Here is a 113257-nt window from a genome sequence, read left to right on the forward strand (position 1 = left end):
TTGCGGGATCCCGGGTGGCAAATCACGGCATGCCATCAGCGGGCTGAAGCCTTCTGGCCATACCCAGGATCCCTGGCGCGTTCCGAAGCTTACGAACGCTTCGGATCCACGTTTTTTACCGTAGGGAAGCCTTCGGCGGCTCGTCCGCTTCGCTCCCTCGTAGCTACCTGCGGACTCCGTTCAAGTGGCGCACCACCGGCTCCTCCGAGACTTCCGGCACGCGGTCGCTTCGCTCTCTCACATCGCGCCGAAACTCTCTCCACCTCCGCCCTGCGGGTTGCACTGCGCCCTCCGGTTGCTCAGGCGGAGAACCGCCTTCTCGGCAAAGAAACGAGGGGGAGGGGCAGGGCAGGACCAACCGCCCGGGACCCGCAAGCACCAACGACGAGAGGACTCACCATGACTGACACCGCTACCACCAGACCGCAGGCACCGACCCTCCCGGAGGCGGTCGCCGAGTTCGTGTCCGTGTTCTCCCACGGGGACTGCGCCGATGGTCTGGCCGTTCGGATGAGCTGCGGTGAGGTCGACGCGCTGGCCGGACTCCTGCGAGCATTCGGACGAGACGATGCCGCGGACCTGTGGATCGCAGAGCACGCGACCGACGACGACGAGGGCGACGCCCACACCCCGGAAGGATCGAAGCGATGACCGAGCAGCAGCAGACCGAAGCCGTCGCCACCTACGGGGCCGCCGTCACCGCCTACCTCACGCCCCTCACGCGCATCGACATCGCCAAGGCGGTCGCGCCCACCCTCGACTGCGAAGAGGTGACCGGGATCGCGCGTCTGCTCAAGAAGACAGGTCACCACGAGGCGGCCGACTGGTGGCTCTTCATGCACTCCACCCAGGGGAACATCGACGAGTTCGATGAGCACGCCGACTACTGGAAGGAGGCGGACCCGTGGCTCTGACCGTCTACTCGAAGCCGTCGTGCGTGCAGTGCACCATGACCTACCGGGTGCTCGAGAAGAAGGGCATCGAGTACACCACCGTCGACATCACGACGAACCCCGCCGCCCTCGCGTACATCACCGAGGAGCTGGGCTACTCCGCTGCCCCGGTGGTTGTCGCGAGCGACGAGGACCACTGGTCGGGCTTCCGCCCCGACCTCATCGAGAAGCACGCAGCGTGAGCGGCTCGGACGCCTCGAGTGACGAGTACCGGGCCGGGTATCTCGCCGGGCGCGCGGACCGGCAGGGCGAGGTCGACTGGTTGGAGAACGAGGCCGATCGGTATTACCGCCTCGCCTACGGCGACGAGCGGCGCCTCCCGAGCGTCGCCGTGACGCGCGCCGAGCTCGAACAGCGCAGGGCGCTGTCCGAGCCGCCCGTCGAGGTCACCCGGCGGGACGCTCTCGCGTCCTGGGGCATCGAGACGCCCCCCTCCGACACCGCCGCGGCCGACGCCGCGAACGAGATCCCGCCGACGTCGACGGGACGACCCACGAACCGCACGAGCAGGAGACGACAGATGAGCACCAGGACGATCACCGGAAATCTCGCCACCGACCCCGAGGCCGTGCAGGCGGGCCGCGTGCAGATCGTGAAGCTGCGCGTGATCGAGAACACCGGAGAGTTCCGCGGAGGGGAGTGGACCGCGCACGAGGCCCCCACGACGCACTTCGTGGAAGCGAAGTTCGAGCTAGGCGAGCACGTGCTCGCCTCCCTCCACAAGGGCGACGCCGTCATCGTCGTCGGCTACGAGCACACCGTCGCCTGGGGTGAGGGAGAAAACCGGCGCACGGGACGCGTGATCGAGGCCGACGCGATCGGCCCCAACCTCACCCGCGCGACCGCCGTCGTCACGACGGCCGCGCCGCGAGCTCGTCTCAACGAGCGCTAAGCCCGTCTGGGAACTGCTCTACCAGTCGCGGCGCGAACTGAAGCGAGGCGGCGCTGGGTTCTCAGCCGGAGTCATGAAACGGAAGTCCCGGTAGCTCGCCTGCGGGACAAGCCGCCGCCCGGCCTTGGCCTTCTCGAGCCAATCCACCAGCTCGGCCACGTCCTCCTCGCGCACGCCCTCACGCAGGCAGCGAGTACGGAATGCCGCAGTGTTCACCGGCGTCCACCGATGGCGCACGTGCATGAGATCGGCCTTGAACTTCGCCTGCTCGTTCCACTTCAGATGGTTGTCGTAGCCCCTGGCCATCATCGCCAGGTACTCGATGATGCCGACGACGCTCGGGGGGAGTTCTTCGGAGTCCATACCGAAGAGATACCAGCAACCGCCGACACCCAAGGCTCACTCTGTCTTGCGTCCTCGCAAGCTCATTAGCGGGCGCGAGCTGCACTCGCGCAGTGGCGACGGAGCGCCGCCGATCGGAGGCCGCGATGCGGCCCGTTCCGCCGGTTTTCTTCACCTCTCCGCGGTCTCAACCTATTTCGCTCCATCGGCTGCGTGCCTCCGATCCCGGACGCGCCCTGCGGGCTTATTTCGCCCGTGATAGGCGTCACTGCACCGCCTCCACTCAAACGGTCTTCCCCGCCGGAGAGGCAAAGAAAAACGATCAGCCAGAGGGAGCACCCAGACCATGCAGACCACAACCGTTCCGCGGACCACGGCGAAGACCTACCTCACCCTCGCGAACACTCGCGCGGTCAGCGTCCGCGTCGAGGGCACCGACCCGAAGACCACGCCGTCCGTGCTCGTCACCCGCCGCCCGTCGGGGACGTGGGAGGCGTGGCACTCCGACGAGCTGCACGGCTTCACCAGCGGCTCGTTCCGCCTGTGCGTCATGTACGCCCGCCGAGCCGCGATCCGTCGCCACGCCCAGACCGTCACCCGCTGAAAGGGAACAGACCATGAGCCGCACCGACGCCGGCCGCGCCACCGCCGCCCAGCTCGACCTCATCCTCACCACCCGCCGCAACGAGTCCGACGAGGACGCCGCCGCCACGGACGCCGAGATCCTCGCGCACGTTCGCAATACCCTCACCCTGCCCGGGCAGGGCACCCCGGGCGGGTTCCCCGTCGCAGATGACGGCACCAACTACGCGGCCGCGCTGATCGCATTCCTCAGTCCCGCCGCGAACGCGGACGCGATGCTCGCCACGATCGAGAGCCTGCACCAGCAGATGTGGGCCGCGGCCCCGGTCCTCACGGTCGAGACCGTGACCGATGACGGCGAGACCTACCAGGCACTCCGGTGCCCCGTCTGCGCCCGACTCGTCAGCGACGGGGGAGAGCTTCGCGCCATGGACGTCTCGACCCGGTGGAGCAGTGCGGAGCCGGACGTCGAGAACCGCCAAATGGGCGTGACCGCGGGGGACCACGACTACAGCAGCACGCTCTACTACGTCCACTGGACCGGCGAGGCGCACGCCGTCGTCCCGCCCGAGGGCTGGTCGGAGAGCTGGCTCTGACCCAGCGGGGCGGGACCGGCCTTCGGGCCGGCCGCGAGGGGCGACCCCCTCGCACTCCCCGGTGTTCCCCTCCGGGGGCACGAGCTCGCGCTCGCGCAGCGGCGACGGAACGCCGCAACGGGGAGCCGCTACGCGGCGCGTTTCCAGGTTTTCTTCACCTCTCCGCGGTTTCAACCTATCTCGCTCCGCCGGCTGCATGCCGTCTCTCTCGGACGCGGTCGCGAGCTCCCTTATTTCGCCCGAGAGAGCCGTCACTCCGCCGGCTCCACTCAATTGGTTTTCACTCGCCGGAGAGGCAAAGAAAAACGATCAGGAAGACGACAAAAGCCCCGTAGTTGGCTTAGAACCACGGGACTTGTCGCCTCAATGATCGCACACCGATTGAGGAGAAACCATCGTGACTACCACCACCGGAACCGGGACCGTTCAGCACATCGACCCGACCACCCTCGTGATCGAGGCGAACGTGCGCAGTAGCGCACCGATCACCAAGGACTTCATCGCGTCGATCCGCGAGAACGGCGTCATCACCCCCCTGCTCGCCCGCCGCGACGAGCACGGCAACATCATCGTCCGCGCCGGACAGCGCCGCACCCTCGCCGCCCGCGAGGCCGGAGTCGCCACCATCCCCGTCTACGTCGTGGAGGGCGACGAGACGACCGCCGACCGGATCGTTCAGCAGATCATCGAGAACGACCAGCGCGCCGAGCTGAGCGTCGCGGACCGCACCGCCGCGTGGGCGCAGCTCGCGTTCGAGGGCGTCTCCGCCGCAGCGATCGCCAAGCGCACCGGCACCAAGACCGACGCCGTGAAGAAGGGCCTCGCGGTCGCGGAGTCCGCGACCGTCACGTCCGTTCTGCACGAGCACGAGCTGACCCTGGACCAGGCGGCCGTGCTGTTGGAGTTCGAGGACGACGCCGACGCCCGCGCACAGCTTGTCGAGGTCGCCACCCACGACCCGGCGCAGTTCGAGCACACCGCCCAGGGCCTCCGCGAGGAGGCCGAGGAGCGGGCGATGCTCGCGAAGGCCGAGCAGGAGCACACCGCGAACGGCTTCCAGGTGCTCACTCGCTCCGACGCCTACGGCGAGGGGACTCCCTGGGTGAGCCTCTACAAGCTGCGCACCGAGGACGGCGGACAGGTCACCGCCGAGCATGCCGCCGCCGTCCCGACGCGCGGAGTGCTCATCGACACCGACTGGCGTGGGGAGGTCAGCGCGACCTATCTCGTGCAGGACCCCACCGCCGCCGGACTCGTCTACGCCCACGGGGGAGCGCCCGCCGATCCGCTGACCGAGGAGCAGATCGAGGAGGAGCGCGTCGAGAAGTCCGCGGAGCGCAAGATTCTGATCGCCAACAACAAGGCGTGGAACGCGGCCGAGACGGTGCGCCGCGAGTGGATCGCGACGTTCCTCTCTCGCAAGACCCTCCCGAAGGACGCGGAGCGGGTCATCGCTCTCGGGCTCACCGCGCACCGGTTCTCGGTGTCGGGCGCAATGAGCGGCGGCAGTGACCTCGCCCACACGCTGCTGAGCATCGAGCGGCCCTCCGGCTACCGCACCGACGCCCTCGCCGCACTGGTCGAGGCCAACCCCGCGAAGGCCCGACTCGTCGCGCTGGCCGTGGTTCTCGGCGGCGCGGAGTCGAACACCAGCAAGGAGACGTGGCGACGCGGCGACGAGCGCGCCGCCGCCTACCTCCGCCAGCTCGCCGCCTGGGGCTACACCCTCTCGCCGGTCGAGCAGGTCGTCACCGGCGACACCACCGCCGCCGAGGCGGCGGGTCTGAGCTAGCCCGCTCCGCGGGGACCGGCAGCCGCCGGTCCCCGCCCTCCTCCCTCGACTCTGCAGAAAGGCCCACCATGACCACCACCACGACTCCCGCCGCCGTCGACGTCGACGTGTGGGGACACACCCCCGCGCTGCGCGCCGCGCAAGACGCCGTGAACACCGCCGCCGAGTCCGGCGACGCCCGCGCGCTGCGCGCCGCCGTCCGCGTCCTCTTCACCGCTGCCGCCCGGCACGCCTGGCCCACCGCCACGGCCCTCGTCTTCAAGCGCGAGAGCGTGGGCACGTTCTCCGGATTCTGGGCGCTCTACCGTGTCACCGACGCCGGACACCGCGTGCTCCGCGAGTGGGAGAACGAGCCCGACGAGATGAGCGACGAATCCGACGAGGAGCGCGTCGCGCTCGACCTCATCGGCAACAGCCACGAGACACAGGACTACGCCGACACCTTCGGCCCGCTCCGCGAGGGCGTGGCTGTCGGATACCACCTCTACATGCTCTGAGAGCGCGCGTGCGGGCCGACCCGAAACGGGCCGGCCCGCACGAGGGGGAGAGCCCCCTCGACCCCCCCCGCCACCGCCAGTGTCGTAGCCGGATGCGACGATGGACGCGCCCGCGCCTCTCGCGACCGCCGGCCGCCGCGCCTGATCAGACAGGACAACCACGATGACGCTCTACCCCGACGTGATCGGCACCCTCCGCGCCGAGGGGATCGACCCTGACGAGTGGGCGCGCGAGCACGGCTCACCCTCCGCCGCCCAGTGGCGCGGCGACGAGTGCGGCTGCTCCGACGACCGCTGCATCGGCCACCACCACGACAAGAACGAGGCATGCGGCTGCTTCCCCGTGATGCTCGAGGAGCACTTCGCGCAGGAGAAGGCCCGCGGCTACAAGACGCTGGAATGGCGAACGACACCGGTCCGCGTCGTCGCCTCAGCCGAATCCGACCTGGAAGACTTCGGCCTCCTCGACCTCGCGGACCAAGACCAGATCGACCTCTCCGCCAGCACCGACGTCGACACCGCGGCGATGTTCCAAGAGCACACAACCGCCGAGGAGCTGGCCCAGACCGCCGCGATCGCCACTGAGATGTCCGACCCCGAGCAGCTGCGCGCCGAGCACTACGCCCAGCTCGGGGAGATTCACCAGGCCGTCCTCACCCGCGCCCAGGAGGCCGGCGACCCCCGGTACGACACCTACCGCTCGACGGAACAGCTCTCCCACGCCATCAACGACGTCTGGGACCGCGACGTCGCCGCGTACCAAGACGCCTACCTCGCCGTCATCCGCGACACCCTCACCGCCCGTGGACTCACCACCGGCATCGAGGTCGTCGCCTACGCTGACCGCGACAGCGGGGTCTACGACGAAGCCCTCGCGGAGGAGCTTCGCGACCTCGCCCTGCTCACCACGCCCCTGCCCGTCATCGGAGCACCCCGGGACGAACACAGGATCCCGGTCGACGCGCTGCGCGCCGCCGGCCTCAGCTACATCGAGCGCGCCCGCGCCGAACTCTCCACCGAGCCCGCGGCCGAGTAGCGATCAGCGCCGCGCGCGCCGCTTGTGCGTCTTCCCGGAACGGATGTTCCGGTTCTCGAGCACGCCCATGACCGCCAGGCCCACAGCCACGGCGACGATCAACGCCCAACCGACGACGTTGAACCACTCCCCGGTGAACGCCGCGTAGGTCTGCTCACCGGCGATCGAGAAGAGCATCAACGACAGGCCGAACCACACCATGCCGTTGGAAATCAGCGCTGCACGCGCGAGCTTGGTGCGGGGCTTGGCCATGAGGCCACCCTGTCACCGGCACCTGAACGTGTCCACGAGTCGGCAGCCGCTCCTACGCTCTGAGCATGAACGCTCAAACGCGATCCGCCGCTCACATCCTCCTCGACCTGTACTCGTCCTCCCAGACGGGCGACGGCGCCGGCAAGGAACGCGCCTTCGGCGTCTCGATGCAACGCCTCAACGAAACCGATGCGCTCACCGCCAGCCAGAACGACGACGGTGAGCTGGCGCTGGACATCACCCCGATCCTCACCGCCGCCGGCATCAGCTACCAGTGGCTCTTCGACCAGCTCGCGGCCGCGACCGGTCGCAGCATCGAGGAGCTGACGTTCGAGCTGCGCACCGTCATCGACAGCCTGACCGAGTAGCACCGCCGGTAGTTGACAGCGTCCCCAACGTCCTACCGGCCGTCGCGACGCGCCTCCCGGCGCACCAAGATCACAAATCCCACGATCACGAACAGGACGACAAATCCGACCGCGACGAAGGGCAGGTAATTCAGGAACAGAATCAGCAGCAGCGCCCACGGTTCGAAAGTCATCCCCGCTACTCGTCCCCGCGCCGGCTTGCTCGCACCGCGGCCACCACAGCCAGCACGACGAAGAGCACTACGGCTCCGACAGCGATGTACGGACCGAACAACACCAGCAGGACCAGGGGACTCCACCCGCCCACTTCAAACACCGTGCGCCGCTGACTCGTCAGCGGGCCGGGGGAGGGGATCGAGCAGGTGCGGTCCGTTGTTGCGGACGCTGTTCACGTCGCGGGACACCTCGTAGTGCTCGAGGTCGTGCGCGACTGCGTACGACTCCCGGTCGAGCAGCTGCATCAGAGCGTCGACGTCGAGGTGCCCGCCGAGCCAGTCGTCGTACCCGTCCGGCGTGATGCACGCCGGCATCCGGTCGTGGACCTCACCCGGCGCCACATGCGAGTCGCGGGTGATGATCGCCGTCGACAGCCGCCACTTCTCCGGATCGTCCTCCGCCTTCGACGGATCCGGCCACGCCGACACGATGCCCGCCATCGCGAGGGCCGCGTCGGGCTCGTAGATGAAGTGCGGCTGCTTCCCCGTCTCGGTGACCGTCCACTCGTAGTAGCCGGCCGCCGGAATCGTAAGGCGTGGTGATCCCGATGTGCCCGGGGACGATGCTCTCGTAGGTGTTCGTCAACCCGAGCGGCCCGAGGATGAGCGCCAGGCCGAAAGCCAGCACGATCGTCGGCACCAGGAGCGGCGACAGGAATGACGAGAGCACGGCGCGTCCCGGCACCTCAAAGCGCTCAAGTGCGCGTGCTGCCGGCACTCCAAGCAGCAGCACGATGACGGTGCTGATCGAGGCCGTGATGAGGCTGGTCTGCAGACAAAGCCCTGCGCGAGGTGGTCGCTGACCGCAGATATCGCGGCATCAGCAGTACCATCGAAGTCCGCGACACCGAGGATGAGCATGGAGAACACAGACCCGCGTTACGTCAGATCGCGGCTCAAGCTCCGAGCTGCCATGCTCGAGATCGCAGATGAGGATCTCGAGCAGCTGACTGTGTCCGCGGTCTGCGAGAAGGTCGGTATCGACAGGGCCACGTTCTACCGGCACTTCGCCACCATCGACGGGCTGGTCGACGACACCCTGAGGTCGCTCGCCGATGAGAGTACCGATCGATGGTCTGCCACGGCTCGAGGCACCGGCGATCAGCTCGATGAGTCCGCCGCGATTCTGAGGGCCTACCTGGAACAGATCGTCAAGCATTGGGCGCTGTACCGATGGGCGCTTGGACCCACGGGAAGCGCGCGTGTCATTCATACCGTCTTGGAGGAGGCCATCCGGGGGGTAGCCGCCGAGTTGATCCTGCTTCAAGGTGACGACGAGCACACCCAGGCTCGGGCCTGGTTCCTTGGCGGCGGGCTCGTGGGCGGCATCCTGCATTGGTTGCAGACGGAGTCGCCGGAACGCGAACCCGCGGAACTTGCACAATGGCTGCTCGGTGTGTCGTCGCCGCTTCCTGCCATACCCACGACCGTCTGACCGCTCGCCCCACGCGCCAGACGGTCGTGGCGTTTCAGAACTGGTGAAGGCCGGGTCCGAGAATCCGTTCCGATCCGTTCCACCGAAGCTGGGCGGTGGATCCTGCCGGGACCGTTACTTCGATGCTGCTGCCCGCGTCCGTCTTCTCCCACCGCACCTCGATTCGTCCCTGCGGTCCGTCGAAGTGGCCTTCCGCCCACGTGAGGTGTGCAGGGATGACGGGATCGACGATGAAGGACTCCCAGGCGATCGAGGTGGCGTGCTGACGAAGACCCAGGGTGTGCGTCTGGAGGTATCGGATGACGGCGCCCTTGCTGTAATGGTTCAGCGATGCGGAGGCGACTCCGTTACGGTCGACGCCTTCCCATTCCTCCCAGATCGTGGTCGCGCCCCGGTCGAGCATCCCGAGCCATGAGGGTGTCGTTCGCTGGAGCAGCAGCGCGTGCGCGATTTCCGGGTGGCCAGTGTCGGCGAGGACGGGGAGGAGGTCCGCGGTGGACAGGAAACCGGTCGTGAGGTGGTCGTCGGCCTCCCGCACCAGGGAGACGAGGTGGTCCGCGGCCTGCGCGCGGAGCTCTTCGGGGAGCAGATCGAACGCCAAAGCGCGGACGTAGCCGGCTTGAGTGCCGGCCGAGACTCGACCGTTCTCATCCAGGAACTCCTGCTGCCAGGCGGTTCGTACTCGCTCGGCCGTGTTCGCGAAAGAGTCCGCTTCCTCGGTTTTGCCGAGAACGCGGGCGACCTGCGCCAGGACCGATAGTGACCGGTACAGGTACGCGGTGCCCACTTCGCCCTTGTCCGCCATGGCCCATGCCATCGGGTCAGGCATGGCCGGTCCCGGGGTGCCGTCCGCGTTCAGGGGGGTGGGTTCGAGCCATTCACCAAAGTGGAAGGTTCCGTCCCAGATGTACTGTTCGTGCGGAAGCGGCGTTGCCGACCTTTCGACCCGGGAAGGGTGGCGCCTCTCGGCAGCGGAGGTCAGAGCGAACTGCACCCACTTCACCATGGCCGCCCAGTTCTGGGTGAGCGCGGCCCGGTCACCGTAGGTGCGGTAGAGCTCCCAGGGCACGAGGACGACGGCATCGCCCCAGCCGGCCGATCCGGTGGCCATGTCCGTCATGGGGTCGGGCACGGCGCCGAGTCGGGCGTTGTCGGGAGACATGTTGACGATGCGGCCGTCGGCGAGTTGATCGTCCCGGACCGACTGCAGCCACTTGCGGCTGAAGCCTGCAACATCGAAGAGGCGCACGGCCGTGGGCAGGAAGATCTGGTAGTCGCCGGTCCACCCGGCCCGCTCCCGGGTGGGGCAGTCGGTGGGGAGGTCGACCGCGTTCCCGCGGAAGCTCCACTCGGCCACGCTGTAGAGAGCTGTCAGATCCGGATCGCTGCAGTTGAAGGCGCCGACGGGGGTGAAGTCGGTGTGCAGCACCTGCAGGGTTACGTCGGTCTCGTCGAGGTCGAGGTTGCTGCCGTCCCGCTGGAGGCGGGCGTAGCGGAAACCGTGAATGGTGTGGCGGGGCTCGAACACCCTGCCCGGCTGGCCGTCGGAGATCACCTCGTCCCGCTGCACGAAGGGGACGACGGTCCCATCCGGTGCCGGAGTGTCGAGGTGGGTGAGTGTCAGGTCGCCGTTGACGTCGAGGTGTTCACCGTAATCGATGACCGTTCGAGTCCCTGCCGGGCCGAGGTCGCGCAGGACCATCCGGCCCGACACGTTCTGGCCGAAGTCGACGATGGAGCAGTCCGCCGAGCGCCGGTCGATCATCACGGGGGAGCGTTCTTCAATCACTCGTACCGGCGGCGCGGGCGACCAGGACACCGGCGGCGCAACGGGACCCGTCACCGCTTGTCCGAGAGTGGCTGAGTGGTGTGACCAGTCAGTGGTCTGACCGTCCATCAGGTCAGCTGCGACGATCTCCGTTTCCGCGACGTTCCAGTGGGTCGATGTGGCGGCCGCGACGACCGGTCCCGCGCCTGAGTCGATGTGCAGCTCGGCTCGCACCGCCGTCTGCTCGCCCCAAGCAGCCTGATGACGGAAGGCACCGGCTCGCCCCCGATACCAGCCGTCGCTCAGCCTGAGCTCGAGGCTGTTCGCGCCTTGCTGGAGCAGCGGTGTCACGTCGTACGCCTGCGCGTAGAGCGTCTTGTCGTAGGACTGGCTGCCCGGCGCGAGCTCCACGGACCCTACGCGCCGGCCATTGAGGACGGCTTCGTAGAGTCCGAGGGCCGTGGCATACAGGCGAGCCTTCACCGGCAGCTCGCTGATGTCGAAGGTGGTGGAGAACGCGGTCGCGGGGCGAGCGCCGAGCGGATGATCGTTGCTGGGGCTGGAAATCCAGGCGCTCGTCCAGTCGACGTCGAACAGTCCCGCTTCGAAGGCCAACCATTTCGACCAGGCGGAGGTGGCGCCGGCGTGCTCGACGCGCACCCGCCATTGGACGCTCTCGCCGCTGGTGAGCGGCCGCCACGGCCACGTGATGAAGCGACGCTCGGGGCTTCGTTGCGCCCAGGTCAGCAGCTCATCGCCGACGCGGGCTTGGAGCTCGAAGGCGTCCTGACGGCGCCATCCGGGTGGGAGTTGCCAGGACAGTTCCGGTTCCGGCGACGAGATGGGAAGGGCATCGCCGCCCGTTTCTACCTGGAGTGCGTGCGGTGCGTCGGGGTGAGGCATCAGGGTCTGGCGATCTTCCTGTGATGTGGCGTGGGAGAGGGCGGAGCGGCGGTCACATGCTGCCGCGCACCTTCCGTACGAACAGACCGCCTACGACGGCGATGACGGCGCCAACGAGATAGACGAGGGAGTAGCCGCCAATGGCCGTCAGGGCGCCAATCGCGGCGATACCCGAGCCGAGGATCGGGCCGAAGGACCGGGGGAGCTGGTCGGCGACGACGATCAGGGACATGTACTTGCCGGACTCGCGGCCCTCTCCGGGGAGGACATCGATCACGAGGGCGCCATCGACCGGGCTGTACGCGCCCGAGCCCAGACCCAGCAGGACGAGACCGACCATGTAGACGGGAACGCTCGGGGAGAACGCGACAATGATCGCGCCAGCGGCGATGAACAGGGTCGTGTAGATGACCAGGGACTTGCGGATCTTGAGCCGGTCGCTGATCTGGCTTCCGAGGACAGCGCCGAGGATCGCGGTCACGAGGCCCACGAGTCCGGTGATGGTGATCAGTCCCGGCAGTTCGTCGGGTCCGACGCCGAGCTGATCGGTCAGCACGTACACCCCGTAGGTCGAGGTGAGCACGGTGCCCAAAACGACCACGACCTTGCCGATCCAGACCCACGAGTAGTCGGGCACGCTGCGCGGGTTGATCTTGAACTCGGAGAGGATGTTGCGCTTGGGCTGCGCGTCGCGCTCGGCCTGGCTGAGGCGACGGTCGCGGAGGATGAACAGCACCATGACCAGAGCGACGATCATGACGTATCCGGGGGCGGTGAACAGCAGGAAACGGTTCCCGAGGAACATGGGGAGGAAGATCGAGGCCAGCACGCCGCTAGAGACGATGCAGACCATAATGATGCCCTGCACACGTCCGCGGTGCTGCTCTGGGACCTGGTCGGGAACGAGTGCGCCCGCGCCTCCGGTGATGACGGCGTTGCCGATTCCCAGCAGGACCGCGCCGAGCAGGAGCTGTGCCACGGACGCGCTCAGGCCCATGACCACCAGGCCGGCGAGAGCGAACAGCACGCCCGCGGCGATGAACGGCTTGCGCATGCCCAGGCGCGACGTCGATCGGTCACTCAGCGCGCCGGCGAGCGGCGTGATGACGATGTTGACCAGAGCGTAGAGACCGGTGAGCAGGCTCAGCCACAGCACCTTGTCATCGGGCTCGAGTTCCGCGACGGTCACCGGCCACGCCACGATCGCCATACCGACGCTCGCGCTGTAGGTGCCGATGTAGAGAATGACCAGCGCGAGCACGAAACGCTTGCTGAGACGCTGCGGGGGAGATGCCGGCGGCTGGTGCTGCGCCTCGAGCCCGATCTCGTGAGCTGCATCGGTGAAATCTGACATGAATGTTCCTCCTTGAACGGGTGTCCGCTTCCGCAACGGACGGTGCCTCACCGTGGCTTCGCCAGGAGACTGGAGTCACTGTACAACGGTTGCTGCACAGATGGGAACAGTGATTTCGTTCAGCTGACTCGGGTTATCCCCTCGCGGCTTCGTCAGCCTGCAGAGGCAGTGCTGGCTGCGCGATGGATGGCGTCGAGAGTGGTGAAGGTTGCCAGGGTCGCTGAGGCGTCGTGAGCGGGGTGTTCGCGAAGGCCGGCTCGGATGGCGTCGGTGACCGCGACGAGCATGGGGCCGTAGCCGTTGCCGTCTGCGGGGAACTCCACGAGTTCAGGGTGAGTGAACATGGTTGCTGGGTCGCCGGCGTGGATGCGGTAGGACGGGACAGTCCAGAACGGTGCGGGGATGTGCACCCAGCCGGTCGTACCGCTGATCGTCGCGGAAGGGTCGACGAAGTCGCTGATCGAGGACGCGCAGTGCGCGAACCTGCCCCCGGAGAACTCGAGCGTTGCGTGCTGTGCCAGGTCGAGCCCGTCGTCGCGGACGTCGCCTCGGGCTGCAAGGGAGGTGGGTGCACCCAGGACGTCGAGTGCCAATGTCACCGGGTAGATGCCCTGGTCGAGAAGCGCTCCGCCGCTGCGAGTCAGGTCGAACTTGCTTCCGCCGTCGTTGGGGAACGGGAACCCGAAACCGGCCCGCACACTCCGCGGTTCTCCGATGATCCCCTCCGCGAGCGCATGCAGAAGAGCGACGTACGTCGGGTTGAATCTCATCCACATGGCTTCCATGAGGAATGTTCCCTGCCGATCGGCGCGCCGGAACAAGTCGGCGACCTGCTCGGGACGCATCGCCATCGGTTTCTCCACGAGCACGTGCTTGCCCGCATCGATAGCGGCACAGGCCATGTCGTGATGGAGCGCGAAGGGCGTCGCGAGATAGATCACGTCAACCTCATCGGACCCCAGCAGTCGATTGAAGTCGTCGGTCGCGTGCTCGATGTTGAAGACCTGCGCGAACCGGGACGCGTTCGCGAGGCTGCGGCTGTAGACCGTGGTGATCGATGCGCCCATCGACGCAAGATCGGCCACCACGGTCCACGAGATCGTGCCGGTCCCCGCTACACCCCAGCGCAGATCAGAGTGCGACCGCATCCGTGGGAGAGTTCAGCTCGGCGCCCTGACTTCTCGCGATGCCACCGAGCCAGGCCAGGCTCGGCTTCGGCGTGCGCTCGAAGGTGTTCGGGTCGACGGCGATCAGACCGAACGTCATGGCGAAGCCGCTGTGCCATTCCCAGTTGTCCAGAAGAGTCCAGTGCTGATAGCCCACGACCTCGACCCCCTCGGCGATCGCGTCCCGCACTCCTTCTAGGGCGGTCTGCGTGAAGCGGATGCGCAGATCGTCGTCGTCGGTGGCAATACCGTTCTCGGAGATCAGGACCGGCTTCCCCGTGAAGGCAGCGGCGGCGCGGACGGTGTGACCGAGTGCTTCCGGGTAGTACTCCCAGCCCGTGAGCGTCGTCTCCTCCCGCGGCTCCGGAGGCACCACTCCGTCGGGTCCGAAGGTGGTGCGGCTGTAGGTCTGCACGCCGATGAAGTCGTCGTCGGCGGATTGCGCCCAGAACGGGTGGATCGCCTGCTCGAGCACGGCGTCGCGTCGCGTCTCTCCGCCCTCGACCGCCTGGTAGTCGCCGACGTTGGGCGACCAGCCGACCTTCGCGTGGGGAGCGAGTTCGCGGATCGCGGTCCTCGCTTGCCGGTGCGCGTCGAAAACGTTCTGAATGGCCCCCGGGGCCAGGATCGGCAGCGCCATCACGGCCACGCCGGGCTCCCCGCCGATGCGCTTCGCGAAGCGTGCGCTGAGCTCCTGCTGCTCGACGGGAATCTCATCGGCGGCAGCGCCCAGAGGAAGATCTCCGGTCGCGAGCAGCATCGCTCCCGCGTTGGGCTCGTTGAAGGTAATCCACCACTGCACAAGGTCGCCCAGGCCGTCCACGACGAAGCGGGTGTACCGCTCGAAGAGATCGGCTGCACCCGGCTGGTTCCAGGCGCCCTCTCGCGCGAACCAGATCGGCGTCGCGAAGTGGTTCAGCGTCACGACGGGCACGACCGCGCGACTCCGGCAGGCGAGCACCATGTTCCGGTAGTGCTCAAGCTCCGCACGGGAGAACACTCCCCGTTCGGGCTCGATTCGGGACCACTCGATGCTGAAGCGGTAACTGTTCAGGCCCGCTTCGGCGAGCAGGGCGATGTCCTCGTCGTAGCGGTGGTAGCTGTCGCAGGCGTCACCGGAGGGCTCGTGGAACGGCGATCCTTCGACGTGTTCCATCGCCCAGATGTCGTTGAGGACGTTGTTGCCTTCGATCTGGTGGCCAGCGGTGGCAGCCCCCCAGAGGAAGTCGCTTGGAAAGTTGGCCATGATGCTCCACTCCGTACAGTTCAAACGCCACCTCGCTGGGGCGCTGTTGCACCCTAACACTATGCAGCAACTGGTGCATAGCGCGGAGAGGTGCTCGGCTCGCCCACTCAGTGGACACCGGGAAAGGACGAGCGCCACATCGGAGGGCTGGCTGCTGGGTTCAGTGCCCCTTGAGCCGCTGGAGGAGAGGCGGCCGGCGGCGGCCGAACAGGGCCCGCACGCTTCCGGACATGATTCGCCACTCGGCCTGGCGGTGCACGATCCGCCAGTCAGGGCCCGATCGAGTCCATCTGTCGACGTAGGTTCCGCTGATGTCGAAGACGTGTCGTCGCCTGAGGCCGCGACCGCGGTGGCGAGCTTGCACGTAGGAGCGAGAGGTGGCGGTGTGCTCGTCGAGCACGTCGATGGTGGTCGAGCCCAGGAGGTGCTGCGTCGGTCCGCACCGGTCGAGGTATCCGGCGACCATCTTTTTCAGGCTCTCGACGCCGTGGGAGGTGGTCAGTCCGTAGTGGTGGTCGACGTCGTCGGAGAAGATCTCGCGCAGTCGGTCGTAATCCTTGGCGTCCACGATGTACGCGTACTCGATGAGACGACGGGAGATGTCGCGTTCAGCTGCCAGTTGTTCCGTGAGATGCATGTCGAGCTCCTCCTGTGAAGGTGACGTCGTGGACTCTTGGTCGCGGTTCAATGTTCGCCGGCACTAGGGACGTGTCAGGAGGGCGTCGAGCACCTTCGAGGAGGCAAGTGTGGCCGCCCCCAGAGCCGACGCTTGATCTTGCGCCGCGTCTCGGACGAGTTTCACCGTGTTCCCGCGTCGAACAAGAACTTCGGTGACGAGGGCGTGAACGAGGGCGCGGTCCCCACTCGATCCCGTGAGAACGACGCGGTCCGGGTCAAGGACAGCAGTGAGGGAGTCGATGAGATCGGCAACGCCCTCTGCGTGTGCTCGAACAGCTGCTTCAGCGGGGGCTGAGCCTCGTGCCGCGTCGACGAAAAGCTCGTCCAGCTGCAAGGCGACGTCCCCCCTGGGGGCGCGGCCGGCTCGCTCGAGCAATCCGACCGCTCCCAGCGCGTCCTCGACGCTGGTTCCATCCCGCGGATTCCCGAAGGGCAGCCGCCGCACTTCACCAGCCCGGCCGCGCGCTCCTCGAATGAGTGAGCCGTTAGCGAGCACAGCGGCCCCCAGGCCGGCGCCTACCTTTAAGTACAGAACTGGTCCGAAGATCCCCTCGCCGCCAGCGGCATCGAAGGCCAGAGCTGCGCAGTTGACGTCGTTCTCCACCCAGATCGCGGCCGGCGCGATCGGCGCCAGTGGCGCCAGGATCTCCACATCCGAGTAGCCGGACGAGATCACGTCCTGAACGACATCGATCGGCCGCGGTACCGCCAAGCCGAGGCCCAGCAGCCCCCCTTCCGACTCGGGAACGCGGGAGACCAGCTCTGCCAGCGCCACGGCGGCGAAGTCGAGAGCATCTGCCCATTCCCTGGATGGATTTGGACGAGGATTCAAGATCGTGCGGGACGCGATGACGGTCGAGTCCAGGCGCCCAGCAACGACTCGAATGCGGGTCGGCCCCAAGTCCACGCCAGCGACCCACCCCGCACCGCTGTGCAATGCGTAGCTCATCGCCGTCCGACCTATGGCGCCAGGAGGCGTCGGAACCTCCTCAACCAGGGTGCGTTGCTGCAGCTCAGCGATGGCGAGCGAGATGGTCTGTTTCGACAACCCGAGAGCACCGCTCAACTGGGGTCGGGTCACGACCCCTCGGCGCAGCATCTCACCTAGCGCGAGGCCGGCCGAGGAGGACAGAGCATGGGGGACCACCTGACCCTCCTCCACTCGACATTGTTTGTTCGTTCGGTTACCATACTATCTAAGAGCCGATGGCGTCTCCAGCTTCCCTCCATCTAGAAAGGCACGCCATGACACTGCTCGACCGCCTCGCCGCCCTGAACCTCGCCAGCATCTATGGGGTCGTCACCCCCTCCTACCGACCCGCCACCATCGAGACCTTTGCCAAGACCGCAACGAGGCAGAACTCCACGATCACGACCGGATCCGTCCGCACGCTGACGGGATCGATCCGAATCGCCTAGGCGCTCGACGCGGGGACTTTGATCCTCACCACCTCGTACCCCTCGAGACCTCCGGCCGGCGCGGAATGGCATTCTCATCCCACGCCGCCGGAGGTCTTCGGTTTCCCGAGGGCGGTCTGGAACGGCACCGAACATGGGGCTACCGGCGCGGAAGGGCAGTCCTGCGGCTCACCGGTGGCGCGTTCGACAGCCGCTCCGCGCCCGTTGGGCGCGTGCCGCTAGAGCCCTGGCGTGACTCGCGCGGATCAGCTTGCCGGGATACCGGTCCTTCGATCCGCGAACCTCCTTCAACGTCACGTCGCCGCTCTCGTCGCAGCGGCAGGCCTGCCCTCCATATGACTCGCGAGGGAGGAGCTCGAAGGCAACTACGCTCCAGTGCGCGGTCTAGAGAGCTGCCGAGATCGGTGAGGATTCGGGAGATCCGGCGACGGACGATTCTCGGTCGACCGCCGGGTCGAGCTGCCCGAGGAAGCGGTTGCTGCGCGCTTGCGTGGGGTATCCACCCACATCCTTCACGCAGAGCGGGCACCAGTGTCCTGCGGTCAGGATCAGCCGCGGACTGCCGGAGAACTCGTGCCCTAGCGCGCAACGCCATGTCAGCGGGGTCGCGATGTCGCCGCGCTCCACGTCGGCGGTGACGAGCTCGCCACCGCGGAACGAGGCGGCTTCCAGGTAGTCCAGCGCAGCCCAGTCGGATGAAGGCTTGCTCTCGTCGTAGCCGTGATCGAGGTAGGACGGCTCGCGATCCGGGCGAGGCGGCCAGAAGGTGGACCAGTCGCCGATGCGCTCCCATTCCTCGCGAGATCCGAAATAGGCGGCGATCTTCTCGTCGTCGCCGTCCCGGATGAAGCTCATCGTGCCGCGCGGCTTCAGAGTGAGCGGCTTGAGCACCACGTTCTTGACGAACCACGCAGGCAGGCGGCCTGCGATACGCAGCCTCGGATTCGCGTCGATCGCGCGTGTCAGAGCGGCATCGAAGGAGTCGCGGCGGAAGGGCACGAGCTCCTCGAGCCGGTCGGAATCGGTGTACCAAGAGCCGTGGAAATTCCGTGTCGCGAACCAGTTGCGGTCGTACCACTTCTTCACATCGGCGACGCCGAGGGCACCGGTCATCGCGAGCTGCAGCTCCCAGTTCGTCAGGCGCCAGCCGTCGCCGCCGCCGATGTTGTAGATCCCTCCCCAGAACTCCTCTGGCGTGTCCTGCTCGCAGAAGTTCACCATCAGCCGGGCGGCGTCCTCGACTGACACCCACTCCATCACGCCCGCGAAGGGGGAGTGGGTCATGATCGGGTCACGGATCTCGAGAACGCCCGGGTGGAAGATCCCCGTCTGGCGCACCCAGGCCCACTTCGGGAGACCCGAATCGATGAGCTCCTTCTCGGCCACGATCTTGCTCTGGCCGTACTCGTCGTAACGGGCCACACGAAGCGGATCTCCGATGCGGCTCCAGTGGTGAGGCGGGTTCCGATCACCGGTCTGCGCGACCGAGCCGACCCCGACGACACCGATCGCCCCAGGATCGGGCTGAGCACGGACGGCGCGGATGATGTTCCGCATGCTCCCGACATTCACCCGGTGAGCGAGCTCGGGGTGGTCATCGGCGAAGGGCGACACGACTGCGCCGATATGCAGCACGAAGTCGGCTTCGCGCACGCACGCCTCGACCGTGGAGTACTCGGTCAGATCGCCGAATACGACCTCGAGGTTGGGCATGTCTTCGTACTCGCGAATCACGGCGAGATCCTTCTCCGAGGGCAGCACGAGCGCCACGACCACGAACCGGTCCTGCCGCTCCCGGAACTCGTCGAGCACCCTTCGACCCCAGTTCCCCGTTGCGCCGGTGAGGAACACCCTCACCCTGCCAGCACCGTGCTGCTTCATCGCTCTCCCTAAATAGACAACCGTCTCATTGAGACTATTGTCTCATTGGGAGCCGGATGCTGAGAGAATGGCCGAATGAGCCTCCATCCTCGAATCCGCCGATCGAGGGAGGCCTTCGAAGCCGCTGCCCTTGCCGCAGCGCGCACCGATCCCGAGGCCGTCACGGTCACGTCGTTGTGCGAGGACTGGGCGCTGAATCGAGGGACCTTCTACCTCCACTACCGAGACCTCGACGACCTCCTCGCCTCGACGGTCGAGAGCCTCGCTCGCAGAGCCCCCGAAGCTCGGCAGGAGGAGGCACCGCTCGGATCCCTGGGATTGAACTCGCAGTCTCGTGCAGCATTCGGCTCATATCTCGCGCACATCCAGGAAAACCGCGACTTCTACCGATGGGCGCTCGTCACCCGCGGCTCCCAGCGAGCGGTGAACGCGGCGACGTCGGTGTACATCGAGGGCATCAGCGCGGGACTCGCGAAGAGCAGCGAGAACGGCAAGAGCACGCGGGAGCTGCAACGACGCGCCGCCTACCTCGCGGGAGCCATGACCGGCGTCATCCGCCAGTGGCTCAGCGACGATCCCGCCGAGAGTGCGGCGGAACTGAGCGTCTGGCTCTGGCGGGAACTTACGGTCGCGAAAGAGTAGTCGCCCGGCACCGAGGTGATGCCCCGTCGATCGTGGCCCCACGACGGGAGCAGAGCTGACGGTCGTCGGCATCAACGGCCGACCGTACAGGGAATGAGGCGATTCCGCAGCCAGAGGCTTTCCAGGGAAGGCCACAGAGTCGCCCTAACGACCCGGGCCGGCCCCCAGCGACCACGGCGGATTCTCGTCGTCCACTTCGATGGGTCCTCGCGACCCTCGGGGGAGGTTTAGCTGTGCGTGGGTCTACTCGTGGCACTTAGGACGGTGCATCAGCGCGCGCGTGACGCACCCGAGCTTCGAGCCCCCATCACATGTCGCCGTCACGCCTTTCAGCGTCAGCTACTCCGAGTCGGACCCGATCGGTCGGAGTCAACGTCGATGCGAGCCGGCGGCACCGCGGCCGCGTGCAGAGCATCGCCATGCGTCGACGCATCCTGCTTGTTCGCCAGCAGGGCTCGCAGGGAGGTGAATGCTACGTCACGAGCGCCCTGAGTGGCGTCTGCGAATGAACCGAAGGGGCACTGAAATGCGACCATGCACCGACCCACTCTGCAACGGATGCTGCACAGTACAGGTACTACTACTTCTCGGTCTCCGACCCTCTCCTACGGAACGATCCTGCCCGATCGGGCGGCACTTCCTCAGCCACCAACCGAAAGGGCTCACATGGCGACCGCGACTCGGACGCAGTCAACCAGACGCATGCGACCGAGTCGCCTCCATCACTTCAGCCGTCCCCGCGGCAACGCGGCGACGCACGCACGCGAAGCTTCGTCGCGCGGAGGTCGGTCACCACTCGTCTGGGGCTTTCTCGTAGCTCTCGGGGTCGGTGGAGGCGCTTTCGTACTCGGCGCACTGTCGACCCTCAGCGAGCTACTCGTCTACATCGGAATTGCTCTGTTCCTCTCCCTCGCAATCGAACCCGTCATGCGATGGATTATTTCCAAGGGCGTACGTCGAGGTCTCGCACTTCTTGCCACAGTTCTCGCGACGCTGCTGATCACAGCTGGACTAATCACTTTGGTGCTACCCGAGATCGTGCAGCAGTTCGACTCATTCCTGCACGAACTGCCCACCATCACAGCCGCCATCACAAGTTCCCCGCTTGTCGCTGACCTCAACGTCGACCTCGCGCCGCTGATCGATCAGGTCGTCTCATTCCTCGCCGACCCGGACCAGCTGCTTTCAATCGGTGGTGGGCTGCTGTCCGTGGGACGCGGGCTGTTCACCGGCGTCAGCGGAGTGCTGACGGTGACCGTCCTCACGCTCTACTTCAGTGCAACACTTCCCACCATCGTCACCTCGGTCTCACGAGCCATCCCCGCCTCACGCCGAGCACGAACCGTCAAGCTCGTCGATGACATCTTCCTCTCCGTCGGCCGCTACGTCGCAGGCCAGCTCGGCCTCGCCGCCCTCAACGCCCTCGTCGTCTTCGCCGTTCTCACTCCTGCGGGCGCGTCCGCTCCTCTCCTCCTCGCGCTCGTCGCCTTCATCGGCGCTCTCATCCCAGTCGTGGGCACGATCGTGGCGTACGCGGCGATCGTCGTGTCGATGCTCTTCATCTCACCGGCGGCCGCTCTGATCGTCGGAATCGTGCTTCTCGTTTACGCGCAACTCGAAGCTCACGTCATCACCCCGCGCGTGATGTCTCGCACGATGAGCATTCCGGGATCCCTGGTGATCATCTCCGTCTTCGCCGGCGCCGCACTCGGCGGTGTTCTCGGCGCCCTCGTCGCAGTGCCCATCGCAGCGTCCGGGGTCCTCGTCTTTGAGCGGGTCGTCGCCCCCACACAAGCTCGGCGGTAACGCGTGCTCTCCGCGCTCCCCGTCATTGGAGTACTCCTCATCGTCACCGTCAATCGCGCCTACGACCTTGGAGGCATGAGCGCCGTAGCCATCGAGGTAGCCCTCCTTCTCACAGGAGCCGTCATCGTTGCCATCCCCGCCCGGAAAAGCTCCTCTTGACCGACAAGTGGCAAATCAAGACGGCGTCATCGGTGTGCGCGTGACGCAACCGAACTTCGAACGCTAAACACACGCCGCTACCGCGCCGTGCAGCGACGCCCGCTCCGAATCGCCCAATCAGCCGGAGTCAACGTCGCCGCGAGCCTGCGGCACCGCGGCCGCGTGCAGCGCATCGACGTGCGTCGACGCATCCTGCTTGTTCGCCAGCAGGCTCGCGCACTCACCCGGGTCTCGGGCACGTCAGCACCGCGGCAGCCACACCATTACCGGAATCCAGTACGGACAAGCCACCGAGCCCTGCTTGCGGCCGCAATGATGACCGTCGCTCTTGGTGCCGCGACAGCGACGACGGCGACGGCAACTGAGACCAGCGAGCGAGAGGATGACCGCGGGCCGGATCGTGCAGGGCCTCCTCGGCGCAACGGCGGGCATCGTCCTGGGGCTCCTCGGCATCCTGATCGTGAACCTGATCGCACCGACGCTTTCCGGCTCGTCCTAAACCGGTTCACCAGCTGCAGGGGTCAGCGGTCCGGGCGGATTCGGTGGCATACCGGGGGCCGAGGCGGTCACTGCGGCGACAGAGGTTGCTCTGAACCTCCCGGTCACCGTTCCAGTCATCCTGATCGCGTTCGGCCTCGCCGTGCTCGGCGGACTGCTCGCAGGTGCAATCGGTGGCTGGCGCGCCGCCCGGCTGCGTCCCGCGGCCGCCCTGCGCTCAGTCGGCTAGCACTGCACGAGTCGGCACTCACCCGGATAGAGCCCTCGCCCCTACCCTTTGGAAAGGCTTCACGTGTACATCCTGAAGAACGTCACCAGGAGCTACACCGGCGCGAAGAAGACCGTCACTGCGCTGAACAACGTCTCACTCAGTATTCCGGACGGCCAGATGGTCGCCATCCAGGGGCCGACGGGCGGCGGCAAGTCGACCCTGCTGCAGATGCTCGGAGCGCTCGACCGCCCCACCTCGGGCACCGTCACCCTGGGCAACTCCGAGATCTCGAAGGCCGCCGACACAAAGCTCGCCGACATCCGCGCGCTCGACGTCGGCATCGTCTTTCAGAGCTTCAATCTGATCCCGACACTGACGGCGTGGGAGAACGTGGAGACCGCGCTCGCACCGCAGAAGAAAATTGGCTCGCTGGAGCGGAAGCAACGAGCGAAGGAGGCGCTGAGCTCCGTCGGCCTGGGAGAACGGCTCACCCACCTTCCCGACGAGCTCTCGGGCGGGCAACAGCAACGCGTCGCAATCGCTCGCGCCCTGGTGAAGAACCCGAAGGTGCTGTTGGCCGACGAACCGACGGGCGCCCTTGATGAAGAAACCAGGGACGAGATCATGGCACTCCTCGAGGCGCTGTGGAAGGACCGCGGCCTCACCCTGGTCATCGTCACGCACGACTCCTGCGTAGCTAAGCGCGCCCAGCGCCGACTGCACATCAAGAGCGGTCATGTGAAGGACGTATCCTGAACATCGACGGGTTGTGAAGCCGGCGGAGCCAGTCGGGGTGACTCTTGGCGGCCACACGTCAAAGTCGTCACAGCGGTGTTGCAGCCCTTACACCCCAAGCGCCGCGCCAGCTTCCCCTCACCTCAGGAGGGCTCGGGCGGCGGCCTTTGAGAGGAACACGATGCTTAAACAGCAGACGGACTCTTGTCGCGCACGGCGAAGCACAGGGGCGATTCAAGTGCTCGTTGCGGTGTACGGCATCCTCGCTCTCGCCGCAACGGGTCGATCAGCGGTTCAAATTCTCGATCGGTTCGATGAGGCCCCGGTGGCCTACACCCTTTCTGCCCTCTCTGCGGTGGTCTACGTCCTCGCGACCGTCTCGCTCGTGTCACCGGGACCCCGCTGGAGGAAAACCGCCTGGATCGCGATCGGCTTCGAACTCGCCGGCGTCGTCATCGTGGGTGCGATCAGCGTGCTGTCGCCGTCACTTCTCGGCCTGTCCTCGGTAAATCCATTCGGCCGGCAGTCGACGGTGTGGTCTGTCTTCGGAGCGGGCTACCTCTGCGTTCCGCTCTTACTGCCGGTCCTCGGTCTCTGGTGGCTTCACACCGACGCCGTTCGGGAGGAAGCGGCGTCGGCGTGAGTGCGCGCCGATCTACGACGGTCACGCCCGCGCCGCGGCTGCGACGGCGTCTGCGATGACTCGGGCGTCCGGGAGCGGGCTGGGGCGCCCCGCTGCGGTGAAGTAGAGCCGGCATGTCAGCACGGCGGGCTCGTCTGGGTCGGGGGGAACGATGTCCACTCCGTCGATTCGCATTGTAGGTGAGCCGATGAAGTGCTCGCGGTCAGCGTCCTCCTGCGTGACCATCTGGATCGTCTCCAAGTTATCGGGCACAAGGCCCGCCGCCGTCATGGCGTCCTCGAGCATCGCCTTGGCCTTTGGGTGCGAGGGGCAACCGGGCCACCAAAGCAGCTCGATGTGAGGCACGCGCATCAGAGCGTCCACTTGATCGTGCAGCCAACCGGTTCGGTCTCGGCGATCTTCGCGGGCTTACCTGCGAGGGCGGCATCAATTCCGGCGCGCAGCCAGTCCGCATCGAGTTCCTCACGATCAACGGAGGCGTCGGGGGCGCCGTGGTAAACGACGATGCCAGCGTTGTCGAGAATGAAGACGTCGGGAGTGTGGCGAGCACCCCAGGCGCGGGCGACGCGCTGGTTCTCGTCAACGAGGTACGGGCCGTCGAAGTCGCCTCGGGCAACCCTTTCGCGAGACGCCTCGAGGGAGTCCTTCGGGCTGACGGCGGGGTCGTTCGAATTGATGTGCAGCAGTCTGACGTCGCGATCAGAGTAGTCCCGTCCCGCCTGCTGGATGCGGTGGTGCCATCCGAGCGCCCACGGGCACGGATTGCATGTGAACACCACGACCGTCGCCGAGTAGGATGCGGCTTCGAGTGCCACAGGGAAACCCTCGGCGTCAGGCAGCACGAAGTCGGGAACCTGAGAACCGACCGCAAGCGCGGGAGCGAGGTCCTGCGGCTCGGTGTGATGGGGGCGCGGCTCGATCCGGGTAATGCGTGCGTGCTGGTCCAGGGTGAATTCGAAGTCCATCGCACTCACGGGACCACCCGGGCTCGGCAGGGGAGTGCCGCCAGGGCCGGTGGCTCGGACGGTCACTATCCGGGGATCTGAGGCGGGAACGAGATTCAGTTCCACTACCCCCAACCCGGAGGGCATCGAGGAAAGCTGTGAGTGCACCTGCTCTGCGCCGACGCTCTCGCGCCCCGCGAAGACGAGCACTCCGTCGGTAGCGAGGAGGTGCCTCACCCGTTCGAGGTCGAGCGTTCCGGTGGTCTGCATGCTGAGCCATTCCTGCACACCTGCAGGAGCTCCGTCGATCGTCGCCATGATCCTTCACTTTCGTCATTACCGGGAGGCCCCGATGATCCCGACGATACGACATGTGACATTCTTCGAGTAATCCCTCTCAGGAAGGTCACATGTTAGAGGTTTGGGCGGGCGGGCAACCCGGCTCCTAGACGATCGAAGGCGACGGCGGCTCGCCCCCCCCAGTCGACCCGGCGACGCGCGACCAACATCTCGGCTGCGGTCCGCGGCCACGATGTCGGGAGCACGTCCGTGGGGAGGCCCGGATCGCCTCGCATGCACTGTCGCCACTGCCGCTGCAACTCCATCCAAGCAACGAAGCACTCGTCATCCGTGACGGGTGTGCGGGTTCCGAAGTCCTCGAGCAGGCGCTCGTACGCGCCCCGCGCCGCGGCGAGATCCCAGGCGGCAGCGACGACATCACTGACCTCAGGCGAGGAGATCTCGGATCGCAGCACAATCACTGACAGGCCGGGCTCCTCCTCCAGCGCCTGTCGAGCCATCGCGGATCCCGTGTTGCTTGGAGCGATGTAAACATCGCGCGCCAGCGTGCCTAATGACCCGAGCAACATCTGCACGCGGGGGTGAAACGTCCGGGCCGATGAGGGCGCGTCGGGCGCCGCGCGAAGAATGAAGACATCCCAGAGGCCCGTTGAGAGCATGGCCGAGCCGGAGGTCATCACGCCCGCCTCCTTGAGCATCTGCGCGGCACCGTCGGCCAGCTGCAGCCAGGAACGCCGCCCCGATCGGTGCGCCACAAGTGCACCATCCCGGACCGCGCGCGCCGTGGCCTGCCGCGCAGCCGCGGTGCTGTGACCGAACAGCTCGATCGCGGACACCAACGTCTCCTGCCACGCGCCGCCGAATGTCGGGGCGACGTACTCACCCAACACCGACAAGAGCGCTTCCGGCGCCGTCGCTCGGCGGCCGTACCCCATCCCGTGATCGGTTTCGCTCATCGAACCCTCCATTTATATGACATTGCTGAGAACCATTGCAGTGAGTCTGTCACATGTCATACGGTCCTTCTCATGACCAGCACAGACTTCGTCCTCGAGGCGAACAACCTCACCAGAACCTACGGTCGTGGTGACAACAGGTTCGACGCGCTCAAGGGCGTGTCCCTGGATGTCCGCCGCGGCGAGAGCGTCGCCATCATCGGTAAATCGGGATCGGGCAAATCCACCCTGATGCACATCCTCGCCCTGCTCGACAAACCCACCAGCGGCCGGCTCGTCCTGAACGGTCAGAACTCCACCGACCTCTCTGCCAAGGAGGTCAACAAGGTCCGCAACAGCACGTTCGGGTTCGTCTTCCAACAGTTCTTCCTCACCCCGAAAACCTCCGTCCTCGAGAACGTCGTTCTGCCGCTGAAGATCGCCGGCGTCAGCAGCAGCGAACGCCGACGCCGCGGGATGGAAGCGCTCGACGCCCTCGGTATCGCGGAGAAGGCCAAGAACGACGCGAACTCGCTGTCCGGAGGTCAAAAGCAGCGCGTCGTCATCGCCCGCGCACTCGTGAACGATCCCGCGCTGATCTTCGCCGACGAGCCCACCGGAAACCTCGACACGACCACGGGAGAGTCCGTCGAGCAGATGCTTTTCGGCCTCCAGCGCGAGCGCGGCATCACCCTCGTCGTCGTCACCCACGACCCCGACCTCGCCGGCCGCTGCGACCGCAGCGTCTACGTTCGCGACGGCCTCATCGTCGCCCAGGACCTGGAGGTCGCCGCATCATGAACATTCTCGACATCATCGCCACGGCGATCAGGAACACTTTCCGCTCCAAACTCCGCACCAGCCTCACCGTCGTCGCCATTTTCATCGGTGCCTTCACGATCACCCTCACCACCGCGATCGGCACCGGGGTCGGCAACTACATCGACACCCAGATCTCTTCCCTCGGCTCCTCCGACACGCTGACCGTCACCAAGGCGGCCACCACCACCTCGGACGGCGGACCGCAGGAGTACGACCCCAACTCCTCCAGCCAGTCCTCCGGCATGGGCCCGCAGACGACCACCAACCTCAGCGCCGCCGACATCACCGCCATCGAGGACACCGACGGAGTGGACTCCGTCGAGACCTCCGTGTCCGTCAACGCGATCTGGCTCGAGCACGATGATGACGGCAAGTACGTGGTCAGCGTCAGCGCCGCCACCGGCCAGTCCGGCGGAAACCTCGACCTCGCCTCCGGAGAGCAGCTCGACAACGACTCGGACACCACCCAGATCGTCTTGCCCAGTAACGACCTCGAGACCCTCGGACTGGGATCGGCCAAAGATGCGATCGGCGAGACCGTCACCATCGCCGTCGACGACTACGTCGGCACGGAACACACCGTGACCGCGACCGTCGTCGGCGTCCAGAACGAATCCCTCCTCGGCAGCGGCGCCACCGCGAACACCGCCCTGTCCACCGCGCTGCAGACGGCGCAGGACACCAGCAAGCCGTCCACCGTGGAGACCAGCTACGCCTCCGCCACCGCGACCGTGACTTCCACGGACGACATCGACTCGGTCAAGACCGAGCTCAGCGATGCCGGCTACTCCGCCCAGACCACCGCCGATCAGCTTGGTCAATTCCAGACCATCATCAACGGCGTGGTCGGGATCCTCGACGCTTTTGCGGTCATCGCACTCATCGCCGCCGGCTTCGGCATCATCAACACGCTCCTCATGAGCGTCCAGGAACGCACTCGCGAGATCGGACTGATGAAAGCCATGGGCATGGGCGGCGGCCGCGTCTACACCCTGTTCAGCGTCGAAGCCGTCTTCATCGGCTTCCTGGGATCCGCCATCGGCGCCGGAGCAGCGATCGGACTTGGCACCGTGCTCTCCAACATCCTCTCGACCACCCTGCTCGCCGACCTGCCGGGGCTGAACATCCTCGAGTTCGCGCCGTCCTCGGTGATCACGATCATCCTCGTCGTGATGGGCATCGCGTTCCTCGCTGGCACCCTTCCCGCACGACGAGCAGCCAAGCAGAACCCCATCGAAGCTCTCCGATACGAGTGACCCCACGCTCGCCGAAGAGACCGGGGGATGTGCGCACGCGCATAGCCCCCGGTCTCCTCGGCACGTGCCGTCATCCGGGGGAGTAGTGATCTTCGCCACCCGCCGAGCCGAGGACGTCCATTCGCCGAGATCACCCCGCCCTCGCGCATGCAGCCTTGGAAAACCTTCATACCAAGCACACAGATTGCGGCGAACAACTCCATAGCAGACGGCAGTTCACTTCCCTTCGACGGCTCTACCGCCTCCCTAGAAACAAAGGACAGCATGTTTGCGACATACCTCCTCCGCGAGCTCGTCAATCGAAAGCGGCAGACGGCGATTATCGCCGTCGGCATGGCGCTCGCGATCGCCCTCGTGATCCTCGTCAACTCGTTCAGTTCCAGCGTGACCAACGCGCAAGAGTCGGTTCTCCAGTCGGTCTACGGCGTCGGAACCGACATCACCGTCAGCAAGGAAGCCGAAGCCCCGACCGGAGAAGGGGGCAGGCCCGGGCAGATGTTCGACTTTGGGGCGGACGACGGCACCACAAGCGAAGACGGCACCACCAACGTCAACCAGTCCCGCCTCACCACTGGTGTCGGTGCGACGACGTTCTCCTCGGACGAACTCACCACGGTGTCCGGTGTCGCCAACGTTTCGACCGCGATCGGCATCCTCTCCCTGAGCAACATCACCTTCGACGGCGCGCTCCCCGGCGCATCCGCTCAGACCGGGGATGCCGCTCCGTCTGCACCCGAAGGAGGGCAGACTCCCGGCGGCGGTGGCTTCGGAGGCGGCAACTTCTCTGTCGATACCGTCTCCGTGCTCGGCCTGGACCCGGCCGGCTCGACGATCGGCCCGCTGGCCGACGTCAGTCTGAGCGATGGACGCACCTTCACCGCCGAGGACGCCGGGCAGAACGTGGCCGTCGTCGACTCCACCTATGCCACGGCATCCAACCTCGCGGTCGGCTCGACACTGAACCTCGGGGGCACGGACTTCTCGGTCATCGGCATCGTCAATTCCGACTCAGCCGAATCGGCCACCGTGTCGAACACCTACATTCCGCTCGACGTCGCACAGACGCTCTCCGGACAGACGGGAATGATCTCGTCGATCTACGTGCAGGCCAGCTCCTCGAACAACATCTCGCAGATCCAGACCGACATTGAAGCCGCCCTGCCCGACAACACCGTCTCGACCCAGGCGGATCTCGCGTCGACGGTCTCGGGCTCGCTCTCAACCGCCAGCGACCTCGTCGCGAACCTCGGTACCTGGCTCTCCGTGATCGTGCTCGCCGCGGCGTTCCTGATCGCGATCCTGTTCACCATCTCCGGCGTCACGCGCCGCACGAGGGAGTTCGGCACTTTGAAAGCGATCGGTTGGTCCAACGGCAAGATCGTGCGCCAGGTGGCGGGTGAGTCGATCGTGCAAGGCCTGATCGGCGGCGCGGCAGGCATCGCACTCGGACTCCTCGGAATCATCATCGTCAACCTCATCGCACCGACCGTCACCGGCTCGTCCTCGAGTAATACGGCGACCGCAGGCGGTGGCGGACCCGCCGGCTTCGGAGGCATGCCCGGGATGGAAACGGCGACGACGACGACCGACGTGGCTCTCAACCTCCCCGTCACGGTCCCGGTCATTCTGATAGCCGTCGGCCTCTCTGTACTCGGAGGCCTCCTGGCCGGCGCGATCGGCGGTTGGCGTGCCTCCCGACTGCGTCCCGCGGCTGCACTTCGGTCGGTCGGCTAGTCCCCACGATCAATCCGTCTGCGCATGACCGCAGACGCCCCTCCTCCCTCCTCTCGAAAGGACCAATGTGTACACCTTGACGGACGTCATCAAACGCTACGACGGCGCGAAAAAGACAGTCACCGCGCTAGTCAATGTCTCGCTCAGCATTCCCGACGGCCAGATGGTCGCCATTCAGGGCCCTACGGGCGGCGGCAAGTCGACGCTGCTGCAGATGCTGGGAGCTCTCGACCGGCCCACCTCCGGCACCGTCACACTGAGCGGATCCGAGATCTCGAAGGTCGGCGACTCGAAACTGGCCGACATCCGCGCTCACGACATCGGCATCGTCTTCCAGAGCTTCAACCTGATCCCGACACTGACCGCCTGGGAGAACGTCGAGACGGCGCTGGCACCCCAGAAGAAGATCAGCGCCCACGAGCGGAAGCAACGAGCGAAGGACGCCTTGACGTCCGTCGGACTGGGCGAACGACTCGGCCACCTGCCGGACGAGCTCTCGGGCGGACAGCAGCAGCGCGTCGCGATCGCTCGTGCGCTGGTCAAGAACCCGAAGGTGCTCCTCGCCGATGAACCCACCGGCGCCCTTGACGAGCAGACCCGGGACGAGATTATGACGCTCCTCGAGACGCTGTGGAAAGACCGCGGTCTCACACTGGTCATCGTCACGCATGACTCCTCCGTGGCGAGACGCGCCCAACGCCGACTGCATATCAAGAACGGTCACGTCAAGGACGTCGCGTGAACCGTGCCGCCCGGCCGTACCGAGAGAACGGCCGGGCGGTGGAAGCTGTGACATCAGCGATCGCCGAGCGTCGAGCTGACTGCATGGCGTCACCGTAGAGCCCAGCCGACGCTCGAGGAGAGCCCATGAACTGAGATCGTCCGAGGTGCTTCCCCATGCAGTTGCGCCAACGCTGACGACGTTCAGCTCGTTGTCGAGACGACCGACGAGCTCGACCGCCGTCGTTTCCTCCGCTCTCACGGTAGGAGGCCGTCTTTGAAGCGGAATAGGGAGCTGTCCGTGCTGAAGGGAGCGTCGGAGTCGCTACCTAGGACCGCCGCGGTTGAAGAGAAATCGAAAAGTAGTCGCCCGAGCGCACGCGTCACTCCCGTCAGGACATAGACGAGCGCGGCATCGATTGCCCCGAAGTCCCTGACGACCCCTTCAGCAGCGGAAGCCATTGTCGACAATTCTGTCGCGCTCGACGACCTGGAACCTAAGAGAGCAGGCTCTGAAGAGGCCGTCGAACTCGCCTGGGCGCGGCTCGTGGGGTTGCAATGGGGCGGAGGACCGCCAGGTCCGCAAACGCCTGATCGTCTACGAGCGTGTCCAGACGTGATCAGTCGTCGGTCTCGGTCTCGGTCTCGAATTCTCGACGTAGACCGATAGTCCTTGTTCAGTGCACGGCGAGCTCGAGCGCAATCACGGCGAGGCCGAGAACGCCGATCATGACGTGCACTGCGATCTTCTGCCATGCCCGAATCCGGAGGCCGTGTATCGCGAGGAAGGTGGCCGCAACGAGGGTAGCGACGAGGACGAAGGACATGATCCGCAGTGCCCACCAGAGGGTGAAGACGCCTAGTGCGGCCAGCAGGAGTAGGAGCATCGGTATCACCAGGACCAGGAGCGCCCGGCGCTGACCGTCGCGAGATGGCGCACCAAAGCCGTGTTGGGGAGTATGGAATGAATTGCGATGTGCGCGATGACGTCAGCGAGGAAGACCGCGAGCAGGGTTCCGACGACGGTGAGGGCCAGAGTTGCGGAGGCCTCGGCGACGGTGGTCTCTTCGCTGTGCTGCCCGAGCGTCAGGCAGACGGCGAAAGCGGTGAACGTGACGTACACACGCTCTTTCAATGCGTCGGCCCGCTGTGCGTGACTCGGTCTCGCTTTATCCCGAAAGGAGTCGGAATCCGGCAGCTGCCAGTCACCGCGCTCATCATCGGCATCGCCCACGTCACTACGATCGCGTTGGTCGCGTGGAACGGTTGGTTCCCGATCGCTGCCAGCGCCGCTGGAGATAACTCCGCAGCATCGCTGCCCACATCAACTCTGCATGGCCAGGCCATAACCGGGCATGTCGGCCCTGCGCCCGCGGACGGAGCAATCACGTACGCGTACGCCGGCGACTCGATTACCGCTCGATCGGACTCCTGGCTGCACGTGCTGGCCGACGACCCCCAGCTGAACGCCGTCGACGGTTACGCCCGAAGCGGCGCCCGATCCGATCAAGTCCGTGCGCACCTCCCCACCACACGGGACGTCGAGGTACTCGTAATCGAGGTCGGCACCAATGACATCAACCAGCGCAAAACGTTGCAGTCGATCGTCGCCAACATCAATGCCATCGCTGCGACGTCGAACACGGAGCAGGTACTCCTAACCGCAGCCCCACCATCGGACAAGACCAGCAGCCGTTGGGGAGTGAATCGGCAAGAAGAAGCTGAGCAGCTGAACGTCCTGCTCAGCGCCGAGGCAAAGCAGTACCACTGGACGTACATCGACCCCTACGCCAGCTTCCGGCAATCAGACAATGGCTGGGCAGCCGGCTCGAGCACCGACGGCATCCACCCGACGGCCGCCGCGAACAGGACGATCGCGCAATCCTTCTCGGCTGGCATCCAACAGGCTGCAGACAGCAGCCGAGTGGATGGCTCCGGCCAAGGAAGAGCCAGAAGACCACGCCACCACCGTCGTCGCGCACAAGCCGGTCCACAAGCCCACGAGGCCGCGCTCGTTGACGACGCTTTTGTCCATCTCGGGCCTCACACTCGCGTCGCTGGATCACACCGACACGCCCTCCTCGCCGAGCGGGTCATCGAGCTCTAGAAGGTGTTCGAGCTGGCGGACAGCATCTGCGTCGACGCAGATATCCTCGTCGGGGGATGGGCGGCGTCTGAGCTGAGTTGGCCACCGCCTCGTGGTTCCGGATCTTGTCAGGAAGGGCGGTATCGCAGCCAGCCAATCCCGCACCTGACCGAATCTCAATTATTTCGAGCGGTGCAGAACAGGCGACAGCACATGACTCGCGAGCAGAACATCGCCTCCCAGCAGGCCTTCGGAGAGGCGGTCAACGCCGGCGACTTCGCCGCGTTCGACGCACTCGACGCACTCGTCGCGCCCGACTCGGTCAACCACGAGCCGGCGCCCGGCCAGGCACCCGGTCCGAAGGGATACGCCGCGTTCTTCGGCGAGCTGCGGACCGCGTTCCCCGACATTGCACTCGAGGTCGAGAAGCTCGTCGCGGACGACGACAGCGTCGCGTTCGCCTACACGCTGACCGGGACGCAAACCGGTGTGTTCCAGGGCCACGCGCCGACGGGAAAGTCCGTGAAGATCCGCGGCATGCAGATCAGCACATTCCTCGACGGAAAGCTCGCCGAGCGCTGGGGAAGCAGCGACGAGCTCGACATCCTCACGCAGCTCGGCCTCGTACCGGGCGCCTAGCAGGCGGAGTCCGGCGGGATCCGAGGCTCGTGTGCAACCCACACCTCGGAACCCGTTGAGCGGAGTCCGTGTGAATGAACTGACATAATCTCAATTATCGGATGTTTCTGAGTGGATACGGGGCTTGCTTGAGTTGTCCGCTCGCACCATTCCGATACACGCTTGATCCACTTCTGCTGCGCAATGTGCCACAAAATACTCGCACCGAGCGCCGAGGTCGCTCTAACGGCGATCATGCCAGTTAGAGCATCGCTTACTGTGGACGGACAATTTCAACGGTAAACACTGTCCTAGCTATTCCACCTATAGCACGATTGTTTCACCTGGTCGCGACTTACTGAGGCCGGATAAAATCGAATCTATAAGCACATAGACATTTGAACTCGGGTTGTCACTCGGGAACTTGTGGTCAGCTTCCCGGTGTAGGCGATCCGCAAAGAGTGCCCGAGCCCGCGCATCGAAGTATTTCCCATCTAGAGCTTCATGTCTAATTGCCTTGCCATTGGCTCCAGCCGTAACCCGCGCGCCTGTAGTCCTCCGCTGAATATCTCCGGTCGAGACAAAAGCCGCATGTGACTGCTGGTGCCAGAGTAGCCATATCTCGAAGCACGGGTTGGAGATTGCCCACTGAATGTTGTTTTGAGCGGCTAGTCGAATCGCGTCAGGGATCACCGAGGCGAAGTCATCGACGTCGAACATCACCCATACCGCGTCGTAAACATTGCTGGAGTCGTTGTCTGCTCGCGCACGGCGGGATTCATCGCGTTTTTTCTGTATAGCTTCGTTTACGAGAGAAACGGGATCACGCCCCGATCGAGCGATCTCGATCGTGACGCCTACAGCGCGGATGCGGCCGTTCACGTAATCGAGATACTCAGGTTCGGTGCGCACTCCACCACAAATCACTAGGATCCGCCGGTTGCGATCTCGCGTGACGCGTGGCCGTCGAGCGCTAGCGCGCGGTGTATTTCGGGGCATTTTTAGGCTTTGGCCCGGTCCTGGATGAGGCTGTTTACGATCGAGAGATATGGAAGTCCGCCGTACCGTCCCGTGAGATACCCTCGCTCCAGATTCTCCTCTTTGCGCGGCAGGCCATACTCGACAAGCGAAGTCAGCTTAGATGATCCTTCGCTTGACTTATCCACGATCCAAATTGCGTCTCGTTCAAGTGCAGTACCGGACCGCAACAGCGACACATCGTGAGTCGTAAATATCAACTGCGCTTGATTAACATTGACGCGCGGATCTGCAAAAACGGCTACTAGTTCGGCCACAAGCATTGGATGTAAGCTGGTGTCGATCTCGTCAACAACGCAGACAAGACCTTCATCTAGTGCTCGAATTGCTACGGATGCAAACGATAGCAAGGCATGAGTGCCATCTGATTCTGCATCGAATGGTAGAGCAGACACCATGCCTTGGCCCTGATGGGTCAGGGAGATCTCTGTTTCAAACGACGAAAGCAGTTCGTCGTACTTCATCCCCGGGTTCTCTTGCGCGTCGATGTAATCGCGAATTCTTTGGCGGTCTTCTAAATCGAGCTCTTCGCGCACGACATCTATTTCTTGAACACCGAGATCTGCGGCTCCGAGAAACTTCAGTAATTTGTGGCGGTAGGCCGCGTCCTGCTGAATTTTGCGCTTGACGATCGCGTGCTCCGCCCGATACCCCATCGCCGCGTATACCGCGAGTTTTTCTGTCAGCCAGGCGTGCGCTGGCTCTGTCGCCTCAAGGCGTGCTGCGGCAGCGGCGGAAATGAACAAGGCGTTGTCCCGCGTGGTCTCCTTGAGAAGAGCCGCTGGTCCGCGGAACGAATCACCGAACTTGAAGTCGTTCAGGTCTCGTTCGAAGAGGACTGTTTTCCGACGAGTGCGGTAAAGGTGCAGATACTCCCACACGACTCGATCGTCGTTGACCGCGAAGCCGTAGCGGTACTCCCGTCCATCCGCTGCTACGAACTCGACGTCGAACTCCGTTGGGCGCGTGCGTGACTCTTGGTCGAGGAGAAACGGCTCGCGTGCGATTCCGCCGTCGGCGCTCCAGCGGCTGTAGCTGTCGTCGACAGCTGAGTGGACATACCTGATTGCGTCGACGATTGAGGATTTGCCGGCCGCGTTTGCACCGAAGATGGCGACGACGGGCGCGAGATCAGCTCGCAGCCACTGGCGCTTGGCATCGTCCTTGCGCCGAACTCCTCGAAGCATACTCAGGTTTTGCCGATCCCTGATCGATCGAAAGTTGCTCACCGCGAAATCGATCAGCATGGTGCTCCCTTCGTCGACGCCACGTCGGGCGTCCACGCCATTCTTGCAGATTTTCTGCACAGAAGGGCGTCTGAGTCGCGCCGACCCTGGTTGCAGCGCGATTCATGCTGTAAACTGTCGAAAGCAGCCTCCTAGTCGGACTAGATCCGGGTGGAGGCCCAGGACGAAAGAACCCCGACCCGCCAGGTCGCGGTCGCGCGGCCTGGCAGATCGGGGTTGGGTGTCTTTGGACGGACGTCTCAACTCTAGGAGGTTCAACCCTCCTTCGCAGGGACCCTCTGTCTCGTGTGCGTCTGCTGTCTCGCTCCTACCGCTGGTGGGAGTTCTGACGAGTATTGGAGACAAGTTATGTACGAGGTGGATTTTCTGCCTGTTGAGAACGAAGACGGTGACTCGAGCAAGAGCGGCGATGCGATCGCGCTCCGGTTTACCGTTGCGACTCAGTCGAACCCCGCGGTCGTCGTCGTCGACGGGGGGTTCGGGCCGGTCGGCGACGCGCTGGTTGACCACGTCGAGCAGTACTACGGTACGTCGAACATCGACCTGGTCATTTCCACCCACCCTGACACCGATCACATCAACGGCCTGATCAAGGTGCTGGAACGTTGTCAGGTCGGTGAGCTGATGATGCATCTCCCATGGCTGCACAACGCGAGTGCGAGCAGCCTGGGGAACTACGAGAAGATCGTGCAGCTGTACGACCTTGCTGTGGAGAAGGGCGTCACTGTGACGGAACCGTTCACCGGTACAGCTCGGTTCGGGGAAGCGTTGCGGATCTTGGGTCCATCGAAGGGCTTCTATGAGGAGCAACTGGCAGAGGCCGTGGCGGCGGCGTCGGAGACGGCGGCACTTAGCGCTCGAAGCTTCGGGGCGACGTTGCTCGCCAAGGCGACGAAGTTGCTGGAGCGTACGCGCAGCCTTTTCCCTGTCGAAACCCTCACCGATGCGGATGAGACGAGCGCGCGCAACAAGATGTCTGTCGTCACCCTTGTCCAGGTTGACGGCGAGAACTTCATGCTCACTGGCGATGCCGGCATCCCGACTCTCAACGAAGCCGCGGAGGAGTACGAACGAGTTGTCGGGCCGTTCAGCAGCTACCCTCTGACGTTGTTCCAGGCCCCCCACCACGGCAGTCACCGCAACCTCGGACCCGCCATTTTGGATCGAATCCTCGGTCCGAAGGATGCGGCGTTCAACTCGACGCTCGCACTAATCAGCAGCGCCAAGGCGTCCGAGAAGCACCCCTCCCCCAAGGTCACGAACGCCCTTGGGCGTCGTGGTGCGATCGTCGCAGCGACCGAAGGTCGAACGATTACCCACATGACCGGACACCGTGACGGGTGGGGACCCATCACCCCGATCGGCCCGCTCGAAGAAGAAGATCTGTGAGCAACACGCTCTTCGACACGTACTCGTTGAAGGCGCGGTGGCTGCCGGCCGTGATCACGGCTCTGCCCATCCTCGCCCTCGCGCTCGCGTTTGTCGGGGTGAACGTCGCGGTCGGCTCTTTTTTGCCGGCCGCGGCGTTCGCTGCGATCAGCTTCGCGGCCGTCGAATACACGCGCACCCGGGGCCAGGCTTGCGAAAAACGGCTCGTCACGAAGTGGGGCGGCATGCCGACCACCCGAGCACTACGCGTCACCTCGCGGACGGGGGACCTGGCACTCACACGGCGCCGGCAGCAGGTCGAGGCCCTTTCCGGCCATCAGCTCCCGACCGCCTTGGACGAAGAACGCGATCCGGTATCGGCAGATACGCGGTACGCACAAGCCGTCAAGACGGTGATCATTCAACTCCGCCACGACGGGCGGGGGGCGGACCTGCTGCAGGACGAGAATGTGAGCTACGGATTCCGACGGAATCTGCGGGCCTTGCGTCCCCTCGGCATTTCGGTCTTGCTAGCCAGCATCGCGGGATGCGCGGCGGGGTACGTAATTTTAGAGATGGACGTCGTCGCACTTGGGATCGTCTTCATCCTGGAGTTGCTCGTCGGGGCGTTCTGGCTTTTCGTGGTTCGGGACGAATGGGTTTCCCAGCAGGCAGACACGTACGCAGAGCGGATGTTTTCTGTGCTCGACGCCCAGGCTCAACGGAAGCCACCAGCAGCTGAGGACTGAGGCTGGACTCGATCCGCTGGGCAAGCCCCACTGATTGACCTGAACGAGGAAGGCCCGCGACACCACCCGGTGTCGCGGGCCTTCCTCGTTCAGGCGTTGGCGGCCGGGTTCGGCTCGTTTGATCGGGCCGTTTGTGTTGGGGAGGCGCCCGCCGGCTCAGGAGGCGCCGCTGACTGCGGTCGTGTCTCCGTGAAGTTGACGTGCGAGTGTCCCGTTTAGGGATCGTTCACCGCGCCAGTTTGCCGAGCGGGACGCGCCGCCCATCAGCGCGGGCGGCAGTGTCCCTGTGGCGTTGTCCGCTCTGCGGCGGCGTTCATTGATCGCTCCGCGACACTGTCGCCGAGGGCGACCCGTGACGGCGTTCTCGCACCGCTCCACTTGGGAGGGAGGCGAGAGATCTGACGTTAGCGGGCGAACGTGCGCCCGTAGACCGCGACGTCCAGTCGTTCGTCTCCTAGCGGCAACGCCGAGGCGAGGACGCCTTCACGAGTGAACCCGAGCCGCTCAGCAACGCGCGAGCTGCGCTCGTTCTCCACCGCCGTCCGAATCTCAACTCGACGGATTCCTCGGCGTGGGACCTCTGTCAGCAGCGCAGCGCAGGCACGGGTCACGGCGCCGCGCCCCTCGGCCGCCGCGTCGATCCAGTACCCGAGTTCCGCAGTCTGCGTGTACGAGTTCGTTCGAAGAGAGGCGGAACCGATGAGGGCGTCGCCGGACATGATGACGGTCGGCAGCACGGATCTCGCGGCGAAGTCTGCCAGTTGAGCACGAGTGAAGGCAGTAGTGCCTTCGAGCGTCTGGTCGGAGAGCGCCCACGGCTCCCACCGCCGCAAGCGCTCGAGATTAGCGCGCGTCAGAGCATGCATCTCCTCGACGGTATCGAGGGTCCGCAACGCGAGCCGGAATCCACCGCTGAGATCGTGAGTGAAACGCATACAACCAGCTTCTCGTATGCGGCCGACCTCGCGACCAACCCGTCCTCCGCGTCCAGTAACCAGTAGCTTTCTAAGACGCATCGACCGGCGGTCATTCCGCGCTCGGCGGGTCCAGGTTCTCGGGACGTCGGCTGTCTCGGAAACACGTCCTGACGCGTTTCGTCTCAGCGGGGGACGCGGAGGGTGTTTCCGAGTCAGAATGAGGTCGTGAGACTCCTGGGTTATACACGTGTGAGTACGTCGAGTCAGGACGCGCAGCTGCAGCTCGACGCGCTCGTCGCCGCCGGCGTGCAGAAGCGCGACGTCTTCGCGGACGTCACCTCGGGGAGCAAGACCGCGATCGAGCGGACCGGGATGAAGAAGCTCCTCGAGTACGCCGAGGACGGCGACACCGTCGTCGTCTGGCGAGTCGATCGTCTCGGCCGCTCCCTGATCGACGTGCTGAACACGGTGAACCTGCTGCGCGAGCGCGGTGTGCAGGTCCGGTCGATCTCGGACGGCATCGACCCGTCGACGTCGACGGGTCGGCTGATGCTGAACATGCTCGCCACGCTCGCGGAGTACGAGCGGGAACTGATCGTGGAACGAGTCAACGCCGGAATCGCGGCCGCCCGCGCGAACGGGACCCGGTTCGGCCGGCCCCTGTCGGATCCGGTCGTGATCGCGGACAAGCTCGCGATCGCCGCGGACGCTCGCGCCCGTGGCCGCACCGCTGAGGACGCTGCTCGTCTCGTCGGGTGGAGTCGCGCGACGCTCTATCGCCACCAGCAGGCTCACGCGGCCCGCGAGAGTGCAGCGATGTAGCGACTGATGGACGGCCTCGAGCGGTGGCGGATCCTTCGACTTCACGTCGAAGATCAGGTCCCCCTCGCGGCCCTCGCCCGCGAGAGCGGCATCGGCACGCGGACGCTGCAGCGCTGGCATCAGCTCTATAAGAGGGACGGGCTCGCCGGGCTCGACGACATTGCGAGGACGGACAAGGGCGGTCGGCGCACGGATCCGGCGACCGTCGCCGCCATCGAGCGGCTCGCCCTGACCCGGCCTCGTCCGTCGATCGCGACGTTGCATCGCCTCACCGTCGAGGAGTGCCTGCGCGACGGCCGGCCGGCGCCAAGCTACGCGACGGTCCGTCAGATCGTGCAGGCCCTTGACCCCGGGCTCGTCACCCTTGCGTTGGAGGGCCCGACTTCTTATCGCGACCGGCACGAGTTGGTGTTCCGGCGTCGGGCGGAACGGCCGAACCAGACATGGCAGGCTGACCACACCGAACTCGACATCCTCATCGTCGGCGCTAACGGCAAGCCCGACCGCCCCTGGCTGACGACCGTGATGGATGATCACTCCCGCGCGATCTGCGGCTACATGCTCTTCACCGGAGCGCCTTCGTCGCTGAACACCGCTCTCGCGCTGCGGCAGGCGATCTGGCGGAAGACCGACCCCGCGTGGGCGATGTGCGGGATCCCCGACGTGCTGCACGTCGATCACGGCTCCGACTTCACCAGCCACCACCTCGAGCGCACCGCCGTCGAGCTGCACCTCCGGCTCATCTTCTCCACCGTCGGCCGGCCTCAGGGGCGAGGCAAGATCGAGCGCTTTTTCGGCACCATCAACACCGAAGTCCTCCCGACCCTCCCCGGCCACCTCGGCCCCGGGAACCGCAGCCCGCAGCCCGTGCTCGATCTCCCGGGCGTGGACCGGGCGATCGGCGCCTTCATCGCCACCTACAACCAGCGCACCCACCAGGAGCTCGGTATCTCCCCGCGAGACGCGTGGGTCGCGGACGGGTGGATGCCCCGCATGCCCGACACCCTCGACGAGCTCGACGGCCTGCTGCTCACCGTGCCCACGCATCGCACCGTGCAACGAGACGGAATCCACTTCCAGGGTCAGCGCTACCTCGCGCCCACCCTCGCCCCGTTCGTCGGACACACCGTCACCATCCGCTACGACCCCCGCGACGTCTCCGAGATCCGCGTCTACGACCACGACACCTTCATCTGCGTCGCCGTCGACGAAGCCCACCCCAACATCCGCCTCAGCCTCCGCGACATCGAAGCCGCCCGCCGCGCCCGCCGCCACGAACTCCGCCGCACCATCAACGACCGTATCCCCACCGTCGCCCACCGCGAAGAACCCCACCTCGCGGACCCCACCCCGCGCAAGAAACGACTCCGCACCTACGAGGAGGAGTGATGACCCAGAGCTTCATCGTCACCAAGGAACACCGCCGGTTCACCGAGTTCGCGAACGCGGTGAAGAAGGAGCGCACCATCGGCATCTGCCACGGCGACGCCGGAGTCGGCAAGACCAACTCCGCCCGCCGCTACGCCAACTGGGACACCCTCGAGCCCTACCTCACCACGTGGGGCCCACGGAACGAGGACGACGCAAAACACAACGCGCTCGCGCATCGCTCCCGCACCGTCTTCTACACACCCGAGGTGCTACCGCGACCCAAAGACCTCATGCGGGAGATCGGCAAGTGGCAGGCCCACCTCGGCATCTGCATCGACGAGCACCTCCGCACGATCGGGAAAGTCAGCGGCATGCACAACGGCAACACCACTCGGTGGGTCGAGATGCTCATCGTCGACGAAGCCGAGCGGCTCACGCCCACCGCGCTCGAGCTGCTCCGCGACGAACACGACCGCACCCACCTCGCGATAATCCTGATCGGCATGCCCGGCATCGACCAGCGCTTCCGCCACTACCCCCAGCTCTACAGCCGCCTCGGCTTCTCTCACCGCTACCGCGCCATCGGCCGAGACGAACTCCTCTTCGTCCTCGACCGACACTGGAAACGCCTCGGACGCACCCTCAACCCCGACGACTTCACCGACGCTCAAGCAGTCGCCGCCATCGAACGCATCACCCGCGGGAACTTCCGCCTCCTCGAACGACTCTTCCCCCAGATCAGCCGCGTGCTCAAGATCAACGAACTCGAGACGATCACCGACGACGTCGTCGAAGCGGCCGCCAGCGTCCTCGTCATCGGGAGCTGACCGGCGACATTGAGCGATCAGAGAACGCCGCCATCAAACGAGCAACTCCACACTGTTGAACATGACTCGCCGGATAGTGGAGTGCTCGTGGGCCGTGTCTCATCGACGTTCGTTCACGGGAGAGCAAGTGAACGCGCTCGCGAAGCGCTGTCGCCGGGCTGAAGGGGTTAGGACAGGAGGATGATCGGAGCATGATGATCGAGGTTCTCCACATCGACGACTGCCCGAACTGGAAGGACGTCGGCCCTCGCCTGGAGGAGGCGCTGGCGACCACCGGCCACTCCGACGTCCCTGTCACCTACCGACTGCTGGCGACATCGGAGGATGCGGCCGACGTCGCCTTCGCGGGTTCCCCGACGATCACCTTCGACGGGGAAGACCTGTTCCCTTCGGCAGGGCGGACCACGGATCTCGCCTGTCGGATCTACTTCACGCCGGACGGGCTGGCGGGTCTTCCGACGACGGAGCAGCTCGTGGAAGCGATCGCTTCCCGTGAACCCTGATTTCTGCGTCACCTGCTCCTGCTGCGGGAGGGATAGGCGTCGACGTCAGGTTCACGCACTCAATAATGGCGCTGCATACGTGTGCCGGCGGTGCGGGCTCTGGATCGCGCTGCGCCCGGGCGGCGATCACCCGCGCGTCCCCTCATTGTCTCGGCGCTGACATGCCGGCACTCGGCGCCGGTCACGTCGTTCGGGTTGCTCTCAGCCCGATCCGGGTGCGGCCGCGAGGTTTGAGGACGGACAGGGCGGTGATGACCACGAGGACGATCGCGCCGCCGGCGGTCGCGACGACCAGTTGCGTGCGGGTTCCCTCGAGCGTGGAGGGGATGAGCCCGTGGCGGGCGGCGAGGGACATCGTCTCGATGAGGCGCGTGTGCAGCAGGAGGACAGCGGTCGCGAAGACGCTCAGCCACAGCTTGATCGCCACCCAGTAGTGGCGCACGAGACCCCAGTGCGTTCCGAGGCCTTGCAGGATTCCGGTGGCGAGGGATGCGAGGGCGAGCGGAATGATGACGAACGTTCCCAGCGGATCTAGCGCCAGGTACGCGCTTCGGACCGTGAAGGGATCGCTGCTGGTCGCTCCGACGATCGCGATCGCGAGGAACGCGCCCACCGCACCGAACCAGCCCACGGACACCAGCACGTGGACGGTGAGAGCGACGCGGCGAGCTCGCGGGCCGAGCATCATCAGTGGTTCATCATCTGAGCTCCGCCACCAGTGAGCAGGTGTACGGCGATGAAGATGATCCCCAGTACGGCGACGACGAGCGAGAAGACCTTCACCCACACAGGACGCGGCGGTGGTGGCGTGCCGGTGGGGTCGGAATCGGTCATGCTCACAGCCTAAGCACCGGCCCAGAGCGTCGCGCTATGCCGCGGCTGGCGGGACGGGTGCCGCTACTGCTCGTCGGCATTCTTCTGCTGCGCTTGCGCTTCTTCGAGGTCGAGCTGCCGGGACACGATCTCCCGGTAGGTGGTTCGTCGGACGCGCCGGATCATGTCGACGGACAGCAGGACGGCGGCGGCTGCGACAAGGAAGGTCAGCAGGAAGCCGAAGAGGCCCGGGGTCACGGTGTCCTCGTTGAACGGCGCGGGGGTGGGGGTCGCCGGGGACGGCGGCGTGGTGGCGAGTTGAGTGAGGAGTTCCAAGAGCATCAGCGTGGTCCGTTCGGTGGGTGAGCAGGTCGTCGGTCAGGCCGGATCCGCGAGGTGCAGCGTCGCGGCGAGTGTTTCCGGGGGCGTGTTCTGGGGCGGCGGGACCGTGCGCGGACGGTGGATATCCACGGGGCGGGAGTGTTGAGAGGTGCGCTGCTCTGGGAATGAATGAGCCGTCACACCCGTTGTCCAGATACCCCCGGGGGGTATACGGTTCGGTGAGGACGGTTCAGGCCGGAAGGAGTCACGATGGTCAAGCACGAGGGGCATTCGAGCGGGCACGGTGAGCATCACGGTGCGGAGTCGGTGCCGGCGTCGTCCGAGCACAGCGGCCACGCGATGCCGGGGGATCACGGGTCCTCGCACGGTCAGGCCGTGAGCACGGCTCCGGATGGTCACGCCGGGCATCCGGTCAGCAGCGAGCACGGTGACCCTGCCGGTCACCCGGGCCACGGCGAGCACGACAGCCATGCAGAGCACCACGACCACGGAGGTCACGGGGGTCACGGCGGTCATGGTGATCACGTGGGCCAGTTCCGGCGTTTGTTCTGGATCATGTTGGTCTTCGCGGTGCCGGTGGTGGGTTTCAGTGGCATGTTCGCGATGATCCTGGGCTATCCGCTGCCGGAGGCGTCGTGGGTCGCGTGGATCTCGCCCGTGCTGGGCACGGTGATGTATGTGTGGGGCGGGCGGCCGTTCCTGCAAGGTGGAGTGTCGGAGCTGCGCTCGAGGACGCCGGGGATGATGCTGCTGATCGCGTTGGCGATCACGGTTGCGTTCCTCGCGTCGTGGGGTGCCAGCCTGGGTGTGCTGGATCACGAACTCGATTTCTGGTGGGAGCTCGCGCTGCTCATCGTGATCATGCTGCTCGGGCACTGGATCGAGATGCGCTCCCTCGCGCAGACGTCCTCGGCTCTGGACTCGCTCGCGGCGCTGCTGCCGGATGAGGCGGAGCGGGTGCGGGAGAACGGCGTGGAGAAGGTGTCTCCTGCGGACCTGGTGCAGGGCGACGTCGTGATCGTGCGGCCCGGAGGCCGGGTCCCGGCGGATGGCCGAGTGATCGAGGGCACCGCTGATGTGGACGAGTCGATGATCACCGGGGAGTCGCGGGCGGTCAGCCGCGGACCGGGTTCGACGGTCGTCGCCGGCACGGTCGCCACGGACACGGCCCTGCGGGTGGAGGTGACGGCGGTCGGGGATGACACCGCTCTCGCCGGCATCCAGCGCCTGGTCACAGAGGCGCAGAACTCGTCCTCCCGGGCGCAGCGCATCGCGGATGTCGCGGCGGCGTGGCTGTTCTGGTTCGCGTTGGGGTCCGGGGTGATCACCGCGATCGTGTGGTCGCTGCTGGGCAGCCCCGATGAGGCGGTCATCCGCACGATCACGGTCCTGGTGATCGCGTGCCCGCACGCGCTGGGGCTCGCGATCCCGCTGGTGGTGTCCATCGCGACCGAGCGCGCCGCGAAGGGCGGCGTTCTCGTGAAGGACCGTCTCGCGTTGGAGAGCATGCGGACGGTGACCACGGTCCTGTTCGATAAGACCGGCACCCTGACCAAGGGTGAGCCGACGCTCGCCGCCGTGCACACCGTCGAGGGTGTGCGCGAAGAGGAGCTGCTCGCGGTCGCCGCGGCGGTGGAGGCGGACAGCGAGCATCCGCTGGCGCGGGCGATCGTCGCCGCGGCGGACAGCCGCGGCGTGCGGGTGCCGGCGGCGACCGGGTTCGAGGCGTCGACCGCGGTCGGCGTCACCGCGCACGTGGAAGGGCGGTCGGTCAGTGTGGGCGGTCCGTCGATGCTCCGCGCGCACGACGCGGCCGCGCTCGAGCAGACGCGGGCGTGGGAGGCGGAAGGGATGATCATCCTGCACGTGCTCCGCGACGGCCGAGTCATCGGGGCGTTGGGGCTCGCGGATGAGGTGCGGGAGGAATCCCGGCAGGCCGTGGACGCGCTGCACGCGATCGGCGTGCAGGTGGTCATGATCACCGGCGACGCCGAAGCCGTCGCCCGCAGCGTGGGCGAGGAGCTCGGCATCGATCGGGTGTTCGCCGGGGTGAAGCCGGAGGACAAGGCCGCGAAGGTGATCGAGCTGCAGAACGAGGGCCGCCGCGTCGCGATGGTCGGGGACGGCGTGAACGACGCTCCCGCGCTCGCGCAGGCTGATGTGGGGATCGCGATCGGCGCCGGGACCGACGTTGCGATCGCGTCCGCCGGTGTGATCCTCGCGTCGGATGATCCCCGGTCGGTGCTGTCGGTGATCGAACTGTCCCGGGCGAGCTACCGCAAGATGAAGCAGAACCTGTGGTGGGCGGCCGGCTACAACCTGCTCTCCGTCCCGCTGGCCGCAGGAGTGCTCGCCCCGATCGGGTTCGTACTGCCCATGTCGGTCGGGGCGCTGCTGATGTCGGCGTCCACGGTCGTCGTCGCCGTGAACGCGCAACTGCTGCGCCGCCTGGACCTGTCCCCCGAGGCGAGCACTCGCGCCGCGCGCGAGCGCGGCACCAGCCCGGTCCCTCACGAGGAGGGCCGCAGCACCGTCCAGGTGCGCCCGTAGTCGCCGCTGGCGACCACTCCGCGCTCGTCGGCGGCAAGGACCCACTGTTCTTCGCCGTCGACGAGCGCGAACGCCTCCGGCGTCCCCTCGACTTGCCCGTGGCTTCGCCAGGAGCCCTCGAGAGTCCCCGTCCACAGGATGCCGTCCACGTCGACGCCCACCAGCTCCCCGCCGGCACTGCTGTCCACGAGGAACAGGGCGGGCGCGCCGGAGACGGGCCGGAACGTGACCGCCGCGTCGTCACTGACCTGCACGCCGGTTTCGGTGGTCGCGAACACCCGGTCGGGGCGCTCCGGATCGGCGCTCAGATCCCGGAGCGGCACCTGTGCGGCCGGGGTCCAGGTGGCGCCGGAGTCGTCGCTTCGGAGGATGACGCCGCCGGTCGCGTCGTATCCGTAAACGCGGGTGGCCGTGTCGGTGAGGGCGACGGTCGTGAGGTCGTGGAAGTCCGTCTCCCCGCTGAGGGACAGCGGCTCCCACGTCGCGGCCGCGTCGGTGCTGCGGATCAGGCCCAGATTCGGACCCGGCGCTGAATCGTCGGCGGGGTCGGGATGCCCGGAGGCGTAGAACACGCCCTCCGGGGTGATCGTGAACCCCATCGTGTCCTGCGCCCGCCCCCCGATCGGCCCCTCACCCGAAGGCGCACCGGCGCCGGTGGTGGGGTAGGTGTCGGGGAGGGTGTCGGTGGGGATCACCCACACTCCCGAGTGCGCGGCCGCGTAGGTGAGTCCGGTCGCCGGATCCCAGCCCAGCCCGTGCACGTGCTCGAGCCCGCTCGGCGCGGCGACGAGCGCGCCGGTCTCCGCACGGTCTGGGGTAGCGCAGCCGGTGAGCAGCGCCACCGTCACGGCGCCGACGGCGATGGCCGGACGGTATCGGCGGTATGGACGGTGCGGGTGGTCAGCCAAGGGTGACTCCTCGAGCGCTCATAAACGGTTCGGGGTCGACGCGGGCGCCGTTGACGCGGGTCTCGTAGTGGAGGTGGCAGCCGGAGGACGCACCGGTGGAGCCCACGAGGGCGATGCTCTGCCCGGCGGTGACGCTCTGCCCGACGGAGACGAGGTTGGTGCTGTTGTGGGCGTAGCCGGTCTGGATGCCGTTTCCGTGATCTAGGAGCACCCAGTTGCCGTAGGAGCCCAGCGGGCCGGAGTAGGCGACGGTCCCGGCGGATGCGGCGGAGATGGGCACTCCGCAGCCGGCCGCGAGGTCGGTGCCGTAGTGGAAGGACCCGACTCCGGCGACCGGACGGTTCGGGCGCGGCCCGAACGCGGAACTGATCCACCCCGACACCGGCCTCACCCACCCGGACCCTGACGGCACCGGCGCCGCTCCGCCGGCGGCGGGGGCTCTCCCGCCGGACACGGGCGCGGGCGCGGTGCGGACGGCAGTGGCGGCGGCCTGCGCGGTGCGGGCAGCGGCGGCCTGCGAGGCTTGCGCGGCGGCGGCCGCTTCGGCTGCACGCCGTGCGTCCTCGCCGCGCTGATAGTCGGCTTCGGTCGCTGCGCGGTCCTCGGTGAGGACGCTGAGCTGCGCCTGCAACGTGGCCGCGTTCACGGCCTGCTCGTCGCGGCGCTGCTGCACCGCGTCGCTGGCCGCGATCGCGTCGGCCAACGCGTTCTGCGACGCGCTCGCCAGCTCGCCCAGCTCCGCCGTGACGATGTCCGCCTGCTCGGTGAGCGCCTGAGCAGTGTTCGCGTCCGCGGTCGCGGTCGCGTAGATCGTGTCCGTCTTCTCGGCCAGTTTGCTCATCGTCGCGAGCTGGTTCAGGAGGCTACTGCTGTCCTTCCCGGTCAGCAGCGACAGGGTGAGGTTCGAGCCGGCGGTGCGGGACAGGGATGCTGCGAGACGGCCCGCCTGCACCTGGGACGTGTCGGCGCGGGCGGAGGCGGCGTCCGCTTGCTCCTGCAACGTCGCCGCGCGGTGATTCGCCCGGTCGTAGGCGCCCTGAGCTCGCTCGTACGCTTCGCCGCGCTGCTGCTGCTCGCGCTGCGCCGTGGCGACGTCCGCCTCCAAGCTTTGCAGCAGACCGGTCAGCTCGGTGATCTGCGTTTGCGTGCTCGCCTCGCTCGCGCGAGCGCTCTGCACCTGCTCCCAACTTGGGTACTCCGCCGCCTGCGAGGCCGGCGCGCTGAGGAACAGGGATGCGGTGACGGCGAACACGAGCACCGCCGCGCCGGCCGCCCGGCGTGCGGGCGTGGTGCGCGGCTCAGCCAAGACCGACACCCAGATCGCTCATGAACCCTTCCGGGTCCACGGGGCTGCCGTCGACGCGGGTCTCGAAGTGCAGGTGGCAGCCGGACGAGGCCCCGGTGGAGCCCACGAGAGCGATGAGGTCGCCGGCGGCGACCGTGTCGCCCACGTCCACGAGCAGGTCGCTGTTGTGCGCATAGCCCGTCTCGATGCCGTCGCTGCTCTCCAGCAGGATCCAGTTGCCGTAGCTGCCGGCGTAGCCGGCTTCCTCGACGGTGCCGCCGGTGGCGGCGACCACGGGGGTTCCGCAGGGGGCGGCGAGGTCAGTGCCCTTGTGGAACGCGCTCACTCCCGAGACCGGAGCATTCGGGCGAGGACCGAAGGTGCTCGAGATGCGGCCCGCGACCGGCACCCGCCAGGCAGCAGCCGCGATACCGCTGTCCTCGATGGACGCGGCGGAGTCCTCCGATGCGTCGTCCACGAGTTCCGTGGCAACGGCGGCGGTCACCAGTACCTCGGGTTTGGCTTCCGCGCCGAACGCGTCCCGGGTGACGGTGAGTTGCACGGCTCCGGCCGCGACGAACGTCTGCGGCTGCACCTCGCTCGCGGCGGCCAAGGTCGCGGTCGTGGTCGGGGTGCCCTCGACGGCGAACGCGGGCATGGAGGAGGTCACCGCGATCATCGTGACGAGAGTCATCGCCGACACCCCGGCCAGACGCGGCCGCATCGTGGCCGTGCCGGGCGGGAGCGGTCGCGGGCGGGCCGCGGCGCGCGCGGCCTGCTGCATCGCGTGCGCTTCCGCGCGGGAGGGTGCCGTGTACGTCGCCCGGCGTCCGAGCGTCAGCGCGGCCTGCCGCGGGGACGTCTCGCGGGTGCGGGGTCGGGTGCGGTGCAGGTCACGGCGGCGCGGGTCGCTCGTCGGCGTCGACGCGGCGTTCACCGGGCAGCTCCCGACCGAAGCAGGCGGGGGTGGAGAGGGGTGTGGTGCATGGGGAACGTTTCTGGTTCGAGCGCCCTCGACGGGCGCGAAGAAGAAAGGGGTGGGGATCGCCAGGTACGGCGACCCCCACCGGGGCGCGGCGGTAGCGCGCGCGCCCGGGGCACGACGCAGCAGCGCTGCGCCTGCCCAGGAGAGGGGGAAGGGGTGGGGAGGGGAGACGGGTCAGCGGGACGCGAGGAGGTCCTGCATGGTCGCGATCTCCTCCGTCTGCGTCTGCACGATCATCTCTGCCATCTCGATCGCGTCCGCGTTCTGGCCCTCATCGACCTCGGTCTGCGCCATCTCCACGGCACCCTCGTGGTGCATCATCATCTGCTCGAGGAACAGCTTCTCCGCCTCGGCGCCGGTCGCGCTCTCCAGCGCGGACATGTCCTCGTCGGACATCATCCCGTCCATGCTGTGATCCATGCCCGACATCGAGTCCTCAGCACCCCAGGCGGCGAGCCACTCCTCGAGCTGAGAGATTTCCGGGCCCTGAGCTTCCTTGATCTGCGTCGCGAGGTCGGTCACCTCGGTGCTGATGCCGTCCTTCGCGAGGATCATGTCGGACATCTCCACCGCCTGCTCGTGGTGGGGCTTCATCATCTGCGCGAACATCACGTCCTGGTCGTTGAAGTCCTCCGCTGACGCGGCGGAGCTCGAGGACGGTGCGGCGGACGCGGACGAGCTGCTGTCGCCCATCCCATCCATGCCGCTCATCCCGGAGGAGCTGTCCGAGCAGGCGGTGAGAGTGATCGCGGTCGCCAGAGCGAGGGTCGAGGCGAGAAGAGTGCGCTTGGTGTTCATGAGTGTCGTATCCATTCAGTCGGTTGCAGAAATCGCCGGAACCACGCCCTGCGGGCGCGGTGAGGAAGTCGCAGCGGACGCTGCGACACCAGGGCGAATCAGGTGCGACTGATCGACAACACCGTCAACGACGGCAGATACACGTGGAACCTCGCGCGCGGCACCAGCCGCACCAGACGCGGACCCGCGTCCAACACGCGCGCGAACATCGCCGGCACCCGGGCCAGGAGGATCAGGGACGCGAGGAAGAACACGATGACGCACGTCGCCGCCATCAGCGCGCACCCCATCGCGCAACTGTCATCACACGGCACCATCGGCACGACCGCGCCCTGATCGGCGCCGGCCGCGAAAGCCATCCCGCCGGCCATCGAGGCCACCGGATCGGCGTGAGCATCGGTCTGCGCATGCGTGTGTCCTGCGGACAGGGAGGCGTCGGAATGGCTGCCCATCATGGAGTGCATCGCGAATACGCCCAGCAGCAGAGCCGCCAACGTCAGCACCACGACCACCGCGCGCGTCAGCGGCGCGGACAGCTTAGAAACGGCGCTGTCGCTCATGATCCACACCTCCGAAACCGCACGTCACTCCACCCCGAGCATCGATGAGGACGCCCGGGCATACCCCCCTAGAGTATGCAGAAAGCAGCCGGAGCGGCTGAAAACCCTCTCCGTACCCGTCCGACCCACACCAGCAGCGGACGAGCTGCACCAGCACCCCGGGGGACGAGGACACCGTGACCGAACAGATGACCGAGCACGACGACACCGCCGGCCCCCACGGCTACATCTCCGACAAGGACCAGTACCTCCGCCGGCTGCGCCGCATCGAGGGACAAGTCCGCGGGCTCCAGAACATGGTCGAAGACGAGCAGTACTGCATCAAGATCCTCACCCAGATCTCCGCCACGACCAGCGCCCTCGAATCCGTCGCACTCGGTCTCCTCAACGACCACCTCAACCACTGCGTCCTCGAAGCCGCCGCAGCCGGCGGCGACGACGCGAAGATCAAACTGCAAGAAGCATCCGACGCCATCGCGCGCCTCGTGCGCTCCTGACGCCCAGTAGCTCGAGATCCGCGCGATCGCGCAGCGGAACTGTTTCATCTCATCCAGAGCGACACAGAACGACGTCAAAACACCGCCAGAGAACGCCGTAATTCACAGCGCTTGTCGTTTCTCACGGTCGCCTGCACGACTGCGCGCGTCACCGCGGCACTCATGCAGACGACCCTGGGCATTCAGATGTTCAAGGTCCCCTGCACACACGGCGCGGGCGCCGCTGGCCGTTCCATATGGGGATCGCTCACCGGTGCTTTCTTCTTGGCCGCGAGGCCGGGTTAGGTGGCGGGCGCTGAGGTGATTTCGATCGGCAGTTCGACGTCGATCGGGTCGCCGCTGTGTGTGCGCAAGGCAAGCACGGCGGGCCCGGTTTGCAGATTGGCGGGGAGGTCGAAGGATGCGTCGACCGTCGATCGTTCGCCCTTCGGTGTCGGCCGGCCAAGCAGTATTTCCTCGCCGCTCGCGGAGGGGGTGATGGTGACCGTGACGTCTGAGGCGGCGCGGCTCGTGCCTCCGGTGTCCTCGCATGTCTCCCAGATGAAGTCGGCGCTGAAGTGGACGACTCCGGTGGGATGCAGAGACGACTCTTGCAGTTCGATTACTTTGGGCGAACAGGACCCGGCTGAGTCCGACGTGATGTCGGTGCAACCGTTGACGCTCAGCGCGATGGCGGCCGCGGCGACGAGAGGCGTCCCTCGTCCTGTTCGTCTCTGCGTCATGCGGATCAGTGAAGCACTGCGCGCTGCAGCCTGCGTCAGGAGTACCGCGAACGTCATCAGATCGTTGAAAGGTTGATCGATCGGCGTTCCGTATGGGGATGGTTTTCCGGGTCGGTCGGCTTCCCTCAGGTCCAGCGACGTTCGAGCCAGTGAAGTGCGGCGTCGGCTCAGCAATTAACTGACGTCACGAAACCTGATTAGAGCCGTTTACGACATATAGAATGAGTGACACGTTACGTGACTCTTTCACCCGGCGCACCATCGCGCCAGCACCGCGTCACGTATTCGGCCGTATAAGTGACAGGAGTCAGCGATGCTCGTCGGCTACATGCGCGTCTCGAAAACCGATGGAACGCAGACCACGGATCCCCAGCGTGATGCGCTGCTCGCGGCCGGCGTCGAGGACGCTCAGCTGTACTCCGACCTCGCGTCCGGTCGGAAGGATGATCGGCCGGGTCTGCTGTCGTGCCTGAAAGCGCTGCGCGAAGGCGACACTCTCGTCGTGTGGAAGCTGGACCGGCTCGGACGCGACCTTCACCACCTCGTGAACACGGTCCATGACCTCACCGCCCGCGGCATTGGGTTGAAGGTGCTCACGGGTCAGGGGGCGGCGATCGACACGACCACTGCGGCCGGCAAGCTGGTCTTCGGGATCTTCGCTGCCCTTGCTGAGTTCGAGCGCGAGCTCATTTCCGAACGAACGATGGCGGGCCTCGCGTCTGCTCGAGCACGCGGTCGGGTCGGCGGGCGCCCGTTCACCATGACGCCCGCCAAGGTGCGACTCGCGATGGCGTCAATGGGCAAGCCGGAGACGAACATCGGTGCCCTCTGCAAAGAACTCGGCATCTCCCGCCAGACGCTCTACCGCCACGTCTCGCCCACGGGTGAGGTGCGGCCAGATGGCCTTCGCGTTCTCGGGCGCAAGAGCACCTAGACGCAGCTGGCCGACGTCGGCGTGGGCCCCGATCGTCGGTTGCAGCTGACCTAGCTGCATGAGCGCTCTGCCATCGGTATATCAAAGACAGCGCTGGCGAAGGAGTTCGGTATCAGCCGGGAGACCTCTTACCTCTACCTTCGCGCCGCGGTGACGAGTAACGCGGCACGGGCTCGACAACCGTGCTTAACTGCGGTCGACGGCGAGCGTCGGAACGTCGAGGAGGATCACTTCATGGATCGGACCTCACATCAGCGCGGGACGTTCTTACGGCGCTCGGGATGGGTGCTGGTCGCCGCAGCGGCAGTGATGGCCACGAGCGGCTGCGCACCAGCAGGCTCGAACGGCGACTACCCCGCGTACTCCTCGGACACCGAGATGGCTGAGAGGTCTGATGCTGTGGTGGTGGGCGACATCCTCTCGGACCGCAGGGAAGCCATCCTAGGTTTTGACTACCGAGTCGTGTCGATCGAGGTCCTGACCGACGCGAAGTCGCTGTACGAGCCGGGCGACCTGATCGAGGTCAAGCTGCTTACCGGCAGCGTTTCCGAGCCGGGACCGGACCTCGACGTTGACGGCAGGTACGTCCTGTTCCTCGAGACCTACGACTCGGTACCGGCGTCGCTCCTCAATCCCTGGCAGGCCTACTACGAGGTGCAGGACGGAACGGTTGTGCCAGATCCCGACAACGACCTCACCCTTGGGCCCGAGCTGCAACAGGCTCTCGGGATCAGCTGACGCAGCAGAGTGTTGTGCAGAGGACCTTGAAGATCTGTGCAGAGGACCTCGAGAACTGACACCGCCACCGAGCGATGCAACTCACAAGTGTCCCGTAGGACCCGCCCGATGAAATGCCCGGTGACGGGGCGGCTATCGAGACACTGGGTCAGTGGACCAGACGGCGATACTGCGCACCCGAGCCGAAGTGCTCGACGACTTCGAGCAGCAGTTGCGCTCGGAGGCCGACATCGCAGGGGAGCGAATCGTGCGGACGGAGAACGGCTTCCGGTTGCAGGAGACGGACACCTTCACGGTCGAGGTCTGGAAGATGCTGTTCAACTGGCGCCTCGTGGTGATGCCGCCGCATCAGCAGATCGAGACGACCCACGGATACGGCTACTTCGGCACCGGCCTCGAGAGCTTGGCCCGCGCGGTCGCCGCCGGCCTGCAGTGGGCAGACCCGATGAACACAGCTCCCGAGGGGTTCGACAAGCAGGCGTTCTGACGCCGCTCTAGATCTCGGTCGCGGCGAGCTCGTCTCGCTGGGGGAGTGCCAGCGCTCGGTAGAGGGTCGTGCGGTCGACGCCGAGCTTGGTGCCACTGCTGCCTTCGGGATTCCGGCGGCAATGTCCGCACGAGCTGCAGCGACCTGGACGTCGTCGAGCCGTCGTTGCCGGCCGGTGTACTTCCCCGCGGCTTTCGCGATGCGAATGCCCTCGGCTTGCCGCTCTCGGATGAGGGAGAGCTCGAACTCCGCGAACGCGCCGAGCAGATGCAGCATCAGCTGTCCGAGCGCATCGTCGCCGCCGGGTCCGTAGGTCTGCTTTTCCTCGACGAACTCAACGGAGGCGCCCTTTGCGACGATCTCGTCGACAACATCGCGGAGATCTCGCAGCGAGCGCGCGAGGCGATCCATCGACGCGACTCGGACGACGTCGCCGTCTCGGACGTAGCGGATGCAGTCCGCGAGAGAGGGTCGGTCGGTGCGGGTGGCGCCGGAGACCTCTTCTTCGAAAATCCGGTCGACGGCGCCGATCGCCGCGATCTGTCGATCGAGGTTCTGGTCGGTCGTACTGACTCGGAGCCGACGGTCTGCGTTCGTTGCGTCACTCCTAGACCTTGACCCAGATGTGTAGCGAAAGGAGGAGAAGCGACCCTACTGCTACGCGCGTCGTCGGTTGTCACTGGTGTTGCGTTGGGGTGTACCTCAGATAGACATACCGCGCGCTGCGCTCCGAGTGTGCAGAACATCCGCCGATGCAATCAGTGGCTTGGAACCGACGGAATGTTCCGGGTTTCGGAGTAGGTGACTCGTTCGGAGCCGCGGAGGATGCCTGCTGGCTCGTGTCGAATCCATTCCATCCGGTCCCAAAATCCCCGTGACCGGTTGTCGTCGTTCAGCGCTGTCAGTCTGGGCAGCGGGTACTGCCGTCGGATCACCTGGAGGGTTGCGCGACCCACCCCCCGGCCGCGCTCTGGCACCGCAACTTCGAGCGCGAGGATGTCGAGCTGACCATGAGGCATCTCTCCCAGGACTCGATGCGACAGCGGGCCGGGGTGGAGAACGAATTTGCATCGGGCGACCTCGGTGTCGTCGCTCCGAGCCGACAGCCAATGATCTGACGCGCCGACCGCAAACTCGCGATCCCACCAAGGCTTCACGAATCGGTCGGACGATTCGAACACGTACCAGTAGGTGCGCTTCCTGTGAGGGAGAACTTCGACGAGCGTCAGTGCGGAGGGGTCCATGCTCAGACGGTAATGAGGTCGCGTCGCGCGGTGAAGCCGGTCGTCGATGGGGCAGCGGTGTGCGCGCGTTCGTGATGTCCACTTTGTGGAGGTTTTCGTCGAGCCAAGGTCCGACTATCGGCGTAGCAGCTGCTGCTTTCGCCCCGGCGAGGCGGCGCTCTGATGCTCCCAGGCCGCGCCATGACGATCGTTACTGTGGAGGAGGCGTCTGCGTCTCCGGTGCCGGCAGAGGAAGGGTGATCGATCGCGTGGCTTCTCGGGTGGATCTTGTCGATGATCTGACTGGCGCGTTGATCCCGCCTGGACGTGGTCGAACGGTGGGTTTCTCCGTTGATGACGACGCTTACGAGATCGATCAGACTGCGGCGAACATCGGGTACCTGCACCTCGCCCTTGCCCGTTTCGTCGACGCTGCGCGGCCACTGTCGCCAGCACGAGTTGCACCTCGAGTGACAGCTGTTGCTGCGAGCGCGGGGCGTAAGAGTCCTGAGATGCTGGCGGCGATGCGGCACTGGGCGCGACGTCACGGATACGAGGTTCCGCGGTCTGGTCGTGTGCCCGCTGACGTGCAGGCTGCGTACGACGCGGCGCACTAACGCGGCCTCCGATCTCAGAGGTCAATTGAACCGTTACCTGGTGTGGCGGGCAGGCACCAATTAGCGAGACTTCGCGCTCGCAACTCGGTTGAGTGTCGGTCTACTGCATCTGCGATTGCACTGCCGGCTCGGTCGCGGTAGTGGTGTCTCCAGTACGAGGCGACGCGCGCCGAAGCACGGGTCTGCATTCGATCTACGATCCGGTCGGGGTCCTGCTGTCCGCCTGTGTGCAGGCCAGCCCCAGCGAGAGCTGGAGCTGTGCACAGGTGGTCAGGGGGCCTCCGTGAACTACTCAGCGCCAGCCTCCCTGGTCTCGCAATCGACCGAGGTTCCGCCCGCCCGATCACGGAGTATCAGCTGGGCCTCACGGCGCAGCCGTACCGGTGTCAGCCGGGACGGAGAAGCCCCCGCGAGCCGCAGGCTCGAGCGGGGGCTTTCCGACGCCAGCGAGGGGGCGCTGGGTCGAGCGCAACGCTACTCGGTAGGCCAGCTGGCAAGCGCTTCGGAAGGCGCGAGGGTGGGGATGCCGTCGACGTCCTGGACGGTCGTTCCGGGCTCAATGAATCCGGCGGCGTGTGCCACCGCGGCAAGCACGAGACGAGCGTGCTCGTAGTCGAGACCGGCGACGTCGTCGCGCAGGTCCACGGGCGTGCCGTGCCCGAGAGAGGTGGCGATCCGGGCGATGCGTTGTTCGCCGCCGCTGAGCGCGCCGATCTCGTAGCCCAGGCGATCGAAGTCGACCGCGCTCGTCTTCCAGGCGTTGTCGGTCCGGACCCACGGAGCGCCCTCGTAAACCAGGCCCGAGCGGATCAAGAGCTCGACCGCTGCAACGAGCGGGTTCGACCCCTCGGCCCACTCGCGGACCTGCGCGTGAAGAGCGTCGTTGTCGCCGGTCACGCGACCTGCTCCATCGACTCCGAGGCGACGCCGTCCGTCGATCCGGCGACGTCGGTGTCGCCGGCCGAAGGTCGGCGAGTGCGCGCCACTCGGGCGCGGGTTTGTTCGGGTCGCGGGACGCCTGCTGCGCGGAGTTCTTTCTCGGACCAGCCGCACGCGAGTGCGGCGGACCATGCCTTGGCGTGTCGGGTCTGCGCGTCAGAGAGAGCAGTCCGCGCGGTGTCGGTGTCGTTCGCTGCGCTCACGATGGACCGCACCGCTTCGACCCGCCTCTCGACGGTGGATTCGAGGAGGCGGCGAGCCGCCTCCGCTGCCTCATCAGGGTTCCGAGTCACGTCGTTCATACCCCGACACTACCGAGAACGGCAGTCGAATGGATACCGATTCAGGTCCTGCACGTCTCAACCCGGCCGTGAACACACAGGGTCGAAAGTAGCAGGACGGTAGAGCGGAGCAAGCTGTCGACTTAGGTGCCCTAAGTTGCTTGCCGGTCTGGCGCTGCGCTGGGCCGGTGCGCATACTGGTCGTATGGTCCCCGCTGGTTGGCGGGTTCGCTGCGCTGGGCCGAAGGACGGGGATGTGATGACGGAGTCGAGCAGGTTGTTCGGTCGGAAGCGTCGTCCGAACGTTCCGCCGGAGCAGCGTCGGGAAAAGAAGTACGTCGTTCGGGTGTCCCCGGATGAGGATGTGATGTTGCGAGCTCGAGCCGAGGTTCTGGATGTGACGGTGCCGAGGTTGATGTTCGAGGCGGCGATCGATCCGCAGGTGCGTTCGGATGTGGAGTGGAAGTCGGTCGGGTCGGAGCTGATGCAGCTGCGGACGCTGATGGGGCGTCTTTCGAGCAACATGAATCAGCTCGCTCGCTTCGCGAACACTGAGGGCCGTTTCCCTGAGGAAGCAGTGCAGGTGGCGGCGGAGTACCGGGCGCTGGTGCCGCGGGTGAACGAGACGCTGCGACGACTGGCCGGCCAGTGATCCCGAACGTCACGTACGGCGGGGACATGGGCGGTCTCGTGCGCTACCTCGCGGGGGAGGGGCGCGCGAACGAGCACACCGAGCAGCACTTGATCGCGGGGGACCCGGCGATCATGGCGATGCACGGTGAGAGCGTCCTCGATCAGGCCGATGCCGCCGCGATCGCGGCAGAGTTGAACGAGTACAAGAACTTCTTCGGCGTCGACGTGACCCGCCAGGAGAAGGTGTTCGACAAGGACTCCGGCGAGCACATCGGCAGTAAGCGCGTCGCCGCCGATGTCTGGCACTGCTCCCTCTCGTTGCGTGCGGAGGAGGGGCAGCTCACTGATGAGCAGTGGGGACGGATCGCGACAGATTTCGTGGACCGGATGGGGTTTGCAGGCGAGTCCTCCGGGAAGGCCGACTGCCGGTGGATCGCTGTGCGGCACGGGCTCTCAAAGAACGGCAACGACCACATCCACATCGCTGTCTCCGCGGTGCGCGCCGACGGGACGAAGGCGCACGTCGCATACGACAAGGCGCTCTCGCAGAGGGTCAGCCGGCAGTTGGAGAAGGAGTACGGGCTCGAACCGTTGCACGCGCCCGAGCGTGAGCTGGGGGAGCGCGGCGTGCAGCCGGGCGCACGCGAGTCCGCTCAGCGCCGCGGCGCGGTCGAGGTCGATGCTCACCGGCTCGAGCGCGCGGTCCGCTCGTCGGCATCCGCGTCCGCGGACGAGGCGGAGTTCGTGCGCCGGATGCGTCAGGCCGGCGTGCTCATCCGCCCGCGCTACGCGGCGGGCCGCGACGACGTCGTCGCTGGCTACTCGGTCGCGTTGCGTCCCGAGAAGGGCGCGCCGGTGGTGTGGCACGGTGGCGGGAAGCTCGCCCGAGATCTCACCCTCCCGGAGCTGCGGAAGGGCTGGCCGGACTCACCTCAATTTGCGCAGACGGCGGTCGACGAGTGGCGCGCGACAGCGAAGAACCCGTGGCGCTACGAGCCCGTCGCACCCGGCCGCGAAGCGACCGAGCTCTCCAGCGACCTGTACTCCTCCTACGTGGAGGACATGGGGCGGCTCCACGACTATTTGAGTCGAGTGGACCCCGCCGATCGCGCGACCTGGGCGCACGCAGCCCGCGAAGCATCAGGCGCCTACGCCGCGTGGTCGAGGCGCCTCGAGCCGACACCCGGGCCGCTCGCTGAAGCGTCACGGACCCTCGCCCGCTCCGCGCACCTGCGCGCCCACGAGTCGACGCCGCGGCCGGCCGCGATGCCGTCGATGGCGGGCACGACGATGCTGATCCTCGCGACCGCCGGGAAGCGGAACAAGGCCGCCGAGGAAGCCATGCTGCTGCGCCAGATCGTGCGCACCACGCGAGCGATCATGGACGCCCACCAGGCCGCCGGTGACGCGCGCCGTACCCGCGAGCTCGCCGGGACGATCCGGAACCAGCTGAAGACGGTCCACGAGGGTTACAGCGCGCAGATCCAGAAGAACGCCTGGGACGCCCTGCCCGAGGACACCCGCCGCGCCCGCGAGACGGTGCGAGCGAGCTTCGCGACCGGCACCCCTGTCCCGACGAAGCTCATCAAGGCGGAGCCGAGCGTCACCACGACCGCTGCCCCGCAGCGCGGGATCGAGTCGCGCGAGAGCGACGGACACGAACGCTAGACCCACACGAGTGAAGGGGAGGAATCACTATGGCTGACGACGACGGAGGCGTGGAGGAGTCCATCAACTCGTCCGCACGGATCGCGCTCACCATCGCGATCCAGCTCGGCGAGAAGCTGGCCCGCGCGTACCAGGAGGCGATGCGCGAAGCACAGCAGCGCAGCGCGGTCGAGGCGCGCGAGCTCGCAGCCCGCTACGAGGGCGAGCGGGCATCGGCGCGGCAGGCGGTGGCCATCATCAACGATCCGCAGTGGTGGGATCGGGCGACCGTGCACGACGTCGCCCGCGTCGCGGAGACGGCCGCGGCGTGGAAGGACGCGGACCCGCAGATCGCGTCCGCCAGTGCACTGATCGCGTCGGAGGCAAAGGAGCGCTACGGCGTCGACTTCGCCACTCTGCAGGGCATCGCCCGCGACACCCCGACCGAGCTGGACCTCGCGAAGCAGTGGGCCACCACCGCTGCACCCGAGGGCTACCATCGCCACGACGAGGACCGTCTCACAATGCCTGTCGGCGACACCCGCGAGCCCAACCCTTCCGCTGAACGGGCACTCATCGAGGACTACCGCGCGGCGGTTGCAGGAGACATCCCCGCGATGCACCTGAGCCTCGCGGAGGAGTGGAAGCGCGCCAACGATCCGGTCGGCTACCAGGACTACCGCGTCGAGACGGCCGTCGCCTTCGACGACGACGGACGGGTGCAGCCCGCGGACCCGGCCGAGGGCGAAGCCGCCCGCGCGGCTCTCGTACAGGAGTGGCGCACGGACCAGGCCGGCCCAGCCGTCGACGCAGTTGACGCCGAGCGGGCACAGTCTCAGCGTGACGCCACCGAGGCTCAGGTGATGGTCGCGGAGGCCGAACGCTTGGATCGCGCCAACGATGCCGCAGCCCAGATCACACCCGCCGAGATCCCGATCGACTCTGCGCTTCGCGCCGACGAGCTCGAGCAGCAGGCCGCCCAGTACGACCGTGATGCCGAGGCTGGCGGTACGCCCACGCAGAGCCCCGAGGAGCTACGCACCCTGGCTGAGGACGCTCGATCCCAGGTCGCCCTCTACCGCGACGACAACGGCGTCCGGAGCGGCCCTGACGGCGTTCCTGCGGCGACGGACGAGGGACGTGCAGCCGCGGCCCGCTACGAAGGGGAACTTGCGTACGACAGCGCCGAACGCCGGGCCCACACCGCCAACGCGATGCAGGCTCAGGACGTCCCGCAGGAGCAGATCAACGCGCGGATGACCGTGGACGCCTCCTTCGCGACTCCCGCTCGTGGAGCGGACCCCGCGGCGCGCACACGGGTCCCGTCGACGCGCGGCGGACGCGGGAAGGGCCGCCAGATCGAACGATCCGAACCCGGCCGCTGACGACGAAACAGGAAGGGCCTGTAACATCCGAGTGGTGTCGCCGGCCCTTCCTCGTTCACTTCGATTAGGGCTGCTTAGCCATCGGGCTGGGCTGGTTCGGCCCAGCACCTCATCGAGGCACGAATGAGCGCAGACTGCACTCGCGAGGGCGAAGCCATCTACGACAGCTCTGAGCGCCGTTCGCGCAGAGCTGCGCGAACGGGCTGAGCAGGGCAGGTAGCTTGTCAGCACGCTTCGAGACTTACGAAAGAATCGGCCTCATGCCTTCCGACGCCGTCAGCCTTCCTGTCGACTACGCGGTCGTACTGATTCGGCTCAAGGAGCACGTTCGCACGGCGCAGTACAAAGCGCAGCGAACGGTCAACGCGCAACTGATCGAGCTGTACTGGAGCATCGGGCACGAGATCCTCCGCCAGCAGGGCGAGCACGCGTGGGGGAGCGGCGTGGTTGGTCGTCTCGCCGATGACCTGCGTGCTGAGTTCCCGACGATGACGGGGTTGTCGCGCCGGAACCTGCTGTACATGCGGTCCTTCGCGGCCGGGTGGGCGGACCTTCGAAATGTGCCACAGCCTGTGGCACATTTGCCGTGGGGTCACATCCGGGTCCTCATCGACAAGCTCGATGAGCAGGCGAAGCGCGACTGGTACGCGGCATCCGCGGTCGAGTTCGGTTGGTCCCGAGACGTGCTGCTGAACCAGATCAAGAACCGCACTCTGGAGCGGACCGGGGCGGCTCCGTCGAATTTTCTAGACCGGCTCCCCGCCGCGGACTCGGAGTTGGCGCAGCAGATCTCGAGAGACCCCTACGTCTTCGACTTCCTCGACCTGACTGAAGGTGCCGCTGAGCGGGACTTCGAGCAGGCACTCACGGATCGGATCACGCAGACTCTCGCAGAACTCGGCGCCGGCTTCGCCTTCGTCGGTCGACAGGTGCACTTCGAGGTCGACCGATCAGACTTTTACATCGATCTGCTCTTCTTCCACGTTCGTCAGCTCCGGTACGTCGTGATCGAGCTGAAGAAGGGCGCGTTCGAGCCGTCCTTCACTGGGCAGCTCGGGTTTTACATCGCGCTTGTCGACGACAAACTTCGCGACGCCGCGCTGCACCGGCCGACGGTCGGTATCCTCATCTGCGGCGACAAGAGCGACCGAATCGTCCGCTACGCCTTAGGACGAGTCGACTCTCCTATGGCCGTAGCCACCTACACCTACGAGTCCCTGCCCCCTGAGGAGCAGCGTGCGCTCCCAGATGCTCAGCACCTGATCGATGCCATCACTGCTGATGACGACGACGAGGCCCGCCGGCTGCAGAGCACAAAGTCAAAGTCAGCATCATCGGGGCGAGCCGACTGACCGACGCGCAAAACCCTGCGCTTGCAGTGAGGAGGCGGTTTGCCGTGCGCAGGCAAAGCCGGGGCCGCAAGCTCGCGTCCCAGAGGACCCGGCGCCCTTCCGGTAATCGCCGATAATGAGGTTATCTCGGCGCGGGATGGTGTGCCTCTCCGCGGCAACGCGCTGCCTTCGACGATCCCCGTTACGCTTCCGTGGCCCTGCTCATCGCAGGCTTGCAGGACGACCTCCCGGATCTAGGGCTGACCCCGAAGCCGAAGTTCCTGCATCCCGCCGTCAACCGCAATCGCGGTTCCTGTGGTCGAGCGCGCTCGCGGACTCGCAAGGAAGGCGACGGCGTGAGCGATCTCTTCGGGGGTGACCAGGCGGCCGTGGGGTTGGCGTGCTTCGAGAGCTGCTCGTTCGGCTTCCGGATCAGTGGCGGTCTCGAGCAGCCGATTCACCCACGGCGTGTCCGCTGTGCCGGGGGTGACCGCGTTGACGCGGATGCCGTCGGCGAGGTGGTCGGCGGCCATGGCGCGGGTTAGGGCGAGTACCGCGCCTTTGCTGGCGCTGTAGAGCGCCCTCGCGGGCAGACCCGCGGTTGCGGCGATCGAGCTGGTGTTCACGACCGCGGCGTTCTTCGAGCGGAGGAGGTGCGGGAGGGCGTTCCGAGTGACCCGTGCAATGCCGACCACGTTCACGTCGAGCACCCTCAGCCACTCCTCCGAGGAGTTGTCCGCGATGGTTCCCTGCGCACCCATTCCGGCGTTGTTGACGACGATGTCGATCCCTCCGAGATGCTCTGCTGCAGCCGCCACGGCGCCTTCCACCGAGCTGTCGTCCGCGATGTCGCACAGGTACCGGCTCGATCCGAGGGGGGAGCCGGAGGGCTGAAGGTCGAGGGAGGCGACCTGCGCACCCCGGTCGAGAAACTCGCGGACGATCGCTGCCCCGATGCCGGAAGCACCGCCGGTCACCAGGGCGCGCAGACCCGTGAACTCCGCGGTCACGCCTGGCTCATCGTCTGGCGCTGGCGACCGAGGCCGTCGATCTCGAGCTCGACCACCTGGCCAGGTCGCAGGTAGGGGGTTCCGGGCAGGCCGAGCGCGACGCCCGCGGGCGTCCCCGTGTTGATGACGTCGCCCGGTCGCAGGACCATGAACCGGCTGAGGTACCAGACGAGGTACCCGACACTGAAGACCATGTCGACCGTCGATCCGTTCTGCCGGACCTCTCCATCGACGAGGAGACGCAGTCCGAGGGCCGAGGCGTCGAGGTTCGGCACCAGGACCGGTCCGAGCGGGTTGAAGGTCTCGCAGGACTTGCCCTTGTCCCACTGGCCGCCGCGCTCGAGCTGGAACTCCCGCTCCGAGACATCGTTCGAAATCGCGTAGCCGGCGATCACGGCAGCTGCGTCGGCGGGGGAATCGAGGTAGCGCGCTGTCGATCCAATCACCACGGCGAGCTCGACTTCCCAATCGGTCTTCGAGCTGCCGCGCGGGATCAGGACGTCGTCGTCGGGTCCGATGACCGTGTCCGGGTCCTTCATGAAGACGATCGGTTCGGAGGGGATCGCCGCTCCGGTCTCGGCCGCGTGGTCGCGGTAGTTGAGCCCGATGCAGATGACCTTCCCGGGTCGGGCGACAGGCGCACCGACCCGCATCGACGCAGCGCCGTCGAGCAGGGACAGCTCACCTGCGTACTGCGCCGCGCGCGCTCGGTCAATGCCGCCGCCGGCCAGGAACGCTCCGTCGATGTCGCCGGTCAGCGGTCGGAGGTCGTAGACGTCCCCTCCGATCCGGAGGACGGGCACCTCCCGTCCGGGTTGCCCGAGGCGAGCGAGAGAGCAGGACGGAAAAGGAGCAGATGCGGTCACTCCTGCACACTAACATCGGAGCTATTCATCACGAAGAAGCTGATTCGAGCCGTTCCGGGGCTTGCTGGCCGTCTTAAAGCTTGCAGATATCCGATGTCTGCGTGAAGGTAGGTCGAGCCGGCTCTGCCGCGACAGCATGAAGGAGCGAAGTGACCACCATCGTCTCGGTCGACACCATAGATGTTCGATTCCCCACCTCCCGCGACCTCGACGGGTCGGACGCGATGAACGCCGACCCCGACTACTCGGCGGCTTACGTGGTCATCAGGACCGACGCGCAGGACGGACTGGAGGGGCACGGCTTCGCCTTCACCATCGGCCGCGGCAACGAGGTCGAGACCGCAGCGATCGCCGCACTTGCGCCGTACCTCCTCGGTCGCGAACTGCGAGACGTGCTGGACGACATGGGCGCTACATACCGCCTCCTCGTTCACGACTCGCAGTTGCGCTGGCTGGGACCTGAGAAGGGCGTCATGCACATGGCGACCGGGGCTGTGATCAATGCGCTGTGGGACCTGCGAGCCAAGCGCGCCGACCGCCCACTGTGGCGGCACCTCGCCGACCTCGAGCCGGAGGAGATCGTCGGGCTGATCGATTTCCGCTACCTCAGCGACGCGCTCACGCAGGAGGAGGCGCTCACGATGCTGCGGAAGGCGCGCGAGGGCATGGACGCGCGCGAGATCGACCTCGTGACAGAGGGATACCCCGCCTACACGACCACGCCCGGATGGCTGGGCTACAGCGACGAGAAGCTCGAGCGGCTCTGCCGCGAGGCGGTCCAGGAGGGATTCGAGCAGATCAAGCTGAAGGTCGGCGGCGACGTCGAGGACGACGTGCGTCGACTCGCGCTCGCTCGGCGGACGGTCGGCTCGGACATCCGCATCGCCGTCGATGCCAACCAGCGCTGGGACGTGGACGCCGCGGTCGAGTGGATGCAGCGCCTCGCCCCGTACGACGTGGCCTGGATCGAGGAGCCGACCAGCCCCGACGACATCCTCGGACACGCCGAGATCGCCCGACGCATCGCCCCGATCCCGGTCGCAACCGGCGAGCACATCGCGAACCGCGTCATTTTCAAGCAGCTTCTCCAAGCGGAGGCGGTGGCGGTGGTCCAGATCGACGCCTGCCGGGTCGCCGGTGTCAACGAGAACATCGCTATCCTCCTGCTGGCCGCCAAGTTCGGCGTCCCGGTGTGCCCGCACGCCGGCGGTGTCGGACTGTGCGAGGTGGTGCAGCACCTCTCGATGTTCGACTACCTCGCGGTCTCCGGAGAGAAGAAGGGGCGCATGATCGAGTACGTCGACCACCTGCACGAGCACTTCGCGACGCCGGTACGGGTCGAAAACGGCCGCTACTGGCCGCCCCTCGTGCCGGGCGCAGGCACCGAGATGCTCGCCGCCTCCCTTCATGATCACGCCTTCCCCGGTGGCCGCGTCTGGTCCGGAGCGAATGCCTGAGCTGCTCGATCCGCTCGGCCGCTTCGTTCTCGGCACCGCGCAGCTCGGCAACCTCGGCCGCGAGCTCTCCGATGAGGCAGCGCGTGCTCTGGTCGACCGGGCCTGGAGTCTCGGCGTGCGCCGATTCGACACCGCCCCTCACTACGGCCTCGGGCTCTCCGAGCGGCGGTTGGGCGCGGCGCTGCGAGACAGGCCCCGGGACGAGTACGAGGTGTCGACGAAAGTGGGGCGGCTGCTGGTCCCGCAGATCCCGACCGGCTCGGACGACGAGGGGTTCCTCGTGCCTGACGCGTTCCGGCGCGAGTGGGACCCGAGCGCGGAGGGGATTCGCCGCAGTCTTAAGGAGAGCCTCGAGCGCACCGGGTTGGAGCGCATCGACACCCTCTACCTGCACGACCCCGACCGATACGGTCTCCGCGGACTCGACACGGCGCTGGATGCGCTGGCACAGCTCCGTGCAGAGGGGCTCGTGGGGCGCGTCGGCGTCGGTTCCACCTCCGTGGACGCGCTACTGGCTGGAACCGCAGCCGGAGTGGTGGATGAGCTGATGATCGCGGGGCGCTACACGTTGCTGGAGCAGCCCGCGGCGCTCGAACTCCTGCCCAGATGCCAGGTCGCCGGTATGGACGTCATCGTCGCCGGCGTCTTCAATTCCGGCCTCCTCGCGACTCCGGTTCCGAGCGACGGCGACCGCTACGAGTACGCACCAGCTCCGCGCGAACTCCTCGAGCGGGCACGGGCGTTGGCGGGAATCTGCGCGGACCACGGGGTCGAGCTGCCGTCCGCGGCTCTGCAGTTCCCTCTCCGCCATGCCGCCGTCACCGCGGTCGCTGTCGGCGCCGACAGCGCGGATCAGCTCGAGCAGAGTCTTCGCCGATTCACCGTGCCGCTCCCCGAGGAGCTATGGGCGGTCCTGGCATCGGGATGAGGGTCATCGACGCGCACGTGCATGTCTGGGAACTCGACCGCCTGAAGTACGGCTGGTTGACGCCGGCGGCGGGTCCGCTGTTCCGCGACGTCACCGTCGAGGAGACGCTCGAGGCGACCTCCGACGCGGGCGTCGACGGCCTCGTCCTCGTGCAGGCGGCCGATTCGATCGTCGAGACCCGATGGCTCGCAGACATCGCCCGCTCGACGGGCGCGGTGCTCGGGGTGGTCGGCTGGCTGCCGATCGGATTCCCGGAGCGAGTGGCGGCCGCCCTCGACACCGAGTTCGCCGATGCTCTCTGCGGCGTACGGGCACTGGTCCACGATTCATCCGACAACGGTCTCCTGGCGTCGCAGCCCGTCATCGAGACCGTCCGGCTCCTCGGGCGCCGCGGTCTCGCCTTCGACGTCCCGGATGCCTTCCCGCGGCTGGCGACCGCGACCTGCGAACTCCTGCGGGCAGCTCCTCACAGCGTCATCGTGATCGACCACCTGGGGAAGCCCGGGCCCAACGCCGACCTGGACGCCTGGGCGGACTGGATCCACAGCGTCGCTGCGCATCCCAACACCGTCGGGAAGCTCTCCGGGTTCACCTCCTCCGGAGGACGTCTCCCCGCCGCGGCGGTCGCGAGGATCGTCGACGTGGCGCTCGAGGCTTTCGGGCCGGATCGCCTGCTCTTCGGCAGCGACTGGCCCATCGGTGCGACCGGGGCCGGCTACCGGGACGTTCTCGACGTCACGATCGAGGCGATCAGCGCCCTGTCTGAACCGGAGCGCGCGGCTGTCCTGGCCGGGACAGCCGCACGGGTCTACAACTTCGCCGTCGCCTGACGGCGTCGCCTCGAGGTCGGCGCGGCAGCGGTGTCCGGCGGCGCCGCCACCTCTGCCTGCGGGAGCTCGGGCACAGACCCCCAGGCGAGAGCCTCGCGCAGCCAGTGCTCGACACCACTGATGTGCACCGTGGCCCACGCGCGCACGGTGTCGGGATCGTGACGGGCCAGGGCGTCGATAATTTGGGTGTGCTCGAGCAGGGTGCGCGACACTGCGCGGTCCTCGGTCAGGCCTCGCCACACTCGAGCGCGCACGGTGTGGCTCGAGAGCCCGTCGAGCAGCGAGACCAGGTAGGAGTTGCCGCCGAGGATCGAGATGCTGCGGTGGAACGCCAGATCGTGGGCCACGAGATCCTCGACACTGGTGTTCTCATCGACGTGCGTCATCAGCTCGCGGAGTGCAGCGATCCCCGCGTCGTCGACGCGGACGGCGGCCATCGCCGCCGCCGCGGGCTCCAGGATCCGCCGCACCTCGAAGAGCTCGAGCAGCGACTCGTCGTGATGGAAATCGACGACGAACGAGACGGCCTCAAGGAGGAGCCGAGGCTCGAGGCTGGTGACGTAGGTCCCGTCGCCCTGCCGCACGTTCAGCACATTCAACAGTTCGAGGGCCTTCACCGACTCGCGCAGCGAACTACGCGAGATGCCGAGGCGCTCGCTCAGATCCTTCTCGGGCGGGAGACGGTCGCCCGGCTTGAGCTCGCCGACGACGATCATCGACTTGATCTTCCTGATTGCCTCGTCGGTGACTGCCACGCGCTTATATTAGGGTCGCGCTGACGTCGCCACCCGGGGTGATCCCGGCCGGGCGACCTGTGCGGGGAGCCATTCGGCTTGACGGTGCCACTGCTCGGTCTGGCCGCCCTCGTGTCCATTGAACGGGTACACCTCGATCCGCTTCGGGCCCCGGTACCGGTTGTACGCGGCGTAAACCGTCGACGGCGGCACGATGTCGTCCATCAGAGCCACCGAGAAGAGCGCCGGAGCTGTGGCCCGCCGAGCGAAGTTGGCGCCGTCGAAGTAGGAGAGGGTGCTGAACACGGCGGCCTCGTGTCGACGGTGCACCGCGAGGTAGCGCTTGATCTCCGCGAACGGGTCCTCGCCGCACACGTCCACGGCGCGCCGGAAGTGACAGAGGAAGGGCACGTCCGGCATCACAGCACGCACCAGCGGATGCAGCGCCGCCGCAGCAAGCGCGATCCCTCCGCCCTGGCTGGCGCCGGCGACGGCGATACGACCGGCGTCGACGACGTCGAGGTCGGCGGCGGCGTCGATCAGTCGGACCGCGTCCGTGAACAACCGGCGGTAGTAGTACTGCTCGGGATCGAGCACTCCGCGAGTCATGAAGCCTGCAGTGGCAGGACCCGACCCGGAAGGGTCAGGGGTGTCACCACCGGTGCCCCAGCCGCTGCCCTGCCCACGCGTATCCATGAAGAGGTGCGCGTAGCCCGCCGCCGCCCAGAGCAGCTTCTCCCCGGCCACTCCTCGACCGCCGTTGTAGCCGTTGTACTCGATCACCGTCGGCAGAGGCCCCTGCGCACCGGCGGGAGCACTGAGCCAGGCCCTGATCGGCTCGCCACCGAAGCCGGGGAAGGTCATATCCGTGACCGTGATCGCCGAGAACGGAGCCTGCGCGTCGGAGAGCACGACGGATCCTCCCGAAGCACGGGACTCGGCGAGGGCGCGCCCCCAGAAGTCGTCGAAGTCGCTTGGTTCTGCGACGTCAGGCGAGTAAGCCTCCAGCTGATCCAGGGCGAGGTCGGTCAGAGGCATCAGGAACTCCTTGCGGTTGGGCGGAACGGACATCAAGGGCCTCAGACATCATATGAAAGAACTTGACTCCTGGTCGTTCCGCCGGTCAAACTACCCACGCACCGCAAATGCCGCCCGTAAACATCGGACGGCTAGACGGAGAACAACTTCTGCCCAGCCGATGCGGCGGGCGACGACAACGTAGTCACGGAAGGACTCAACAATGCAAGCACACGGTCTCGGCCCCGCCATGGGCCGACGCGTCCTTCTCAGCGGCGCACTCGGACTGGTGGGCATGAGCGTGCTCGCCAGCTGCACCGCTCAGGGTGCGAGCTCGGATTCCGCCGCTGTCGACGAGGACGGCGTCGCGAAGGTCGACTTCTGGGGGTGGGTCCCCGGCCTCGAAGACATGGTGGCCACCTGGAACTCGGCGAACGCCGACGTCCAGGTCAGCTTCCACCGCATGACCGGGGACGACGGCGCGAAGGTCAAGGCCGCAGTCGACGCGGGCGCCGGTCCTGACCTCGTCCAGTTGAGCAGCCACGATCTTCCCGAGTACGTGATCGCAGGGCGAGTCCAGGACATCTCGGAGTACACCGAGGGAGTGGCGGAGAAGTTCACCGAGAGCTCCTGGAGCCAGGTCAGGTTCAACGACGGCGTCTACGGTGTCCCGCAGGGCATCGGGCCCGCGGGGATGATGTACCGCGAGGACCTGTTCGCGCAGTACGGCATCGAGGTCCCCGAGACGTGGGACGACTACGTCGCCGCTGCCAGGACCCTGCACGCCGCGAACCCTGAGGTGTACATCGCCGGATTCTCGCCGACCGAGATCGGGCAGTGGATGCAGGAGGTCTGGCAGGCCGAGGGCAGCTGGTTCGGCATCGACGGCGATCAGTGGATCGTCAGCGTCAACTCGCCCGAGAGCAAGCTCGTCGCAGAGCGCTGGCAGCTCCTCCTCGACGAGGGACTGGTCAAGGTCACGCAGATGTGGACCCCCGACTACTGGGCCGACATCGCCGCCGGACGCATCGCCACCGTCTCGTACGCCGCATGGTTCCCGAACCTGCTGGCCGAGAACGTCGGCGACACGGCCGGCAAGTGGAAGATCGCTCCGCTACCGGTGAATGCCGGCAGCACCGCCGCAGGCGAGTCCGGCGGAGCGGCGGTCGTCGCGCTCAAGGGCGCGAAGAACCTGGAGGCCTCAGCGCGCTTCGCGGTCTGGCTGAACTCGGCGGACGAGAACCAGGACACCTTGATCACGGTCGGCGGCCTCTTCCCCTCGACGGTCGTCGGACTCGCGTCGCCGGCACTCGAGCAGCCCCAGCCTTTCTTCGGTGGGCAGGTCACCTCCGAGGTCTTCGTCGAGGCCGCGAAGAACACCCCCTCCACCTGGGTCGACGGTCCCGCGTTCTCCAGCGTCCAGACGGGCATCACCGACGGCTTCTCGCTCGTCGCGACGGGCTCCACCACGTTCGTCGAGGTCCTCGACGAGGTGCAGGCCGACACGATCGCGACCATGGAGTCGAGTGGTTTGAACGTGAAGGGGGCCTAGCCGATGTCGGTGCCGACGACCACACTTCTCCCGGGCGGGCCTCGTTTGCGGCCGGCCCGGCGCTCCGCGCCGGTCACCGGCGGGATGCGGATCGCGCCGTACCTCTTCGTGCTCCCGTTCGTGGCCCTGTTCCTGCTGTTCCTCGTCGCCCCCATCGTGGTCGCGATCTGGAACAGCCTGTTCTCGGTCAAGACGTCGGGATTGGGTTTCGGAGGCGATACCGGAGCGGTGTTCGTCGGCATCGACAACTACATGCGCGCCTTCGCCGACTCGAGCTTCCTCGGAGGCTTCCTCCGCGTGATCCTGTTCGGGGCCGTGCAGGTGCCCGTGATGCTGATCATCGCCGCCGCACTGGCCCTGCTCTTCGACTCGCCTCTGGTCAAGGGCACACGCTTCTTCCAGCTGGCGGTCTTCATCCCCTACGCGATCCCGGGAGTGATCGCGGCTCTTCTGTGGGGGTTCCTCTACCAGCCGGGCGTCAGCCCGCTGGTGCAGCTGCTGCAATCGGTCGGCATCCCCGCCGACTTCCTCTCGCCGGGCTCAGTGCTCTGGTCGATCGCCAACATCAGCGTCTGGTCGAACGTGGGGATCAACATGATTATCCTGTTCGCCGCCCTGCAATCGGTCCCTCGCGAGATGTACGAGGCCGCTCGGCTCGATGGCGCCGGGGAGGTGCGGATCGCTCTGAGCATCAAGGTGCCGATGATCTGGCCCGCGGTCCTCCTCACCACGCTCTCCTCGATCATCGGCACTCTGCAGCTCTTCAACGAGCCCTCGGTACTGCAATCGATCACCTCCAACATCTCCACCGCCTACACCCCGAACATGGCGATCTTCGCGATGTCGACGACAGGCAACAACTCGCAGCTCGCCTCGGCCATGGCCGTGATCCTGGGCGTCGCCACCTTCGTCTTCTCGCTCGTCGTGATGCGGATCAGTACTCGTCGAAACGGAGTGAACCAGGCATGACCTCGACACTGGAGGAGCGCACCGCCTCGACCGCCCACGCCCCGAGACGCGAACGCCCGGCAGCAGCGGAGCGCTCCTCGAGCAGACTCTGGACGACCGTGGTGATGGTCGCGATGATCATCGCGACCATCTACTTCCTGCTCCCCGTCTACTGGCTCATTGTGGCCTCGACCAAGTCGACCTCCGAGCTCTTCTCGACACCCGGGCTCTGGTTCGCGCAGATGAACCTGGGCGAGAACCTCGCGGCCCTCTCCTCCTACGACGGCGGGATCTTCTGGCGCTGGGTGGCGAACTCGGTGCTCTACTCGGTGATCGGCTCGGCACTGACGGCCCTCGTGTGCGCCATCACCGGCTACGCGCTCGCCGTCTACCAGTTCCGCGGTCGCAAGCTGATCATCGGTGCGGTCCTGGGCAGCATGCTCGTCCCGGGCACGGTGCTCGCTCAGCCGACCTACGTGCTCCTGGTCGGCATGGGTCTGAACAACACCTACGCGGGCGTCCTCCTCCCCGCGCTGGCGTACCCCTTCGGAGTCCTGCTCTGCTACGTCTACATCCAGGCCTCGGTGCCCATCGAGCTCGTCGAAGCCGCGCGCATCGACGGAGCCGGCGAGCTGCGCATCTTCGCCTCCATCGCCTTCAAGCTCATGACGACCGGGCTCGTGACCGTGCTGCTCTTCGCGTTCCTGGGCAGCTGGAACAGCTACATGCTGCCGCTGCTCGTGCTGACGGATCAGGAACTCATGCCGCTGACCGTCGGGTTGACGGGCTGGAACCAGTCCTCCATCACGATCCCGGGACTGCAGATCTTGACCGTCGTCGGCTCCCTCGTCTCGGTGGTTCCGATCGTGATCGTCTTCCTGTCGCTCCAGCGCTTCTGGCGCTCGGGACTGGCCAGCGGGGCGGTGCGCTTCTAGTGACGCGCCTGCTCTCGTCCTCACCCGCCGGGGAGTGGGTCGAGGGGTACCCTCTCGGCAACGGCCGCCTCGGTGTCATGTGCCTCGGCGCAGCGCTCTCGCCGCATTTCCAGATCAACGACGGAACCGCGTGGTCAGGCTCGCCCCGCAATGAGGCGGCTTTCGCCGTTCCGACTCCGCAGGAGGCGTCCGAGCTGCTCGCCGAGAGCCGCCGCCGCCTCGCGGCCGGCGACCCGGAGGGAGCGGAGCAGCTCCTGCGCCGCGAGCAGACCGGATGGACGCAGGCCTATCAGCCCTTCATCGACCTGCGGCTCTCGGTGTCCGGCACCGCGTCGACGGGCTACCAGCGGCAGCTCGACCTCGCGTCGGCGCTCTGCTCGGTGACCGCCGACGGACTCCTGCAGGAGGCGTTCGTCAGCGCCCCGCACGGAGTCTTCGTCGTCCGCCTGACCTCGGAGGCGCCGGTCGACGTGGTCGCCGAGCTCTCGACGCAGCATCGGGTCCTCGCGACGGAGAACCGTCGTCTCGAGCTGCGCCTGCCCAGTGACGTCCCGCCGGCGCACGAACCGGCGGAGCCCGTCCGCTGGTCGGCGGAGCCGGGCAGCGCACTCGAGGGCGCGGCCGTCCTCGACTGGCAGCACGACGGCACCGACGAGGTGCGCGAGGGGCTCCCGGTCGCCGTCGGCGTCCGCCGCCTCACGCTCGTGCTCGCCACCCGCACCACCTTCCAGGGGCTGGGCCGAGAGCCGGAGGGCACCGCTCGTCGAGCGGGAGACGCTGCCGCACAGACCGTCGCGAGCGCCCTCGCGGAGGGGTGGGACGCGCTCCTCGCCGCGCACACGGCCGATCACCGCGCGCTGTTCGACCGCGTCGTGCTCACCCTCGGGCCGCAGCGATCCGTCGACACCGGTGAACGGCTCGGCGCCGTCTACGCCGAGGGGATCGCAGCCGATCCCGCACTGGCCGCGCTGCTGTTCGATCTCGGCCGCTACCTCCTCATCACCTCGTCCCGCCCCGGCGGGCTTCCGACGACGCTGCAGGGCCTGTGGAACGCGGAGTCGCAGCCGCCGTGGTCATCGAACTACACCACCAACATCAATCTGCCGATGAACTACTGGCCCGCAGAGGTGGTCGACCTCCCCGAGACGCTCGAGCCCTACCTCGAGCTCGTCGACGCGCTCGCCGTTCGCGGCCGCGCGACCGCCGAGGCGCTGTACGGCGCCCGCGGTTGGGTGACGCACCACAACACCGACGCGTGGGCGCACACCACAGCGGTCGGCGCCGGACGCGGCGACGCCTCCTGGGCGTTCTGGCCGATGGCCGCCCCCTGGCTGCTCGCGGTGCACCGCCGGCACCTCGAGTTCGGTGGAGACGACGCTTTCGCCGAGCGTGCTCGGCCCGCCCTGCGCGGCGCTGCGCAGTTCCTCCTCGACTGGCTGATCGAGTCGCCGGACGGCTCCCTCCAGACCTCCCCCTCCACCTCACCCGAGAACCGGTACCTGCTCGAGGGCCGCCCGGTCTCGCTGACCACCTCCAGCGCGCTCGACCTCGCGCTGACGAAGGAGCTGCTCACCACGGTGGTCGCGGTCGACGAACGGTGCCGGACGGTCGACGACCTCACCTCCGCGGCCCGCGCAGCACTGAGCCGGATCCCCTCGGCACCTCTCATCCATGAGGGACGCCTTCTCGAGTGGGGGAAGGATGTCGAGGAGGAGGATCCCCGTCACCGCCACGTCTCACCGCTCTACTCGATCTTCCCCGGCGACGAGGTCCCCGGTCCCGTCCTGGTCGAGGCCGCCACGGCGATGCTGGAGCGGCGCGGAGACGACAGCACCGGGTGGTCGCTCGTCTGGAAGGCAGCGATCTGGGCCAGGCTGGGGCGCGCCGACCGGATCCAGGACCTCCTGCCACTGGTGTTCCGCCGCGCGACCTCGGACGCCGGCCCGTGGCACGGTGGCCTGCACTCGAACCTCTTCTGCTCCCACCCACCGTTCCAGATCGACGGCAACCTCGGCTTCACCGCTGCCGTGGCCGAGATGCTGCTGCAGAGCCACGCGGGTGTCATCGACCTGCTGCCCGCACTGCCTCCGGCGTTCCCCGAGGGGGGCGTCCACGGGCTGATCGCCCGGCCCGGCGTCTCGGTGTCGATGACCTGGGCCGGCGGAGTGCTCGTGTCCGCTGCGCTGCGCTGCCACCGGCCCTCGGCGGCCGGCCCGCACACCATCCGGTACCGGGAACGCGTGCTGGTCGTCGCGGTTCCCTCTGAAGGAGAGGTCTCGGTCGACGTGGACGCACTTCGGGCCCCGTGACTCCCCTCCCACTCCTCCGACCGCCCCCTCCACGAGAGAACCCGCCACCGCATGACCACCTTCACCTCCCGGTCCGCCGACCTCCCCGCCGGCACGACATTCCCGTGGATCGCGGACGGGCTGGCGTACGGCGGCGACTACAGCCCCGAGCAGTGGCCGGAGTCTGTGTGGCAGGAGGACGTCGCCCTCATGCGGCGCGCCGGGGTGAACTCGCTCAACGTCGGCGTGTTCTCCTGGGGGCTGCTCGAGATCGCCGACGGTGAGTTCGACTTCGCCTGGCTCGACCGCGTCCTCGATCTGCTCGCCGAGAACCGGATCGGCGTGAACCTCGCGACCCCGACTGCAGCCCCTCCCATCTGGCTGCTGCAGGCCCACCCCGAGATCGCGCCCGTCTCGGAGGAAGGGGTTCGGGTCGCGCAGGGCGGCCGGTTGGGCTGGCACCCCTCGTCGCAGGTCTTCCGGCGCTATGCGCTGAGGATGGTCGAGACCCTCGCAACCCGCTACGCCGAGCACCCCGCTCTGAAGATGTGGCATGTCAGCAATGAACTGGGCAACGAGAACCACCACTCCTACGACGCCGAGACCGCGTCCGCCTGGCGGTCGTGGCTGCTGAGGCGCCACGGCGGTGTCGCAGAGGTGAACGCGGCTTGGGGCAGCGCCTTCTGGGGGCACCACTACACGAGCATCAGCCAGGTGGAGCCTCCGCGGTGGAGCAGCACCAACCGCAACCCGGGGCTCCTGCTCGACTGGGAGCGCTTCTCGAGCGATGCACTGCTCGCCCACTATCGAGCCGAGCGCGACGTCCTCCGGCGGATCACTCCGACCGTCCCGATCACGACGAACTTCATGGTGCAGAACCACCCGGGCGTTGCGAACTACGCGACCTGGGCGAGGGAGGTCGACCTCGTCGCCAATGATCACTACACGATCGGCGCGGACCCCGAGCGATACGGGGAACTCGCTTTCAGTGCAGACCGGGTCCGCGGCATCTCGAGCGGTGAACCCTGGCTGCTCATCGAGCACTCGACGTCGGCAGTGAACTGGCAGAAGCGCAACCGCGCGAAGTCGTTCGGCGAGCTGGCGCGCAACAGCCTCGCGCACATCGCCCGCGGCGCCGACGGCGCTCTGTTCTTCCAATGGCGGCAATCGACCGCGGGCAGCGAGTCCTTCCACTCCGCCGTGGTACCCCATGCAGGAGCCGAGACGAAGGTGTTCCGCGAGGCCGCCGACTTCGGCGCACTGCTGCAGCGGATCTCCGAGGTCCGAGGGTCCCTGGTCGAGCGAGCTCGCGTGGCGATCCTCTTCGACGAGGACTCGGCCGCGGCGCTGCGGTCCAGCCGCACGCCCTCTGTCGACCTGACGGCGCTCGACGTCCCGCTGGCGCTTCATCGCGAACTCACCCGGCGCGGCGTCGCAGTCGACGTCATCCCTCCATCTTCGCCACTAGGCGACTACGAGCTCATCCTGGTGCCGACTCTCTTCCTCCTCGCAGATGAGCATGCGAGCCGACTGCAGGCGGCCGCGCACGCAGGAGCGCACGTCCTGGTCACTGCGTTCTCGGGAATCGTCACACCCGAGAACCGCGTCCGCGAAGGCGGCTATCCCGGCGCACTCCGCGACCTCCTCGGAGTGAGGTTCGAGGAAGTCTTCCCCCTCCAGCCGGACGAGACTGTGACGCTCGACAACGGCTGGACGGGGACGATCTGGTCGGAGCTCGGCGCCGCCCCCGCGGCCGACGTCCTGGCACGCTACGTCGGCGGGGAACTCGACGGACGGCCCGCCATGACCCGTCGCACGATAGGCAGCGGAACCGCTGCCTACCTCTCGACACATCTGACACCCGCCTCGCTTACCGAGCTCGTCGGCGACATGCTCGATCTCGCACACATCACTCCCGTCACCCCGGGGCAGGAGGGCGTCGAACGAGTCCGACGTCGCACTGAGGAGCGCAGTTGGCTCTTCGCGATCAACCACAGTGCCGAGCCGCTGACGGTCACCGGTCGCGGGGTCGATCTCGTCACCGGCGCCCGTGTCGACGGGGTACTCGAACTTGCAGGCGGCGCCGTGGCCGTCATTCGCGAGGACTGAACCGAGTTGGGCACGGTCTTCGTCGTGTCGGTGCTGTTCGCCCGGAGGTCGCCCTCGACTTCGGATGCCGCACTCCCCAGCCGCCGAGGTTGAGGTGGGAAGAGATGACCTGCTTCAGGTCGGCCCGCGTCCTCCTCAGCCACTCTTCAGAACCTGAGTCAATCTCCGATAATGTATCTTATGTCATTTTGGAGCCGCATGTCCGCTCGGGGCGCAAATGGTCCGGCCTATCGAAGCTGCCCGAAACATGTTGCTCGTCCGATCTCGTGGATTGGCCGCTTTCCTGTCGCGTTTCCTTACCGTAAGGGTGAGCGATCCGCGAGCGGATACGCGCCACTCGTACTCGTACGCTCACCGTCGAACAGGCCGATTTTGTCCGCAGGCCGTCGTTGACACTCCACCCACTGACATCGAGATTCTTACCCGCTCCACCGTCCAACCCTTAGAGCTCGCTGCGGCTGGGAAGCGGCTCATCTCCCACTCCTGAGCCCCGTAGGACTGAGGTCACTCCCTGCGCGATCGTGGCCAGAAGTAGTGCCCCGAAGCTGACCGCGAATGCGTTGACCAGGGCGGCTCCCGCCGCTCGCAGCGCGACGGAATCACCGGAGTACGCCGCGTCCTGTTGGAGGGGCGAGAGCTGCGAGGCCAGAGCAGTGAGCGCGATGGCGGTGCCGAGGGTGAGGCCGAAGTTGTGCGCCACTAGTCGGGTGCCGTTGACCGATCCGCGGTGACCGGCGGGGACGCCGGCCATGATTGCGGCGGTGTTCGACGGAGTGAAAAGGCCGATTCCGAGGCCCGCGACGAAGAGCGCGCCCCCGAAGGCCAGCGGTACGGCACTCAGGACGGTAGCGGCAATGAGTCCGCCGAGGCCGATCGCGGCTGCCGCGGCGCCGAGCGCACCCTGAATCCGTGCGGGGACGCGGTTGATCATCCGACCGCTGACGGGACCGATGACAATGATGCCGATCGCCAGGGGAACCACCTGCAACCCCGCCTCCAGGGCGTTCGCCCCGTTCGTGACCTGGAAGTACAGCGCGACGACGACGACGACGGCGGACTGGGGCATGGCGGCGAAGAAGCCGCTGATCAAGGACATCCAGCGCAGCCTGCTGCCCAGGACGAGCTCGGTCGCGACGAGCGGATGAGCGAGCCGCCGCTCGAGCACGGCGAAGGAGACGGCGGTGACGACGAAGACCGCTGCGCATCCGAGGAACGCCGGGCTCGCCCAGCCCCACCGGGAGCCGAAGCCGACGGCGAGCAGGACCGATCCCATCATGAGGACGCTCAGTGCGGCTCCGCCCCAGTCGAAGCGGTACCCGGGAGCGGCGGCCGGCGGAGCCTGCCGCAGAGTGCGCACGGCCCACCAAACGCCGAGTAGGCCGATGGGCACGTTGAACCAGAACAGGGCCCGCCACCCGAGCGTCTCGACCAGCGCCCCGCCGACGACAGGACCGAGCACGTTCGCCGCGGAGACGAACATCATGTTGTAGCCCAGCGCCCGGCCCAGCGCCGCGCCACGGAAGACGTCGGTCAGCTGGCCTGTGATGTTCGTGATGATCGCGGCGGCCGCGACTCCCTGAGCGACCCGCAGGGCGATCAGCACCGGAGCGGACCACGCGAGCCCGCAGAGCAGGCTCACGAGAGTGAAGAACCCGAGCCCGAAGAGGTAGACGGCGCGTCGGCCGACCATGTCCGACATCCGGCCGAAGGGCAGGATCATCACCGACAGCGAGAACATGAAGGCGTAGACGATCCACTCGCTCTCGACCGGACCTGCGGAGAACTGCCGGGTGAGCGCGGGAACGGCGACGGAGACCGAGCTGCTGTTCAGGAAGACGAGGGTCACCCCGAACGTTGTGACGGAGAGGACCCGCCACGCGTACCGGTCGTCCGTCGCCTCGCCCGCACTCACGCCGGCGGCGCCGGGCGGCGCCGATGGAACTCGGTCACGGACTGGAACGCGGCTCCGACCCTGATGGTGTTCGCGTCCTGCCACGGCGTGGCGACAATCTGCAGGCCGACCGGGAGGACCTCCCGGGTGAACCCGGACGGGACGGACAGCCCGGGCACCAGGGCGACGCTCCACGGATAGGTCAGCGCCGTCCCGGACGCGGTCGTGCGCGTCATGTCTTCGACTCCGTCGATCACGGTTGGAGGAATGCGCACGGTCGGCATCACCGCGGCGTCGACGGTGCGCAGGGTGCGGTGCACATCCCGGCGCCACTCGGCCATCCGAGCGGTCGCCGCGGCTACGCCCGCGCCGGTGATCTCGGAGCCGAGCCACAACCGCTGGCGCACGTCGGGGCCGATCAGATCGGGTGAATCGTGCAGGGCGCGCCGGTAGCGGGCGTAGGCCTCGACGCGGATGATGAGCGTCGCATCGGCGTTCGCCTCCGCGGATCCGGGCACCTCGATCTCGACCAGCTCCGCGCCGAGTCCGCGGAGGACGGAGAGCGCCGCCTCGGTCGCTTCGGCGACATCGGCGTCGAGGTCGTCGAAGAAGTAGCCGCGTGGCACCCCGAGGCGCACGCCAGCGAGATCCGTCGCGCGAGCGGCCGCTGCGAGGCCGTGGGGCGGCGCGTGCTCCACCGCCCAGGCGTCCTCCGGATCGAATCCGGCCATCACCTCCATTACAGCGGCCACGTCCAGGACGGAGCGGGCGAGAGGGCCGACGGTGTCGAAGGACGGACTGATCGGGCGGACTCCGCGGTTGCTGACCGAGCCGTAGGTCGGTCGGAGGCCGGAGACGCCGGTGAAGGACGCCGGGATGCGCACGGAGCCGCCGGTGTCGGTTCCGAGGGCGGCTACTGCGAGGTCGGCCGCCACCGCGGCTCCGGAGGCGCCGCTCGAGCCCCCGGGGATCCGCGTCGGATCCCACGGATTGCGCACCGCGCCGAACGCCGCGTTGTCGTTGGTGCCGCCGTAGGCGAGCTCGTGCAGCGACACCTTGCCGATGACGATCGCTCCGGCGCGGCGGAGCCGGTCGACGACAGCGGCGTCCTGCGTCGGCACGCGGTCGCGGAAGAGCGCCGAGCCGGCCGTCGCGGGGACGCCCGCGACGTCGGTGTTGTCCTTCACCGCGAGGATCGTCCCGCGCAGCGGAAGCGCGTCGTGGGGACGGAGGTCCTGCTCCTGCGCCTCGGCGAGGGCCTGCTCCGCGCGGACGGTGATGAAGGAGTTGACCACCGGGTCGACCTCCGCGATGCGGTCGAGGAACACCTCGACCGCGCCGGTGGTGGCGTGCTGCGCGCGGTACTCCGGTTCGTCGATATACCGCGCGAGGTCGATCGCGGTCACAGGGCGCCCTCATCGAAGCTGGTGCGGTGGCCGACGTCGCGCATGTGACTGACGGTGGACATGGCGCCGATCTCGATGTGCACCGACATGAAGCGGCGAGCGAGATTCGCATCGCGCTTCTCGAGGGCCTCGGTGATCGCCTCGTGGTGCTCCAGAGAGGCCAGCGCGCGGCGATCGAGCCAGACCGCTTCGACCGGCATGGCCGACCAGACGCGCTCGATGATCTCGTTCAGCAGCCGACTGCGAGCGGAGCGATAGACCGCCTGATGCCACACGGCGTTGAGGTGCGCCGTGTCGGGATGCGACCCGGTCGATGTCACGGCTGAGCGGAACGCCTCGTGCGCGTCGCGGATGCGCTCGAGGTCTTCGTCCGTCGCGTGCGCGACGGCCAGCTCCGCGGCGAGCGGTTCGAGTTCGGCTCGGATGCGGTAGATCTCGGTCGTCTGATCCAGCGGATAGTCGACGACGATCATCCCGCGGTTCGGCCGGTGCTCGATCATCCCGTGCGCCTGCAGGAGACGCAGCGCCTCCCGGATCGGCGTCGGGCTCATCTTCATATCCTCGGACAGCTCGCGGACGACGAGGCGCGACCCGGGTGCCAGCCGACCGGACTCGATCGCCTCGCGGACTCGGAGGAAGGCCGCCTCGGTCTTCGTGAGCGAGTCCGAGTGGACGCCGCCGTCGGCGCGCCCCTCCTCCGCAGTCAGGCGATTCCGCATCGCTCCGAGCTCGGCCCGGTCAGGTGTCGTCATGGTCAGCACGGTAGCACATTTGATTTATCTAGCGACATGATTAGGAGGTGATGATTGAATCCGAAACACCGCGGGATTTTGGGCGAAGCCCTCCACAGGCGTCACAGCATTGGAACTATGTGGAAACGCGGTCGAAACATGACGGGCTAGCGTTGAAGCTGTTCGTGATGAGCGATCCTGCATTTGATCTAATTGAGATACAGATTTGATCGAATCAGCGCCGTGAACATCGCAGGTCCCGCATTTCGGATGCGGGCAGCAGAGAGGAACCCCGTGGCATCCGCCTCCCCATCCCGGCCGAATCAGCTCGCTCCGGTCTTCCGCGACTACCCCGAGTTCGGGCCGGCGCGGCACTTCGGCGGCTACGGCCGCTCCATCCCCCAGGTGACCTGGCCCAACGGAGCCCGCGTCGCGATCAGCCTCTGCCTCAACTGGGAGGAGGGATCGGAGGTCTCCATGGCGTCCGGCGACGGTCGCAACGAGGGCCTGGCCGAGATCCCGTACACGATCGACCCGCAGTACCGGGACCTCGCGGCGGAGTCCATCTACGAGTACGGCGGCCGGGCCGGTGTCTGGCGGATCGCCCGGCTGCTCGATCAGTTCGACGTCCCCGTGACCCTGTTCGGCGCCGCGATGGCGTACGAGCGCACGCCGGACGTCGCCGCCTGGGCGAAGGAGAAGGGCCACGAGGCCTGCTCGCACGGCTGGCGCTGGGAGGAGGTGTGGCGGCTCTCCCGCGACGAGGAGCGGGCGCACATGCACGCCGCGATCGAGTCGATCGAGCGGACCACCGGAAGCCGCCCCGTCGGCTGGTACTGCCGATACGGCCCCTCCGTCAACACCCGCGAGCTGCTCGTCGAGGAGGGCGGGTTCACCTACGACTCCGACGCCTACAACGACGACCTGCCGTACCACGTCGAGGTGTCGGGCAAGCGCCACCTCGTGCTGCCCTACACCTTCACGTTCAACGACGGCCGCTTCGTGCAGGCCCCCGGCTACGCGCATCCCGGGCACTTCTTCGAGAACCTCAAGCGCGGCTTCGACTATCTCTGGGACGAGGGCGCCACCCATCCCAAGATGATGTCGATCGGTCTCCACCCGCGCTGGACCGGTCAGCCCGGCCGTGCCTCCGCGCTGCGAGACTTCCTCGAGTACGCCCACGAGAAGGGCGACGTCTGGTTCGCCCGGCGCATCGACATCGCCCAGCACTGGGAGGCGAACGCGCACACGTTCCCGGGGTACACCGCATGAAGGCCGTGACCTTCGCCTCCTACGGCGACGCCTCCGTCCTCGAGTACGGCGACCGCCCCGACCCCGAGTGCGGGCCGGACGACATCGTCCTCCGCGTCGGCGCCGTCGGGGTGAACCACGTCGACATCGACATGCGCAACGGCACCTCGCGCTTCCCCCTCCAGCTGCCGCACACCCTCGGGCTGGAGGCCGGAGGAACCGTGGTCGAGACCGGATCCGGCGTCTCCGGCTTCAGCGTCGGCGACCGCGTGACGGCGATGCACCAGCTCGTCTGCTACCGCTGCGACTACTGCCGTGCCGGTGTCCAGCAGCACTGCCGCGAGCTGCGGATCCTCGGCGTAAACGCGCCCGGCGCGTACGCCGAGTACCTGCGCGTCCCGGCCCGCTCGCTCCGCCACCTCCCGGACACCCTCTCGTTCGAGGCCGCTGCCGTCACGCAGACGAGTGCTGCGACGGCCTGGCACTGCCTCGTGACCCGCGGCAGGCTCCGGCCCGGCGAGTGGGTCCTGGTCTCGGCGGCCGGCAGCGGAGTGGGCAGCATCGCCATCCGACTGGCCAAGCTTCTCGGGGCCCGCGTGATCACGACGGCGGGGAGCGCCGGCAAGCTTGAGTTGGCGCGAGCCTCCGGAGCGGACGCGGTGATCGACTACCGGACCGAGGACGTCGCCGCCGCCGTGCGCGACATCACCGACGGCCGCGGCGTCGACGTCGCGCTCGAGCACATCGGCGGCGACAACTTCACCGCCTGCATCGCCTCGCTCGCCATCCGCGGCCGGATGGTCGTCTGCGGCGGTCACGCCGGCGAGACCGTGCCGCTGGACCTCATCGCGCTCTTCCGTTCCGAGCACGAGGTCATCGGCTGCGCACGCGCGGACGAGACCGAGATCCAGGCCGTCCTGGACCTGACCGCCTCCGGCGCACTCGTGCCGGTCATCGACTCGGTGTTCCCGCTCGCTCAGGCGGCCCAGGCGCACCGCCGCATGGAGGACCGGCTGCAGTACGGGAAGCTCGTGCTCCTGCCCTGACCCTCCGCCCCACTCCGCACCATCTCCGTGTCATCCCCGAACCGAGAACAGGACCTCCCATGGACATCTTCCGAGGCGCGCTGCGCCCCCGCACGGTCGGAGCAGTGGCCGCACTCGCCGCGCTCGGCCTTCTGCTGAGCGCGTGCAGCACCGGCAGCGCCGCGGTCACCGACGCTGACAGCGGCGACGGATCGGCCGCTCAGACGACCGCGCGAGCGACGATCGACGCCGCCCGCGCACTGCCCGAGTTCACCCTCGACGCGCCCGCCTTCGACGTGACGAAGGCCGCCGGCAAGACGGTGGTCAACGTGCCCATCACCGAGTCGATCCCCTACGTCGCCGCCGTGGACGCGGCGGAGAAGACGGTCGCCGAGAAGTACGGCGTCGACTGGATCAACTACGCGAACGCCGGCACCCCGACCGACTGGTCGAAGGGCATCGACTACGGCATCCAGATCGGTGCGGACGCGATCGTCATCCACTCCGGGATCGATCCTCAGGTCGTCATCCCCGCCCTCCAGCGCGCAAAGGAGGCCGGAATTCCCGTCCTCTCGACGCACACCTACCAGAACGGCGAGGCGCCGCCAGCGGAGGTCGCCGACCTGATCGCCGCGACCGTCACCGTGCCGTTCGACGTGGCCGCCAAGCTCGAGGCGAACTACGTCGTCGCCGAGAGCGGCTGCGCCGCCGTCCCTATCATCATCGAGGCGAAGGAGGTCCCCGCCTCCAACGGCATCGTCAAGGTGATCCAGGACGAGCTCGCGTCGCTCTGCCCCGACATGACCACCACCACGATCAACGTGCCGGCGACCTCCTGGGGCACGCAGCTCAAGCCCGAGGTGCAGTCGGCGCTCACCGCGAATCCCGATGCGGACTGGATCATCGGGATCTTCGACGACATGGTGGTGCCCGCCGTCGCCGGCATCCAAGCCTCCGGCAAGGCCGACTCCGTCCGGGTCGTCTCCTACAACGGCACGCCCTCGAACGTGAAGCTGATCCAGGACGGCGACGTGTTCGCCGCCGACATGGGCGAGAGCATCAACTGGCTCGCCTGGGCGCACGTCGACCAGACCTTCCGCGTCCTCTCCGGCGTCGACCCGATCGCGGACGGCAACGAGCAGACGCCGGTGCGCGTGATCGACGACTCGAACGTCGACGACATGGGCACGCCGCCCGGCACCGAGACCGGCTACGGCGACGCCTACATCGCTGGCTACGAGTCGCTCTGGCAGACGAACGGGAACTGAGAGCCGCATGAGCACCCGACCGCACACTCCGCCCGCAGGTGACAACCTCGTCATCCGCGGCTTCAGCAAGTCCTTCAACGGGATCCGTGTCCTGGACGGCGTCGATCTCACCCTGGGGTACGGCGAAGTGCACGGTCTGCTGGGCCAGAACGGCTCCGGCAAGTCGACGCTGATCAAGTGCCTGAACGGCGCCTACCAGCCCGACACCGGTGACCTGCTGGTCGGGGGGCGGGAGCTGCCGCTCCCCCTCCCGGCCGGCGAGTTCCAGAACCTCGGCTTGAGCTTCGTGCACCAGGACCTCGGCCTCATCCCCGAGCTGAGCGTGCTGGAGAACCTCAAGCTGGTCGACCTCAGTCGATCCCGCACGTGGCGGATCGACTGGCGCAGTGAGCGCCGTCGCACCGCGGCGGTCCTCGAGCAGTACGGTCTCGGCGACCTCGACCCTGATCGCCCCGTGTCGGCCCTCAGCCCGACCGAGCGCGCGCTGCTCGCGATCGTCCGGGCGGTGGAGGCGGTGCGCGCGAGCGCCAACCACGGTGTCCTCGTGCTCGACGAGCCGACGGTGTTCCTGCCGCGCGAAGGAGTCGAGCGCCTCTTCGGCCTCGTCCGCGACGTGTCGGCCCACGGCACCAGCGTCCTCTTCGTCTCCCACGATATCGACGAGGTGCGTGAAGTCACCGACCGGGTCACGGTGCTCCGCGACGGCCGCACGGCCGGCACCGCGGTCACCGAGGACTGCACCGAGACCACTCTGGTCGAGATGATCGTCGGCCGATCACTCGAACGCGCGGCGGAGCGCAGCGCGGTCGCTCGAGTGTCGACGGAGGTCGTGCTCACCGCGCAGTCGCTGATCACTCCGGGCCTGCGCGGCATCGACTTCGCACTGCGCGGCGGGGAGATCCTCGGCGTGACCGGCCTGGCTGGATCCGGGTTCGACGACGTGCCGTACGCCCTGTTCGGCGCGATGGCCGGCACCGAGGGGTCCCTGTCGACCACCGACGATCGGCCCGCACTTGATCTGTCGGCGGTCACGCCGATCGCGCTGCTCGAGCGGGGCATCGCGCTGGTTCCCGGCGACCGCCAGCACGACGGCGCGGCGATGGATCTCTCCGTCGGCGACAACATCACGATGCAGGTGCTCGACGACTACCGCCCGTGGCTGCTGCGCCGCGGCGAGATGGACGCGCGCTCCGCCGAGCTCGTGCGCGAGTACGACGTCCGTCCCGCCGACAGCAGGGCCGTCTACGGCTCCCTCAGCGGCGGCAACCAGCAGAAGGCGCTTCTCGCCAAGTGGATGCAGACGGACCCGCGGGTGCTGCTGCTGCACGAGCCGACACAGGGCGTCGACGTCGGAGCCCGCGAGCAGATCTTCGCGGTGCTACGTGAGGCGGCGGACAGCGGGATGGCGGTGGTTTGCGCCTCCTCCGACGCGGAGCAGCTCGCGCGCATCTGCGGCCGCGTCCTGATCCTCTCCCGCGGCGTCATCGGCGCCGAACTCGTCGGTGCCGACCTGAGCAAGGACCGCATCCTCGAGACCATCTACAACTCCGCGCCCGTCGCGGCTGTCGCCTCCTGACCGGAACGGACCTGAACATGACCACCGCAACCTTCCGCTCGGACCCGGCGAGCACCGCCGCTCCGAGACGGCGCCGAGTGAGCGTCGGCTTCACCGTGCAGCGCTACGCACTGCTGATGGCCTGGGCGCTCGTCATCCTGATCTTCAGCCTGCTGCGCCCCACGACCTACTTCAGCGCCGGCAACTTCCAGTCGATCTTCGGCTCGCAGGCCGTCCTCCTGGTCCTCGCTCTCGGCCTGCTCGTGGCACTGATCACCGGCAGTTTCGATCTCTCGATCGCGGCGAACCTCACCTTCTCCTCGATGCTGCTGGCGATCCTCGAGACCCAGGCGGGGTGGCCGCTGCCGCTCGCCGTCGTCGCCACACTCCTCTCGGGAGCTGCGATCGGCCTGGTCAACGGCTACCTCGTCGTCGAGCTCGAGATCGACTCCTTCATCGCCACCCTGGGCACGGGGACCGTCCTCCAGGGCTGCGTCCTCTGGATCTCCGGATCGCAGACCGTGTCCGGCATCAGCAACGACCTGATCAACCTCGCCGCCAACTACCGCTTCCTCGGCATCTCGCTCGGCTTCTGGTACGGCGTCGCGCTCACACTGGTCCTCGCCTACGTACTGACCTTCACCGCGGTGGGGCGGCGGATGCTGTTCGTCGGCAAGTCCAAGAACGTCGCCCGCCTCAGCGGGGTCAACGTCAAGCGAGTGCAGTGGGGATCGCTCGTCGCGGCCGGTCTGATCGCCGGGTTCGCGGGAGTCCTCTACACCGGCAGCCAGGGTGCCGCCGATCCGACCTCCGGCCTGGGGTTCATGCTGCCGGCGTTCGCTGCCTGCTATCTCGGTGCCACGGCCCTCCAGCCCGGACGGTTCAACCCGTTGGGCACGTTCATCGCCGTGTTCTTCCTCGTCAGCGGCATCACCGGCCTGCAGATCCTCGGTGCCAGTTCGTTCGTACAGCAGCTCTTCTACGGCGTCGCTCTCGTGCTGGCCGTCGCGCTGTCGCAGATCCCGCAGCGCCGGCTGCGGAAAAAGGGCTAACGGTGACCTCGCCGCTGGGCAGGTCCGCTGTGCACGTCGGCCGGCTCGGCCTGGGGTGCGCCTCGCTCGCGGGGCAGTACACGGTGGTGACGGAGGAGGATGCGGCGGCGACGGTTCGGGCGGCCTACGACGGCGGGATCCGCTACTTCGACACCGCACCGGTCTATGGTGCAGGGCTCAGCGAGGAGCGGCTCGGGTCGGCCCTCACCGCGCTCGATCGATGCGACGTCGTGATCTCGTCGAAGGTCGGTTACCTGCTCGAGCCGCTCGCCGAAGGCGACTCGGGGTGGGAGATGTTCCCCGCGTCGACGCAGAAGCACTCCTTCGATTTCAGCACCGACGGCATCCTCCGCTCCTTCGAGTCGTCGTTGAAACGGCTCGGCACCGACCGGATCGACGTCGTCTGGATCCACGATCCGGACGAGGGCGTCGGCGGGCGCGACGGGCGGCCGTACGACGAGCGGAGCCACTTCGAGGAAGTGATGCGCGAGTCCTACCCGGTCCTGACGCAGCTCCGCTCCGAGGGCCTGATCGGCGCGATTGGCGTCGGCATCAACCAATGGCAGATGCTCGTCGACTTCGTCCACGCCGGCGACTTCGACGCCTTCCTGCTCGCCGGCCGCTACTCCCTGCTCGACCACTCCGACGTACTGACGGAGCTGTTCCCCCTGTGCGAGCAGCGCAGTACCTCGATCGTCGTCGGCGGCCCCTACGCGTCGGGGATCCTCGCCAGCGGCCCGGTCCCGGGGGCGACCTTCGAGTACGCGCCCGCCTCCGAGAGCGTCCTGGATCGGGTGCGGGCGATCGAAGCGGTCTGCGCCGACTTCTCCGTCCCGCTCCCCGCCGCGGCTCTGCAGTTCTCGCTCGCGCACCCCGTCGTCGCCTCGGTGATCCCCGGCTGTCGCTCGTCCGCGGAGGTGCGACAGGCCGTCGAGTGGGTCAGCAGTGCCGTCCCGGTGGCGCTCTGGAACCGCCTCGTCGAACGCGGGCTCATCGACGAGCGGGCCGTGTCTACGCTCGTCTCCTTCGACCCCGACCACGTCGACCCCGCGCGGCCAGAACCGGAAAGGCTCTCATGAGCATCACCGAACCCCTCCTCGGCAAGGTCTGCCTCGTCACGGGAGCCGCTAGCGGAATCGGGCGCGCGATCGCGATCGAGTGCGCCCGTCAGGGAGCCGCGTTCGTCGTCGTCACCGACCTCTCGGCCGACGCCCTTCAGGCGACCGCAGCGCTCGTCTCCGAGGCGGGTGCTCAGACGCTCATTCACCCCTGCGACCTGCGCGACGAGGCCGCCATCGCGGGACTGATGGCCGATACTGTCGAGCGCTTCGGCCGAATCGACGTGCTGATCAACAACGCGGCCGTGCACGAGAAGGCCCTCGCTCCGCAGTCCGAGACGACGACCGACACCCTCGCCACCCGGATCTGGGACCTCGTGATGGAGGTCAACGTGCGCGGCAGCTGGCTCACCACCAAGTACGCCGCCGAGCGGATGCGCCTGACCGGCGGCGGCGCGATCGTCAACGCGGCCTCGCAGCAGGGCTTCGTCGGCACACCCGCACAGCCGGCCTACAACGCCAGCAAGGGCGCCGTCATCCAGCTGACCCGCAGCGCCGCAGTGGATCTCGCGCCCTACGGCATCCGGGTGAACGCTTTCGCGCCGGGAGCCGTGGACACCCCGATGGTCAGCGAGATCTTCGACCGCCAGGACGACCCGGAGACAGCGATGGCGCGCATGCTCGAGACCTACCTGATCAAGCGACTCGGCACTCCCGAGGACATCGCCGCCGCGGCCTGCTTCCTCGCCTCCGACGCCGCGGCCTTCGTCACCGGGACCGTGCTCGTCGTCGACGGCGGACAGACCGCCTGGCGTTGACTTGTGAGGCGACGGGACCCTCGACCCAGGGCATGCACTGCTCCCCTCGGGAGCCGACGCGCTCACCCGGCGGACGGCCCGTCGCTGAAGGACTTCGTAGGCCTCCGCCTGATCGATCGGACGGTCATCCTTCACGCGGACGGACTTCTGCCGCCCTACCCGCCGGAGCTGACCGCGACGACATTGAAGACGTCACATTGCTCTACGTCGGCGGCGCGCTCACCGCGCTCGGAATCGGCACCTTCTACGCCGTCGGCCAGGCGCTCCTGCTAAATGTGCTTCCCGAGCGCGAGACCGATGCAGGGCGCTACATGGGCATCATCGGATTCGATGCAACCATCCCGCAGTCGATCGCCCCCTCATCACCCCGCTCTCGGGAAATAGCGTCCCCCAACTCCGCTCTCGGCTGTGCTGCCGCGAAAATGAGGATAATTTCAAGTACCATAGAGATGATGGCGACTCCGACGTCCACGACCTTGTCGCTCAACGAGGGCCCACGCATGATCGAGTCCGGCGAGCTCAGTAGGACGGCCTCTACTGCGTTCATCATCACGCAAGCATGGCCCACCGCCATGAAATGGCAAGGTCGTGGTCTAGCTGATTGCGGTCGTCCTCACTGGGGCCGCTCCGACAGATGCAAGTAAGCCGGAACCCTCTGAGGTTCCAGTCTTTCCGCGGTGCGCCGTGCGGCGCTTAGCGGCTCCTGTCGCCACGTTCCCGGGTGCGGGTGGGTACGTGGTGTGGAGCCCCGGTGCGGTTGCCACTGCGGCTGGGAGAGGACACGGCGTCCTGCGGAGGCCGGCCCTGGTTGGTGGAGGCGCGCATGCGCACGGTGATGTCCTCGGCACTGACCCCCGCACCCTCCAGGCTTGCCGCATACGCCTCGCGGCGCTCAGCGATGTCGTAGGCGTTACCGGCGTCGGCGCGCAGCGCTGTGGACTCCGCGGAACCCTGCAGAGACTGATCGCCTTCGGCCGACTGGGCGCGCTGCTCGCTCGGGTTGTCTGCTTCGTCGACGCCGCGGGGCGCGTCCTGATCGGGCGTCCGCCCCGCGCGTTCGAGCTGGTCGATGACATCCCTGGGACGGTCGCGGTCCTCGGTCGGGTTGGCGGCTCGGTCGAGTCGGTCGGCTTCCGCGATGAGCTGCACGGCCTCTGTGCGCTCCTCGCTAGCCCTGGCCCGCTCGTCGGCTACGAGGGTGGTGACGTCCACCCCGTGTCGCTCCTGGACCTCCCGCGCGATGACGTCAGACGCAGCGGCTGCGGCGGGTTCGAAGTCCTTCCACTCGGTCGCCGTTTCGGCCAGTCGGGCGATGTCGGGGATGGTGGCGTTGTTCCACCACTCGGGCTGGTTCAGGACGTCGAGCTGCGCTCGGGCGACGGAGCGCTCCGCCTCGAACCGTGTCGACAGCTCCCGCGCGGCGTCGGTGTCTCGGCGCTGCGCTTCTCGGGCCATTTCCTCGCGCAGTCGCGCGAACTTCTCGCCCATCTGCATCGCGACAATCAGTGCTGTGCGTGCGGCCGCGTTGAGGTCTTCCTCGACGCCGCCGTCGTCTGCGTCACTCATGATCGCTCCCCTTCGTTGTGATCGGCTCTGTCATCGGTCGCGGTCATCGTCGCGTCCCCGTCCCGGGATCAGCGGTGGCAGATCGTCCACCGGAATCCGCTCCGTGCGCTCGACCTTCGACGGGACGGGGGACCCTTCTCCGTAGCCGCGTTTCGAGTTGCGCCGCTGCATCAGCAGGCGATCCTCCGCCGACAGGTTGGGCGTCGCCGTGCTCTCCCGCTGCGGTGCCGGCGTGGTCTTCGCGGCGTCCGGGATGGCGGGCATCCGCTCGGACACGCGCATCATCCGCTGCTCCATCATCGAGCGCACATCGTGGGCGCGTCGCGCGTCGCCGGCTGCCTTGTGCATGCGGTAGATCGACATGCTCAGCTTCACCAGCTCGCGCATCAGCAGCGCCTCAGCCATGCCCGGCTTACCGGACTGCGCGAGCTGCATCAGCACCATGGCGTTGCCCGCTGCGGACGAGCGCTGCACCGGTCGCGCCGTCGACTCGTGCGCGCGCAGATGCGCCGTGCGTGCCAGCGATCGCGCGGCATCCGCGAGCGGCCCCGGGGTCGCCGTCCGATGCCGCCCGGCCACTAGCCGCCTCAGCCGAGGAAGTGGGCGGTCATCGTTCCACCGACTGCTCGCACAGCGGTCGCCGGCTGCACGGCTCCGCCGAGCACGCCCGCCGAGGTGATCGCCTCGAGGACGGGGCCGTCGAGGACGACCCTGACCACGCCGCCGCTGTGCGGCGCGCTCCAGTCGTCCTCCCCCGCGCGCTCGAGGACGACGGCGTCCTCGGACCGGACGAGGGCCGCGACGACGACGTCGCCCGCCCGCAGCTCGAGCCGCTCGCCCGCCTCCCGCGGGGTCCACTCGAGGTCGACCGCGCGGCCCTCGACCCGGCCGAGATCGGCTCGTCCCGTCCGCGCCGCCTCGAGCGAGGGGTGGGGAGTCACGACCAGGCGGCCGTCCCGCGCCGCGAGGACGTGAGGGACGCTGAGCGCGCTGCTCCAGCCCGCCTCGTGGTCCTCCACTCCGCGCATCCAGAACATCAGGCACGGCCGGCCCTCCGCGTCGCGGAAGAAGGACGGCGCGTAGTAGGAGCCGCCGAAGCTCAGCCGCCCCCAGGTCTCGGCCTCGAACCGGCCGTCGGAGTAGGTGCCGACGCCGTATCCGGCGTAGTGGAGCACGTCGTCGTCCCAGACCGAGCTCACCAGTGCGTGCACTCCGTCGACCTCGATGATCTGCGGGCACTCCCACAGGGCGCCGACCCAGACCGGCTCGCGCTCGGCGGTGTTCCGGCGCGCGGCGACGCCGTCGGCGTCCCAGTGCTCGAGGTCGGTCGAGGTGTAGGTGACCGCGAGGGCGTCCCCTCCGCGCGTTCCTGCCCCGACGAACATGCGCCAGCGGTCGCCCTCGCGGGTGATGAACGGATCGCGGAAGGCGATCAGATCGAGATCGTCGGGGGTCTCGAGCAGGACGGCGCCCTTCTCCCAGGTGTCCCAGGAGTCGTCCGTGGCGCGAGCGATGCGGATGCGCCCCCGCCCGAGATCCGGCTGCACGGTGGACGTGTACAGGATCACCGCGCCGTCCGGGGTGTCGACGAGGCTGCCCGTCCAGATGCCGTCGTCGCCGTCTCCGGGCGCGAGCGCCACCGGACGGCGATCCCAGTGCAGGAGGTCGGGTCCGACCGCGTGCCCCCAGTGGCAGTTCGGCGCCCAGACCGTGCTGTCGGGGACGTACTGGTGGAAGAGGTGGTACCGCCCGTCGTGGAAGGTGATGCCGTGCGGGTCGTTGATCCATCCCGTGTCGGCGGTGAAGTGGATCAGCGGCCGCGTCATGCGCGTCCCCCGTCGAAGCGCCGGCGGATGTCGGCCGCCTGCTCGCGGTTGCCGCGCTCCCACTCGTCGATCTGCGCGCGCCGCTCCTCCCGGAGCGCGTCGCGTGCCGCCGTGAACGCCGTCATGCGGTCGGCGGCCGCGGCCCGCGCCGCCCGCTGCTCCTCGCTCAGCGGAGGGAGCTCGCTCGTGATCACCCGGTCCACCGGGCGCAGGGGCAGCCGCTCGGCGACCGGGGGCACCTCGAGGATCGGCGAGGGCAGCGTCTGGTACCAGTACGCGGTGGAGGACCAGTCGTCCGAGAGGTGGTTGCCGTGACCGTGCTCGAAGGTCACCTTGATCCGCTTCTCGAAGCGGATGGGATCGACCAGGTGGAACCGGTAGCTGTGGTGGAACCCCGGGACGTCCTCCTCGTGCACGATCGTCCCGTTGAACTGGTAGGCGTTGCGCTGCATGCCCCAGGCGTGGCCGAAGTAGTCCTCCATGCCGGTCCCGTGCAGGCTCGGCGGCCAGGTGTCGTCGTCGATGAAGATCATGTCGTCGCCCTCCCCCCACCAGGAGCCCTGGAAGTGCCTGACCGCCAGCGTGCAGCCCACGTAGTGGCCGCGCCCCTCGGTCTCGAGGGCGACGTAGTTGTCGTCCCCGGTGAGGTTCGCCACCGTCGTCTCGATGCTGTTCGCCTGGAGGTCGGGGCCCCAGCCGACGTTAGGGAGGGCACGGCGCCAGTGCGCGTGGAAGTAGAGGGTGTCCTCGGGGAGCGGCTCGGGCGACAGCTCGTAGTCGATGTAGAAGTACTGCAGGTACGGGATGTCGTTCTGGTTCTCGACGACCACTCGGGCGCGCGACCCGAAGGGCATGCGGAAGTAGCTGTTGAAGGCGGCGCTGCCCCCGAAGGAGTGCAGCTCCGGCTCCTTGGCCGAGACCGAGAGCGGGAGGGAGTCGTAGCTGCCCGAGAGCGAGTTCATCAGGCCGAAGAAGTCCCCGAGCGGAGCGACGACGCTCGGCGTCTCCTGGTCGTCCCAGTAGATCTTCAGCAGGATCTTGCGGTAGTAGTCCGGGTCGACGACCTCCCAGCTCACGCCGAGAGCGTTGTGGATCTCGAGCATCGGCACCCCGACGACCGCCGGATCGATCTGGCCCGGGCCGGGCTGGATGCGGCAGGACTGGGTCATCCAGATGTGGGTGATGGCGCCGGGGCCCTGGATGTCGGCGAGGGTGCGCTCCTCGCCGGGCATGACGATCCAGTTGTCGCGGTTGCGGCCGGTCTGGTCGAAGCTCGATGCGCGGGCGGACCGCCCGGGCCGGGCCCTCGTGAGGTCGCCCAGGAGTCCTCCGGGAGTGATCGGATCGGTCATCATCGTCCTTCCTGCGGAGCGGCGTCGCTCCGGCTGTTCAGCTGTGCCGACATCGAAACGTTTGCGCGGCGGTTGCGATCATATGCACGACGGTCGACGCGCTGCAATGCGAAGATGGGCGGATCCGGGATCCGGAAGTCCGCGCGAAAAGGTTTGATCGGAGTCGCATGGCCACGATGGTGCAGGTCGCAAGCCTCGCGGGGGTGTCGACGTCCACGGTGTCGCACGTCCTGAACGGGACGCGGCCGGTGGATCCCGCCACGCGGCGCCGCGTGATGGACGCGATCGAGAAGACGAACTACCGCCAGGACACCCTGGCGCGGGCGATGCGGCGCGCACGTTCCGACAGCATCGGCCTGGTGGTGTCGGACGCCGGCGAGCCCGCCTTCGCCGCCATGGTGCACGGTGTCGAGGACGCGGTCGCGGCCGAGGGCATGACGCTGATCCTCGCGAACTCGTCCGAGGACCAGGTGCGCGAGGCCAGGGCCGTGCACGCCCTCCTGGGCCGCAGGGTCGACGGGCTCATCCTCGCGCGCTCGGCGGACTCCGGCGAGGCCGGGCTGGACGATCTGGGCCCGTCCGCTCCGCCGGTCGTCCTGCTCGACCGCATCTTCGACGACGCGCCCTTCGATCAGGTCGGGGCCGACAACCGCGAGAGCATGCGCCGACTCGTCGAGCACCTCCGCGCAGCGGGGCATCAGCGGTTCGTCCTCCTCGCCGGGGACCAGCGCGTCCCCACGCTGCGGGAGCGGGCCGCCGGGTTCCAGGACGCCCTCGGCGACTCGGACCGGCGCCTCTGCACCGTCCTCGAGGGCAGGGATCCGGAGGCCGACCGCCGCGGCCTGCAGGAGGCCCTCGCCGGCGATCCCCCACCGTCGGTCGTGATCGCGTCCAGCACCCCGCTCGCCGCTCAGGCACTGGGACTCCTCCGCGACCGGGGCCTCCTCATCCCCCGCGACATCGCCTTCGCGACCTTCGACGGGTTCGACCACTCCGACCTCTTCGAGCCCGCCCTGACGACGATCCGCCAGCCCGGTTTCGACATCGGCGGGGCGGCGGTGAAGCTGCTGCTCGAGCGCATCGCGCGCCCCTCGGGCAGCCCCCGGATCGTGCGCCTGCGCCAGAGACTCGAACTGCGGGCCTCCACCGAGGACTTCGCCTTCGCGTCCCGATCGTGACTTGACAGGGCGCCGGAGCCGCTCCTACTGTCGACCATCGACCGAGCAAACGTTTCGCGCAATCGTTTCGATGGATTGCCGGTCTTCAGACCACCCCACATCAAAGGAGATGCCATGTTCGGTCACCGGACCGACCCGAAGAGCACGACGATCGCCGCGGCGATCGTCCTGACGCTCGCCAGCACCGCCGCTCTGACCGGCTGCTCGACCGCCGGTGGCGGAGACTCCGCCGACGGCACGACGACGATCGCCCTCTCGATGCAGAACCCGGACGTCGAGACGGCCGACCCCGCCACCTGGGCGATCATCCAGGCGTTCGAGGCCGCGAACCCCGACATCGACGTCGAGGTCACCGGGCAGGCCGTCGCCGAGCACCTGCAGAGCCTCTCCATCGCCGCGCAGAGCGACACTCTGCCCGACGTGTTCTGGGTCTACAAGGCGACCGCCGAGGACATGCTCGACGCAGGCCGGCTCCTCGACCTCACTCCGGTGCTCGACGAGCTCGAGCTCACCGAGCGGTTCCCCGAGAGCACCGTCGCGAACTTCACGAAGGACGACGTCCAGTACGGCGTCCCGTACCAGGGCCTGCTGACCGGCCTCTGGTACAACGAGAAGATCCTCGCCGACAACGGCCTCGAGGTCCCCACGACGTTCGAGGATCTCGTCGAGGTCGCGGACAGGCTGAGCGACAAGGGCATCGTCACGATCTCCAACGGCGCGAACCAGTCGTCCTTCAGTGTCTGGTCCTTCCTCGTGTGGCTGGACCGCTTCGGCTACGAGGACCGGATCGACGGCATCCTCGACGGCTCCGACAGCTACTCGAACCCCGACTTCCTGCGCATGTACGAGCACATCGCCGAGCTGCGCGACGCCGGCGCCTTCGCCACGAACGTGTCGACCCAGACCTACCAGCAGGCCGTCGACCAGTTCCTCCAGGGGAAGGCCGCCATGCTCGACGCCGGAGTCTGGGCCTCCAGCGCCATCCAGGAGTCCGAGGTCGCCGCAGACACGGGCTTCTGGGCCGGTCCGCAGTTCAGCGACGGGGTCGGCGAGCAGAACATCGTGATGAACGTCGCCTCCGCACCGCTCGTCGTCGATCACAAGGTGGCCGACGACCCCGCGAAGCTCGCGGCCGTCGAGAAGCTCCTCGCCTTCTACTACAGCGACGAGGCGCAGCAGCTGATGGTCGACAACGGCCAGCCCCCGGTCACCGACTACGAGCCGCAGCTCGACGCCACGACGCAGAGCGCCCTCAAGAGCGCGCTCGACGCGACCACGGCCGACGGAGTCACGAGCCCCGAGACCCAGCCCGACCTGCTCGTCTCGACCGCCGTCTCCAGCGCCATGTACGACAGCATCTACGGCGTCATCCAGGACCAGCTCACGCCGCAGCAGGCGGTCGAGCTGGTGCAGAAGGCCCTCGACGCGGGTCAGTGACCCATCCGGGCGGAGCCGCGCCCGCGGCTCCGCCCTCCTCCTGACCGCCACTCCCGAATCGAGATCCCGCTATGACCTGGGTCAGCTCACGCTGGAAGATCGCCCTGATGCTCCTCCCGGCGCTCGTGTTCTTCACCGCGTTCGTCGTCTACCCCGTGCTGTACTCGCTCGGCTACAGCTTCACCGACTTCGCCGGCTTCGGCGCAGCGACCTTCACCGGCCTCGGGAACTACGTCGCCCTCGGCTCCGACCCCTTCTTCTGGCAGGCCCTGTCGAACACGGTGATCATCCTCGTGGTGAGCCTCGCCGTGCTGATCCCGTCCTCGTTCGCTCTGGCACTGCTGCTGCAGCGGCAGCGCCGCGGCGGAGGACTGCTCCGGGCCCTCGTCTTCGGACCGGCGATCATCGCCCCGATCCTCGTCGGGCTGATCTGGGTCTTCATCCTCGACCCCAAGATCGGACTCCTGAACCGGCTGCTCGCGCCTCTGGGGGTCGGCGAGATCCAGTGGATCGGAGGCGACACCCTCACCCCGTACGCCGTCTCACTCGTCTTCATCTGGAGCAGCATCGGCTTCGCGATGACCATCTTCTACGCGGGTCTCCAGCAGCTCCCGGCCGACGTCCTCGAGGCGAGCGACATCGACGGGGCGTCCGGAGGGCAGCGGCTTCGCTACGTGGTCGTGCCGATGATGAACGAGACGTTCGGCATCGTGACGATCCTGCTGATCACCAACGTGTTCAAGATCTTCGAGCTCGTGTACATGCTCACCGGCGGCGGCCCCGTCCACCGCTCCGAGACCCTCGTGAGCTACATGTACTTCGTCACCTTCACGAACCAGAACTACGGATCCGGCATGGCCATCGCCGTGATCGTGTTCGTCCTCGGCGCGGTCGTCTCCGGCGCCTACCTCGCACTCTCCCGCCGACGGAGCATCGCATGAGCACCCTGACCACGCCGCCCACCGCCTCCCCCGCCCTCACCCCGCCCGGCCGGCAGCCGACGACCCCCGGACGCGGCCCCTGGCGCGCTCGCGCGCGACGGGCGTCGATCATCACCGGGATAGCCGCCTACCTGGTGACGTTCCTCATCGTCCTGCCGATCCTCTGGATCGCGCTGCTCTCCCTGCAGCCCAGCGACAAGATCCTCTCGGACCCGTTCTCGTTGCTCTCCCTCACGCTCGACAACTACGTGAACGTGATCGGGTCGCTGCCCCTGCTGCAGATGTACCTGAACACCCTCGTGATCGCCGTGGTGTCGGTCCTCGTCGGCGCCGTCGTGTCGTTCATGGCGAGCTACGCCCTGACCCGCATGATCTTCAAGCGGCCCAAGGCGCAGTCCGCGCTGCGCTTCTACCTGCTCGCCGGCCTGGCGGTCCCCGTCTACGTCCTCCTCTTCCCCATCTACCGCCTCGACCTGGCACTGGGGATCTTCGGGACGTTCGCCGCGGTGATCCTGCCCTACATCGCCGTCTCGATCCCCTTCAACACCCTGCTGCTGACGGGCTTCCTGCGGGAGTTCCCCACCGAGCTCGAGGAAGCGGCGATCATCGACGGCGCCGGGCTGTTCCGCATCTGCCGCTCCGTCGTCCTGCCGGTGATGAAACCGGTCATCGCGACCGTCCTCATCTTCAACGTCGTCTACGTGTTCAACGAGTTCCCGTTCGTCTCGATCCTGCTGAACAACCCCGACATGGCGACGGTCTCGCTCGCGGTCTCCCGCTTCCAGGGGCAGTACACGGTCGACTACGGCGCGATGATGGCCGCGGCGACCCTGGTCCTGCTCCCCCAGCTCATCATCTACGCCGTCTTCCAGCGGCAGGTCATCGCCGGCCTGACCGCCGGGGCGGTCAAGGGATGATCGCGCCGGTCCTCGTCCTCGGCGACGTCCTCATCGACGAGATGCGGACGCCGGCGGGCTCGGTCGACGTCCCTGGCGGGTCCGCCCTCAACGTCGCCGTCGGTCTGGCCGCTCTCGGGGTCCCCTCGGTCCTCGCCGGGATGGTCGGCGCCGACGCGGCCGGCACCCTGCTGCGCACCCACCTGGCGCGGCACGGCGTGCCCCTGCTCGCCACGGCGGCCCCGTGGGGCACCGGGCGCGCCGTCTCGGACCGCACCGACGGCGAGCCCCGCTACTCGTTCTCCCCGGCATCCCGCTCGCGCACCCTCGTGCCCTCCTCTGCCCTGCGCCGAGCCGCCGAGCGCGCCGCAACGGTGGTCGTCAGCGGGTTCCCCTTCGACGTCCCGGCCGAGGTCGAGACGCTGCGCGACCTCGTCCGGCCGGGCGCGCGGCTGATGATCGACGCCAATCCCCGGCCCGGCCTTCTGCACGAGGCGCCGGCGTTCGCCGACGGACTCCTCGAGTTGGCCGCCCGCGCCGCCCTGGTGAAGATCGGCACGGAGGACGCGGAGCTCGTCTTCGGCCTCGGCCTGGCCGACACGACCGAGCGGCTCCTCGCGGCCGGCGCCGAGGCGGTCCTCGAGACCGCCGGCCCGCAGGGAGCGGCACTCGTCCGCCGCGAAGGGCGCACTGCCGTTCCGATCGCCCCGGCGCCGGGGCCGATCGTCGACACGATGGGTGCGGGCGACGCGACGTTCGCCGTGATCGTGGCCGCGCTGGCGGCCGGGGACGCGGATCCGCACGCCGTGCTGACGTGGGCGATGGCCGTCGCCGCGGCGACGATCCGCGCCGAGGGCGGACTCCTCCGGCTCCCCGCCGGCTGATCCGACGCGATCGTCCACCCGGCAGAGGAAGCAGCCGATGCTGGAGGACCGCCGGAGGGGTTGTCGTCTATTGCTCGAGAACGACAGCGAGACCCTGGCCGACGCCGGTACAGGTCGCGACGACAACGGCGAGGACACGACGTCCACGCGCGAACGGTCCGCCCAGCCCGCGTCCTTCTCGCCTTCGGCCGCGTCCCACTCGCTCCGGGGGAAGCACGACACGTCTCGATCGACATCCCCACCGCTCTGTTCGCGCTCTGGAACAAGCGGGGAGGGTGGCTCGTCGAGCCCGGACAGGTGGAGCTCTTCGTGGGACGGTCCTCGGCAGACATCACCCTGAAAGCCGAAGTACTCCTCAGCGGCGAGACGTACGCCGTCGAACCGGCCCGACGCACTCAGGCGAGCCGTGTCTCGCTCAGATGAGGCGGAGAAGGGGAGCGCCGATCGGTGCTCCCCTTCTCGCTGTCACCCAGGCCGCTCTAGTCGCTCTCTAAAAATGCTCCTGAACGAGGGGTGCGGATCACTGCGGCAGCTTCCCTTGAGGGGGGTACTTCACCGGAGGTGGTTGTGTCAGCCCAGGACGAGGGCGGACGGGTCAGTGCCCGAGCTCGACGAGAATCACTCCCCCGATGATCAGAGCGATCCCACTGGCCATGAGCCAGGTGAGTGGATCCTTGAAGAGGAGGCGACCGAGGACTGCCGTGAGGGCGACGCCGACCGCGGCCCACACCCCATAAGCGATGCCGATGGGTAGCCCGAGAGAGAGCGCGCCGGCGAGGAGGGAGAACGCTGCGATGTAGCCGACGGCGACGGCGGCGTACCAGCGCTTCGCCCCATCGGTCGCCATCTTCAGGCTCAGGGTCGCACTGACCTCGGCCAGGATCGCGATGGCAAGGAATGCCCAGCCCATCAGGCGGTCCCTCCTTCCTTGCGAAGAGCGAGGGCGGCGTGCGCGCGCTGCGAGCCGAGCTCGACGATCAGCACGCCTGCCACGATGAGCACGAGACCGACGATCATGACTCCCGTCAGTGCCTGTCCGAACAGGACGGCGGCCATGATCGCGGTGAGGGCGACTCCGGAGGCGCCCCAGATTCCGTATGCGACGCCGACCGCCATGCCCGTGCGGAGCACTCGCGTGAGCAGGAAGAAGGCACCGAGATAGCCGATGGCGACCACGACGTACCAGCCCTGAGCGTCGACAGCCGCCTGCATCGATAGCGCGGCCGTCACTTCGAGGAGGATCGCGCCTCCCAGGTAGATCCATCTCATCGGCCCGCGCTCCTCAGCAGCGCGGACACGGCGACGGCGGCGAGCCGGACGAGGTCGTAGGCGGCGTCGTCGTCGCGGTCGTTGAACCAGGAGGTGGTGATGCCATCCGTGACCGCGATCAGCAGAGCGGCGACTCGCGAGGTGGGTGCCGACCATTCGAGTCCGGCGGCGGCCGACCACTCGTCGACGTTCCGGGCAAGCTCGCGGTGGTACTCGGCTTGCTCCCATCGGGCGAGATGACCGAGGTGCGGGTCGCGCTGCGAGAGGGCGACCAGCTCGGCCAGCGCGAGGAAGTAGCTCGGACGGGCGATGACGTCGTCGAGGCGTACCCGAAGGCCCGCAACGAGCCGCTCGGTGGGTCCGAGATCCTCCGGCGGAGGCGCGAACGCCGCCGCGAGCGTCCGGTGAAGCTCCTGCTCGAGGATCGCCGCGAACAGATCCGCCTTTGAGTCGAAGCAGTAGTGGAAGGAGCCGTGCGGAAGCCCTGCTCGCGCGGTGACGGCGCGCGTGGTCACGGCGGCCACACCGCCTTCCGTCATCACGGTCACGCCGGCCTCGACCAGCTGCCGTCGTCTCTCGTCCTGCGGACGGTGTTCTCGTGAAGGGGTCATTGGGACGACGGTACATCACACTTGGCCAAGTGGCCAACATGAGTTGGACGCTGGGCCAAATTTTCGGCGACCTTCGACGCGATCGGCAGGGTCGTGCTGCCTGACGGATGCCGGCGCGGTCGGGGCCGGCCGCCTGACCGCGGTCAGAAGGCGGAGAGACCGCGTTGCGGGTCGGGCCGTGCTGCGGCTCTCGGTGGGCGAGGCGAGAGGAGCGCGCGTCGCAGCTCCGGAGGAATCTGCTCGGTCAGTTCGCCGGTGCAGTCAGACGCTTGTCGCCCGAGAAGAGTCCGCGGCCGGAGACCAGGTAGGTAGCCCCGGCTCGAAGAGCGTCAGTAGCGGTATCTGCGGTGACTCCCCCATCGACGCCCACAGGATGCTCCTGAGCTGCGGAGTACTCGGCGACCACGTCGAGGGCGGAGTGGTCGAGCGTGTGGCCCGCCTGGCCCGGAGGCGTCAGCATTACCAGCAGGCCGTCGATCTGCGCGCGGTCGGTCGGCCTCCGCTCTCCCGGGACGACGGCGGTCCAGACCTCCTCTGCCAGGGCTCCGGCGGACGCGATCTCGAGGGCGCTCAGACCCCCGTCGGGGTCCTGAATGGTGATCCGGCCGAGGCCGCCGGGCAGGCGCAGCAGCCAGTCGAGAACGTTGTCGACCATCAGGTGCACGTCGAGCCGTACGCCGGGTATCGCGGCGATCGCGGCGATCGTGTCCGTGCTCACGGACGGCCGGTCTCCGAAGCGACCTTCGATGATGTCGGCGTGGACCCAGAGACCGCGGGCGGTGAGCTCGCGTGCCGCGGCCTCTCTGAGGGAGTCCGGGACGGCGAGGAGGCTCCCTGCCAGGGTCGCGTCGTGGTTCCTGATCGTGGCGATCAGTTCCTCATCCAGCTGCACTTTCTCAGCCGACTGCGGGGCGTTCGGCATCTGCCCAGGCCATCTCGCGCAGCTGTGTGGGATCGATCGCGTCGCGGTCGAAGACGGCTCCGTCGCAGTGCCCGTTTCGGAAGACGGTGATCGTGTCAGCGAGACCGGTGAGCTCCTCCTCCTCGCTCGAGACGACGATTACGGCGACGCCCTTCTCTCGGGCGAGGGTGCGGATGATGCCGTAGATCTCGCGCTTGGCTCCGATGTCGACGCCCTTGGTGGGTTCGTCGAGCAGGAGTAGTCGCGGGGCCTGCAGGGTCGCGCGGGCGAAAAGGGCTTTCTGCTGGTTGCCGCCGGAGAGCGAGGTGATGGGGTTCTCGACGTCGCCGCGGATGGTCACCTGATCGAGCACGGTCCTGGCCGAGCCCTTGAGTGCTCGCCAGTTCAGGATCCCGGCCTTGCCGTAGCGGCCGAGCACGGGAAGGACGACGTTCTCGATCGAGGTCATCTGCGGGATGAAGCCGTCGAACTTCCGCTCCTCCGAGAGGAAGGCGACGCCCTTGGCGATCGCTTGTCCGGGTCGCTTGGGGGCATACCGCTGCCCGTCGAAGGTGATCGATCCGCCCCCGATGGGCTCCGCGCCGTAGATGGTCTTGAGGAAACGGGAGCGGCCGGAGCCGATGAGGCCGTAGATGCCGAGGATCTCACCGGCGCGGACGGACAGCGTGATGCCGGTAAGTCCGTTGCAGTGGAGGTCGTCCACCTCGAGGACGGGCTTGCCGAAGTGCTCGGTGCGCTCCTTCTCCGACAGCGGGGCGGCGTCCTCGACGGGTGCTCCGTCGATCATCGCGAGGTCGGAGGCGGAGGTGCTGTGCTCGCCGACAATGGCGGTGACGACGGCGTCGCGGTCGACGGTGCCCGTGTCTCCGTCGAGGACGATCCTGCCGCCCGAGAGGCCGACGACGTGGTTGGCGACCGCGAAGACCTCGTCGAGCTTGTGGTCAACCAGGAGGATGCCGAGGCCCTGCTCCGAGGCGAGCTTGCGGATGATGTCGAGGAGGTTGTCGACCTGATCCTGCTCGAGCGCGGTCGTCGGCTCGTCGAGGAGCAGGTACTTCGCGTCGCGGTTGATCGCGCGGACGACTTCGAGCAGCTGACGCTGCGCGACGGGCAGCCGTGCGACGGAGTCCGTGCCGCGGGCCGGGATGCCGTACTCCTTGCAGAGCTCGTCGGCTCGGGCGTTCATCGCGCGGCGGCTGAGGAGCGGGCCGGACATCTTCTCGGTGCCGAGGAAGAGGTTCTCGGCGACGGTCAGCTCGTCGACCAGGCTGAGCTCCTGGTAGACGCAGGCGATGCCCGCTCGGCTGGCGTCCTTCGGGGAGGTGAAGGGCGTGGAGTCGCCGTCGACGGTGATGGAGCCGGTGTCGGGCACCTCGGCGCCGGAGAGCGCCCTGAGGAGGGTCGACTTCCCGGCGCCGTTGTGACCGATGAGAGCGACCACCTGACCGGGGCGGATCGTGAGATCCACGCTGGTCAGCGCCTTGGTGGGACCGTAGGACTTCGAAATGCCGGTGACGACGAGGCCGTCTGCTGCGCTCATGGGGTGGTCGCTCTCTGTCTTCGATGACGGATATCGGTCGGGCGGGGTCAGCCGACTTCGCCGGCGCCGGGGGTCTGCCCGGTGGTGAAGACCTTCAGGGGCTCGAGCACCTCCTTGTCGACGCTCTCGCCGCCCAGGAACTTCTGGAGGTTGTCGAGCGTGATCTCGGCGTAGCGGGCGGGCTCCTGAGCGGCGCATCCGGCGTAGGTGTCGGTGAGGGGCTCGTCGGCGGCGCAGAAGGCGTAGACCTTGATGGAGTCGGACTTGCCCTGCTGGGCGATCGCCTGCAGTGCTCCGACGGCGTGCGGGCCGGCGTCGGCGAAGATGACGTTGATGTCGGGGTTGCCCTGCAGCATGTCTCCGGTGACCTGCAGGCTGACGTTGGGGTCGATCTTGCCGTTGACGGTCTGCACGACCTTCGCGTTGGGGTTCGCGCTGATCGCGTCGGTGAAGCCCTGGTCGCGCTGGTTGGTGGGGATCTGGTCGGGGTTGCCGATGATGCCCGCGATGATGGTGGCGTCCTCGCCGAGGTCTGCGAGCACCTGCTCGCCCATCTGGGTGCCGCCGGCGACCTGGTCGGCGCCGACGTACTGGACGAAGCTCGCGTTCTGGGTGGTGAGGTCGTCCGGGGAGATGATCACGTTCACCGTGAACACGGGGATTCCTGCTGCGTTCAGCGCCTTGACGCTGGCCGCTCCCGGACCGGAGTTGACGGGGTTGAGCGCGACAGCGCAGACGCCCTGCTGGATGAAGCTGTCGATCTGGGAGAGCTGGCTGGAGTCGCTGTCGTTGGCGATCGCGACCTTGACGTCGTAGCCGAGCTCTTCGCCGTGCGACACGAAGCTGTCCTGCATGGCGACGTAGTACGGGTTGACGGTGTTGGGCAGGGCGACGCCGATGGTGGGCTTGTCGGTGCTGCAGTTCTCGGGGAGCGAGCTCGTGCCGTCCGAGCCGCCGGCGGCAGCGGGGGCGTCGGTGGCGGGGTTCGAGCAGGCCACGAGGCTGAGGGCGAGCATTCCGGTCGCAGCGAGGGCGAGGGGGCGGGTGCGGATCTTCATCGATCTTCCTTTTCTTCTGACGTGTCGTGTGGGGTGGGGGTCGTCGGAGGTCAGCCGCGGGTCGCGGTGCCCGCCGTGTAGGGGCTGGAGACGGTGGGGAGCGAAGAGGTCGGGGGCTGCGGGGTGCCGCCGGCTTTGCGGAGGATCGGCTTGCCGCTGCGGTAGCGGCGGTAGGTGTCGAACGAGACGCCGGCGAGGATGATCAGTCCGATGACGAGGGACTGCCAGTAGCTCTGCACGTTGAGGACGTTCATGCCGTTGCTGACGACCGCGATGAGGACGGCGCCGATCATGGCGCCGGCGATCGTGCCGACTCCGCCGAAGAGCGAGATGCCGCCGACGACCGCGGCGGCGATCGAGTAGAACAGCTCGTTGCCGGTTCCGGTGGCGGGGAAGCCGACCATGAGGCGCGAGGTGGCGATCAGGCCGCCCATGCCTCCGCAGAAGCCGCTGATGGCGTAGACCAGCACGGTCGTTCGAGCCACGTTCACGCCGGAGAGGCGCGCCGCGGCCTTGTTGCCGCCCATGGCGTAGATGTGCACGCCGGGGCGGGTGAGGCGCAGGAACAAGCCGGCGACGATAGCGGCGAGCAGAAGCAGCAGCACTGGCAGGGGCAGTCCCGCGATGCGGCCCTGACCGATCCAGGAGAAGCCGGCATCACGGACGGAGACGGAGTTCGCTCCGGTGACGATCAACGGGATGGCGAGGGCGACTCCCTGTGTCGAGAAGGTCGCAATGAACGCCGGGATGCGCACGTAGTGCACCAGGAGTCCGTTCACGACGCCGAGCAGGGTGCCGCAGCCGACCGCGAGGACTGCGGCCACGACCCATGGGAGGCCGCCCTGCATGAAGAGGGCCGCGGCGACGCCGGTCATGGCCACATTCGCCCCGGTAGAGAGGTCGATGCCGCCGGTGAGGAGGACGAAGGTCTGTCCAAGAGCGAGGAATGCGATGACCGTGCCGTTGACGAGCAGGACCAGTCCGTTGTCGAGGGTGCGGAAGGACGGCGACAGCACGCTGAGGGCGGCGATCACCACGACGAGGACGGCGAAGATGCCTGCTTCCTCGGGGATGCGGCGGCGTTTCATGGGGAACCTCTCTGTTCAGTGCGTCGACGTCTTCAGGACGGCGGAGGAGGGCGGCGGTGTGCCGCGATGGGAGGGCTGGGGATCAGGGGAGGGCGAGGGGTGGAACAGGCGCGGGCAAGGAGTCGCACTGACCTACGGCGCCGCCCGGGTGGGAGAAACGAACGCTCTCCCACGAGTACTGGCGCGTGCGCATCAGGACGAGGGCCAGGGCATCGAGCCACGCGCCATAGGCGAGCGTCGACCCCATGGCGATGACAGCGCCGGGGTCGGCCTCGTCGGGGGTGCGCAGCACCACTGTGATGTCGGCGACCTCAGCGAGGACCGAGGTGGGAGCGCTCGTGAGCGCGACCACGGTCGCCCCGATCGTGCGCGCGCGGTCGACGAGGTCGTTCACTTCGGCGCTGGATCCACCTTTGGACAGGGCGATCACCACGTCGTCCGCCGACACGGCGCCCAGGGAGCCGTGAAGAGCCTCGGTGGGGTGGAGGAAGAACGCGGGAGTACCCGTGACGGAGAAAAGGTGGGCGGCGCGTCGAGCGATGAAGCCCGAGGTGCCGACGCCGGTCACGATGACGCGTCCCACGCTGTCCCCGATCGCCGAGGCGGTGAGGACGAGGTTCTCGTCGATCTGATCGGCAATGGATCGGACGGCGTCGCTCTCTGCTTGCACCAGGACACGAGCGGCCTCGATGACCGATGAGATCGCTTCGGTCATGATCGCGGCCCTTCCTTCCTCATGATTCGGTGGGGCCCAACGGCTCCAGCGGCGTGAGATGAGTATTGGAACCCGTCCGCACATCCGTCAACAAGGCCGCTCATTTGAGCGTTATGCTCGTGTGAGCAGGAGCCGCGCAGAGCGGCGCAGAGAGGGTGGCCGAGATGAGCACCAGTGCAGGAACGGGCATGCTCGCCGCGACCGTCGCACGCCGTTACTACATGGACGGCGAGTCCAAGTCGAAGATCGCGGACGAACTCGGCATCTCCCGCTTCAAAGTCGCGCGGTTGCTCGAGCTCAGCCTCAAAGAGGGGATCGTCCGGATCACGATCACCGCACCCATCGCCTACAACGTCGAGCTGTCCGAACTCGTCCGGAAGAGGTTCGGCCTGCGCCAGGTGATCGTGGTGGACACGCCCGACGACGAGCACGATCCCGGACGAGTCCGCCACCGGATCGGCGCCGCCGCAGCAGGCCTCCTCTCGGAACTCGTCACCGAGGACGACGTCCTGGGCATCGGCTGGGGCCGCACGATGAGTGCGATGGCCAACGAGCTGCACTCCATCGCCGCCTGCCCCGTCGTCCAGCTCGGCGGGATGATGGGCTCCGTCCGTGAGAACTCCCTCGAGCTGGTGAGGCGCATCAGCGATGTGGGAGGCGGGCGCGCCTATCCCCTGTTCGTTCCTCTCGTCGCTCACGACGCGGCGACGGCGAGTGGGCTGCGGAGCCAGCCCGCCGTCCAGGCGGTATGGCGGCAGTTCGACTCCATCACGATCGCGGCCGTCGCCGTCGGCTCTTGGGAGCCGGCCGACTCGCAGCTGCGCGAAGGCCTCGAACAGCAGGAACGGGAACGGCTCACGAAGAAAGGCGTCTCCGCCGAGATCGTCGCCACCCTCCTCCGCAAGGACGGGAGCATCATCACCGATCTCGACGACCGCGCTCTCGCTTTCGACTTCGAGCACCTCAAGAAGGTGCCCCAGCTCATCCTCGTCGCCGGCGGCGTGAAGAAGGCACAGGCCATCCGAGCATGCCTGAACGCCTCCCTCGGGACCGTCCTCGTCACGGATCGATCGCTGGCACGCGCACTCCTGAACACGGCTTAGACCTCGATGCTCGTTCACATGCCGCTCACATGAGCGGGAGCATTGACGAGTGAGCGCTCGATGCCTGTAATGGAGAAGCGGTCGTGCTGTGCGGCCTGCCTCGCGACTGCCGCGCTCCCGACGCCCGCCTCCGGTAACGGTGCCGGACCTACCGCCTCCGCGCTGAACGGAAGAAGACCGTGCCTCTCATCGCCGGCGTCGATTCCTCGACGCAATCCACGAAGGTCGTGCTCTGCGACGCCGACGACGGCCGCGTCGTCGGTGCTGGCTCCTCGCCGCATCCCCCGACCTTCCCGCCACTGAGCGAGCAGGATCCGGAGAGCTGGTGGACAGCACTGACTCTCGCAATGTCAGCCGCGCTCGACTCCGCACACGCCTCCGGCCGCGATGTCGCCGCCATCAGCGTCGCGGCTCAATGCCACGGGCTCATCGCCCTCGACGCCGACGACACGGTCATCCGACCCGCGAAACTGTGGAACGACACGACCTCCGCGCCCGAGATGGAGGAGCTGCGAGCAACGATCAGCGCCGAGGAATGGGCGCAACGCACCGGTTCGGTGCCGACGGCGGCCTTCACAGTCTCGAAGCTCCTCTGGTTGCACCGGCACGAACCGCAGAACGCCGCGCGCCTGCGAACGGTGCTGCTCCCCCATGACTGGCTGACCTGGCGACTCACCGGCGACAAGGTCACCGATCGGTCCGAGGCCAGCGGAACCGGATACTTCGACGCGACAACGGGTCGCTACGACGAAGGCATCCTCGAACTCATCGACGCCGACCGCGAATGGCTGACAGCACTGCCCCGCGTGCACGGCCCCCAGCAGGCAGCGGGAACTCTGACAAGCGCCGCAGCGGCGGCGCTCGGGCTCCACCCCGGCATCGTCATAGGACCAGGAGCCGGAGACCAGCACGCGAGCGCCCTCGGTCTCGGAGTCCGCTCCGGCGACGTCGCCTACTCGTTCGGCACGTCCGGAGTGGTCTTCACGAGCACGGAGACTCCCGTCCACGACCCCACCGGCATCGTGGACGGTGTGGCGAACGCGTCGGGCGGATTCCTCCCCCTGTCGTCGACGCTGAACGCGGCTCGAGTGACCGACACCTTCGGCCGGCTCCTCGGCGTCGATCACGCAGAGTTCTCGCGGCTCGCCCTCGCCGCCGAGGTCGGCGGAACGCCCTCCTTCGCGGCGTATCTCGATGGAGAACGGAAGCCGAACCTGCCGGACGCCCGCGGTGTCCTCTCCGGTATCACCTCCTCCACGTCCCGAGAGCAGATCGCCCGGGCCGCGGTGGAAGGAGTGGTCTTCGGACTGGTCCGGGGAGAGCGCGCCCTGACCGCTCTGGGCGTACCCACCGACGGGATCAGGATCGCGACCGGCGGAGGCGCTCGATCCCGCGCTTACCTCCAGGTCCTCGCCGATGCCACGGGCCGCCCCGTGCACACGTCTCCTTCCGTCGAATCCGTCGCCGTCGGGGCCGCCATGCAGGCGAGCGCCTGCTCGACGGGTCGGCTCCTCGCGACAGTCGTCAGCGACTGGGCGCCGACGCCCGTCCGCGTTCTCGACCCTCAGCACGTCGTCGAAACCGAGGAGGGCTTCGACCGCTACCTGGTCACCGCGTCATGGCGAGGCGGTGACCGCTCATGACCGCGAGCACACCCTGGGTCACGCTGCGAGCCGAGCACCAGCAGGTCTTCGACGCGGTCGACGAAAACGCCTTCTCCACCTTCGGTCGCGCGCTGCTCGACACGCCTCGTCGCTGGTTGTTCAGTGGGCAGGGCCGATCCGGACTCGTCGCGCAGATGGCCGCGATGCGGTTCATGCACCTCGGGCTCGACGCTCGCATGGTCGGAGAGCCCACCGCACCTCCGATTCGCGAGGGCGACGGACTGGTCGTCGTCTCGAGCTCAGGAACGACCCCGGTCTCCCTCTCCTACGCCCGGATCGCTCGAGCACAGGGAGCAGTGGTCGCCGTCGTCACAGCACGACCGAAGAGCCCTCTCGCCGCTCTCGCGGATGTTGTTCTCCCGGTGCCGTCGCCCGCGACTGAGCAGTTCGCCGGAAGCCTCTTCGAGCAGGCCTCGCTCATCCTCTTGGACTCGCTGATCCTCGGGGCGGTCGACAGGAACGATGAAGTTCTAGAGGCCATGCAGGGGCGGCACACGAACCTCCAATGAGGCCGGCTGGATACTGCAACAACCGACCGTGAGGGCACTGTCGCTCTCCTCGAATCTCCCTCACCCATGACTAGGCGGTATGACCGTGAACCCTCTCACTGAGCTTTCCCTGATCCAGCTGCAGGAACGGACGAGCATGAAGTGGCGGACCCATCCCGCCGACGTTCTGCCGCTCTGGGTCGCGGAAATGGATGTGCCGCTGGCCCCGCCGATCAAGCGCGCTCTCGATCGTGCCCTTTCCCGCGGTGACACCGGTTACGCCTACGGCGGGGAGTACGCCCAGGCGGTCAGTGACTTCGCGTCGGAGCGCTGGGGCTGGAACGGCCTCGGCGTCGAGCGAACCGCGCTGGTCCCCGACGTGATGATGGGCATTGTCGAAGTGCTCCGCCTGATCTCGTCCGTCGATGACACCGTGGTCGTGGCGGCCCCTGTCTACGCGCCCTTCTACGCCTTCGTCGTCCACAGCGGACGACGAGTGCTCGAAGCAGCGCTCTCGAGCGATGGACGTCTCGATGCCGCCACGCTGGAGGATGCGTTCGAGAAGGCTCGGCAACGGTGCGATCGGCCCGTCTTCCTCCTCTGCAATCCCCACAACCCCACGGGCACGGTTCACCGTCGAGCCGAACTCGAGATGGTTGCTCGGTTAGCGGGCCAGTACGGCGTGAGGGTTGTCTCCGACGAGATCCACGCTCCGGTGGTTCTCGCAGGGGCGCAGTTCGTGCCCTATCTCAGCATCGAAGGCTCCGACGACGCCTTCGCACTCCTGTCCGCGACGAAAGGGTGGAATCTGGCTGGTCTGAAGGCCGCACTCCTTGTCGCAGGCCCCGCGGCCCGGTCCGATCTCGAGAAGCTTCCTGAGGAGGTGAGTCACGGGCCGAGCCATCTGGGTGTCATCGCGCACTCGGCCGCCTTCGCAGAGGGTGGAGCCTGGCTCGACGATCTGCTGCGGGGCCTCGAGGTCAACCGGGAGCTATTGACGGCACTCGTCGAGGAGCACCTTCCGGGAGCGGTTCTCCGCCGCCCGGAAGGCACCTACCTCGCTTGGCTGGACTGCAGCGCCCTCGAACTGGAGAGCGGCGGGGTCTCTCGCGGAATTGACCCTGCGGTGGTGACGGAACTCGCCGGTCCCGCGCGATTCTTCCTCGAGCGTGCCCGCGTCGCCCTCAGTTCGGGGCACGTCTTCGGTAGTGGAGGTGAAGGGCGCCTTCGCGTCAACTTCGCCACGCGACCTGACCTCCTGACCCTTGCGTTCGAGCGGATGGGACACGCACTGAGACACCGATGACCACTTCGGACTCAGCGGCGCCGTCCGCGGGAACCGGGTCCGAGTATGAGGACTCGCACTCCCCTGGACGCGAGGTGCCAGCGCTGATCAGCGGTCGGCGCCGACGCCACTCGAGCCGGGATCGGTCAGCTCCCGAGCCACTCGAGGGCGCCCGCCAGCAGTGCGAGGTGTCCTGCCGAGCTGAAGGAGGCGGCACTGTGGCCGAGGGCGTCATAGACGGTGCCGCCGCCTCCGCCGCGCTCGAGTGCCCACGCGATCGGGCGATCTCGACCTTCGTAGTGGTGGGTGGCGAGGATCCGCGCGGTATGGTCCACCTCGAGCAGGGAGTAGCGCTCGTCTTCGACGTCGAAGTCGGTGACATTGCGGGGGTGTTCTGCATCGAGCTGGGTCACTGAACCACCGCATCGGGCGGCCTGGACTGGGCCGAACCGCAGGAACAGGGATGGGTGGAGCCAGGCGTGTTCAAGGTGGCAATTCGCACTCGCCGACCGGGCAACAGAGCTTTAGCTGGCAGAGCACGCCGTCGGACCCGATTCGACGCGACGCGTTGATCGCGTTCGTTCCTGGCGGGGCACGATGCCAGCCGGCTCGGCGGCTTCTGGCTCGCGACGAGGGCGCACGAGGGACGACCCGAGAGAGAGGAGCGGGGCAGGCGCTCACGCGCACCCGCCCCGCTCCTCTCGACTGGTCAGTCTGTGATCAGGCCTGCTTCACGGAAGATGTCGATGTACTCCTGCGAGTTCTCCTTCGTGATCAGCGGATTGCCGATGTCCACGTTGACCGTGTCCTCCACCCCGGTAAGGAGGTCGTGCACGGCCTTCATGTTGAGCTGAGCCAGCTCTTGCGCGTTCTGCAGGGAGGTAGCGGTCATGGTGCCGTCCTGGATCAGGAGGGTGGCTTCAGGGGTGCCGTCGACTCCGAAGGCGAGGATGTTCTCGAAGCCGGACTTGCCCTTGACCGCTTCGAGGGCGCCGGTGGCCATGTTGTCGTTCATCGAGATGATCGCATCGATGGACGGGTTCGCGAGCGACCAGTCCTCCATCATGCGGAGCGCCTCGTCCTTGTTCCAGTTCGCGATGTTCTCCTCGACGATCTCGACATCGGGGCGCTTGTCGAAGAACTCCTTTTGCCAGGCTTCACGACGCTGGGTCGTGTGGAAGTTGCCGCCGGGGCCGTTCAGCACTACGACGTCGGCGTTCTCGGGAATGAGGTCGAGGGCGTCCTGGGCGACGACGGCTCCCTGGTCGTAGGGATTCGCGTCGACGGAGTTCGCGCCATCGATGCCCTCGACGCGGGGGTTCGTCGTGATGGTGACGATTCCTGCGTTGACCGCCTCCTGGATGTAAGGGGTCTGCGCGTCCGCGTTGTTCGACTGAACGATGATCGCGTCGTACTTGTTGGCGATCGCGTTCTCGATCATCCGGTTCTCGACCTCGTCATCGGCCTGGCCGTCGAAGACGTCCAGGGTGATGTCGTCGTAGTTTTCGGACTCGGCCTTCATCTCGTTGGCCAGCCATGCGGCGAACGAGTCGACCTGGGCGCGGGCGACGTATGCGACCCGGTATTCGTCCTTCTGCTCGCGTTCGCCGCTGCTCTGCGAGGTCGGGTTGCCGATGGTCACGGCACAGCCGGTCAGGCTGACGGCCACTGCGGCGACGGCGCCGAGCGAGACGATCCTGCGGGTAAGAGTCTTCATTGCGCTCTCCTTAAGGGGTGGGTGGGTGAGGGGTCAGGGAATTGGCGGGCCGGGCGGCTAGGACGGGGAGCCCGGCCCGGACGATGAGGTCGTCCGGGACTGCCCTGCGGGAACTGGGACAGTGATCCCTGTCGTCTCGGTCTTGAGGATCGTGGTGCGGGCTTTCCCTCGCTTGCTGAAGACGTCGTACGCGACGGCGATGACGATGATCAGTCCCATGACGATCTGCTGGATGTACGAGCCGACCCCGGTCAGGTTCATGATGTTGCCGAGGAGGCCGACGATCAGGGCGCCGGCGAGAGTGCCAATAGTGGTGCCTACTCCGCCGGAGAAGCTCGTTCCGCCGATGATCGGCGCCGTGATCGCCTGAAGTTCGTATCCGACTCCGGCGTTGGGGAGACCGGCGTTGACGCGGGACATAAAGATGACTCCCGCGATGCCGACCAGGACGCCGTTGACGATGAACGCCTGGTACTTCACTCGCTCGACGGGGATTCCTGCAGCGCGCGCCGCGACCTCGTTGCCGCCGACCGCGTAGACCGATCGTCCATACCGGGTCTGGTTCATGAAGTACCAGATGACGGCGGTGACAATGATCAGCACGAGCGCTGGGATCGGCAGCCATCCCATGGTGCCCTGGCCGATGATGATGAAGTTGCCGAGCTGAAGGACGTTCTGTCCTTCGGTGAGCTGCAGGACGGCTCCGCGCGCCATCAGCATCATGCCCAGCGTCACGATGAACGCCGGTGTCTTGAGCGTGGCGACGAGGAAGGCGTTGACGAGGTTGCAGGCCACGCCGATGGCAATCCCGACGATCACCGCCACGATCAGGTTGTTCGTCTGCTTGTACGCGAGGACCGACGCCACTCCGGCGAAGGCCATGACGGCTCCGGCGGAGAGGTCGATCATTCCGCTGATGATCAAGGTCATCGCTCCGTAGGCGAGGATCGTGATGACCGCGACCTGCCGTAGGACGTTGAGCAGATT

Annotated in this window: 115 protein-coding genes and 3 pseudogenes (1 of these 118 cut by a window edge); 63 read left to right on the top strand and 55 right to left on the bottom strand. The window is 67.3% G+C overall.

Annotated elements, in window-relative coordinates; translation table 11 throughout:
* Positions 1-399 precede the first annotated feature (399 nt).
* Genes NB037_RS01745 through NB037_RS19770 form a run of 4 tightly spaced genes read left to right on the top strand, consistent with a single transcriptional unit; the run spans position 400 to position 1845 of the window.
* Positions 400-651: a hypothetical protein gene (locus NB037_RS01745; protein WP_251943074.1), complete on the top strand. Its 252-nt coding sequence runs from the start codon at positions 400-402 to the stop codon at positions 649-651.
* On the top strand, positions 648-914 hold the full coding sequence (locus tag NB037_RS01750) for a hypothetical protein (protein ID WP_251943076.1): 267 nt from the start codon (positions 648-650) through the stop codon (positions 912-914). The genes NB037_RS01745 and NB037_RS01750 overlap by 4 nt, the downstream gene beginning before the upstream one ends.
* Complete coding sequence (gene nrdH, locus NB037_RS01755) at positions 905-1135, top strand: glutaredoxin-like protein NrdH (RefSeq protein WP_207406706.1); 231 nt, start codon at positions 905-907, stop codon at positions 1133-1135. The genes NB037_RS01750 and nrdH overlap by 10 nt, the downstream gene beginning before the upstream one ends.
* Positions 1132-1845, top strand: a complete 714-nt coding sequence (locus tag NB037_RS19770) for a single-stranded DNA-binding protein (protein ID WP_251943077.1) — start codon at positions 1132-1134, stop codon at positions 1843-1845. Before nrdH ends, NB037_RS19770 begins: the two co-directional genes overlap by 4 nt.
* 18 nt (positions 1846-1863) lie before the next feature.
* On the opposite strand, the gene NB037_RS01765 is transcribed toward NB037_RS19770, so the two are convergent.
* Positions 1864-2208, bottom strand: coding sequence for a hypothetical protein (locus NB037_RS01765; RefSeq protein WP_251943079.1), 345 nt, complete (start codon positions 2206-2208; stop codon positions 1864-1866).
* A 325-nt stretch (positions 2209-2533) separates the two neighbouring features.
* Between NB037_RS01765 and NB037_RS01770 the strand changes: the two genes are divergently transcribed.
* The 5 genes from NB037_RS01770 to NB037_RS01790 all read left to right on the top strand — a co-directional run bounded on the left by NB037_RS01770 (position 2534) and on the right by NB037_RS01790 (position 6690).
* Positions 2534-2791 (top strand): hypothetical protein, encoded by a 258-nt coding sequence (locus tag NB037_RS01770; RefSeq protein WP_251943081.1) that lies wholly within the window; start codon positions 2534-2536, stop codon positions 2789-2791.
* A 13-nt stretch (positions 2792-2804) separates the two neighbouring features.
* Entirely contained in the window at positions 2805-3365 is a 561-nt protein-coding gene (locus tag NB037_RS01775) for a hypothetical protein (protein WP_251943083.1), read from the top strand.
* Between the two features lie 397 nt (positions 3366-3762).
* Positions 3763-5157: a ParB/RepB/Spo0J family partition protein gene (locus NB037_RS01780; protein WP_251943085.1), complete on the top strand. Its 1395-nt coding sequence runs from the start codon at positions 3763-3765 to the stop codon at positions 5155-5157.
* A gap of 68 nt (positions 5158-5225) precedes the next feature.
* Positions 5226-5654 (top strand): hypothetical protein, encoded by a 429-nt coding sequence (locus NB037_RS01785; RefSeq protein WP_251943087.1) that lies wholly within the window; start codon positions 5226-5228, stop codon positions 5652-5654.
* A gap of 163 nt (positions 5655-5817) precedes the next feature.
* A complete protein-coding gene (locus tag NB037_RS01790) occupies positions 5818-6690 on the top strand; it encodes a hypothetical protein (RefSeq protein ID WP_251943089.1) in 873 nt (290 codons plus the stop codon).
* Positions 6691-6693: 3 nt separating this feature from the next.
* Here NB037_RS01790 and NB037_RS01795 read toward each other — a convergent pair whose 3' ends face one another.
* Positions 6694-6942: a hypothetical protein gene (locus NB037_RS01795; protein ID WP_251943091.1), complete on the bottom strand. Its 249-nt coding sequence runs from the start codon at positions 6940-6942 to the stop codon at positions 6694-6696.
* 65 nt (positions 6943-7007) lie between these two features.
* Between NB037_RS01795 and NB037_RS01800 the strand changes: the two genes are divergently transcribed.
* Complete coding sequence (locus tag NB037_RS01800; protein ID WP_251943093.1) at positions 7008-7310, top strand: hypothetical protein; 303 nt, start codon at positions 7008-7010, stop codon at positions 7308-7310.
* A 32-nt stretch (positions 7311-7342) separates the two neighbouring features.
* Here the strand turns inward: NB037_RS01800 and NB037_RS01805 are convergent, their stop codons facing one another.
* Both NB037_RS01805 and NB037_RS01810 read right to left on the bottom strand, forming a co-directional pair.
* Positions 7343-7483, bottom strand: a complete 141-nt coding sequence (locus tag NB037_RS01805; protein ID WP_251943094.1) for a hypothetical protein — start codon at positions 7481-7483, stop codon at positions 7343-7345.
* A 135-nt stretch (positions 7484-7618) separates the two neighbouring features.
* A complete protein-coding gene (locus tag NB037_RS01810; protein WP_251943349.1) occupies positions 7619-8053 on the bottom strand; it encodes an SOS response-associated peptidase in 435 nt (144 codons plus the stop codon).
* Positions 8054-8384: 331 nt separating this feature from the next.
* On the opposite strand from NB037_RS01810, the gene NB037_RS01815 reads away from it, so the two are divergent.
* Positions 8385-8960 (top strand): TetR/AcrR family transcriptional regulator, encoded by a 576-nt coding sequence (locus NB037_RS01815; RefSeq protein ID WP_251943096.1) that lies wholly within the window; start codon positions 8385-8387, stop codon positions 8958-8960.
* Between the two features lie 34 nt (positions 8961-8994).
* Here the strand turns inward: NB037_RS01815 and NB037_RS01820 are convergent, their stop codons facing one another.
* From NB037_RS01820 to NB037_RS01845, 6 genes are all read right to left on the bottom strand, one after another.
* Positions 8995-11631, bottom strand: a complete 2637-nt coding sequence (locus NB037_RS01820) for a family 78 glycoside hydrolase catalytic domain (RefSeq protein ID WP_251943098.1) — start codon at positions 11629-11631, stop codon at positions 8995-8997.
* A gap of 52 nt (positions 11632-11683) precedes the next feature.
* Positions 11684-12892, bottom strand: a complete 1209-nt coding sequence (locus NB037_RS01825; RefSeq protein ID WP_251943100.1) for an MFS transporter — start codon at positions 12890-12892, stop codon at positions 11684-11686.
* Positions 12893-13137: 245 nt separating this feature from the next.
* Entirely contained in the window at positions 13138-14133 is a 996-nt protein-coding gene (locus NB037_RS01830; protein WP_279308500.1) for a Gfo/Idh/MocA family protein, read from the bottom strand.
* Positions 14117-15535: a glycoside hydrolase family 1 protein gene (locus tag NB037_RS01835; protein ID WP_251943104.1), complete on the bottom strand. Its 1419-nt coding sequence runs from the start codon at positions 15533-15535 to the stop codon at positions 14117-14119. The genes NB037_RS01830 and NB037_RS01835 overlap by 17 nt, the downstream gene beginning before the upstream one ends.
* Positions 15536-15557: 22 nt before the next feature.
* Positions 15558-16034 carry a nuclear transport factor 2 family protein gene (locus NB037_RS01840; RefSeq protein WP_251943106.1) on the bottom strand — a complete coding sequence of 159 codons (477 nt, stop codon included), beginning with the start codon at positions 16032-16034 and terminating at the stop codon, positions 15558-15560.
* A 63-nt stretch (positions 16035-16097) separates the two neighbouring features.
* Entirely contained in the window at positions 16098-17156 is a 1059-nt protein-coding gene (locus NB037_RS01845) for an ROK family protein (RefSeq protein WP_251943107.1), read from the bottom strand.
* Positions 17157-17320: 164 nt separating this feature from the next.
* Between NB037_RS01845 and NB037_RS01850 the strand changes: the two genes are divergently transcribed.
* Entirely contained in the window at positions 17321-17494 is a 174-nt protein-coding gene (locus NB037_RS01850) for a hypothetical protein (protein ID WP_251943109.1), read from the top strand.
* Between the two features lie 384 nt (positions 17495-17878).
* Here NB037_RS01850 and NB037_RS01855 read toward each other — a convergent pair whose 3' ends face one another.
* Complete coding sequence (locus tag NB037_RS01855) at positions 17879-19375, bottom strand: NAD-dependent epimerase/dehydratase family protein (RefSeq protein WP_279308501.1); 1497 nt, start codon at positions 19373-19375, stop codon at positions 17879-17881.
* A 318-nt stretch (positions 19376-19693) separates the two neighbouring features.
* Here NB037_RS01855 and NB037_RS01860 point away from each other — a divergent pair, with 318 nt between their 5' ends.
* The 4 genes from NB037_RS01860 (at position 19694) to NB037_RS01875 (ending at position 24069) form a co-directional block, all read left to right on the top strand.
* Entirely contained in the window at positions 19694-20017 is a 324-nt protein-coding gene (locus tag NB037_RS01860) for a TetR-like C-terminal domain-containing protein (RefSeq protein ID WP_251943112.1), read from the top strand.
* Between the two features lie 702 nt (positions 20018-20719).
* A complete protein-coding gene (locus NB037_RS01865) occupies positions 20720-21823 on the top strand; it encodes an AI-2E family transporter (RefSeq protein WP_251943114.1) in 1104 nt (367 codons plus the stop codon).
* A 949-nt stretch (positions 21824-22772) separates the two neighbouring features.
* Positions 22773-23447, top strand: a complete 675-nt coding sequence (locus NB037_RS01870) for an ABC transporter ATP-binding protein (RefSeq protein ID WP_251943116.1) — start codon at positions 22773-22775, stop codon at positions 23445-23447.
* Between the two features lie 160 nt (positions 23448-23607).
* On the top strand, positions 23608-24069 hold the full coding sequence (locus tag NB037_RS01875) for a hypothetical protein (protein ID WP_251943118.1): 462 nt from the start codon (positions 23608-23610) through the stop codon (positions 24067-24069).
* Between the two features lie 21 nt (positions 24070-24090).
* Here NB037_RS01875 and NB037_RS01880 read toward each other — a convergent pair whose 3' ends face one another.
* The 3 genes from NB037_RS01880 to NB037_RS01890 all read right to left on the bottom strand — a co-directional run bounded on the left by NB037_RS01880 (position 24091) and on the right by NB037_RS01890 (position 26269).
* Entirely contained in the window at positions 24091-24420 is a 330-nt protein-coding gene (locus NB037_RS01880) for a DF family (seleno)protein (protein ID WP_443722488.1), read from the bottom strand.
* Positions 24420-25331 carry a thioredoxin family protein gene (locus tag NB037_RS01885; protein ID WP_251943122.1) on the bottom strand — a complete coding sequence of 304 codons (912 nt, stop codon included), beginning with the start codon at positions 25329-25331 and terminating at the stop codon, positions 24420-24422. The genes NB037_RS01880 and NB037_RS01885 overlap by 1 nt, the downstream gene beginning before the upstream one ends.
* 95 nt (positions 25332-25426) lie before the next feature.
* Positions 25427-26269, bottom strand: coding sequence for a PaaX family transcriptional regulator C-terminal domain-containing protein (locus NB037_RS01890; protein ID WP_251943124.1), 843 nt, complete (start codon positions 26267-26269; stop codon positions 25427-25429).
* Between the two features lie 72 nt (positions 26270-26341).
* Here NB037_RS01890 and NB037_RS01895 point away from each other — a divergent pair, with 72 nt between their 5' ends.
* The 4 genes from NB037_RS01895 (at position 26342) to NB037_RS01910 (ending at position 30802) form a co-directional block, all read left to right on the top strand.
* Positions 26342-27049 carry an ABC transporter ATP-binding protein gene (locus NB037_RS01895; protein ID WP_251943126.1) on the top strand — a complete coding sequence of 236 codons (708 nt, stop codon included), beginning with the start codon at positions 26342-26344 and terminating at the stop codon, positions 27047-27049.
* The gene (locus NB037_RS01900) at positions 27046-28326 is read left to right on the top strand and encodes an ABC transporter permease (RefSeq protein ID WP_251943128.1); all 1281 of its coding nucleotides are present in this window, start codon (positions 27046-27048) and stop codon (positions 28324-28326) included. Before NB037_RS01895 ends, NB037_RS01900 begins: the two co-directional genes overlap by 4 nt.
* 264 nt (positions 28327-28590) lie before the next feature.
* Positions 28591-30060 carry an ABC transporter permease gene (locus NB037_RS01905; RefSeq protein ID WP_251943130.1) on the top strand — a complete coding sequence of 490 codons (1470 nt, stop codon included), beginning with the start codon at positions 28591-28593 and terminating at the stop codon, positions 30058-30060.
* Between the two features lie 67 nt (positions 30061-30127).
* Positions 30128-30802, top strand: a complete 675-nt coding sequence (locus NB037_RS01910; protein WP_251943132.1) for an ABC transporter ATP-binding protein — start codon at positions 30128-30130, stop codon at positions 30800-30802.
* Positions 30803-31457: 655 nt separating this feature from the next.
* Here the strand turns inward: NB037_RS01910 and NB037_RS01915 are convergent.
* Together NB037_RS01915 and NB037_RS01920 are read right to left on the bottom strand one after the other, a co-directional pair.
* Complete coding sequence (locus tag NB037_RS01915) at positions 31458-31667, bottom strand: hypothetical protein (RefSeq protein ID WP_251943135.1); 210 nt, start codon at positions 31665-31667, stop codon at positions 31458-31460.
* Positions 31668-31672: 5 nt separating this feature from the next.
* A complete protein-coding gene (locus NB037_RS01920; RefSeq protein ID WP_251943137.1) occupies positions 31673-32014 on the bottom strand; it encodes a hypothetical protein in 342 nt (113 codons plus the stop codon).
* Positions 32015-32029: 15 nt separating this feature from the next.
* Between NB037_RS01920 and NB037_RS01925 the strand changes: the two genes are divergently transcribed.
* Together NB037_RS01925 and NB037_RS01930 are read left to right on the top strand one after the other, a co-directional pair.
* Positions 32030-32887 carry an SGNH/GDSL hydrolase family protein gene (locus tag NB037_RS01925; RefSeq protein WP_251943138.1) on the top strand — a complete coding sequence of 286 codons (858 nt, stop codon included), beginning with the start codon at positions 32030-32032 and terminating at the stop codon, positions 32885-32887.
* 3 nt (positions 32888-32890) lie between these two features.
* Positions 32891-33505, top strand: coding sequence for an ester cyclase (locus NB037_RS01930; protein ID WP_251943141.1), 615 nt, complete (start codon positions 32891-32893; stop codon positions 33503-33505).
* A 303-nt stretch (positions 33506-33808) separates the two neighbouring features.
* Here NB037_RS01930 and NB037_RS01935 read toward each other — a convergent pair whose 3' ends face one another.
* Positions 33809-34483 carry an RloB family protein gene (locus tag NB037_RS01935; RefSeq protein ID WP_279308502.1) on the bottom strand — a complete coding sequence of 225 codons (675 nt, stop codon included), beginning with the start codon at positions 34481-34483 and terminating at the stop codon, positions 33809-33811.
* Between the two features lie 2 nt (positions 34484-34485).
* Positions 34486-35769 carry an AAA family ATPase gene (locus tag NB037_RS01940; RefSeq protein ID WP_251943144.1) on the bottom strand — a complete coding sequence of 428 codons (1284 nt, stop codon included), beginning with the start codon at positions 35767-35769 and terminating at the stop codon, positions 34486-34488.
* Between the two features lie 348 nt (positions 35770-36117).
* On the opposite strand from NB037_RS01940, the gene NB037_RS01945 reads away from it, so the two are divergent.
* Both NB037_RS01945 and NB037_RS01950 read left to right on the top strand, forming a co-directional pair.
* On the top strand, positions 36118-37158 hold the full coding sequence (locus NB037_RS01945) for a ComEC/Rec2 family competence protein (RefSeq protein WP_251943146.1): 1041 nt from the start codon (positions 36118-36120) through the stop codon (positions 37156-37158).
* Positions 37155-37886: a hypothetical protein gene (locus tag NB037_RS01950; protein WP_251943148.1), complete on the top strand. Its 732-nt coding sequence runs from the start codon at positions 37155-37157 to the stop codon at positions 37884-37886. Before NB037_RS01945 ends, NB037_RS01950 begins: the two co-directional genes overlap by 4 nt.
* Positions 37887-38290: 404 nt before the next feature.
* On the opposite strand, the gene NB037_RS01955 is transcribed toward NB037_RS01950, so the two are convergent.
* Complete coding sequence (locus tag NB037_RS01955; RefSeq protein ID WP_251943150.1) at positions 38291-38821, bottom strand: GNAT family N-acetyltransferase; 531 nt, start codon at positions 38819-38821, stop codon at positions 38291-38293.
* A gap of 207 nt (positions 38822-39028) precedes the next feature.
* Here NB037_RS01955 and NB037_RS01960 point away from each other — a divergent pair, with 207 nt between their 5' ends.
* The 4 genes from NB037_RS01960 (at position 39029) to NB037_RS01975 (ending at position 42326) form a co-directional block, all read left to right on the top strand.
* A complete protein-coding gene (locus NB037_RS01960; RefSeq protein ID WP_070409155.1) occupies positions 39029-39625 on the top strand; it encodes a recombinase family protein in 597 nt (198 codons plus the stop codon).
* Between the two features lie 6 nt (positions 39626-39631).
* A complete protein-coding gene (locus tag NB037_RS01965; protein ID WP_251943152.1) occupies positions 39632-41014 on the top strand; it encodes a TnsB C-terminal domain-containing protein in 1383 nt (460 codons plus the stop codon).
* Entirely contained in the window at positions 41014-41823 is an 810-nt protein-coding gene (locus NB037_RS01970; protein WP_251943154.1) for an AAA family ATPase, read from the top strand. The genes NB037_RS01965 and NB037_RS01970 overlap by 1 nt, the downstream gene beginning before the upstream one ends.
* 191 nt (positions 41824-42014) lie before the next feature.
* Positions 42015-42326: a thioredoxin family protein gene (locus NB037_RS01975; protein WP_230674269.1), complete on the top strand. Its 312-nt coding sequence runs from the start codon at positions 42015-42017 to the stop codon at positions 42324-42326.
* 181 nt (positions 42327-42507) lie between these two features.
* Here NB037_RS01975 and NB037_RS01980 read toward each other — a convergent pair whose 3' ends face one another.
* The 3 genes from NB037_RS01980 to NB037_RS01990 form a co-directional block, all read right to left on the bottom strand.
* Complete coding sequence (locus NB037_RS01980) at positions 42508-43014, bottom strand: DUF2269 domain-containing protein (protein ID WP_230674268.1); 507 nt, start codon at positions 43012-43014, stop codon at positions 42508-42510.
* Complete coding sequence (locus NB037_RS01985; RefSeq protein WP_230674267.1) at positions 43014-43160, bottom strand: hypothetical protein; 147 nt, start codon at positions 43158-43160, stop codon at positions 43014-43016. Before NB037_RS01985 ends, NB037_RS01980 begins: the two co-directional genes overlap by 1 nt.
* Before the next feature lie 63 nt (positions 43161-43223).
* Positions 43224-43481: a hypothetical protein gene (locus NB037_RS01990; RefSeq protein ID WP_251943156.1), complete on the bottom strand. Its 258-nt coding sequence runs from the start codon at positions 43479-43481 to the stop codon at positions 43224-43226.
* Between the two features lie 339 nt (positions 43482-43820).
* Between NB037_RS01990 and NB037_RS01995 the strand changes: the two genes are divergently transcribed.
* A complete protein-coding gene (locus tag NB037_RS01995) occupies positions 43821-46031 on the top strand; it encodes a heavy metal translocating P-type ATPase (protein WP_251943351.1) in 2211 nt (736 codons plus the stop codon).
* Here NB037_RS01995 and NB037_RS02000 read toward each other — a convergent pair.
* The 5 genes from NB037_RS02000 to NB037_RS02020 all read right to left on the bottom strand — a co-directional run bounded on the left by NB037_RS02000 (position 45992) and on the right by NB037_RS02020 (position 50567).
* Positions 45992-46939: a F510_1955 family glycosylhydrolase gene (locus tag NB037_RS02000; protein ID WP_251943167.1), complete on the bottom strand. Its 948-nt coding sequence runs from the start codon at positions 46937-46939 to the stop codon at positions 45992-45994. The two genes, NB037_RS01995 and NB037_RS02000, sit on opposite strands and share 40 nt — an antisense overlap.
* Positions 46932-48245, bottom strand: a complete 1314-nt coding sequence (locus NB037_RS02005) for a M23 family metallopeptidase (protein WP_251943169.1) — start codon at positions 48243-48245, stop codon at positions 46932-46934. Before NB037_RS02005 ends, NB037_RS02000 begins: the two co-directional genes overlap by 8 nt.
* Positions 48238-49161 (bottom strand): M23 family metallopeptidase, encoded by a 924-nt coding sequence (locus tag NB037_RS02010; RefSeq protein ID WP_251943171.1) that lies wholly within the window; start codon positions 49159-49161, stop codon positions 48238-48240. Before NB037_RS02010 ends, NB037_RS02005 begins: the two co-directional genes overlap by 8 nt.
* A 222-nt stretch (positions 49162-49383) precedes the next feature.
* Positions 49384-50007, bottom strand: a complete 624-nt coding sequence (locus tag NB037_RS02015; RefSeq protein ID WP_251943174.1) for a DUF305 domain-containing protein — start codon at positions 50005-50007, stop codon at positions 49384-49386.
* Positions 50008-50105: 98 nt separating this feature from the next.
* A complete protein-coding gene (locus tag NB037_RS02020; RefSeq protein ID WP_251943176.1) occupies positions 50106-50567 on the bottom strand; it encodes a hypothetical protein in 462 nt (153 codons plus the stop codon).
* A gap of 188 nt (positions 50568-50755) precedes the next feature.
* Here NB037_RS02020 and NB037_RS02025 point away from each other — a divergent pair, with 188 nt between their 5' ends.
* Entirely contained in the window at positions 50756-51064 is a 309-nt protein-coding gene (locus tag NB037_RS02025) for a metal-sensitive transcriptional regulator (protein ID WP_251943353.1), read from the top strand.
* 281 nt (positions 51065-51345) lie between these two features.
* Here the strand turns inward: NB037_RS02025 and NB037_RS02030 are convergent, their stop codons facing one another.
* Positions 51346-51843, bottom strand: coding sequence for a hypothetical protein (locus NB037_RS02030; RefSeq protein ID WP_159910494.1), 498 nt, complete (start codon positions 51841-51843; stop codon positions 51346-51348).
* Between the two features lie 256 nt (positions 51844-52099).
* On the opposite strand from NB037_RS02030, the gene NB037_RS02035 reads away from it, so the two are divergent.
* The 3 genes from NB037_RS02035 (at position 52100) to NB037_RS19775 (ending at position 53945) form a co-directional block, all read left to right on the top strand.
* Entirely contained in the window at positions 52100-52720 is a 621-nt protein-coding gene (locus tag NB037_RS02035; RefSeq protein ID WP_104262291.1) for a recombinase family protein, read from the top strand.
* Positions 52721-52954: 234 nt separating this feature from the next.
* Positions 52955-53458: a hypothetical protein gene (locus tag NB037_RS02040; RefSeq protein ID WP_159910493.1), complete on the top strand. Its 504-nt coding sequence runs from the start codon at positions 52955-52957 to the stop codon at positions 53456-53458.
* A 151-nt stretch (positions 53459-53609) separates the two neighbouring features.
* Positions 53610-53945 (top strand): hypothetical protein, encoded by a 336-nt coding sequence (locus tag NB037_RS19775; RefSeq protein WP_251943177.1) that lies wholly within the window; start codon positions 53610-53612, stop codon positions 53943-53945.
* 237 nt (positions 53946-54182) lie between these two features.
* Here NB037_RS19775 and NB037_RS19780 read toward each other — a convergent pair.
* Both NB037_RS19780 and NB037_RS02055 read right to left on the bottom strand, forming a co-directional pair.
* Positions 54183-54485, bottom strand: a pseudogene (locus NB037_RS19780) (recombinase family protein); the annotation flags it as partial.
* Between the two features lie 218 nt (positions 54486-54703).
* Positions 54704-55189: a hypothetical protein gene (locus tag NB037_RS02055; protein WP_251943180.1), complete on the bottom strand. Its 486-nt coding sequence runs from the start codon at positions 55187-55189 to the stop codon at positions 54704-54706.
* A 74-nt stretch (positions 55190-55263) separates the two neighbouring features.
* Between NB037_RS02055 and NB037_RS02060 the strand changes: the two genes are divergently transcribed.
* Positions 55264-55785, top strand: a complete 522-nt coding sequence (locus NB037_RS02060) for a histone-like nucleoid-structuring protein Lsr2 (protein ID WP_251943355.1) — start codon at positions 55264-55266, stop codon at positions 55783-55785.
* A gap of 474 nt (positions 55786-56259) precedes the next feature.
* Here the strand turns inward: NB037_RS02060 and NB037_RS02065 are convergent, their stop codons facing one another.
* Positions 56260-56682 carry a hypothetical protein gene (locus NB037_RS02065; RefSeq protein ID WP_251943182.1) on the bottom strand — a complete coding sequence of 141 codons (423 nt, stop codon included), beginning with the start codon at positions 56680-56682 and terminating at the stop codon, positions 56260-56262.
* Between the two features lie 582 nt (positions 56683-57264).
* Between NB037_RS02065 and NB037_RS02070 the strand changes: the two genes are divergently transcribed.
* From NB037_RS02070 to NB037_RS02085, 4 genes are all read left to right on the top strand, one after another.
* The gene (locus NB037_RS02070; RefSeq protein WP_251943184.1) at positions 57265-57657 is read left to right on the top strand and encodes a plasmid mobilization protein; all 393 of its coding nucleotides are present in this window, start codon (positions 57265-57267) and stop codon (positions 57655-57657) included.
* A gap of 26 nt (positions 57658-57683) precedes the next feature.
* Positions 57684-59306, top strand: a complete 1623-nt coding sequence (locus NB037_RS02075; RefSeq protein ID WP_251943185.1) for a relaxase/mobilization nuclease domain-containing protein — start codon at positions 57684-57686, stop codon at positions 59304-59306.
* Between the two features lie 29 nt (positions 59307-59335).
* Positions 59336-60670, top strand: coding sequence for a hypothetical protein (locus NB037_RS02080; RefSeq protein ID WP_251943186.1), 1335 nt, complete (start codon positions 59336-59338; stop codon positions 60668-60670).
* Between the two features lie 260 nt (positions 60671-60930).
* Complete coding sequence (locus NB037_RS02085) at positions 60931-62022, top strand: PDDEXK nuclease domain-containing protein (protein WP_251943187.1); 1092 nt, start codon at positions 60931-60933, stop codon at positions 62020-62022.
* Positions 62023-62255: 233 nt separating this feature from the next.
* Here the strand turns inward: NB037_RS02085 and NB037_RS02090 are convergent, their stop codons facing one another.
* Together NB037_RS02090 and NB037_RS02095 are read right to left on the bottom strand one after the other, a co-directional pair.
* Entirely contained in the window at positions 62256-63011 is a 756-nt protein-coding gene (locus NB037_RS02090; protein WP_251943188.1) for an SDR family NAD(P)-dependent oxidoreductase, read from the bottom strand.
* Complete coding sequence (locus NB037_RS02095) at positions 63008-63814, bottom strand: fumarylacetoacetate hydrolase family protein (RefSeq protein WP_251943189.1); 807 nt, start codon at positions 63812-63814, stop codon at positions 63008-63010. Before NB037_RS02095 ends, NB037_RS02090 begins: the two co-directional genes overlap by 4 nt.
* A 212-nt stretch (positions 63815-64026) precedes the next feature.
* On the opposite strand from NB037_RS02095, the gene NB037_RS02100 reads away from it, so the two are divergent.
* The 3 genes from NB037_RS02100 to NB037_RS02110 are packed head-to-tail and all read left to right on the top strand — an operon-like array spanning position 64027 to position 67092.
* The gene (locus NB037_RS02100) at positions 64027-65334 is read left to right on the top strand and encodes an enolase C-terminal domain-like protein (protein ID WP_251943190.1); all 1308 of its coding nucleotides are present in this window, start codon (positions 64027-64029) and stop codon (positions 65332-65334) included.
* On the top strand, positions 65327-66262 hold the full coding sequence (locus NB037_RS02105; RefSeq protein WP_251943191.1) for an aldo/keto reductase: 936 nt from the start codon (positions 65327-65329) through the stop codon (positions 66260-66262). Before NB037_RS02100 ends, NB037_RS02105 begins: the two co-directional genes overlap by 8 nt.
* Positions 66238-67092: an amidohydrolase family protein gene (locus NB037_RS02110; RefSeq protein WP_251943195.1), complete on the top strand. Its 855-nt coding sequence runs from the start codon at positions 66238-66240 to the stop codon at positions 67090-67092. Before NB037_RS02105 ends, NB037_RS02110 begins: the two co-directional genes overlap by 25 nt.
* On the opposite strand, the gene NB037_RS02115 is transcribed toward NB037_RS02110, so the two are convergent.
* A complete protein-coding gene (locus NB037_RS02115; RefSeq protein ID WP_251943197.1) occupies positions 67071-67847 on the bottom strand; it encodes a FadR/GntR family transcriptional regulator in 777 nt (258 codons plus the stop codon). The genes NB037_RS02110 and NB037_RS02115 overlap by 22 nt on opposite strands.
* A 9-nt stretch (positions 67848-67856) precedes the next feature.
* A complete protein-coding gene (locus tag NB037_RS02120; RefSeq protein ID WP_251943199.1) occupies positions 67857-68864 on the bottom strand; it encodes an acetylxylan esterase in 1008 nt (335 codons plus the stop codon).
* A 202-nt stretch (positions 68865-69066) separates the two neighbouring features.
* On the opposite strand from NB037_RS02120, the gene NB037_RS02125 reads away from it, so the two are divergent.
* From NB037_RS02125 to NB037_RS02145, 5 genes are all read left to right on the top strand, one after another.
* Positions 69067-70395 (top strand): ABC transporter substrate-binding protein, encoded by a 1329-nt coding sequence (locus tag NB037_RS02125; protein ID WP_251943201.1) that lies wholly within the window; start codon positions 69067-69069, stop codon positions 70393-70395.
* 84 nt (positions 70396-70479) lie between these two features.
* Entirely contained in the window at positions 70480-71364 is an 885-nt protein-coding gene (locus NB037_RS02130; protein ID WP_251943203.1) for a carbohydrate ABC transporter permease, read from the top strand.
* On the top strand, positions 71361-72278 hold the full coding sequence (locus tag NB037_RS02135; protein WP_251943206.1) for a carbohydrate ABC transporter permease: 918 nt from the start codon (positions 71361-71363) through the stop codon (positions 72276-72278). The genes NB037_RS02130 and NB037_RS02135 overlap by 4 nt, the downstream gene beginning before the upstream one ends.
* Positions 72278-74587, top strand: a complete 2310-nt coding sequence (locus NB037_RS02140; protein WP_251943208.1) for a glycosyl hydrolase family 95 catalytic domain-containing protein — start codon at positions 72278-72280, stop codon at positions 74585-74587. Before NB037_RS02135 ends, NB037_RS02140 begins: the two co-directional genes overlap by 1 nt.
* 51 nt (positions 74588-74638) lie before the next feature.
* Positions 74639-76675, top strand: a complete 2037-nt coding sequence (locus NB037_RS02145) for a beta-galactosidase (RefSeq protein WP_251943210.1) — start codon at positions 74639-74641, stop codon at positions 76673-76675.
* Positions 76676-77117: 442 nt separating this feature from the next.
* On the opposite strand, the gene NB037_RS02150 is transcribed toward NB037_RS02145, so the two are convergent.
* From NB037_RS02150 to NB037_RS19985, 4 genes and pseudogenes are all read right to left on the bottom strand, one after another.
* Positions 77118-78521 carry an MFS transporter gene (locus tag NB037_RS02150; protein WP_251943212.1) on the bottom strand — a complete coding sequence of 468 codons (1404 nt, stop codon included), beginning with the start codon at positions 78519-78521 and terminating at the stop codon, positions 77118-77120.
* Between the two features lie 62 nt (positions 78522-78583).
* Positions 78584-79972 (bottom strand): amidase, encoded by a 1389-nt coding sequence (locus NB037_RS02155; protein WP_251943213.1) that lies wholly within the window; start codon positions 79970-79972, stop codon positions 78584-78586.
* On the bottom strand, positions 79969-80445 hold the full coding sequence (locus tag NB037_RS02160; RefSeq protein ID WP_251943215.1) for a GntR family transcriptional regulator: 477 nt from the start codon (positions 80443-80445) through the stop codon (positions 79969-79971). The genes NB037_RS02155 and NB037_RS02160 overlap by 4 nt, the downstream gene beginning before the upstream one ends.
* A gap of 3 nt (positions 80446-80448) precedes the next feature.
* A pseudogene (locus NB037_RS19985) lies at positions 80449-80724 on the bottom strand (GntR family transcriptional regulator); the annotation flags it as partial.
* Between the two features lie 273 nt (positions 80725-80997).
* Between NB037_RS19985 and NB037_RS02165 the strand changes: the two are divergent.
* Genes NB037_RS02165 through NB037_RS02195 form a run of 7 tightly spaced genes read left to right on the top strand, consistent with a single transcriptional unit; the run spans position 80998 to position 88730 of the window.
* Positions 80998-81975, top strand: a complete 978-nt coding sequence (locus NB037_RS02165) for an allantoinase PuuE (RefSeq protein ID WP_251943217.1) — start codon at positions 80998-81000, stop codon at positions 81973-81975.
* Positions 81972-83000: a zinc-binding dehydrogenase gene (locus NB037_RS02170; RefSeq protein WP_251943219.1), complete on the top strand. Its 1029-nt coding sequence runs from the start codon at positions 81972-81974 to the stop codon at positions 82998-83000. The genes NB037_RS02165 and NB037_RS02170 overlap by 4 nt, the downstream gene beginning before the upstream one ends.
* Positions 83001-83059: 59 nt before the next feature.
* Positions 83060-84247: a sugar ABC transporter substrate-binding protein gene (locus NB037_RS02175; RefSeq protein WP_251943221.1), complete on the top strand. Its 1188-nt coding sequence runs from the start codon at positions 83060-83062 to the stop codon at positions 84245-84247.
* Positions 84248-84254: 7 nt separating this feature from the next.
* A complete protein-coding gene (locus tag NB037_RS02180) occupies positions 84255-85823 on the top strand; it encodes a sugar ABC transporter ATP-binding protein (RefSeq protein WP_251943223.1) in 1569 nt (522 codons plus the stop codon).
* Positions 85824-85840: 17 nt separating this feature from the next.
* A complete protein-coding gene (locus tag NB037_RS02185) occupies positions 85841-86854 on the top strand; it encodes an ABC transporter permease (RefSeq protein ID WP_251943225.1) in 1014 nt (337 codons plus the stop codon).
* A gap of 2 nt (positions 86855-86856) precedes the next feature.
* Complete coding sequence (locus NB037_RS02190; protein WP_251943226.1) at positions 86857-87933, top strand: aldo/keto reductase; 1077 nt, start codon at positions 86857-86859, stop codon at positions 87931-87933.
* Positions 87930-88730 carry an SDR family NAD(P)-dependent oxidoreductase gene (locus tag NB037_RS02195; protein ID WP_251943228.1) on the top strand — a complete coding sequence of 267 codons (801 nt, stop codon included), beginning with the start codon at positions 87930-87932 and terminating at the stop codon, positions 88728-88730. The genes NB037_RS02190 and NB037_RS02195 overlap by 4 nt, the downstream gene beginning before the upstream one ends.
* A gap of 693 nt (positions 88731-89423) precedes the next feature.
* Here the strand turns inward: NB037_RS02195 and NB037_RS02200 are convergent.
* The 4 genes from NB037_RS02200 to NB037_RS02215 all read right to left on the bottom strand — a co-directional run bounded on the left by NB037_RS02200 (position 89424) and on the right by NB037_RS02215 (position 93474).
* Entirely contained in the window at positions 89424-90296 is an 873-nt protein-coding gene (locus NB037_RS02200; protein ID WP_251943230.1) for a hypothetical protein, read from the bottom strand.
* A gap of 30 nt (positions 90297-90326) precedes the next feature.
* Positions 90327-90740 carry a hypothetical protein gene (locus tag NB037_RS02205; protein WP_251943232.1) on the bottom strand — a complete coding sequence of 138 codons (414 nt, stop codon included), beginning with the start codon at positions 90738-90740 and terminating at the stop codon, positions 90327-90329.
* A 143-nt stretch (positions 90741-90883) separates the two neighbouring features.
* Positions 90884-92122, bottom strand: coding sequence for a glycoside hydrolase family 32 protein (locus NB037_RS02210; RefSeq protein ID WP_251943234.1), 1239 nt, complete (start codon positions 92120-92122; stop codon positions 90884-90886).
* Positions 92119-93474, bottom strand: a complete 1356-nt coding sequence (locus tag NB037_RS02215; RefSeq protein ID WP_251943236.1) for a glycoside hydrolase family 172 protein — start codon at positions 93472-93474, stop codon at positions 92119-92121. Before NB037_RS02215 ends, NB037_RS02210 begins: the two co-directional genes overlap by 4 nt.
* A 176-nt stretch (positions 93475-93650) precedes the next feature.
* On the opposite strand from NB037_RS02215, the gene NB037_RS02220 reads away from it, so the two are divergent.
* The 6 genes from NB037_RS02220 to NB037_RS02245 all read left to right on the top strand — a co-directional run bounded on the left by NB037_RS02220 (position 93651) and on the right by NB037_RS02245 (position 99233).
* Complete coding sequence (locus NB037_RS02220) at positions 93651-94652, top strand: LacI family DNA-binding transcriptional regulator (RefSeq protein ID WP_251943238.1); 1002 nt, start codon at positions 93651-93653, stop codon at positions 94650-94652.
* 114 nt (positions 94653-94766) lie between these two features.
* Positions 94767-96089 carry an ABC transporter substrate-binding protein gene (locus NB037_RS02225; protein ID WP_251943240.1) on the top strand — a complete coding sequence of 441 codons (1323 nt, stop codon included), beginning with the start codon at positions 94767-94769 and terminating at the stop codon, positions 96087-96089.
* A 71-nt stretch (positions 96090-96160) separates the two neighbouring features.
* Entirely contained in the window at positions 96161-97030 is an 870-nt protein-coding gene (locus NB037_RS02230) for a carbohydrate ABC transporter permease (RefSeq protein WP_251943242.1), read from the top strand.
* Positions 97027-97947, top strand: a complete 921-nt coding sequence (locus NB037_RS02235; RefSeq protein WP_251943244.1) for a carbohydrate ABC transporter permease — start codon at positions 97027-97029, stop codon at positions 97945-97947. The genes NB037_RS02230 and NB037_RS02235 overlap by 4 nt, the downstream gene beginning before the upstream one ends.
* On the top strand, positions 97944-98810 hold the full coding sequence (locus NB037_RS02240) for a carbohydrate kinase family protein (RefSeq protein WP_251943246.1): 867 nt from the start codon (positions 97944-97946) through the stop codon (positions 98808-98810). Before NB037_RS02235 ends, NB037_RS02240 begins: the two co-directional genes overlap by 4 nt.
* Positions 98811-98870: 60 nt before the next feature.
* Positions 98871-99233: a fibronectin type III-like domain-contianing protein gene (locus tag NB037_RS02245; protein ID WP_251943247.1), complete on the top strand. Its 363-nt coding sequence runs from the start codon at positions 98871-98873 to the stop codon at positions 99231-99233.
* Positions 99234-99405: 172 nt separating this feature from the next.
* Here the strand turns inward: NB037_RS02245 and NB037_RS02250 are convergent, their stop codons facing one another.
* The 9 genes and pseudogenes from NB037_RS02250 to NB037_RS02285 all read right to left on the bottom strand — a co-directional run bounded on the left by NB037_RS02250 (position 99406) and on the right by NB037_RS02285 (position 106013).
* Complete coding sequence (locus NB037_RS02250) at positions 99406-99720, bottom strand: DMT family transporter (protein ID WP_251943249.1); 315 nt, start codon at positions 99718-99720, stop codon at positions 99406-99408.
* Entirely contained in the window at positions 99720-100079 is a 360-nt protein-coding gene (locus tag NB037_RS02255; RefSeq protein WP_251943251.1) for a DMT family transporter, read from the bottom strand. The genes NB037_RS02250 and NB037_RS02255 overlap by 1 nt, the downstream gene beginning before the upstream one ends.
* Positions 100076-100690: a TetR/AcrR family transcriptional regulator gene (locus NB037_RS02260; protein ID WP_251943254.1), complete on the bottom strand. Its 615-nt coding sequence runs from the start codon at positions 100688-100690 to the stop codon at positions 100076-100078. Before NB037_RS02260 ends, NB037_RS02255 begins: the two co-directional genes overlap by 4 nt.
* A gap of 244 nt (positions 100691-100934) precedes the next feature.
* Positions 100935-101582 carry a beta/alpha barrel domain-containing protein gene (locus tag NB037_RS02265; protein WP_251943256.1) on the bottom strand — a complete coding sequence of 216 codons (648 nt, stop codon included), beginning with the start codon at positions 101580-101582 and terminating at the stop codon, positions 100935-100937.
* 4 nt (positions 101583-101586) lie between these two features.
* Entirely contained in the window at positions 101587-102399 is an 813-nt protein-coding gene (locus NB037_RS20040; RefSeq protein ID WP_443722491.1) for an ATP-binding cassette domain-containing protein, read from the bottom strand.
* A 252-nt stretch (positions 102400-102651) separates the two neighbouring features.
* Positions 102652-103152, bottom strand: a pseudogene (locus NB037_RS20045) (ATP-binding cassette domain-containing protein); the annotation flags it as partial.
* 47 nt (positions 103153-103199) lie between these two features.
* Positions 103200-104210 carry a substrate-binding domain-containing protein gene (locus NB037_RS02275; RefSeq protein WP_251943260.1) on the bottom strand — a complete coding sequence of 337 codons (1011 nt, stop codon included), beginning with the start codon at positions 104208-104210 and terminating at the stop codon, positions 103200-103202.
* Positions 104211-104260: 50 nt separating this feature from the next.
* Positions 104261-105298, bottom strand: a complete 1038-nt coding sequence (locus NB037_RS02280; RefSeq protein ID WP_251943262.1) for an ABC transporter permease — start codon at positions 105296-105298, stop codon at positions 104261-104263.
* An 82-nt stretch (positions 105299-105380) separates the two neighbouring features.
* The gene (locus NB037_RS02285; RefSeq protein WP_251943264.1) at positions 105381-106013 is read right to left on the bottom strand and encodes a KpsF/GutQ family sugar-phosphate isomerase; all 633 of its coding nucleotides are present in this window, start codon (positions 106011-106013) and stop codon (positions 105381-105383) included.
* Positions 106014-106177: 164 nt separating this feature from the next.
* Here NB037_RS02285 and NB037_RS02290 point away from each other — a divergent pair, with 164 nt between their 5' ends.
* The 4 genes from NB037_RS02290 to NB037_RS02305 all read left to right on the top strand — a co-directional run bounded on the left by NB037_RS02290 (position 106178) and on the right by NB037_RS02305 (position 110574).
* Positions 106178-107116 (top strand): sugar-binding transcriptional regulator, encoded by a 939-nt coding sequence (locus tag NB037_RS02290; RefSeq protein WP_251943265.1) that lies wholly within the window; start codon positions 106178-106180, stop codon positions 107114-107116.
* Between the two features lie 179 nt (positions 107117-107295).
* The gene (gene xylB, locus NB037_RS02295) at positions 107296-108759 is read left to right on the top strand and encodes a xylulokinase (protein ID WP_308202032.1); all 1464 of its coding nucleotides are present in this window, start codon (positions 107296-107298) and stop codon (positions 108757-108759) included.
* On the top strand, positions 108756-109289 hold the full coding sequence (locus NB037_RS02300; RefSeq protein ID WP_251943267.1) for an SIS domain-containing protein: 534 nt from the start codon (positions 108756-108758) through the stop codon (positions 109287-109289). The genes xylB and NB037_RS02300 overlap by 4 nt, the downstream gene beginning before the upstream one ends.
* 79 nt (positions 109290-109368) lie before the next feature.
* Entirely contained in the window at positions 109369-110574 is a 1206-nt protein-coding gene (locus NB037_RS02305) for a MalY/PatB family protein (RefSeq protein ID WP_251943269.1), read from the top strand.
* A gap of 125 nt (positions 110575-110699) precedes the next feature.
* On the opposite strand, the gene NB037_RS02310 is transcribed toward NB037_RS02305, so the two are convergent.
* The 3 genes from NB037_RS02310 to NB037_RS02320 form a co-directional block, all read right to left on the bottom strand.
* Positions 110700-110966 carry a ThuA domain-containing protein gene (locus NB037_RS02310; protein WP_251943272.1) on the bottom strand — a complete coding sequence of 89 codons (267 nt, stop codon included), beginning with the start codon at positions 110964-110966 and terminating at the stop codon, positions 110700-110702.
* A gap of 296 nt (positions 110967-111262) precedes the next feature.
* Complete coding sequence (locus NB037_RS02315; RefSeq protein ID WP_251943274.1) at positions 111263-112270, bottom strand: sugar ABC transporter substrate-binding protein; 1008 nt, start codon at positions 112268-112270, stop codon at positions 111263-111265.
* Positions 112271-112327: 57 nt separating this feature from the next.
* Positions 112328-113257, bottom strand: partial view of an ABC transporter permease gene (locus NB037_RS02320; protein WP_251943276.1) — the 3' portion only. It continues 111 nt past the right edge of the window; only the last 930 of its 1041 coding nucleotides appear in the window; its start codon lies off the right edge, out of view; it ends in the stop codon at positions 112328-112330.

Source organism: Rathayibacter rubneri (genome assembly GCF_023743255.1).
Taxonomy (GTDB): Bacteria; Actinomycetota; Actinomycetes; order Actinomycetales; family Microbacteriaceae; genus Rathayibacter; species Rathayibacter rubneri.

Excerpts from the sequence above, each read along its gene's own strand:
- NB037_RS01745 (WP_251943074.1), top strand. The coding sequence starts at position 400 with ATGACTGACACCGCTACCACCAGACCGCAGGCACCGACCCTCCCGGAG.
- NB037_RS01750 (WP_251943076.1), top strand. The coding sequence starts at position 648 with ATGACCGAGCAGCAGCAGACCGAAGCCGTCGCCACCTACGGGGCCGCC.
- NB037_RS01765 (WP_251943079.1), bottom strand. The coding sequence starts at position 2,208 with ATGGACTCCGAAGAACTCCCCCCGAGCGTCGTCGGCATCATCGAGTAC.
- NB037_RS01770 (WP_251943081.1), top strand. The coding sequence starts at position 2,534 with ATGCAGACCACAACCGTTCCGCGGACCACGGCGAAGACCTACCTCACC.
- NB037_RS01775 (WP_251943083.1), top strand. The coding sequence starts at position 2,805 with ATGAGCCGCACCGACGCCGGCCGCGCCACCGCCGCCCAGCTCGACCTC.
- NB037_RS01785 (WP_251943087.1), top strand. The coding sequence starts at position 5,226 with ATGACCACCACCACGACTCCCGCCGCCGTCGACGTCGACGTGTGGGGA.
- NB037_RS01790 (WP_251943089.1), top strand. The coding sequence starts at position 5,818 with ATGACGCTCTACCCCGACGTGATCGGCACCCTCCGCGCCGAGGGGATC.
- NB037_RS01795 (WP_251943091.1), bottom strand. The coding sequence starts at position 6,942 with ATGGCCAAGCCCCGCACCAAGCTCGCGCGTGCAGCGCTGATTTCCAAC.
- NB037_RS01800 (WP_251943093.1), top strand. The coding sequence starts at position 7,008 with ATGAACGCTCAAACGCGATCCGCCGCTCACATCCTCCTCGACCTGTAC.
- NB037_RS01805 (WP_251943094.1), bottom strand. The coding sequence starts at position 7,483 with ATGACTTTCGAACCGTGGGCGCTGCTGCTGATTCTGTTCCTGAATTAC.
- NB037_RS01815 (WP_251943096.1), top strand. The coding sequence starts at position 8,385 with ATGGAGAACACAGACCCGCGTTACGTCAGATCGCGGCTCAAGCTCCGA.
- NB037_RS01820 (WP_251943098.1), bottom strand. The coding sequence starts at position 11,631 with ATGCCTCACCCCGACGCACCGCACGCACTCCAGGTAGAAACGGGCGGC.
- NB037_RS01830 (WP_279308500.1), bottom strand. The coding sequence starts at position 14,133 with ATGCGGTCGCACTCTGATCTGCGCTGGGGTGTAGCGGGGACCGGCACG.
- NB037_RS01840 (WP_251943106.1), bottom strand. The coding sequence starts at position 16,034 with ATGCATCTCACGGAACAACTGGCAGCTGAACGCGACATCTCCCGTCGT.
- NB037_RS01850 (WP_251943109.1), top strand. The coding sequence starts at position 17,321 with ATGACACTGCTCGACCGCCTCGCCGCCCTGAACCTCGCCAGCATCTAT.
- NB037_RS01855 (WP_279308501.1), bottom strand. The coding sequence starts at position 19,375 with ATGAAGCAGCACGGTGCTGGCAGGGTGAGGGTGTTCCTCACCGGCGCA.
- NB037_RS01865 (WP_251943114.1), top strand. The coding sequence starts at position 20,720 with ATGCGACCGAGTCGCCTCCATCACTTCAGCCGTCCCCGCGGCAACGCG.
- NB037_RS01875 (WP_251943118.1), top strand. The coding sequence starts at position 23,608 with ATGCTTAAACAGCAGACGGACTCTTGTCGCGCACGGCGAAGCACAGGG.
- NB037_RS01880 (WP_443722488.1), bottom strand. The coding sequence starts at position 24,420 with ATGCGCGTGCCTCACATCGAGCTGCTTTGGTGGCCCGGTTGCCCCTCG.
- NB037_RS01885 (WP_251943122.1), bottom strand. The coding sequence starts at position 25,331 with ATGGCGACGATCGACGGAGCTCCTGCAGGTGTGCAGGAATGGCTCAGC.
- NB037_RS01890 (WP_251943124.1), bottom strand. The coding sequence starts at position 26,269 with ATGAGCGAAACCGATCACGGGATGGGGTACGGCCGCCGAGCGACGGCG.
- NB037_RS01895 (WP_251943126.1), top strand. The coding sequence starts at position 26,342 with ATGACCAGCACAGACTTCGTCCTCGAGGCGAACAACCTCACCAGAACC.
- NB037_RS01900 (WP_251943128.1), top strand. The coding sequence starts at position 27,046 with ATGAACATTCTCGACATCATCGCCACGGCGATCAGGAACACTTTCCGC.
- NB037_RS01905 (WP_251943130.1), top strand. The coding sequence starts at position 28,591 with ATGTTTGCGACATACCTCCTCCGCGAGCTCGTCAATCGAAAGCGGCAG.
- NB037_RS01915 (WP_251943135.1), bottom strand. The coding sequence starts at position 31,667 with ATGCTCCTACTCCTGCTGGCCGCACTAGGCGTCTTCACCCTCTGGTGG.
- NB037_RS01935 (WP_279308502.1), bottom strand. The coding sequence starts at position 34,483 with ATGCCCCGAAATACACCGCGCGCTAGCGCTCGACGGCCACGCGTCACG.
- NB037_RS01940 (WP_251943144.1), bottom strand. The coding sequence starts at position 35,769 with ATGCTGATCGATTTCGCGGTGAGCAACTTTCGATCGATCAGGGATCGG.
- NB037_RS01945 (WP_251943146.1), top strand. The coding sequence starts at position 36,118 with ATGTACGAGGTGGATTTTCTGCCTGTTGAGAACGAAGACGGTGACTCG.
- NB037_RS01955 (WP_251943150.1), bottom strand. The coding sequence starts at position 38,821 with ATGCGTTTCACTCACGATCTCAGCGGTGGATTCCGGCTCGCGTTGCGG.
- NB037_RS01965 (WP_251943152.1), top strand. The coding sequence starts at position 39,632 with ATGGACGGCCTCGAGCGGTGGCGGATCCTTCGACTTCACGTCGAAGAT.
- NB037_RS01970 (WP_251943154.1), top strand. The coding sequence starts at position 41,014 with ATGACCCAGAGCTTCATCGTCACCAAGGAACACCGCCGGTTCACCGAG.
- NB037_RS01975 (WP_230674269.1), top strand. The coding sequence starts at position 42,015 with ATGATGATCGAGGTTCTCCACATCGACGACTGCCCGAACTGGAAGGAC.
- NB037_RS01980 (WP_230674268.1), bottom strand. The coding sequence starts at position 43,014 with ATGATGCTCGGCCCGCGAGCTCGCCGCGTCGCTCTCACCGTCCACGTG.
- NB037_RS01985 (WP_230674267.1), bottom strand. The coding sequence starts at position 43,160 with ATGACCGATTCCGACCCCACCGGCACGCCACCACCGCCGCGTCCTGTG.
- NB037_RS01990 (WP_251943156.1), bottom strand. The coding sequence starts at position 43,481 with ATGCTCTTGGAACTCCTCACTCAACTCGCCACCACGCCGCCGTCCCCG.
- NB037_RS01995 (WP_251943351.1), top strand. The coding sequence starts at position 43,821 with ATGCCGGGGGATCACGGGTCCTCGCACGGTCAGGCCGTGAGCACGGCT.
- NB037_RS02015 (WP_251943174.1), bottom strand. The coding sequence starts at position 50,007 with ATGAACACCAAGCGCACTCTTCTCGCCTCGACCCTCGCTCTGGCGACC.
- NB037_RS02020 (WP_251943176.1), bottom strand. The coding sequence starts at position 50,567 with ATGAGCGACAGCGCCGTTTCTAAGCTGTCCGCGCCGCTGACGCGCGCG.
- NB037_RS02025 (WP_251943353.1), top strand. The coding sequence starts at position 50,756 with ATGACCGAGCACGACGACACCGCCGGCCCCCACGGCTACATCTCCGAC.
- NB037_RS02030 (WP_159910494.1), bottom strand. The coding sequence starts at position 51,843 with ATGACGTTCGCGGTACTCCTGACGCAGGCTGCAGCGCGCAGTGCTTCA.
- NB037_RS02035 (WP_104262291.1), top strand. The coding sequence starts at position 52,100 with ATGCTCGTCGGCTACATGCGCGTCTCGAAAACCGATGGAACGCAGACC.
- NB037_RS02040 (WP_159910493.1), top strand. The coding sequence starts at position 52,955 with ATGGATCGGACCTCACATCAGCGCGGGACGTTCTTACGGCGCTCGGGA.
- NB037_RS02055 (WP_251943180.1), bottom strand. The coding sequence starts at position 55,189 with ATGGACCCCTCCGCACTGACGCTCGTCGAAGTTCTCCCTCACAGGAAG.
- NB037_RS02060 (WP_251943355.1), top strand. The coding sequence starts at position 55,264 with ATGTCCACTTTGTGGAGGTTTTCGTCGAGCCAAGGTCCGACTATCGGC.
- NB037_RS02070 (WP_251943184.1), top strand. The coding sequence starts at position 57,265 with ATGACGGAGTCGAGCAGGTTGTTCGGTCGGAAGCGTCGTCCGAACGTT.
- NB037_RS02075 (WP_251943185.1), top strand. The coding sequence starts at position 57,684 with ATGGGCGGTCTCGTGCGCTACCTCGCGGGGGAGGGGCGCGCGAACGAG.
- NB037_RS02080 (WP_251943186.1), top strand. The coding sequence starts at position 59,336 with ATGGCTGACGACGACGGAGGCGTGGAGGAGTCCATCAACTCGTCCGCA.
- NB037_RS02085 (WP_251943187.1), top strand. The coding sequence starts at position 60,931 with ATGCCTTCCGACGCCGTCAGCCTTCCTGTCGACTACGCGGTCGTACTG.
- NB037_RS02105 (WP_251943191.1), top strand. The coding sequence starts at position 65,327 with ATGCCTGAGCTGCTCGATCCGCTCGGCCGCTTCGTTCTCGGCACCGCG.
- NB037_RS02110 (WP_251943195.1), top strand. The coding sequence starts at position 66,238 with ATGGGCGGTCCTGGCATCGGGATGAGGGTCATCGACGCGCACGTGCAT.
- NB037_RS02120 (WP_251943199.1), bottom strand. The coding sequence starts at position 68,864 with ATGCCTCTGACCGACCTCGCCCTGGATCAGCTGGAGGCTTACTCGCCT.
- NB037_RS02125 (WP_251943201.1), top strand. The coding sequence starts at position 69,067 with ATGCAAGCACACGGTCTCGGCCCCGCCATGGGCCGACGCGTCCTTCTC.
- NB037_RS02130 (WP_251943203.1), top strand. The coding sequence starts at position 70,480 with ATGCGGATCGCGCCGTACCTCTTCGTGCTCCCGTTCGTGGCCCTGTTC.
- NB037_RS02135 (WP_251943206.1), top strand. The coding sequence starts at position 71,361 with ATGACCTCGACACTGGAGGAGCGCACCGCCTCGACCGCCCACGCCCCG.
- NB037_RS02145 (WP_251943210.1), top strand. The coding sequence starts at position 74,639 with ATGACCACCTTCACCTCCCGGTCCGCCGACCTCCCCGCCGGCACGACA.
- NB037_RS02160 (WP_251943215.1), bottom strand. The coding sequence starts at position 80,445 with ATGATCGTCGTCGACTATCCGCTGGATCAGACGACCGAGATCTACCGC.
- NB037_RS02170 (WP_251943219.1), top strand. The coding sequence starts at position 81,972 with ATGAAGGCCGTGACCTTCGCCTCCTACGGCGACGCCTCCGTCCTCGAG.
- NB037_RS02175 (WP_251943221.1), top strand. The coding sequence starts at position 83,060 with ATGGACATCTTCCGAGGCGCGCTGCGCCCCCGCACGGTCGGAGCAGTG.
- NB037_RS02180 (WP_251943223.1), top strand. The coding sequence starts at position 84,255 with ATGAGCACCCGACCGCACACTCCGCCCGCAGGTGACAACCTCGTCATC.
- NB037_RS02185 (WP_251943225.1), top strand. The coding sequence starts at position 85,841 with ATGACCACCGCAACCTTCCGCTCGGACCCGGCGAGCACCGCCGCTCCG.
- NB037_RS02195 (WP_251943228.1), top strand. The coding sequence starts at position 87,930 with ATGAGCATCACCGAACCCCTCCTCGGCAAGGTCTGCCTCGTCACGGGA.
- NB037_RS02200 (WP_251943230.1), bottom strand. The coding sequence starts at position 90,296 with ATGAGTGACGCAGACGACGGCGGCGTCGAGGAAGACCTCAACGCGGCC.
- NB037_RS02205 (WP_251943232.1), bottom strand. The coding sequence starts at position 90,740 with ATGGTGCTGATGCAGCTCGCGCAGTCCGGTAAGCCGGGCATGGCTGAG.
- NB037_RS02210 (WP_251943234.1), bottom strand. The coding sequence starts at position 92,122 with ATGACGCGGCCGCTGATCCACTTCACCGCCGACACGGGATGGATCAAC.
- NB037_RS02215 (WP_251943236.1), bottom strand. The coding sequence starts at position 93,474 with ATGACCGATCCGATCACTCCCGGAGGACTCCTGGGCGACCTCACGAGG.
- NB037_RS02220 (WP_251943238.1), top strand. The coding sequence starts at position 93,651 with ATGGTGCAGGTCGCAAGCCTCGCGGGGGTGTCGACGTCCACGGTGTCG.
- NB037_RS02225 (WP_251943240.1), top strand. The coding sequence starts at position 94,767 with ATGTTCGGTCACCGGACCGACCCGAAGAGCACGACGATCGCCGCGGCG.
- NB037_RS02230 (WP_251943242.1), top strand. The coding sequence starts at position 96,161 with ATGACCTGGGTCAGCTCACGCTGGAAGATCGCCCTGATGCTCCTCCCG.
- NB037_RS02235 (WP_251943244.1), top strand. The coding sequence starts at position 97,027 with ATGAGCACCCTGACCACGCCGCCCACCGCCTCCCCCGCCCTCACCCCG.
- NB037_RS02240 (WP_251943246.1), top strand. The coding sequence starts at position 97,944 with ATGATCGCGCCGGTCCTCGTCCTCGGCGACGTCCTCATCGACGAGATG.
- NB037_RS02250 (WP_251943249.1), bottom strand. The coding sequence starts at position 99,720 with ATGGGCTGGGCATTCCTTGCCATCGCGATCCTGGCCGAGGTCAGTGCG.
- NB037_RS02255 (WP_251943251.1), bottom strand. The coding sequence starts at position 100,079 with ATGAGATGGATCTACCTGGGAGGCGCGATCCTCCTCGAAGTGACGGCC.
- NB037_RS02260 (WP_251943254.1), bottom strand. The coding sequence starts at position 100,690 with ATGACCCCTTCACGAGAACACCGTCCGCAGGACGAGAGACGACGGCAG.
- NB037_RS20040 (WP_443722491.1), bottom strand. The coding sequence starts at position 102,399 with ATGATCGACGGAGCACCCGTCGAGGACGCCGCCCCGCTGTCGGAGAAG.
- NB037_RS02275 (WP_251943260.1), bottom strand. The coding sequence starts at position 104,210 with ATGAAGATCCGCACCCGCCCCCTCGCCCTCGCTGCGACCGGAATGCTC.
- NB037_RS02280 (WP_251943262.1), bottom strand. The coding sequence starts at position 105,298 with ATGAAACGCCGCCGCATCCCCGAGGAAGCAGGCATCTTCGCCGTCCTC.
- NB037_RS02285 (WP_251943264.1), bottom strand. The coding sequence starts at position 106,013 with ATGACCGAAGCGATCTCATCGGTCATCGAGGCCGCTCGTGTCCTGGTG.
- NB037_RS02290 (WP_251943265.1), top strand. The coding sequence starts at position 106,178 with ATGAGCACCAGTGCAGGAACGGGCATGCTCGCCGCGACCGTCGCACGC.
- NB037_RS02300 (WP_251943267.1), top strand. The coding sequence starts at position 108,756 with ATGACCGCGAGCACACCCTGGGTCACGCTGCGAGCCGAGCACCAGCAG.
- NB037_RS02305 (WP_251943269.1), top strand. The coding sequence starts at position 109,369 with ATGACCGTGAACCCTCTCACTGAGCTTTCCCTGATCCAGCTGCAGGAA.
- NB037_RS02315 (WP_251943274.1), bottom strand. The coding sequence starts at position 112,270 with ATGAAGACTCTTACCCGCAGGATCGTCTCGCTCGGCGCCGTCGCCGCA.